Raw genomic sequence first — 112,574 nt, 5'->3', positions numbered from 1 at the left:
TCTGCGCCCGCGTTTTGGCATTTATGCCGTGACCGCGCGGTTGCTGGAAACGGGACAGGAATTGAAAGGCGCGGCCAATCTGGGCGTGCGCCCGACTTTCCAGCCGCCCAAGGAATTGCTGGAGCCCTATTTCTTCGATTTTTCGGGGTCACTTTACGATCAGACAGTCGAAGTGCGGTTTCACCACTTCATCCGGCCGGAAGCGAAATTTGATTCGCTGGACGCATTGATCGCGCAGATGAGCCAAGATTGCGACAAGGCCCGCGAATTGCTCGCCTGATATCACAGGCCTTGAACGGGCCCGCCCTCCCGCGGGTCCTGTTTTTCCGGCTCTGGCCGTTTGCGAATCACTTGCCTAGGCTGCTCCCAAAAGAAACGGGAGATTGCCTGATATGTTCACCATTCCGGTGCTTGAAACCGAACGCCTGACCCTGCGCGGGTTTCAGCCATCCGACAAACAGCCTTTTGTCGAAGCGATGGGCAAGGATGAATTTGCCCGCACGATCACCCGCGAAGGGCGCGGCCTGTCCCCCGATGAAGCTTGGCGCGCCATGGCGATGGTCAATGGCAGCTGGTCTCTCGATGGCTTCGGCAATTGGGTCGTCGAGCTGCGGGAAACGGGTCAGCCGATCGGGCGACTCGGACCTTTTTCCCCGCCCGGATGGCCCGGATTCGAAGTTGGCTGGGCAATTTTTCCCGAATTTCAGCGGCGTGGCTATGCGGCGGAAGGCGTGGCCGCTGCGCTGATCTGGTGCCAGGAAGTGCTCGGCCGCGATCCGATCATCCACTGTATTCTCAAAGGAAATGCGGGCAGTGAAGCGCTTGCAGCGCGGCTTGGCGCGGAGCCGGTGCGCGATTGGCAGCCGCCATGGGGCGGTGATGTGACCATCTGGGAGACCCGCCGAGAGGCCTTTATCCAGAGCATCCCTTATCAACGGCATATTGCCGCATCCGGAGAAACGACGTAAGCGCCACCGCGATGTCTGAAGATCGCGATTACCGACCCACCGTCTTCCTGCCGAAGACGCCCTTCCCGATGAAAGCCGGCCTTCCGCAGAAGGAACCGGGCATTCTGTCTGCATGGGAGGAACAGGATCTTTACAACGCCCTGCGCGAAGCGCGTAAGGGCCGCGAAAAGTTCATCCTGCATGACGGCCCGCCTTATGCGAATGGCGATATGCATATCGGCCATGCGCTGAACCATATCCTGAAGGACATGGTCTGCCGCACGCAGAGCCTGCTGGGCAAGGATGCCCCCTATGTTCCGGGCTGGGATTGCCACGGCCTCCCCATCGAATGGAAGGTGGAGGAACAATATCGCAAGAAGAAGAAGAACAAGGACGAGGTTCCGCCCAAGGAATTTCGCGCCGAATGCCGCGCCTATGCCCAGAACTGGGTCAATGTGCAGCGCGAACAGCTCAAACGGCTGGGCATTATCGGCCGCTGGGACAAACCCTATCTGACGATGGACTTCGCCGCCGAGGCGACCATCGTCACCGAACTGCTCAAATTCGCCGAAGCCGGACAGCTTTATCGCGGCGCCAAGCCCGTTATGTGGAGCCCGGTCGAAAAGACCGCGCTGGCCGAAGCCGAAGTGGAATATCAGGACGTCACCTCGACCCAGATCGACGTGGCGTTCGAAATCGCTGAAAGCCCGGTCAAGGAACTGGTCGGCGCCTATGCGGTGATCTGGACCACCACGCCCTGGACCATCCCGGTCAACCAGGCGCTCGCTTATGGCGAAGACGTGGACTACGTGCTGGCCGAGATTATCCTACATCAAGACAACGAAGTTAAACCGGGCCAACCTGTTCCCAGTCTTGAGCATGGACAGCGAATTCTGCTCGCCTCAGCACTGTTCAAGGAATTTCAAGAGCGTACCGGACTCCCGCTCACTGAAGTGGCTGATACCTCTGGTAACATCATTACGTTGAAGGGCTCCGAGCTTGCTGGGACCAAGGTGCGCCATCCGATGCACCATCTTGGCGGTTTCTACGCTGATTTGCGCCCGATGCTGGCCGGTGATTTCGTCACCACCGATGCCGGTACGGGGATCGTCCATCTCGCGCCTGATCATGGCGAGGACGATTTCGACCTGTGCAAGGCCAATGGCATCAAGCCGGTTTTCGCGGTTGAGGCCGATGGCCGTTACCGCGATGACTGGTTGTGGCTGCCGCGCAGCGATGAACGGTCGAATTCGGTCATCAATGCCAAGTTCACCGCACCCGATGGGCCGATCTGCAGCGATCTGAGCGACGTCGGCGCTTTGCTGTCTGCCCGCAATGATCAGAGCACGCTGCATTCCTATCCGCATAGCTGGCGCAGTAAGGCGAAGGTCATCTATCGCTGCACCCCGCAATGGTTCGTGCCGATGGATCAACCGCTGCAGACGCTGGAATTCGATGCCGCGCCGCTGGACGGTGTGGGCGGCGCGATTGCCGCGACCGTGTCCGCGCCAACGGCAACCTTGCGCGAAACGGCGCTCCATGCGCTGACCAAAACGCGTTTCATCCCTGAAAAGGGCCGCAACCGCATCCGCTCCATGGTCGAAGGCCGGCCCGACTGGGTGCTGTCGCGTCAGCGCGCATGGGGCGTGCCGATCACGCTGTTCGTCCACCGCGAAAGCGGCGACTATCTGGTCGATCCCGAAGTCAATCAGCGGATCATTGCTGCGATCCACGAAAGCGGCGTCGATGCCTGGGATGAAGACAATGCCCAGAATCTGCTCGGCGATAAATATGACCTCGCCGATTATGAGCGGATCTCCGATATTCTCGACGTATGGTTCGATTCCGGCTCCACCCATGCCTTCGTGCTGGAAAGCGGACGCTGGCCCGAACTGACCCGGCCCCACGATTATGTCGGCCCCCCGGCCGATCTCTATCTTGAAGGCAGTGATCAGCATCGCGGCTGGTTCCAGTCATCGCTGCTCGAAAGCTGCGGCACCCGTGGCCGCGCGCCTTACAAGGCCGTGCTGACCCATGGGTTCACCATGGATCAGAAGGGCATGAAAATGTCCAAGAGCCTCGGCAATACGATCAGCCCGCTGAAGGTGATGGAGCAATATGGCGCCGACATCATCCGTCTGTGGGCGCTGTCGGTCGATTTCACCGAAGATCACCGGATCGGCGATGAAATCCTGAAGGGCGTTGCCGACCAGTACCGCAAATTGCGCAACACGTTCCGCTACATGCTCGGCGCGCTGGCCGATTTCGACGAAAGCGAGCGCGTCGACGTGGCCGATATGCCCGAGCTGGAGCGCTATATGCTCGATTTGCTCGGCGCGCTCGATGCGCGGCTGCGCAAGGCGGTCGATGATTACGACTATAATGATTACACCCGCGCGCTGGCCGATTTCTGCAATGAAGACCTCTCGGCCTTCTTCTTCGATCTGCGCAAGGATCGCCTCTATTGCGACCTGCCCGGCTCGATCGAACGCCGCGCCTATCGCACCGTGCTCGACACGCTGTTCCACGCGCTGGTGCGCTATGCCGCGCCGGTGCTGGTCTTCACGGCTGAGGAAGTGTGGCAGACACGCTATCCCGACAGCTCCAGCGTCCATCTGCTCGAATGGCCCGAAGTGCCATCGGTTGGCAGCGACACGGCCCGCTGGAGTGAACTGCGCAATCTGCGTGAACGCGTGCTGGAAGCGATCGAGCCTCTGCGGCGCGAGAAAATCGTGCGCTCCAGTCTGGAAGCCGAAGTCACTGTTCCGGTAAAAGACGTACCGGCTGGATTTGACGAGGCGGAACTGGCGCAATTGTTCATCACTGGTAACGTCAATTTTGGCCCGGACGACAATGTTCTGGTGCGCAAGACCGACGCCGCCAAATGTGGCCGCTGCTGGCGCCATCTGCCCGAAGTGACAGAAGATGGTGCATTATGCGGCCGCTGCGAAGCGGTCGTGGCCGAGCTGGACAAAGCGCAATGAACACCCCGCCACGCCATCAGGTAACACGGGACAGGGGCATCGCCTTTGCCTTTGCCGCATTGCTGTTCGTGGTGGACCAATTGGTCAAATGGTGGGTCGTCGGCCCGCTTAATCTGGTTGAAGTTCGCCATATCGACCTGCTGCCCTTCTTCGATCTGACCTTCACCCAGAATTTCGGGGTGTCGCTGGGCATGTTTACGGCCGATTCGGCGGAAACCCGCTGGCTGCTGGTGGGCGTCACCAGTGTGATCGCGCTGGTCGTGGCCGTCTGGATGCTGCGCGAGAAGCGTCTGTGGGATCTGATCGGCCTGGCCATGATCCTGGGCGGAGCCTTCGGCAATATTCTCGACCGCATCCGTTTTGGCTATGTCGTGGATTATGCCGATTTCCACATCGGGACCTTCCGCCCCTTCCTGATTTTCAATATCGCCGATGCCGCGATCACTATCGGCGTTCTCATTATCCTTGCCCGCTCGCTATTCATGGGCGAGAAACCCAAGAAATAGCAAAGCGAACCAAAGCGGACATGACCGCGGAGATCAAATGATGCGCAAAGCAACCCCAATCGCCCTCCTCGCCGCCAGTTCGGCCCTGCTTGCCGCCTGCGGCAGCTCCGGCCTGCTCAATCGCGATCGGCCTGACGAATTCGCGGTGCAGCGCCAGGTGCCGCTGGTGGTCCCGCCGGATTTCAACCTGACGCCGCCGAAGCCCGGCGCGCCCCGCCCGGCTGAAGGCACCGCCAGCCAGCAGGCGCTGGAAACATTGTTTGGCGGCACCGCTGCCCGCAGCTCCGTGGAAACCAGCGCGCTGGACAGCGCCGGTCAGGCTGACCCGGGGATTCGTTCCTCGGTCGGCGATACGGACACCAATACGGTGGACAAGGGCACGACGACCCGCACCATCATTGCCGCTCCCGAAGGAGACGGACAGGCTGCACGGGCCGATATCCCGGGCTGAGCGCCCTGACCTGAAATTGCTGAAATGCTCGGAGGCCTGGCGCAGAGACTGCGTTCAGGCCTCTTGATTATCCGCCAGATCGGCACCTTCAAGACGCGTCACGAGCAGCTTGTCGATCTTGCGGCCATCCATATCGATGACTTCGAAACGCCAGCCCTGCTCGTCAAACATCTCACCCTCAGCGGGGAAGCGCTTCAATATATAGAGGACGAAGCCTGCAGCGGTCGCGAATTCGCGGTCATCAGGCAGGTCGATACCAAACCGTTCGCTGAGCATATCTGCCGGAATGGCGCCGGAGACCAGGGTTGATCCGTCCGGCCGTTCGATCAGATCAGGCCCTTCGCCTTCATCCTGATGGCTGACAAAACTGCCGGCAATCGCGCCCAGCACGTCCGCCGTGGTGACGATCCCTTCCAGATGGCCATATTCGTCATGCACCATCGCCATGCCGGTGCCCGATTGCTGCAGAATGCGCAGCGCATCCATGGCATCCAGCCGGTCCGGCACGACTTCCGCCTTGCGGATCAGCTTGTTCAGCTGAACCCCTTCGCCCAGCAAGAGAAGCGCCAGAATCTCGCGCACTTTCACCACGCCCACCACATTGTCGGCCGACCCTTCTGCCACGGGCAGCAAGGAATGGGGCGAATTGGCAATGGCCGCGCGAATCTCTTCCTCGGTCGCCTGACGATCCAGCCAGTCCAGTTCTGTACGCGGGGTCATCAATTCACGCACGGGACGATCGGCCAGCCGCATGATCCCCGAAAGCATCGCCCGTTCGCCTTCCTCGATCACGCCGCTGCGCGTGGCTTCGGCGAAAATCATCTGCAGCTCTTCTGATGTGAGGCGGTTTTCGCCGCGCGCACGAATGCCGAGCAGGCGCATCAGCGTGTTGGAGGACACATCCAGCAACCACACCACCGGGGCGGCCACTTTGGACAGCAGCTTCATGGGCGGTGCCATGATCTTGGCCACGGGCTCCGCCGCGCGCAGGGCAAGCTGCTTGGGCACCAATTCGCCCACCACCAGGCTGAGATAGGTGGTCACCACGATGACAAAGGCAAAACCGATATCCTGCGCGGTGTCCGCCGGAATGCCGGTGAGCGCCAGCCTTTCGCCCACGGGTCCGCCCAGCGTGGCGCCCGAATAGGCACCGGCCACGATCCCGATCAGGGTAATGCCGATTTGCACGGTGGAGAGGAACTTGCCGGGATCGGCCGCCAGCTCCATGGCCGTGCGCGCCGCGCGGCTGCCTTTATCCGCGGCCATTTGCAACTGGGCCGTGCGCGCCGATACGATGGCGAGTTCCGTCATCGCAAAGACCCCGTTGAGCAGGATCAGTCCGACAAGAATAGCGAGTTCAAACCAAGGAAATGGAGCCACAATAGCTTTCAGCTAGCAGATTTGGATAAGAACGCGAAGCCTGATTGGAACGCGTTTCACTTTCGCCCGTTCTGCACCATGTAAACGGCCCCGCCAAGTAAGATGTGGGTCACCGTATCTATGATGAGGGCTCATAACATGAAGAAATCCCGCTATTTCACCGCTGGTCTTGCCGCCATTTCACTGCTGGGCGTCAGCGCCTGCGTGACCGACCCGAATACGGGCGAACAAAAGATTTCTCGCACCGCCATCGGCGGCGTCGGCGGTGCCGGTCTTGGTTACCTGCTCGGCGGCCTGCTCGGCGGCGATACGGCACGAATCATCGGCGCGGGTATTGGCGGCGTTGCAGGCGGTGCGGTCGGCTATAAAATGGATCAGCAGATCAAGGAGCTCAAGGAACAGACTTCCGGCTCCGGCATCGATGTGACCGAAACGCCCGATGGCGAATCAATTCTCGTCAATCTGCCTGAAGTGACCTTTGCCGTGGACAGCACCAACATCTCGCCCGGTTTCCAGACCGCGCTCGATAATGTTGCCCAGAGCATGATCAAATATCCCAACAGCCTGGTCGATATTATGGGCCATACCGATTCCACCGGTTCGGCTTCCTACAATCTGAACTTGTCCCAGCGCCGGGCGGATTCAGTGTCCAACTATCTCGTATCGCGCGGCGTGACCCGTACCCGCATTGAAACGGTTGGCTATGGTGAGCAATATCCGGTGGCAAGCAATGAAACGGCGGAAGGGCGCGCCCAGAACCGCCGTGTCGAAATCAAGATTACCCCGATCACGCAGGATCAGGTGAACGCCGCCAAATCCGGTTACTGATCGAATAAAAGGTTCCGCGACAGCGAGCGGAGGGGGCCTGACCGAAAGGTTGGCCCCTTTTTGCTGCGCGGGTGCTTTTATCCAGTACTTTTATTGGGGGCGCTCAGGGCCCTAAGCCTTTGAATAGCGCCCGGCACGCTCCGCCAACCGCTCAACCGCCGCCTGATGAATGGCGGGTGCGGTAATCAGCAGACCAAATGCGCGCGGATCTGCTTTGTTGAAGGCCAGATCCTGACCGAAGGCATCACTGACCTGCGCCCCCGCTTCCTGCGCAATCAACGCGGCGGCGGCGATATCCCATTCATAGCCCCAGCGCAGGGTCGCCACCAGATCGGCCCGGTCGGCCCCAACCATCGCCGCGCGCAGGGCGATGGAATTGGGTTTTTCCACCAGCGACAGGTCGCGGTCTTCCTTCATCAGCGAATCCGCCGGCACCCGCGCGCCGGGAAAATCAGTCCGTGTGCTGGCTGCAAGAGGCTCCCCATTGAGCGAGGCCCCTTCCCCCGCCCGGGCACACCACCATTCATCTCTCGCCGGGGCAACCAGCACCCCGGCTGCGGGCCGTCCATGCGCGATCAGCGCCACCGAAACAGCCCATCCGCGGCGCCCGCGGATAAAGTCCCGCGTGCCATCGATGGGGTCGACCACCCATACGTGGTCACAGGCCAGACGATCCGCATTGTCGGCGGTTTCTTCCGACAGCCAGCCAGCGCCGGGCAGCAAGGCGGTCAGCTCTCTCTTCAAAAAGGCGTCCACCGCCAGATCGGCAGCACAGACAGGACTGCCTCCCGTCTTGTTCCAGACATCGGGGCTGTGTCCGTCGCCCGGCCATTGACGCATGGCGATGGAACCGGCTTCGCGGCAAATTTCTTCAAGGGTAAAACAATCAATCATCGTGAAACCACGCCTGCGCGCCCCAGCGCCACTTTTCAAGCGGCGCTGCATATGCTTAAGCGCTCCTAACCTTCAAATTTATCAGTCGGAGTCCTCCTCCCCATGAATATTCACGAATATCAGGCGAAAGAATTGCTGGCGAAATATGGTGTCGGCATTCCCGCTGGCTACCCCGCCCTGACCGTCGAAGAAGCGCTGGAAGGCGCGAAAAAGCTGCCTGGACCGCTTTATGTCGTGAAGGCACAGATTCATGCCGGTGGACGCGGCAAGGGCACTTTCAAGGAGCTCGGCCCCGACGCAAAGGGCGGTGTTCGTCTGTCCGACTCGCTCGAAGCGGTCGAAACCAACGCCAGGGAAATGCTCGGCAACACGCTGGTGACCGTGCAGACCGGCGATGCCGGCAAGGAAGTGAACCGCCTCTACATCACCGACGGTGTGGACATTGCTGAAGAATATTACCTCTCTCTGCTGGTCGATCGTGCCAGCGGCGAAGTGGCGCTGATCGTATCCACCGAAGGCGGCATGGATATTGAGGAAGTGGCGCATTCCACGCCCGAAAAGATCACCACCATCACCATTGATCCCGCACAGGGCTTCATGCCGCATCACGGCCGCGCCGTGGCTTTCGCGCTGAAGCTGAAGGGCGACCTGAACAAGCAGGCGCAGAAGCTGGCAAAACAGCTTTACACGGCCTTTGTCGATCTCGATTGCGAGATGCTGGAAATCAACCCGCTGGTTGAAACCAAGGATGAACAGCTGCTGGTGCTCGACACCAAGATGAGCTTCGATTCCAACGCGCTTTACCGCCACAAGGACGTGGCCGAACTGCGCGACGAGAGCGAAGAAGATCCGATGGAAATCGAAGCCAGCAAGCACGATCTGGCTTACATCAAGCTGGATGGTGACATTGGCTGCATGGTCAATGGTGCAGGCCTTGCCATGGCAACGATGGATATCATCAAGCTGAACGGCGCCTTCCCGGCGAACTTCCTCGACGTAGGCGGCGGCGCCAACAAGGAAAAGGTGACCGCAGCCTTCAAGATCATCCTGTCAGACCCGGCTGTGAAGGGCATTCTGGTCAACATCTTCGGAGGCATCATGCGCTGCGACATCATCGCAGAAGGCATTGTCGCCGCGGCCAAGGAAGTAGATCTGTCGGTTCCGCTGGTGGTCCGCCTTGAAGGCACCAATGTCGAGAAGGGCAAGGAAATCCTCGAGACTTCCGGCCTTCCGATCGTTTCTGCCGATGATCTGGGCGATGCCGCCAAGAAGATCGTCGGTGAAGTGAAGCAGGCGGCCTAAGCGCCGCCTTCGCTTGCCCACAGCCCTATATATGCGCCGAGGCCAAGGGCCCCGGCGCTAAGGGCCAGAGCGACGAGCATCAACGCTCCGTCGCGAACCAGTAAAGCGAGGCCGAATGCCGCAATGGCGAGCATCGGCCCGCTGCTGGCAAAGGGTAACAGCTCCAGCGGCGGGACCGTGCAGCACAGCAGCAGCACGATGGCCGCAGCGATCCGGGTGAACATGCCCGTTGTCAGCGCTTTCAATCGGCCATGAAACCAGCGATCCAGCCAGCGTGCCGGACGGCGCAGTTTTTCTGCGCCCTGCTTCAGCTTTTCCGCCGATATACCCCGATTCCCGATGAGGCCTGGCAACCAGAGATGGCGTCTGCCCATCACGATCTGCACCGCGCAGATTGCGATCGTGATCGCCAGAAAGGTCGGCACGCCGGGTATCGCCCCGATCGGGGTCAGCTCCAGTAAAGCCGGCACAATCAGGCAGGGGCCATAGCTGCGGCTGCCAAAAGCGTGGATCACGCGGTCAACGCTGACTTCGTCCTGTTCCTCCGCCAGATCGTCCAGGCAATCGAGAATGTCACAGACGTTTTGGGGCGATTGTTTCAAGAGCTGCGCTTTCCTGATTGATGGGCGCTTATCAACGGCCGGGCCGCCGGTGAGTTTCAGCATATCGCTGGTGACAATACGCCCCCTTGACCTTCCTGTGCGGGAGCGCGACAGCACGTAACAGCGCATCTTAAGAAAGAGCACACAATTCGCTTAGGAGGCAAACAGCCAATGAAGATCCTCGTCCCCGTAAAGCGGGTGATCGATTACAATGTCCGCCCCCGGGTAAAGCCAGATGGTTCCGGTGTTGACCTTGCCAATGTCAAAATGAGCATGAACCCTTTTGACGAAATCGCCGTGGAAGAGGCGATCCGTCTGAAAGAAGCCGGCAAGGCCGAAGAAGTTATCGCTATTTCGGTCGGCCCGGCCAAGGCGCAGGAAACCCTGCGGACCGCGCTTGCCATGGGTGCCGATCGTGCAATCCTGATTGAAAGCGACGAAACGGTCGAACCGCTCGCCGTGGCGAAGCTGTTGAAAGCCGTCGCCGACGCGGAAGAGCCCGGCCTGATCCTGCTGGGCAAGCAGGCCATCGATGATGATTGCAACCAGACCGGTCAGATGCTGGCAGCTCTGATGGACCGGCCGCAGGGTACCTTTGCCAGCAAGGTCGAACTCGATGGTGACAGCGCCACGGTGACACGTGAAGTGGATGGCGGCCTTGAAACGGTGCGCCTCACTCTGCCCGCGATCATCACCACCGATCTCAGGCTCAACGAACCGCGCTACGCTTCGCTGCCCAACATCATGAAGGCGAAGAAGAAGCCGCTCGAAACCAAATCCCCGGCAGATTACGGCGTCGATGTCACGCCGCGCCTCACCACGCTCAAAGTGGCGGAACCGCCGGTTCGCCAGGCCGGTGAAAAGGTCGCCTCGGTGGATGAACTGGTCGCCAAGCTCAAAGATATGGGAGTCGCATGATGAAGTGTCTCGTTCTGGTTGAACAGGAAGCGGGCGCGATCAAGGATGCGACCCTTTCCGCCATCACCGCTGCGGCCAAGATCGGCACGGTGCACGCCCTCATCGCCGCGGAAGGCGATGCCGCCAAACAGGCGGCAGATGCTGCGGCCAAGATCGCTGGTGTCGAACAGGTGCTGGTGGCAGCAGATGGCGCCTATGCGCATATGCTGGCGGAAAATGTCGCTCCGCTGATCATCGGTCTGATGGAGGGGTATGACGCCTTTGTTGCGCCCTCCACCAGCATTGGCAAGAATATCGCCCCGCGCGTCGCGGCGAAGCTTGATGTGATGCAGATTTCCGACATCATTTCGGTCGAGGGGGAGAAAAGTTTCACCCGCCCGATCTATGCCGGCAATGCCATCGCCACCGTTGAAAGCAGCGATGCCAAAATGGTCATCACCGTGCGCGGTACAGCCTTTGAAAAGGCCGCTGCCGAAGGCGGGTCGGCGAGTGTCGAAGAGGTGACACCTGCCGGTAATCCGGGCCTGTCGAATTTCGTCGGACTGGAAGAATCGGGCGGTGAACGGCCTGAACTGACCAGCGCCGGTGTCATCGTTTCGGGTGGCCGCGCGCTGAAAGACGCCGAGACTTTCGACAAGGTCATCACGCCCTTGGCTGACAAGCTTGGCGCGGCGATTGGCGCCAGCCGTGCAGCGGTAGATGCCGGCTATATCTCCAACGATTATCAGGTCGGCCAGACCGGCAAGATCGTCGCCCCGGAGCTTTACATTGCCGTCGGCATTTCAGGCGCGATCCAGCATCTCGCCGGGATGAAGGATTCCAAGGTGATCGTTGCGATCAATAAGGATGAAGACGCACCGATCTTCCAGGTTGCCGATATCGGCCTGGTGGCGGATCTTTACGATGCGGTGCCTGAACTGACAGAAAAACTCGGCTGATCAGCGACCTGGCTGCCGTGCGGCCCGTTCGAACAGGCACACGGTAGCAGCATCTTCGGGCAGCTTGGTTTCGCGCATCGGCGTGAAACCAAGCCGTTCCGCCAGCTTGATCGACGCGAAATTGGCCGGTTCGATCATGCAGATAATTCGGCGGCCGTGTTCGCTGTCGAACCATGCCAGCACCGCTTCCATCGCTTCCCGCGCGTAACCCTGTCCGGCGCAATCGTGGCGCAAGATCCAGCCGGCTTCCGCCTGCCCATCCATATCGGGGCCAAGATCGCGCCAGCTATAGAACAGGCCCAACGTCCCTATGATGTCCTGCGTATCGCGGCGCATTACCGTCAGCGTGCCGTAATCATGCACCAGCCAGCTACCGGCATTGCGCAGGAAACGCGTGACCTGCCCTTCATAGCTGCGGGCTCCGCCCAGAAAACGCGAGGTTTCATCATGCATGACAATCCGCGCAACGGGATCACAATGTTCGGCCCGCGGCTTCCATAGGTCGAGCCTTTCCGTACGGAGAAAGGGGGCGGGATTCACAGCACATGTCCCAGAATGTGGAGCGTTAAGCCCACCAGACCGCCCACCAGCGTGCCATTGATACGAATGAATTGCAGGTCGCGCCCAACGGCACCTTCAATTCTGGCGCTGACCGTTTTCGCGTCCCAGCGCTTTACCGTTTCCGAAACCAGCCGGACGATTTGCCCACCATAACGGCTGGCAATCCCCACTGCCGTGCGCCGCGCGAAACGATTGACCTGAAGCTGCAACGCCGGGTTGTCCTGCAAGGACTGCCCCAGCTCCCGTATACTGTCGCCCAGCTGCCCGCTCATCACATCGCCGGGATTGCGCGCCATGTCGATCATCCGGTGGCGCAGCCGTTCCCAAACGCCCTGCCACCAGTCGCCCAGCGCAGGATTGGCCAGCAATTCGGCCTTCATACCCTCGACCCTGGCCTGCATCTTCGGATCATATTGCAAATCATGCGCGAGCGATTCCAACCCCTCTTCCAGCTTCGCGCGCATCGGATGGTCGGGATTGATCAGCACTTCGGCCAGCAATTTATAAAGTCCGTCCAGCACGGAATTGGCGAGGCGGTCATCCAGCCCGGTCCAGCGCAGTAACGCATTGGCCCGCTGTGCAACCATTGCCCGGACAAGGTCTTCATTATCCTCCAGCGTCAGCCCGGCCCAGCGGATCAGGCTTTCCATCACGGGAATATGGCGCTTATCCGCAATCGCCGCCGACAGCATCTGGCCCAGCAGCGGCGCGACGCGAACGCGTTCAAGCTGCAATGCGAGCCCGGATTTAACCTGCGCGCCCAGTCTGTCCGGATCGAGCGTTTCCAGAACTTGCGCGAATAATTCGCTGGCCCCGCCGCGTATCCGGCTGCTGCGCGCAAACTCCGGATCGGCCAGAAACGCACCCATGCTGCGCGCCAGATTCATATCACGCAGCCGCCGCGCCACCACAGCCGGGGTCAGGAAATTGGCCTGCAGAAAGGCCGCCATACTGTCGGCTATACGGTTTTTATTCGACGGGATGATCGCCGTGTGCGGGATGGGCAGACCGAGGGGATGGCGGAACAGAGCGGTGACGGCAAACCAATCCGCCAGACCGCCGACCATCGCTGCCTCTGCAAAGGCCATCACATAGGGCCAGGCGGGATGCGCCCCTTCATAATGGCGCGCCAGCAGGAACAACGCACCCATGACCACCAGCAAGCCGGTGGCCAGCACGCGCATCCGCCGTGCCCGGTCGCGCCGCTGATCCGCGATCACGCCATGGGGCGAAAGCCGGGGCGTGCCCGGCCCGGAAGCCGAATCTGCACTCACTCGGCCGGACGTGCCTCCGGCCCTGCATGCGCGGCCTGCACATCCTCGTCACCGGGGCGATAGGTCAGGAATTTTTCACGCAGCCAGGGGCCAAGGCGTTTTTCAAAACCGTCCGCCAGACTGAAGCCAGCCGGAACGATAATCAGCGTGAGCAAGGTGGACAGCAGCAGGCCACCAATCACCACCATGCCCATCGGCGCGCGCCATGCCCCGTCACCGGACAACGACAGCGCCGTGGGCACCATGCCCGCCGTCATCGCCACCGTGGTCATCAGGATGGGCTGTGCACGCTTATGCCCGGCATCGATAATCGCTTCTTTTTTCGGGACGCCAGCGGCCATTTCCTCCAGCGCAAAGTCGATCAGAAGAATCGAATTCTTGGCCACAATGCCCAGCAGCATCAGAATACCGATATAGACCGGCATCGATATTGGCTGGCCGATAAGCGCCAGCGCCAGCAAGCCGCCCAGCGGTGCCAGCAGCAACGAGGTCATGTTCACCAGCGGCGATACGAAGCGCTTATAAAGCAGGACCAGCACCGCGAAGACCAGCAATACGCCGCTGATGACCGCAACAATGAAGTTGTTGATCAGCTCTTCCTGCCATTCATCCTCACCCACCGGGCGATTGGATACGCCAGCGGGCAAGTTTTTCATGATCGGCAGTTCATTGATCTCAGCCATGACAGGGCCTTTGACCTGGCCGGGACCAAGATCCGCGCCAACAAAGATACGGCGCGACTGGTTGAAACGTTCAATCTGGGTCGGACCGGCACCGAAACGGATTTCAGCAACCCGGCTCAATGGCACGGAGCCTCCTGTGGCAGTAGTCACAGGCAGGTTCTGGATCGTCGATATATCGCGCCGTGCATTCTTGCTCAGCACCACGCGGATCGGCACCTGACGGTCGCTCAGGGAGAATTTGGCCGCGTTCTGGTCAATTTCGCCCAATGTCGCGATGCGAATGGCCTGACTCAGTGCAGAGGTGGTGACGCCAAGCTGCGCCGCCAAATCCAGCCGCGGCACGATGATCAATTCGGGCCGCTGCAAATCGGCATCAATACGCGGCGCGACGACGCCCGGCACATCCTGCATCTGCTGAACCAGTTTCTGCGCCGTGCTGTTCAGAACAGCGGGGTCAGACCCGGTCAGCATCACGGAAATATCGCGGCCCGTGCCGAAACCACCCGACTGCGAGGCGAAGCTGACCCGCGCATCAGGAATATTCTGCAATTGCGGTGCCAGACGGCGTTCGAATTCCAGACTGGTTGCTTCACGATCAGGCGAAAGCACAACAAAAAGGCGCGCCTCCCCTTCATTGATCCGTTCCATCAGATGGGAAACTTCAGGCTGTGCCTCGACAAGCTCTGTCACCCGGTCGGCCACGGCTTCGGTCTGTTCGATCGTGGTGCCCGGCACCATTTCGATATTGACCCTGCTGGTATCCGAATTCGTGGTGGGGTCGAATTGCTGCGGCAGGGATGACAGAAGCAACACCGTCAAAAGCAAGGCCGAAACACCCGCCAGGAACATCCAGAAACGGTGGTCTCGCAGGCGCGAAAGGATACGGCCCTTGCCTCCGCGCTGCGCACGGTAAGCCTCGACCTTTTCCTCGTTCAATGTCCAGCGCAGGACCTTCATATAAAGATCCATCATGCGCCCGCTGCCATGTTCGGCATGCCCCTTGGCATGCAGGAAATAGGCCGCGATCATGGGTGTGATCATGCGCGCGACAGCGAGACTCATCAGCACGGCCGCCACCACGGTCAGGCCGAAATTCTTGAAGAACTGACCCGAAATACCCGGCATCAGTCCCACCGGCAGGAAGACCGCGACAATCGACATGGTCGTGGCCACCACGGCGAGGCCAATCTCATCCGCGGCATCGATAGAAGCCTGATACGCGCTTTTGCCCATGCGCATGTGGCGCACGATATTCTCGATCTCCACGATCGCATCATCGACCAGCACCCCGGCCACCAGACTGAGCGCCAGCAATGACAGAGTGTTGAGCGTGAAGCCCAGCATATCCATGAACCAGAAGGTCGGGATCGCCGAAAGCGGGATCGCCAAGGCAGCGATAATGGTTGCGCGCCAATCCCTCAGGAACAGGAACACCACCACAATCGCCAGCAGCGCCCCTTCGACCATGGCCGACATGGAGCTTTCATACTGGTCCTTGGTATAATCGACGCTGGTGAAGACCTGCGTGAAATGAATACCCGGATTGTCCGCTTCAATCGCGTGGAGCTCTTCGATCGCCGCATCATAAACGGTGACATCGGAGGCGCCCTTGGCCCGCTCAATACCGAAAGTGACCACCTGGCGGTCATTCATCTTGGCGATGGATGTCTGTTCCGAATAGCCATCATAGACATTGGCGATCTGATCGAGCCTGATGGTCCGTCCATTGCCGAGGCTGATCCGCGTATTGGAAAGCTGCAGCGCCGTATCCGCATTGCCCAGCACGCGCACCGACTGGCGCGATCCGGCGATCTCCGCCTCACCGCCAGCGGCATCGGTATTAACCTGACGCAAGGCGGCATTGACGGCACTGGCCGTCACGCCCAGCGCCTGCATCCGTGCCGGGTCCAGCACCACGCGAATTTCACGGTCCACGCCGCCTGCGCGGCTAACCGCGGCCATCCCTTCGATAGAAAGCAGCCGGCGCGAAATCGTATCGTCGATGAACCAGCTCAGCTGCTCCATCGTCATATCATCGGCGCTGACCGCGAAATAGCCGATAGGCCCGCTGCCGCCGGCCTCAACCTTGGATACACGCGGCTCCAGAATGCCATCCGGCAGATCGCCGCGCACCTGATCGACCGCATTCTTCACTTCATTCACAGCATTGTTGGCATCGGTGCCAATCACGAACTGGACGAACGTGTTGCTGTTGCCCTCACTCGCCGTGGACTGGATCTGATCGACCCCGTTCACCGAGCGTACCGCGGCTTCGACCTTCTGGGTAATCTGCGTTTCGATTTCCGTCGGCGCGGCGCCCGGTTGACTGATGGAGACATTTACCGCCGGGAAATCGATATCCGGGTTATTATTCACATCCATCCGGCTGAAAGAGACCAGCCCGGCCAGCGTCAGACCGATAAAGAGAACGATCGGAACAATCGGGTTGCGGGTCGACCAGGCCGAAATGTTGCGCAATGACATGGCTTAATTCGCCGCTTCTTCGCCGGTTTCAACAACCGGTTTAACCGTGTCGCCTTCATTCAGGAAGCCACCTGCGCGCAGCACCACTTTTTCCGTGCCATCAAGCCCGTCGATGATGGCAATGCCACCCTCTGTCACAACGCCGGTTTGGACCCGCTGCTTCGCCACCGTATTGTCCGGCTTGACGATGAAGACGTAGCTGCCCTGTTCGTCCGACTGAATAGCGCTTTCGGGCAGGCGCGGCGCGACCAGCGACCCGCCATTGATTTGCGCGCTGGCGAAACCACCGGGACGCAGATCTTTGGCATAGGAGAGCGCGATCCGTGCAAGACCCTGCCGGTTATCCGGGTCGATCGTTGGCGAAACCTGCCACACCTGGCCGGTAAATTGTTCGCCTGAGCCCACTGGCGTAACCGTGGCCTTGGAGCCAACCGACACCTTGGCCAGATCATCTTCGCTCAACCGCGCCAACAGCTCCATTTCCCCGCCTTTGGCGATGGAAAACAAGGTTCCGCTGCCCGAAGACACCACCTGTCCCGGCTCCACATTCCGTTCGAGCAACAAGCCTGAGGCAGGGGCCGTGACATTGAGCCGGTTACTGCGGGCAACGAGTTCCTGATATTGCGCCTCGGCAATCTTGACCTGCGCATTGGCGGCATCGCGCGTGGCGGTCAGCCGGTCGACATCGGCGGTGCTGATAAAGCCCCGGTCGACCAGTTTCAGCGCACGATCAAGATTGGCCTGAGCCAGCCGGGCATCGGCCTTGCGCGCATCGATTTGTGCGCGGGCCGAATTAACTTGCTGATTTTGTACTGAACGATCGATCACCGCCAGCACCTGCCCCGCCTTCACCCACTCACCGGCATCAACCGGGACGGAAACGACGCGGCCACCCTCACCCGCAATGCCAACGGGCATTTCGCGGCGGGCAGCAAGTGTGCCAGTGGCCATGATCTGGCCGGAAATGGTGCCGGTGCCAGGTGCGGCGACTGTTACGCTGGGGAGCTGGTCCGCAGAAGCCTGGAAGGGTTCATCTTCGGAGCCGTGCATCATCATAAACAGCAATGCCAGGACGGCCAGCACACCGATTACTGCGCCAATGATAATAACCCGCTTGCGCCGGGAGACTTCCTGCTCATCCACAAGAACATCCCCTTCGGAAGGAGGCGGTGTACCATCATAATCAGCCTGGACACTTGCTTCGTAATTCATTTGTGCTTTCAGCCCCGTAGCTTCGCCTTTCTGGCGGAGCGCATGCAGTGTGATTATCTACTGCCAATAGCAGCGCTTTACCAGCAGACCGATTATATAGCGAGCTACATGCGGCCAAAACATGTTCTACGGACAGCAATAACAATTCGACAAAGCGCACACAAAAATGGCGGACCGAAGCCCGCCATTCATTCATATCTTGTCACGTTGGGGACGGTGTTACCGTACCCGGCCGCGTTGAATAAGGTTCACGATTGCGAGCAGCACCACGGCGCCGACAAAAGCGATGATCAGACCAGTAAGCGAAAACGCCTGGACCGTACCGCCCGGACCGCCCAGTGACTGGGAGATGGCGTTACCGATGAGAGAACCCACACAGCCGACAACAATGTTCCAGAAAATGCCCATGGAAGCATCACGGTTCATGACCATACTGGCGAGCCAGCCGGCCACACCGCCGACGATCAATGCAATAATCCAACCCATTAGCCAATCCTCCTGTTTATCCCGCATCATGCATGCGATGGTTCCTAAACAGCTGGTTTAACGTAATGTTCCCCAGAGGTTAATCGAGAGAGTTGGCGTTTAGTATTTCAGCTGCCGTTCGTATAAATCACGATAATGCTGAATCCGCGTGACGCGGAGGCCCTGCATGCCGGAGCGATCGACCGCTCTTTGCCAGCTGGCAAATTCCTCAATGGTCAGACCATATCGGTCCAGAACTTCATCCAGAGTGAGCAAACCACCATTAACGGCGGCTACAACTTCAGCCTTACGGCGAACCACCCAGCGCTTGGTATTGGGCTTGGGCAGATCTTCCACCGTAAGGGGCTCTCCCAGAGGGCCGATTACCTTAGCTGGCCGAATTTTCTGATTCTCGATCATTGTCGTCCCCGCTTTGTGGCCGTTCCTCGTATCTGCCCAGATTTCGTAGCTTCACGATCATTGCCGTTAACTAAATGATCAAAGTTAACAACTCGGTAACCTTCGATGCCTGCAATGCGCTGCAAGGGAGCATCGGCTGCGATTTCCTCTGATCCGCGGGTGTCTTCCTGACATGATAAACGATTCGTCAATTCCCCCCAGGACATCGGGCGTAACCGGCCTGTGCGGCGTTTTGAGAAGGGTCGTTTGTTTGTCATGCTCCCTGTTTTAGTCAGGCAAGCATCAAGAACCGGTAAACTGCCTGGTTACGCCTTGTTAAGCATGGATATCCCGCCCTTTGCGGTTAACGGCGCAGCGGTGTAAGGGGCGCATATGAACGCGCCTTTTCAGATAGATTCCCGGATATCGCCAGCCGACATGTTCGCTTTGCCGCGACCAGCAGCCGAATGCCGGATTGTGGTTGCCATGTCCGGCGGAGTCGATTCCTCCGTTGTCGCCGCCCTCGCCGCCGCCAGCGGAGCCGAAGTGATCGGCATCACGCTGCAACTTTATGATTATGGGGCCGCCACCGGGCGTAAAGGCGCCTGCTGCGCCGGCGATGATATCCGCGATGCACGCAATGTCGCGGACCGACTCGGCATTGCACATTACGTGTTCGATCATGAAAGCTCCTTCCGTGAAGACGTGGTGGAGCGGTTTGCCGATGATTATCTCGCCGGGCGGACACCGATTCCCTGCATTCGCTGCAATATGGGTCCGAAATTCACCGATCTGCTGCGCATGGCGCGCGAATTGGGGGCCGATTGTCTGGCAACCGGCCATTACGTCCGCCGAGTCGAAGGCGCCAATGGCGTGGAATTGCACCGCGCGCATGATCCGGCGCGCGACCAGTCCTACTTTCTCTATGCCACGACCGAGGAGCAGCTGGATTATCTGCGTTTCCCGCTGGGAGATCTGCCCAAGAGCCAGGTCCGCGAAATCGCCGAGGAATTCGGCCTGACCGTGGCGGGCAAACCGGACAGTCAGGATATCTGCTTCGTTCCCGATGGCGATTACGCCAAGATCGTCAAATCCATGCGGCCCGAGGGTGGGCGTGAGGGCGCCATCGTCCATGCAGAAACCGGCGAAGAACTGGGCCGCCATCCCGGCGTTATTCACTATACCGTTGGCCAGCGCCGCGGGCTTGATATTGGCGGCCAGCCAGAGCCGCTTTATGTCATCGCAATAGATGCCGCCGCTGCGCAGGTGAAGGTCGGCCCCAAGCGTATGCTGGGGGTTTGCGCGGCGCGGATCACCGAAACGAATCGGATTGGCCTGCTGCCCGATATGCCGCTGAGCGCGAAGGTTCGGTCGCTGTCAAAGCCCGTGCCGGTCACGCTGGATGGTTCCATTGGCGATGGAGCCGAAACCACCATTCGTTTCGCAACGCCCGAATTCGGCGTCGCACCGGGGCAGGCCGCGGTACTTTATGCTGGGGACCGAGTCGTCGGGGGTGGCTGGATTGAAGAAACCGAGCAAGCCATAGGCTGAGCCCTAGCGGTGCCAGCGGTCGAGCACACAGCCCTTTGCCGGACTATAGGTGGCGCTATCGCTCGCAATCAGCGGGATATAGGCCGTTACCGACTGGTTGGTTTTATCCTGACTGACGAACACCCATTCCATGCCCGGTTCAAAATCCCTGGTGCAGTCATCCAGGGCGCGGCCGCCAATATAATGGCAGGAACAGGCAATATGCGCGCCAGCAGCGACTCCGGCGCGGGCCTGTTCATCAATCTGGGCACGATAAAACCAGCTTAGCCCCGCCGCCAGCAGAGCCAATACGCCGATAATCTGCCAGTATGACGCGATGCCGCGGTGCTGCCGATCACTTGCCTGTCGCTTTGCAGTTGCCATTATTGCCTGTCTGGAAGATGGAGCATGCCGCATGAAACGGCCTCTTACCCCTACCCTGTTAAGCCTCCTGCTGCCAGCCTTCCTGCTGGCATCCTGTGGAGATGCCGCACCGGATGGTCCGCCGCCTGTGGCGCCTGAAGTCATGGCCACGATAGCGGAAAAGCCGGGCACTGATCGCGAAACGCTGGCCCGGCGCGTGGATGCCTTGTTCACGCGGGAGGATCTTGGCGAAACCCGGGCCGTCATCCTGATGCATGCGGGCGAGGTAGCGGCAGAACGCTATGCCGAACCCTATGATGCCGATACGCGCTTTCTGGGCTGGTCGATGGCGAAGACGGTGACCGGCGTCCTGACCGGTATCCTGATTGCCGAAGGGCGGCTGCAGCTGGATGAGGATGCCCCCATTCCGCGCTGGCGCCGGGCAGGTGATCCACGCGGCGACATTACCATCCGCCAATTGCTGCAAATGCGCTCTGGTCTGCGCCATGCCGAAACGGCCCCCGACATCACGCAGGCGGATACGGTGAGAATGCTGTTTCTGGACGGGCGCGATCACATGGCGCAAGCCGCCGAAGCGCAGCCACTGGAATTCGAACCGGGGACGCAATTCACCTATTCAACCGCGAATTCCATCGTCCTGATGGATATTGCCGCGCGGGTGCTGGCCCCCGGGGGATCACCCGATCAGCGGCGTGAACAGGTTGCCGCCTTTCTTCAATCACGCTTGATCGCGCCGCTGGGAATGGATTCCATGCGGGCAGAATATGACGCCAGTGGCACGATGATCGGCGGCAGCATGATCTGGGCCAATGCCCGGGACTGGGCAAAATTCGGCGAGCTGCTGCGTCATGGCGGCTCGGAGCGCGGCATTCAGCTGGTGCCACGCGGCTGGGTGAACTTCATGACCTCGCCGTCTCCCGCAGCACCCGATTATGGCGCGAGTCTCTGGCTGAACCGCGAATCCGATACGCATCGCACCGTCTTGTTTCCCGATCGCCTGCCAGAGAGCATTTTCGCGGCCGTCGGGCATCAGGGACAATATGTGATCGTCTGGCCGGAGAAAAAGCTCACTCTGGTGCGACTCGGACAGACCGAGGAAAGCGAGCGACCGGCTCTGCAACAGGCGCTCGCCGATGTGCTGGACGTTTATTCCGGCAAATAGAACTGCCCGTCGACCACGGTTGTGCAAGGTCCGCCCAGCCAGGCGCGGTCCCCATCCAGCCGGCATGACAGATCGCCCCCGCGCCGCGATGCCTGATGCGCAGTGAAGTGATCACGGCCCAGGCGCGTTGCCCAATAGGGGGTCAGCGCGGCATGCGCTGATCCGGTGACGCTGTCCTCGGGCAAACCGGCACCGGGGACAAATACGCGGCTGACCACATCGGTGCCATCACCCGGCGCCGTGCAGATGAACTGGTCATCGCCCAGCCGTGCCAGCCTGTCAAAATCAGGGGTCAGGCGGCGAATGATCGTTTCGGAAGCATAGCGGAAGATCGTGTAGCCATCCTTATTGCGAAGGACCTCCTCAGGCTCTGACCCCAGCCCTTCCACCGCTTCCGCCCATACATGTGGCTGGGTCTCGATCACCGGTAAAGCCAGCGCATAGCCGCCTTCGGCCATACGGCGCACTTCCAGAATGCCCGCCTGCCGCGTTGCAAAGGTCACATGGTCCCGCTCCGGCTCTTGCGAAAGCAAGACATGGCCGGACGCCAGCGTCGCATGGCCGCAGAGACGGATTTCACATTCAGGCGTGAACCAGCGCAATTCATAATCCGCTGGCCCGCCGTCCTGCGCTACGAGAAAGGCGGTTTCGGCAAAGTTGTTTTCTTCCCCGATGGCCTGCAACACAGCATCGGGCAGCCACTGCGGCAGGGGCATGACGGCGGCCTGATTGCCGCCAAAAGGCCGCGCGGAAAAGGCATCCACATGCCAATAGGGCAGCGCGCCGGTCATGACCGCTTTCCGGTCTTTATGTCGGGCAACAATTCCTCCGATTGCAGGCTGCTCCTATCCGACCTTTCTGCCTGATCGGTCAGTCGCCCTTCGGGATCGGGATGAATGAGCACTTCCACCCCCGGAAATGCGCGTTCGATCCGCTCTTCCAGCTCATCCATCACACGGTGGGCTTCGGAAACGGTCATCGCACCATCCACGGCGGCATGGAACTGCACGAAATCGTGCATCCCGCTGGTACGCGTGCGCAGATCATGCACGCCGCGCAATTCCGGGTGCCGGGCCAGCACCTCCAGAAAACGCGTGCGTTTTTCCTCGGGCCATTCCCGGTCCATCAAATGATTGATCGCCTCACCGGAGGCACGCCATGCGCCCCACCCCAACCATAGCGCAATCGCCAGACCGAACAGCGGATCCGCCCCCGCAAAACCGGCAAACTGATCCAGCGCCAGCGCCACGATCACCCCTAGATTCAGCAGCAAATCGGATTGATAATGCACATGGTCAGCCCCGATCGCGACCGAACCGGTGCGGCGGATGACATGCCTTTGCCAGGCCAGCAGGGCAAAAGTGGCCGCAATCGCGATCAGCGAGACGGCGATCCCTTCCTCTGCCGCAGCGACAGAGCCGCCCTGCAGCATTTGACCGACCGCGCGAAAGGTCAGGCCAAAAGCCGACAATGCGATCAGCACCACTTGCAGCATGGCCGCCAGCGCCTCGGCCTTGCCATGGCCAAAACGATGATCCTCATCCGCCGGCTGCGCCGCGATCCAGACACCGATCAGCGTGGCAAGACTGGCGACAAGGTCCAGCGCGCTATCAGCCAGACTGCCGAGCATGGCCGTGGAATCGGTCCGCCAGGCAGCCCATAATTTGAGGGAGACCAGCAGACCGGCGACCAGAATCGAGCCACCTGCCGCACTGGCAGTCAGCCGCGCCCGCGCCTTGGGGTTGAGTTCATGGCTCACGGATAAAGCAGGCTGGAGGACCAGCCATCACCCTGCCGGACAAAGCGGCGCCGTTCGTGCAGACGGTTGGGCCGGTCGGTCCAGAATTCCATCGCGGAAGGAGTGAGCAGGAAACCGGTCCAATGCGGGGGACGCGGAATTTCCTGGCCCTCATACAATTCGGTCAGCTCTTCCACCCGGTTCAGATAGGTCGAGCGGTCATCCAGCGGGCGCGATTGATCGGACGCGGCCGAACCGATTTGCGAAACCCATGGGCGTGAATGGAAATAATCATCCGCCATCTGCGCCGACACTTCGGTCAGCGGTCCCTCGATGCGGATTTGCCGGCGCAGGCTCTTCCAGTGAAACAGCAGCGCCGCCTGCGGATTGGCGAGAATTTCCCCGCCCTTGCGGCTTTGCGCGTTGGTGTAGAAAATGAAACCGCCGGCATCGCCCAATTCCGCGCCCAATTCCGCGCCATGCCCCTTCAACAGCACCATGCGCACCGAAGGCGCCGCATCAGCCGTCGCGGTGGCCAGCGCCATAGCATTGGCATCATTTGGCTCGCTGATCTTCGCTTCGGTCAGCCATTCTTCAAACAATACAAAGGGATCGCTGTCGGGAATCGCATTTTCTTCGAGCTTCATGGGGGGTGTTATTCCTTCATCCTGCGCTATCTCGTCCAAGCGTGCCTATAAAGCTTTCGCAGAGCAAATGCCTATACCCTCGCAAAAGAGAGTGTCTGCGGCTTGCACGGCGCAATTGCATTACCTAGCTAACACACCATGGCAGACCCTTATTCGACACTCGGTATCTCCCGCAATGCAAGCGAGAAGGACATCAAATCCGCTTATCGGACACTGGCGAAGGAACTTCACCCCGATCGCAACAAGGATAATCCGCAAGCGACGGAGAGATTCTCCAAGGTAACGCAGGCCTATGACCTGCTGACCGACAAGGAAAAACGCGGTCAGTTCGATCGCGGAGAGATCGATGGCGACGGCAACCCGACCTCCCCCTTCGGCATGGGCGGCAGAGGCGGCGGCGGTTTCCATGGCGGTGGCCAGCGCAGCTATTCGTCGCAGGACTTTGGCGGCATGGGCGGCGAATCCCCGGATCTGAGCGATTTGTTCGAAGGTATATTTGGCCGCGGCGGCCCGGGCATGGGCGGTGCCGGAATGGGCGGCAGGGCCGGTACCCGCGGCGGTCACCGCGCTCCGCCGCGCAAGGGCGCGGATGTACGGTATCGCCTGAAAGTCCCCTTCACCGATGCCGCCAGCCGCAAGGATCAGCGAATCACGCTGAGCGATGGCAAGACGATCGATTTGAAACTGCCCGCCGGGGTGGAAGATGGCACGCAGATGCGCCTCAAAGGCAAGGGCGAAGCCGGACCGGGCGGCGCCGGCGATGGTCTGGTTACTATCGAAATCGACAGCCACGCCTTTTTTGAACGGGATGGCGACGATGTGCGGCTGGACCTGCCGCTGACGCTGAATGAAGCGGTGAACGGGGCCAAGGTCAGGGTGCCGACCGTGGACGGTGCGGTGATGCTGACCGTCGCCGCCGGCTCCAGTTCGGGCCGGGTCCTGCGCCTCAAGGGCAAGGGATTTACGCGCAAGAATGGCGATCGCGGCGATCAGCTTGTCCGGCTGGAAATAATATTGCCTGACGATGTTTCGGAACTGGCCAGCCGTCTGGAGGGTTGGGAAGACGCCCAGAACGCACGTTCTGCTTTGGGCGAATGATGCGCAGTGCTATTCAGCAGGGTGTCGGTACAATTTAGTGGAAGAGGTGCAACGGCTTGCCCGGACTTTCGGAAGAAGATCGCCCGGGCCCTCCGGTGCCGGATTTTTCGCCTGAAGCACGGCGTAAGCAGCACCGTAGCCTGCAAGCCCGTGTGAAAAAGCAGGTGGGCCCCGGCAGCCGCGCATTTGAAGTGATCAAACGCGTCGCGGTGGGAGCCTATAATGACGGGTTCATCCATGCCGGCAATCTCGCTTACATGGCGATGCTGGCCATCTTTCCCTTTTTCATCACCGGCGCGGCGATCTTCTCTCTGGTGGGGGAAGACAGCGAACGGGCGGCTTCGATCAATGCGATTTTATACGCCCTGCCCCCGGTTGTGGGTGATGTCATCGGGCCGGTCGCCCGCGATGTGATCGAACAGCGCAGCGGCTGGCTGCTGTGGGCTGGCGGATTGTTCGGCCTGTGGACCGTCGGCAGTTTGATCGAGACTATTCGCGATATATTGCGCCGCGCCTATGGCACGCATCCAACCGCGGCATTCTGGAAAACGCGGCTGTTGTCGACCGGCATCATTATCGGCGCAGTGTTGCTGTTGATGCTGTCACTGATCGCGCAGGTCATGATCGGCACGGCACAGCAGGTGATCGAGGCGTATTTTCCCGAATTGAACACGGTGCTGGGCCAGCTATCGCTGTCGCGGATCGTCCCGGCGGCGGGTTTGTTCGGGTCGCTCTATATGTTGTTTTACACGCTCACCCCGGCGCATTATCGTCAACGCTGCTATCCCAAATGGCCCGGCGCTTTGCTGGTTACGGGATGGTGGGTGGGCGTCACCATCATTCTGCCACCGCTGCTGCGCAGCGTATTCAGCTATAATCTGACCTATGGCTCGCTGGCAGGAATGATGATCGCGCTTTTCTTTTTCTGGCTCGTGGGCCTAGGAATGGTAATGGGCGCTGAACTCAACGCAGCGCTTGTCGAACCTCCCGATGAAGAGGACTGGATCGGCGAAGCGGATAATCGAGAAAATCGCCAGGAGGCGCAGTCTATGGAGGACAAGGGTTAAATGAGCGGTCTGATGAAAGGCAAACGCGGCCTGATCATGGGCTTGGCCAATGACAAATCACTGGCCTGGGGTATCGCGAAGCAGCTGAGAGAGCATGGGGCCGAACTGGCCTTCTCCTATCAGGGTGATGCACTGCTGAAGCGGGTGAAGCCGCTGGCGGAAACGCTGGGCTCCGATATCATGATCGAATGCGACGTATCCGATATGGATAAGCTGGATGCCGCGTTTGATGAACTCAAGAGCCATTGGGATAGTCTGGACTTCATCGTCCACGCCATCGGCTTTTCGGACAAAACCGAATTACGCGGGAAATATGTCGACACCAGCCTCGATAATTTCCTGATGACGATGAATATTTCCGCCTACAGCCTGGTGGCAGTGACCAAGCGCGCCCGGGAAATGATGCCCGAAAGCGGCGGTTCTGTGCTGACGCTTACCTATTATGGCGCGGAAAAGGTCGTACCGCATTACAATGTGATGGGTGTAGCCAAGGCGGCGCTGGAAACCAGCGTGCAATATCTGGCCAATGATCTGGGGCCGGAGAATATTCGCGTGAATGCGATTTCCGCCGGACCGATCAAGACATTGGCGGCGAGCGGAATTGGCGATTTCCGCTATATCCTGAAATGGAATGAGCTGAATTCACCCTTGCGCCGCAATGTCACCATCGACGATGTCGGCGGCGCGGGCCTCTATCTGCTGTCCGATCTTTCATCCGGCGTCACCGGCGAAGTGCATCATGTCGATGCCGGCTATCACGTGGTCGGAATGAAGCAGGAAGATGCGCCGGATATTTCGCTGGCGTGACGAATGCGGCGGCGCAGGCGGTTAGCGCCTCGCCCCCAATCAAAGCATGATGGCACCGTCCGGCTGGTTTCAGGAGAAACCGGCCGGGTGGCCATTATGAACGCTCGGCAAAGCCTTGCGGCAATCCGCCGCGCATTCCCGGCACATTTTGGCGCAGAGAGCGCAATGCCCGCTGTCATGCTTCTCACATTGCGTGGCGCAGCGCTCGCAGGCCAGAATGCACATTTCCAGCTGAGCCCGCATCACATCGACATTCTCGATCGAATTGCGCACCGCCAACCGCGCTGTGGCCATGCAGATATCGGCGCAATCAAGGCACGTACGAATACAATCGCGATGCGTGCCATCATCCTCCGCCCCGCAGGCATCGGCGCAAGAGGTGCAGAACAGGCTGCAGAGCATGGCATGGCGCCCTGCTTCCACCAGCTCCTCATTAACATCGTCAATCAGGGGGTGACGGGACACCATTTCAACAAGCGACATAGTTCTCTCCTCGGGTTGCCAAAGACCAACCGATTGAAAAGACATCGCGTTCCAGATTGAATCACACGCTGCGGCGAAGTTCCATCAGCGCCTTGCTGTCAGGCTGATCGGGCCAGATGCCGCGCGTATCATAAACCTGTTTCGTAACCCGTTCGGCCAGCGGTACGGACCGGAAGACGTCATGATCGACTAGCACGATCAGAATGTCGCATTCCTCCAGCGCGGTATCGATATCGATCTGCTGCGCCCCCGTGCCTTCAAACTCGATCGGCAATTGATCCGCATACGGCTCCACCACATGGATGCGGGCGCCGAATTTGCGGGCCAGTGATGCGGCCACCAGACGCGCCGGGCTTTCGCGGAAATCGTCGATATTCGCTTTGAAGGCCAGGCCGAGACAGGCCACTTTCGCCCCCGGTTGCGCATCAACCAGCGCACAGGCCTGCTCGATCACATGATGGATCTTGCGGTCATTCACCTGCCTGGCATTCTGGATCAGCGGCGTCTTATCCGGCGCGCCGTGGACGATGAACCACGGATCAACCGCGATACAATGTCCGCCCACACCCGGTCCAGGCTGCAGGATATTCACGCGCGGATGCCGATTGGCCAGACGAATGACTTCCCACACGTCCATATCCATCGAATCAGCCACCATGGACAGTTCATTGGCGAAAGCGATATTCACGTCGCGATAGGCATTTTCGACCAGCTTGGTCATTTCGGCCGAACGCGCATCGGTGGTGACGCAGGTTCCACGCACGAAGCGTTTGTAGAAAGCCAGCGCCTTGCGGGCGCAGCGCGGGGTAATTCCGCCGATCGAGCGATCATTATTGATCAGCTCTTCCAGAATCCGCCCCGGCAGCACCCGTTCCGGACAATAGGCAATGGAAATATCGGGCGTCCCCGAACATTGGCCGGGGACGGCCAGATCGGGCCGTTCCTGCGCGATCAGATCGCGCATCGCCTCTGTCGTACCGACGGGAGAGGTCGATTCCAGAATGATGACATCACCAGTCTTCAGCACCGGCGCGATGCCGCGCGCCGCATCCAGCACATAGGATATATCCGGCGTATGCTTGCCATCCTTGTGGAAGGGCGTCGGCACGGCAATGACGAAAACATCGGCGGGTGAAATACTGGTTGAAGCCTTCAGCAATCCCCGCTGCACCACGCCCTGCACCAGACCGTCGAGATCCACTTCCTCGATATGAATCTCGCCGCGATTGATCGTTTCAACGACCCTTTCGGAAACATCCGTACCGCAGACTTGCATGCCGCTTCGGGCAATGACAGCTGCCGTGGGCAAGCCGATATAGCCCAGCCCGATAACACTCACTGTGGGTTGCTGAACGCCGCGCATGAAATTCCCCGCCTGTTGATTGGCCGACATCTACAATGAAAAGCATAAAGTAAGGTGAAACTTGCGAAGAGCGCCGGTTGCCACCGCAATAATCAAACTTAGACCGTAAACCGATAAATACCACCGTCGAGGTTTGAGGCAAAATGGCTCAGCGCAAGGAAAGAAGGCGTGGGAATATGTCGATATTTCAAGGCTTCTTAACGCAGCGATGGGCCATTTTGGCCAAATCGCTTTGCGACGCTCAAATGGCTTCCCTCTCGAACCAAATCGCCCTTGGAAAGGCAAACAGCCTTCCCGGCGGGCGCTTTGCTCCGATATGTTCGCCATTTGGGCGCCTCGATGGTGCTGTTTATGAGTTTACGGCCTGATTTCCAAGGCCCGCCAGATGGTCCGCAATACGCTGCGCACTGTGCCCGTCGCCGAAGGGATTATGCGCCCGGGCCATCTTGCCATAAACCTCTGCATCATCGAGCAGCCGGGTCACTTCGCTGACTATATTCGCCGTGTCGGTGCCGACCAGCCGCGCGGTCCCCGCGGCAACCCCTTCGGGGCGCTCGGTCGTCTCGCGCATGACCAGCACCGGCTTGCCCAATGCGGGCGCTTCTTCCTGCACGCCGCCACTATCGGTCAGCATCAGATCACAAATATCGATCAGCCGGGCGAAATTGGGATAATCGAGCGGTTCGATCAGCGCCACATTATCAAACCCCGCCAAGGCCCCATCCATGACCTTGCGCACATTGGGATTGGGGTGAACCGGGAAGATCAGCGCCACATCATCGCGCGCAGCAATTTCGCGCAGGGCGCTGGCAATCGCTTCCAGACCGCCACCGAAATTTTCCCGCCGATGGGTCGTGACACCAATGATTCGCTTGCCGGAAAAGCGCTTCTCCCATGGGGCAAGATCACCCGCCAGGGCCGGTTCCTGCGCAATCCGCGCGGTAATCCAGTGTAGCGCATCGATCACCGTATTGCCGGTGACGTGAATAGTGGAAGGATCGACATTTTCGCGGGCCAGCGCCGCCGCCGCCGTTTCGGTCGGGGCAAAGTGAAGCGCGGCCATACTGCCGATGATCTTGCGATTCACTTCTTCTGGCCAAGGATGATAAATGTCGCCGCTGCGCAGACCAGCCTCGACATGAGCGACTGGAATCTTGCGGTAATAGGCCGCGAGCGCCCCGCTCATGGCCGTGGCGGTATCGCCCTGCACCACAACGCAATCGGGTGTCTCCGCATCCATCACCTTCCCCAGCCCGGTCAACAAAGCGGCGGTCAGCGAATCGAGCGTCTGGTCGGGGCGCATCAGATCCAGATCGTGATCGGGCACCAGCCCGGCGATGGAGAGCACCTGATCCAGCAACCCGCGATGCTGCGCGCTGACGCAAATGCGCGAATCGAAACGATCATCCGCCCCCAGACGGTGTGCCAGTGGGAATAATTTAATCGCTTCGGGCCGAGTGCCGAATATCGTCAGAATGCGGAGCCGTTTGGTCATGACACGGCTCTACATCCCGATAGTTAATGATGCCTATAGTTAACGCGTATTTATTGATCGCCGGGAGCAGCCGCATCCGATTGTTGCTCAGCCGCTTCGGCTTCACGGCGCTGACGTGCGTCATATTCGCGCTCGATTTCCTCGACCCGGGCCTGGGTCTCGGCGGCTTCTTCATCAATTGTCGAAAGCCGCTCTTCCCGTGCCTGCTGGATCAGTTCGCTGAAGCGGATATTGGAGCTTTCCTTCCGCTCTGCATAGGCTGTGTCGATCAGTTTCTGCGTACAGCCAAGGTCACCGCCCGCGCCCGAGGGGGTGCAGGACAGCGCGCCAAAATCGCCGATCGTTTCATAGGCCTGCACCCGGCTGGTCCAGCTTTCATTGGCCGGATCGTCGCTCTCGCGCAGGGTTTCGGGAATGCGGTAGCGTTCGCTTTCATCCATGCGCGCGCAGACCGTGATTTCACCGGGGGGCGACTGCGGGCATTTGTCCTCACCATAGATAATCAGCTGATTGACCTTTTCACCCGGCTCATCCTGCGCAGCCGCAGGCATTGGAGCCATGGCTGAGCTCGCAAGCGCGCCAGCAATGATAATCAGGCGTTTCATGGTCAATCCTTCCTTCGATGGCAGAGGCTCTGCACCTCTCCATAATATAATCACTGGTTCATCAGCTTTAACCAATGAACTGCATATGAAGCCCTTGATAGGCTAGATTCGTTCCGAAAGACGAATCGCCAGACGGCACCCCAAACGGATTGCGCCATGCAGCAGCGGATAGGCCACAGCCTCTTCCGCCCCGGCTGCCAGCGCGGCATCGCGGTGCTCCCGCTCTTCATCGCGGAATTTGTGCACGATACCCGCCAGTTCCGGATCGTCGCCCTGCTGTTCCAGATCGTCGAGCTGCGCCGTATAATGCTGATCGATTTCTTCCTCGATCGCGGCGGTACAGGCCATCGCGGCCTTGGGTCCGATCAGCGCCGTTCCGGCACCCAGCGCGAAGCCCGCCACCGACCAGAACGGCTGCAACAAGGTCGGGCGCACGCCGCGTTCGGTCATCATCGCATCAAACCGTGCGCGATGCTCCTCTTCCTGCAAGGCCATGGCGCGTATTTCGGTCGCATGGGGACCGCGCTCGCCCATCACGGCCAGTTGCCCTGCATAGATGCGGGTGGCGCCATATTCGCCCGCCTGATCAACGCGGACCATGGAAGATCTGTCGGGCTTCATGCGTTTTCCTTTCGCATCAACAAACTAAAGATCGCCAGACCGGACAGGAGCGAGACGATGAAGTTCCATCCTGCCAGCGAAATGCCAAACAGGCTCCAAGCCACCTGATCACAGCGTACCAGTGGCGCAGTCATGATCGCCTGCAGCGGGTCAGCCGCACCTGCCGTCAGATTGGAACAGGCTGTCGGCCCTTGCCACCAGCCATATTCAACCCCGGCGTGGAACCCGCCAATCACGCCAGAGGCCATGATTGCCAGAGCCGCAAAGGCAATCCACAGCCGCCGCGGCGCGACGAATGTGCCCATGATGCCCAATATCACGGCGGCGAAATGCGGGTAGCGCTGCCACCAGCACATTTCGCACGGGTAAAGCCCGAAACCATATTGCCCGATATAGGCGCCCGCCAGCAGCAGCGCCGGCACACCGATTGCCAGCATCCGGGCGAGTTTGCCCGAGGGGCCAAGCGCAACAGCCACGCGCTTATTTCCGCGCCGACATGACAGCGGAGCCCGCACGGCGCAGCGTGTTCAGGGCGTAATGCAGCTGATAATCCTCGATCCCCTGCTCCTCCAGCTCTTCCGCTGTGGCCGAGAAGCGCGGATCATCCCGATTGTCGCTTTCGAGCTCTTTGTCTTCCAGCTCGATCTCATTCACCAGATGGCCGCGCAGATCGCTTTCGCGATAGGAATATTTCGCGCGCTTTGCGGCATCGGGATCGGACAATTGCGGCACGCGGATATCGGGTTCGATCCCGCCTTCCTGCACAGAGCGCCCCGAGGGTGTGTAATAGCGGGCCGTCGTCAGTTTCAGCGCGCTGTTCTGTGTCAGCGGCAAGAGCGACTGGACACTGCCTTTACCAAAGCTGCGCTGCCCCATGATCAGCGCCCGGTGCTGATCCTGCAGCGCGCCGGCCACGATCTCACTGGCGGAGGCGGAGCCCGCATCGATCAGCACGATCATCGGCACATCTTCGGCGACATCGCCCGGAAAGACCGTTTCGGCATCATAATAGATCGTATCGCGGGCCGAACGGCCGCGCTGTGACACGATCTGCCCATCATCCAGAAACAGATCGGAGAGGGCAATGGCTTCATCCAGCGAACCACCCGGATTGCGGCGCAGATCCAATACGATCCCGTTAAGCTCACCGCCGGCTTCGGCACGCAGGGCGGACAATGCATTATTGACGTCATTGCCCACGTCGCGGCTGAATTCATTGACGCTGATGACGCCAATCTTGCCGTCCTTCAATTCATGCGTCACCGGCTCCAGCTCAATCACACCGCGCGTTACGGTGAGTTCGAGAGGTTCATCACGGCCTGGGCGGACGATCGTCAGATTGATGGAGGTCCCGGCCTTGCCGCGCATCTGGGCAACGGCCTCGTCCAGTTCCAGCCCGTAAATAAGCTTGCCATCAATATGGGTGATATAATCGCCCGCCTTGATTCCGGCCTTATCCGCCGGGCTCCCCTTGAACGGAGAGACGACCTTCACCGCGCCATCATGCATCTGTACCGAGATGCCAAGCCCCTGATAATTGCCATCAATCATCGTTTCGAGGCGCTGCAAGGCGGCGCCGTCAAGATAGGATGAATGCGGATCGAGCGCGGCCAGCATACCGTCAATCGCGCCTTTGATCAGCACGTCATCATCGACCTTGTCGACATAACTCGCTTTCACCCGCTGATACACGGCGTAGAGTTTCGCAAATTCGGGGGCCGTGCGTCCTTCCACCTGGGCAAAACCCGCAGTCGTCGCGGGAAGCAGCGCCACAGCTGTCAATAATGCCGAAGCACGCAAAGCGGGAAGAAATTTCATTCAGCAAGCCTTTCCTTTGGTCGCTTCCTATAGGCTTTCCGGGCTGAACGCCAGATTATGCTGGCTGGCAATTCATAGCTTTAATCGATCAAGCTGAGGGGATTTACCGGCTCACCCTTGTGACGCAATTCGATCATGACCGACGGGTTCCTGTTTTCGGCATGTCCGATAGGCGCACCGGCAATCACCGTATCGCCCACTTTTACCGACAGATCTCCCAGCCCGGTAATCAACGTGGTCCAGCCAGCATCATGTTCGAGAATGATGATTCGGTCATAACCGCGATAGGGCCCGGCAAAGGCAATACGCGCCTTGGCCGGAGCAATAATCTGCGCCCCGCCTTGCGTAGTGAGCACGAGCCCCTGACTCACATTATTGCCCATCTTTGCGCCAAATCCGGTCACGATTCGCCCATTGGCGGGCAGAATATAGGCTGGTTTGCCGGCAGATTGCGTGGATTGGGGTTGCGGCCGCGGGCTCTGCCTTGCTGCTGGCTGCGCGGCCGTTGTACCGGGCTCTGGCCGCAAGACAGGGCCGGGTAATGCTGCCAGCGAATCGCGCAATTGCGCCCGCCGCTCAAATTCATCGGACAGGGACTGCAAATCCTGCGCCCGTTCGGCCAGACTGAGGGCGCGCTCCTGCTCGAGTCTGGCCGCACGCAGATTTTTGCTGGCAAGGTCACGCCGGGTTTGCTCGAGAGCCTGCAACCGCGCACGGTTTTTCAGCCGGCGGGCTTCCTCCTTGCGCTGCTGCGCCAATGCCTCTGCCGCCTCTGCGCGCAAATGGGCACTGCGCCGCAGATCATTGCGCAGATCACGCGTGCGGTGCTGAATATCGGGCATGATGGCCGCCAGTGTCGCCTGCAGATAGACGGTTTCGCGCAAGTCGCCGGGGCGGGCCAGCCCGAACAGAACAGGCCGCCGCGCGATTCGCTGCAATCCGCCGGTCAGCCCGATCAGCGGGCGCTGCTTCTCCCCCAGGTCACGTTCCAATGCCTGTTGCTCGCGCCGCGCCAGTGCCAGCCGCGCCTCCGCTTCGGCCACGGCGGCCTCGGCCGCCTGAATATTGGCAGCCAGCCCGGCGGATTTCATGGCCAGCTCATCCGCCTGATCGGCCGCCTGTGCGGCGCGCTTTGCCAAATCGGCGCCGCGCTGCGCCGCTTTCTTCTGATCCGCCTGCGCCCGGCGCCAATCGGCCTGAATGGCGTCGTTCGACGAATAGAGGGGCAAATCCTCGCCCTGGCCGCTGGCCGCCAGTGACAGGCATAGCGGCAGAGCCACAATCAGGCACGAAGCCGGCCAGAAGCGCGTGCGCCGCATCATTCAGCCAGATCGATGATAGGGGTGCCCCGCCAGAATGGCGGTGGCGCGAAAGAGCTGCTCCATCAGCATCGCCCGGGCGAGCAAATGGGGCCAGGTCGCTGCGCCAAAGGCAAACAGCAGATCCGCTTCCTCGCGCTCCGCGCGGTCATGCCCATCCGCTGCGCCCAGCACGAAGCGGGTTTCACGAATGCCGTCATCACGCCAGCGGCCCAGCAAGGCAGCGAAATCTTCCGAATTGAGCTGTTTGCCGCGCTCATCCAGCAGGACGGTGCGAAAAGGGGTTTGCGGGGACGGGATTTTCCCGCCTGTTTCAGGAAGCTCGGTCAGCCGCATGGGCCAGGTGATCCGTTTTTCATAACGGGCCACAAGTTCCGCTTCGGGAGAACGTCCGATCTTGCCACGGGCTATTACATGCAACAGCATGTCTGCCGCCATAGCCGCCTCCCCCCGTCAGGGGAAGGCGCAGAGCATATGGACAGCGAGCCTTACGCCCGACCTGCGGCGAGCGGAGACTCTTCCCCGAAATTCCACATCCGTTCCAGATTGTAGAAACCGCGTACTTCCGGACGGAAGAGATGCACGACCACGTCACCGGCATCGATCAGCACCCAATCGGCACCGGGCAGCCCTTCGACACGCGGCGAAGAATAGCCAGCATGCTTGATGCGCTCGGCCAGTTTGCCCGCCATTGCGGCCACCTGACGAGTCGATCGACCCGAGGCGATGATCATGTGATCGGCAATACTGGATTTGCCTTCAAGCGGAATGGAAACCAGATCTTGTGCCTGGTCATCGTCAAGGCTCTTGAGAACCAGTTCGTGTAGCGAACCGGGTTCGGCCTGGATGGGGGGTGTGCTGTCAGCCATAATGGGTGGGTTCTGGGTGCCGGACAAGTCCGACGAAGTCTGCGCATTGTTCATCGCAGGCAAGATAGCTCCTATTTCTGCGGGGAGTAGGGAAAGGCCCGGATAAGCGCATTATCATACGCCCGAAACCTCTTCCAAAGGATGAATAAGGGAACGCGTAAGTCCATCTCTGAGCGGCGCGCCATCAAGACGTTGAGCCCAGTGCGGATCCATGCGGCGAATCTGCGTCGCCGATCTGGGATCGGGATCAAAACGCAATTCTATCAGCGCCGGTGCGCTCCATTCAAACCGGTTCCGAAAGCTGGAAGCGGGCAGCCGGTAGCGCCGCAGCCAGGCCATCGCGGGGCTCGCGATAGCGGCATCATCATAACCCGGGCGCGCAATAACCGCAATCGGCATTTCACGGGCGATGCCGCGCCAGTTCCGCCAGCGGTGGAATTGCGCCAGATTATCCGCCCCCATCAGCCAGACAAAACGGCGTTTGGGATACCGTCGGCGGAGCGCTTTGAGCGTTTGTACCGTATAGGGCGAGCCCAGTTCGCGCTCTATCGCGCTCACTTTAATGGGCGCGCGGCGGGCCATTTTGCGGGCGGAGCGCAGCCGGGCATAAAGCGGCGCCATCCCTGCGCGCGGTTTCAATGGGTTGCCGGGTGATACCAGCCACCATGCCTCATCCAGACCGAGCGCATCCAGCGCGAATAATGTGATGCGGCGGTGGCCGCCATGGGCAGGGTTGAAGCTCCCCCCCAGCAGCGCGGTTGCCGGCCCGGCCTGCCCCGTCACGCCCCGCGTCCGTTCACTTGTCGGCAGGATCGCTGCCAGCGACCGCACCGGAGCGATATTCACTCTGACGTTCGATCATCCAGCCGGGATATTCCGGCGCGGGCGGGCAGCATGCATCCAGCCGCTCCATGTGCGAATCGCTCAATTCAACATCGACCGAGGCCAGATTGTCAGCCAGCTGATCCGCCCGTTTGGCGCCAATGATCACACTGGTAACAACCGGCTTCTTCAGCAGCCAGGCCAAGGCGATTTGCGGAATGGTGGCGCCGGTCTCCCCGGCGATATCCCGCATTGCATCAATGGCATCGAAGCCCTTTTCCTTGTCGATCGGCGGAAAATCGAAATTGGCGCGGCGGCCTTCATCATCCCCATCCCGGCTATATTTGCCCGACAGGAAACCACCGGCCAGCGGGCTCCAGACCATCAGGCCGAGCCCTTCACTTTGCAGCATCGGCACGATTTCACGCTCCAGGTCGCGCCCGGCGATGGAATAATAGGCCTGCAGCGACGCGAAGCGCTCCCATTCCCGCTTATCGGAAATGCCCAGCGCTTTCATGATCTGCCATGCAGCCCAATTGGAAACACCGATATAGCGGGCCCGGCCTGACCGGACGATATCCTCCAGGCCGCGCAGCATTTCCTCAACCGGCGTTGCCGGGTCCCAGCCATGCAACTGATACAGATCGACATGATCGAGCTGCATCCGCTCCAGGCTGGCATCTATCTGGGCCAGCAAGTGATAACGCGACGTTCCGCGATCATTCACCCCCTGCCCCATCGGCCCCATGGCCTTGGTCGCAATCACGACATCCTGCCGCGCGATGCCCAGATCCTGCAGCGCCTGACCGGTCATGCGTTCGGAAATGCCGTTGGAATAGACATTGGCGGTGTCGATGAAGTTGATCCCCGCATCCACCGCTTGTTTCACAAGGCTGGTGGATGCGTCCTGATCAAGACCGCCAATCTTGCTCCACATTCCGTCTCCGCCAAAGGTCATGGTGCCGAGACAGAGTTCGGACACATAAAGACCCGTGCGGCCAAAAGGTTTGTAGAGCATAGCTATATCCCTGATTACTGAGGCACGTTATTCCGGCAGACGATCAGCGCGTCTGGCCGGTTCCGCGTACCTGCCATTTATAGGTCGTCAGACCTTCCAGCGCGACCGGGCCGCGGGCATGCAGACGACCGGTCGCAATACCGATTTCCGCACCCAGGCCGAATTCGCCGCCATCGGCAAACTGGGATGACGCATTCACCATGACGATGGCGCTATCCACTTCGTTGAGGAAGCGATCACGCGCAGCTTCATCCTCGGTCACGATCACATCGGTATGGCCGGAGGAATGGCGCGCAATGTGGTCGAGCGCGGCATCCAGATCATCCACCATGGCGACCGACAAGACTGCATCGAGATATTCGGTATCCCAATCATTCGCCGTGGCCGTGCCGACGCGGCCATCCAGTTCGCGAATCCGCTCATCACCGCGGATTTCACAGCCCTTATCCAGCAGATTGGTCACAACATCCTTTGCCGCCGGGAAATCCGCATCGATCAGCAGGGTTTCCATCGCACCGCAAATACCGGTGCGCCGCATCTTGGCATTCAGCGCGATATCGCGGGCCATTTCCGGATTGGCTGCCGAATGAATATAGGTGTGGCAAATACCGTCCAGATGAGCCAGCACCGGCACACGTGCTTCGGTCTGCACACGCGAAACGAGGCTCTTGCCGCCGCGCGGCACGATCATGTCGATCAGGCCGGATGCCTTCAGCATGGCACCCACCGCTTCACGGTCCTGAGTCGGCATGAATTGCACGACATCACCCGGGACACCGGCCTTTTCCAGACCGCGCACCATGGCGGCGTGAATGGCGCGATTGGAATGCACTGCTTCACTGCCCCCGCGCAGCAGCGCGGCATTGCCTGAGCGAACACAAAGCGCCGCTGCATCGGCCGTAACATTGGGCCGGCTTTCATAAATGATGCCGATCATGCCGATCGGAATGCGGACGCGCGACAGGCCCAAACCACTCGGTGCCGTGCTCTGATCGATCACATCGCCCACCGGATCGGGCAGGCCAGCAACCGCCTCCACGGCCGAAGCGATGGCATCCAGCCGCTCTTTATCCAGTTTCAGGCGATCAAGCATCGCCCCGGTCAGACCGTTGCGCTCACCAGCAGAAACGTCTTTTTCATTCTCAGCGAGGATCGTTTCCGCATCATCCCGCAGGGCCTGTGCGGCCGAACGCAGACCGGCCGCCTTGTCGTCTGAGCTCATGCGCGCAAGCTGGCGCTGCGCCGTGCGGCCTGCACGGGCAAGATCTTCAACAAGGGTTACAGTATCGTTCTGGTCTTTGGGTTGGGTAGACATAGCGCTCCAGCTTTTGCGTGATTTTTTCAAGTTCTTACCCTTTTCAATGGGGTGAAATCGGCAAATTGCAAACCGATTCCCGCGAATCCGGCCGGGTTCCCGCTCCTGGAAACGGTTCACCGCGATTAATAAACCGTTCAGCTTGAACTACGTGCTCTTACTTTCAGCCCGCTCCCCTGCTTGTTAGGTAAACATCATTGTTAACCAGACGGGGGATCGTCTTGGATAAAAATGCCGTTGGCGGAATACGGGACCGCCTGCGGAGCTGGTTTCCAGATCGTGAATTCTTCATGCGGTCGCAGGGTCAGGTCCGTTTCGTTAAGTTGAGCTCGAAACTGCAAATGTCGCTCGCCGGCGGTGCTGCAGCGGCCCTGTTGTTATGGGGCGGGTCCATGGGGGTCATGGCCGCGCTGCAATATCAGGCGAGTTCAGAGCTCGAATCACTCGATCAGCGGGCCGTTCAGGTGGCCAATGCAGAAGACCGGGTCCGCGCCTATCGCGACGATATTGGCAAAGTCGCCAGCGATCTGGAAGAACGGCAGGATTTCATCGAAAAGATAGTCGATATGCTGCCCCCCGACATGGTGGAAGACGCAGCGACCGAAACCTCCGAGGACGAGGAAGCGGCAGAAACGGTTGCCAAGGTTTCCGCCATTTTGCCCGAAGCGGCAGGCCTCGCCCGGATTGAAGCCAAGCAATTGGCCTTTGTCGATCGCCTGACTCATTACGCCGAACGGCGTGCCAACCGCGCCGAAGAGGGGATGCGGCGATTGGGGCTGGACCCGCGGCGCATGCTTGCAGCCGCCCAAACGGCACAAGGTGGCCCGCTGGAACAGCTCTCTACCAGCCGTGACGGCACGGTCGATCCGCGTTTTGAAAAGCTTGGTCTTACGCTCTCACGCATGGATGCGCTTGAAAGAGGACTACAGAGCGTTCCCCAATTCATGCCGGCCGATGTCAGCCATATCTCTTCCGGCTTTGGTTATCGGCGCGACCCCTTCACCGGCGGTGGCGCCATGCATAAGGGCCTCGATTTTCGCGGAAAAACCGGGACGCCGATTCATGCCGCTGCGGAAGGCAAGGTCAGCTTTGCGGGCCGCCGGTCGGGCTATGGCAGAGTCATTGAAATCACCCACGGCAATGGATTGATGACCCGCTACGCCCATATGTCCGCCTTCAAGGCGAAGCGCGGGCAAATGGTGAAGGCAGGCGACATCATCGGTGCCATCGGCTCCAGCGGGCGTTCAACCGGGCCGCATCTGCATTTTGAAGTGCGTATCAACAATCGCGCGGTCAATCCGCGTCCTTTCCTGGAGAATGCTCCGCATGTTCTGGAAGATGTCCGCGAAGACCAGCCAGTCCGAATTCGCGAACGCGATGACTAAGAGCGCCACTTTCTCCATCATTGGCCCCGATGTGACTCTCAAAGGGAATATCGAGGCCGGGGCCGATCTTCATATTGATGGAAGTGTCGAAGGCGATGTTACGTGCGCGGCGCTGATCCAGGGGGCAAGCGGCAACATAGAAGGCTCGATTACCGCTGACAGTGCCCGTCTGGCCGGCGAAGTATCCGGCAGCGTCAAAGCCGCTCAACTGGTGATCCTGAAGTCCGCTCGGCTACATGGTGACGTGGAATATGAAACGCTGACCATCGAACAGGGCGCCTCTGTGGAAGGGCGCTTCGTCCCCATGCAAACCGAGCAGCACAGCGATCAGAGCCACAACGCAGACAAACAGGCCCATTTGATCCTGGCGAAGTAAGAGGCAATTGGCCCTGATGCGACCCACATAAGGATTACCGGCACCACTCACTGCCGCGCTTCACTGCAGTTCATCGGACAAAAAAAAGGCTGGCGAATATCTCCGCCAGCCTTTCCAAATTCATTTATGAAGTGCCAGAGCTCAGTTGTCTGAGCCGCCTGCTTCAGATGCCCGCTTGGCCAGAAGCCACGCTTCGGCTTCGGCTTCCTGCGCCGCTTCGACTGCAGCGCGTGCGGCATCATCACGTTCAGCGCGCAGCTGTTCGATCAGCTTTTCCTTCTCATTGCCCGATTCGACAACCGGCATATCCTCGGCATCATCGCTCTGCGGCAGGTTCTTGGCCGCCTTGGCCACCGCTGCATCCAGTTCGCGCTGAGAGCACAGACCCAGCGTCACCGGGTCCTTCGCCTGAATATTCTGGATATTCCAATGCGAGCGTTCGCGAATGGCGTTGATCGTGTTGCGCGTGGTGCCGATCAGCTTCGAGATTTGCGCATCCGACATTTCCGGATGGCTGCGCAGGATCCATGCGATGCCATCTGGTTTGTCCTGACGCTTGGAAACCGGCGTATAACGCGCGCCTTTGGTGCGGCTGACTTCCACCGGAGCGCGGTGCATTTTCAGGCGATACTCGGTATCTTCCTGACCGCGTTCGATTTCTTCATGCGTCAATTCGCCCGAATGCACCGGATCGCGTCCGGTATATTTGGCGCTGGTCAGATCATCTGCCATTGCCTGCACTTCAAGTATGTGCAGGCCACAGAAATCAGCGATCTGCTCAAAGCTCAGCGATGTGTTGTCGACCAGCCAGGAGGCGGTCGCATGGGGCATCAGAGGGGTCGGCTGCGCCACAATACTCTCCGGTGAATGCAAGCGTGCAAAATATAAGGGCCGCTCCTGGGGGAGCGGCCGTTGAACCATCTATTTAGGCTCTTTCCCCCTTTGGGGCAAGCATTTGCGGTATTCACCCGCATTAGAGGCGCATAAAAACGCAATCTCAGGCCGCGTGAGCATACAATTGCGTCATGGCGGGCGCCGTATCCTCAGGCTCCAGAGCATCGAGAAATTGCTTCGCGCTCGCATCCCAGCTGAATTTTTGTGCCCGCGCCAGACAATCCTCCCTCTTCAATTGCAAAGCGCGCGCTATCGCCTCTTCGAGCCTCTCGTCCATTGCCCCGGACACATCGTCCAGCACATCCAGCGGCCCGGCCACAGGATAGGCCGCCACCGGTGTCCCGCAAGCCAGCGCCTCGATCATCACCAGCCCGAACGTGTCCGTTCGGCTGGGGAACACAAACACATCAGCCCCGGCGTAGCAGGCGGCGAGTTCCGCCCCGCTTTGCTTGCCCAGGAAGCAAGCCTCTGGAAATCGTACCTTGAGCCCCGCCAGGGCCGGGCCGTCCCCCACCACCACCTTGGTTCCGGGATGATCGTTGGAGAGAAACGCCTCGATATTCTTCTCCACCGCTACGCGGCCAACATAAAGCTGGATCGGGCGCGGCATGTCGAAAAAGATGTCCGGCGGCGTCACGACAGGGCTGAAACAGGTGAAATCGACGCCCCTGCTCCAGCGGCGCAATCGGGTGATACCATTGGCGCGTAATTGATCGGCCACCCGGTCTGTAGCCACCATCACCCCTGAGGAGGGACCATGGAACCAGCGGATAAAAGGCCAGAACATCGCACTGGGCAGGCCTGTGCGGCGCGCGAGATAATCCGGGAATTGCGTGTGATAGGCCGTGGTAAAGGGCCGCTTGCGGCGCAAACAATATCGCCTCGCCGCCATCCCCAGGGGACCTTCGGTGGCGATATGAACCGCTTCTGCGTCGAACTGATCAATCATCCGCGCAACTGAGCGCGTTCCGGCCAGAGCAAGGCGAATTTCCGGATAAGTCGGACAGGGTATGGATGAAAAGCAATCAGGCGAGACGACCAGTACCTCATGCCCGCGCCGTTCGATTTCAGCGCGTACCGATTGCAGCGTACGGACGACACCATTGACCTGCGGTGCCCAGGCGTCGGTGACCAGGGCGATCTTCATGCGGCCACTGCCCGAATGGATTTTACCGCGGAAATCTCTGCTTCTGATGCTTCCCGTTTGGCCACTTCTTCGGGCCAGTGGAGGATCTCCATCCGGCCATCGAAATGTTCGACCAGCGCGGTGCAGCCTTCCACCCAATCGCCATCGTTGAAATATTCGATACCGTCGAATTCCCGGATTTCCGCGGTGTGAATATGCCCGCACACCACCCCGTCAACGCCGCGCTCCCCGGCGGCGCGCGCCACGATTTCTTCATAGCGCGAGATGAATTCAACGGCGTTCTTGACCTTGTGCTTGGCGACTTTCGACAGTGACCAATAGGGCAGACCGAAGCGGGACCGGATAGCATTGACCCACTGATTGAGGCCCATCAGCAGGTGATAAAGCGCATCACCCACCACCGCGAGCCAGCGGTGCGCCAGCATGATGGCATCGAATTCATCCCCATGCAGCACCATCAGACGCCGGCCATCGGCAGTGGTGTGAAACGCCGCCCGGGCAATTTCCACGTCGCCGAACTTCATGCCGCAAAAGGGGCGAACCATTTCATCATGATTGCCGGGAATATAGACGATGCGCGTTCCGCGCTTGGCGCGTTTCAGAATGCGCCAGACCACGTCATTGTGAATCGCGGGCCAATATAGCTTCTTCTTCAGCCGCCAGCCGTCAATGATATCACCGACCAGATACATCGTTTCGGAATCGGTGTTGTCGAGAAAATCGATCAGCAATTCGGCGTTGCAGCCCTTCGTGCCGAGATGAACGTCGCTGATCCAGATCGTGCGGAATTTGCGTCGCTGCCGCTCAGCGGGCTCCGGCACAGATGGTTCATGGGCATGCAAATCCGGGAAAGCTGCCACACCTGTCTGTTCAAGTAGATTGGGATCTAAATTATCAAACATCCGCCAATACCCCTCAAGACTGCAACAATAGATGCCTTGAGTTCGAATTTATGGCAGACAATTATGACACAAGATCCACAATCGGGAGACAGTTCAGCGACTTTGTTACATTCCCATGTCAAAGTAATCGCTTGAACTTACAAGTAAATTCAATCCATGGGTACGTAGTTGGGCAGATCCTCAATCCGGCGAAGCCAGGCACAGACCTGGTCATAATCCTGCAGCCGGAACCCCCCGGCCTCTGCCACATGCGTATAAGCGTAGAGCGCAATATCGGCGAGGCTGATCGCATCCCCGACGAACCATTCACGCCCGGTCAAATGGCGATCCATCGCCTTGAGCGCTTCATCCCCGGCAATGCGTTTCGTCATGATCTGCGATTTTTGCTGGGTGGAAAGATTGTTTTCCCCCACGAAATGCAACCAGAAACGCAAGGTCGCGATATTGGGTTCATGCGCGGATTGTTCAAAAAACATCCAGCGCAGCATATTCGCGCGGTCAAAACTGTCGTCGGGAATCAGCGCCGTGTTTTCACCCAGAAACCAGCAGGCCGCATTGCTTTCCGGAAGGAAATGATCGCCGACCTGCAGCACCGGGATGCAGCCACTGGGGTTTACCTTGGACAGGAATTCGGTGGTGCGCGTTTCACCCTGCAGAATATCATATTGCAGGCGCTGTAGCGGCAGCCCAAGCAAATGAGCCGTGAGGCGGATTTTGTAGCAATTGCCGCTACGTGGATCTTCATGAAGCAGCAATTCGTCCATTAACCGTGAACCTCCAGAACTATTTTTCCGATATGGTCGCCCGCTTCCATATGACGGTGGGCATCCGGCGCATCACTCAAGGCAAAACTGCGGTCCATCACTGGACGCAGACTGCCATCTTCGACCAGAGGCCACACATTGGCGGCAATTTCCTGCGCCAGCAGGGTTTTGAATTCATCCGATCTGGCACGCAGAGTTGATCCGGTAATCGTTTGTCGCCGCATCATCAGCTGCGCCATATTGATGGTCGCCTTCGCGCCGCCCAATACCGCGATTGTCACCAGGCGCCCCTCCACACTCAAAGCCTTCAGATTGCGCGGCGTATAATCGCCTGCGACCATATCGAGCACACAATCCACGCCTTTACCACCCGTAAGTGTCCGGACTCGCTCAACAAAATCTTCCTGCTTGTAATTGATGGCATGGTCAGCGCCGATCTCGCGCGCTCTGGCGCATTTGTCCTCGCTGCCGCAGGTCACAAACACCGTCAGGCCGAATAGTTTGCCCAGCATCGTCGCCATCGTACCAATGCCACTGGTCCCGCCATGAACCAGCAAGGTATCACCTTCCTTTACCCAGCCACGCTCAAACACATTGTGCCACACGGTAAAGAGCGTTTCCGGCAAGGCCGCTGCTTCTTTCAGCGACAAGGATTCGGGAACGGGCAGGCAATGGCCGGCCGGGACAAGGCAATATTCCGCATAGCCGCCACCGGGCACCAGCGCGCATATGCGATCCCCGATCGCCAGGGCATCCACATCATCCCCAATCGCGGCGATCTCTCCGGCGACTTCCAGCCCGGGCAGCGGCGATGCCCCCTCTGGCGGAGCGTAATTGCCTTCGCGCTGAAATATGTCGGGCCGGTTCACGCCCGCAAATGCAACCTTTATGAGCACTTCTCCGGCACCTGGCCGGGGAACATCGCAAGTCACAAGCTGCAGGCTGTCGGGCCCGCCGGGCCGGGCAATCTCCATAGCAGTCATCGTGTGCGGCAAGCTGGATCCCATGGCGACGATCAGGCTCCTCTGTCCCGGTTAACGCTTTCTCTACGCGTAAACCCATGGACCATTGACAGCAAGGCATCACCGTCCGATGTTGCCCTGTAATGATTGACGAAGATCTCCCCCCCAAGCGCGGAGATGCCGCGGGCCAGCTCAGCCAGGAAAGCCTAGACAGCTATTCTCAGCACGAGCTGACCGCCCGGATTCGCCTCCTCGAAAGCGAGATTGACCGGGTAAAGGCCCATTTCTCACGCGTGGCCGAACATCGCAAGGCGGCCGATGCGCTTTTCAGTCCCAGAGAAACCGATTGAGGCAGGGCTGCCTCATCCCCATTTCCGGCAATGCCAACCCCTCGCAATTTTGCGACAACATCCCATATCCTGAAGGCCGGAGTGTTACGCACCGGCTTCTCTATTCTGCGTTCCGCCGTGGTTCATGTTCGGTCTTCACTCTGAAGATACCAGCAGTGGCTGATACGGATCGTATTTCCACCCCAATGGATATTTATTATGCCTAGCTTTGCACAAAGCCTCGAAAAAACTCTCCACAATGCCCTTCAGAATGCCAGCGACCGTGCGCATGAATATGCCACGCTCGAACATCTTCTGCTGGCGCTGGTGAAGGATAACGATGCCGCAGAAGTGATGAATGCCTGCGGCGTGGATATTGAAGAGCTGGGCACCGTGATCAAACAATATCTTGATCAGGAATATCAGTCTCTCAAGACCGATGAGGATGGCGATCCGCAGCCGACCGCCGGGTTCCAGCGCGTTATCCAGCGCGCCATCCTGCATGTGCAATCATCCGGCAAAGACACGGTGACGGGCGCAAATGTGCTGGTCGCGCTGTTCTCCGAACGGGATTCCTACGCCGTTTATTTCCTGCAGCAGCAGGATATGAGCCGGCTCGATGCCGTCAGCTTCATCAGCCATGGCATTGGCAAGAGCGGCCGGCAAATCGGTTCAGCCGTGCCGGAAGGGACGGAAGAAGCAGCCGATCCCGCCGCCGAAAAGGCTGAAAAGAACAAGAAGGAAACCGCGCTCGACCAGTTCTGCGTCAATCTGAATGAAAAGGCGAAAGACGGTAAGGTCGACCCGCTGATCGGACGGGGCCCAGAGGTGGACCGCACGGTGCAAATCCTGTGCCGCCGGTCCAAGAACAACCCGCTCTACGTTGGCGATCCGGGCGTCGGCAAGACCGCCATCGCCGAAGGTCTGGCGCGCAAGATCATTGAAGGTGACGTGCCCGAAGTGCTGCTCGACGCGGTAATCTATTCGCTCGATATGGGCTCCCTGCTGGCTGGCACGCGGTATCGCGGTGATTTTGAAGAGCGGCTGAAACAGGTTGTGTCAGAGCTTGAGAAGATGCCTGAGGCCGTGTTGTTCATTGATGAAATTCACACGGTCATCGGTGCTGGCGCAACCAGTGGCGGCGCAATGGATGCCTCCAATCTGCTGAAGCCCGCCTTGTCGGGCGGTACGATTCGCTGCATCGGCTCCACCACCTACAAGGAATTCCGCAATCACTTCGAGAAGGATCGCGCTTTGCTGCGCCGGTTCCAGAAAATCGATGTGAACGAACCCTCGGTCGAAGATACGATCAAGATCCTGAAGGGGCTGCGTTCGGCCTTTGAAGAGCATCACAAAGTCAAATATACGCCCGATGCGATCAAGACCGCGGTGGAGCTTTCCAGCCGTTACATCAATGACCGCAAGCTGCCCGACAAGGCAATCGATGTGATCGACGAAGTCGGCGCCATGCAGATGCTCGTTCCGCCCAGCCGCCGGCGCAAGACCATCACCGGCAAGGAAATCGAGAAGGTCATTGCGACCATGGCCCGGATTCCGCCGAAATCGGTCAGCAAGGACGACAAGAAGGCGCTCGAAACTCTGGGCCGCGATCTGAAACGCGTCGTCTTTGGGCAGGATAAGGCCATCGAAGTCCTCTCCACTGCGATGAAACTGTCCCGCGCGGGCCTTCGCGATGCGGACAAGCCGATCGGCTCCTTCCTGTTTTCCGGCCCCACCGGCGTCGGCAAGACAGAAGTCGCCAAGCAGCTGGCCAATATCATGGGCATTCCCATGCAGCGTTTCGATATGTCCGAATATATGGAACGCCATTCGGTCTCGCGGCTGATCGGCGCGCCTCCGGGCTATGTCGGATATGATCAGGGCGGCCTGCTGACCGATGCAATCGACCAGCAGCCGCATTGCGTGCTGTTGCTGGATGAAATCGAGAAAGCCCATCCCGACCTGTTCAACATTCTGTTGCAGGTGATGGATAATGGCCGGCTGACCGACCATCACGGCAAGACCGTGGATTTCCGCAATGTCGTGCTGATCATGACCACCAATGCCGGCGCATCCGACATGGCATCGCAAGGCATCGGTTTTGGCGATGTGTCGAAGGAAGACGCGAGTGACGAGGCGGTGAAGCGGATGTTCACCCCTGAATTCCGTAACCGGATCGATGCCATCGTGCCCTTTGGCTATCTTGGGACCGGCACGATCAGCCGCGTGGTCGACAAGTTCATTCTCCAGCTCGAATTGCAGCTGGCCGACCAGAATGTGCATATCCAGTTTGATGGCGATGCGCGCAAATGGCTCGGCAAGCGGGGCTATGACCGGCTCTATGGCGCACGCCCGATGGGCCGCCTGATGCAGGAAAAGGTCAAGCAGCCGCTGGCGGAAGAACTCCTGTTCGGCAAATTGGCGCAGGGCGGCGAAGTGCATGTGAGCGTAAAGGACGAAAAACTCGCCTTTGAGCTCACCCCTGCCCCGCCCAAGGTGAGCAAGGCGAAGAAACGCAAGAAACCGGCGGCGAAATCGACACCAGCCGCCGATAAATCGGAAACGACCCCGCCCAGCACCGACTTGAATGATGCCAAGGGTGAGGAAAGCCAGGACTGATCCTGCCTCAACCGGTACTCACAAAACCACCCGAAGCACGGCTGCTTCGGGTGGTTTTTTAGTGCTTTACGACTGGACAACAGGTTTCATCTGCGACCAAGGAGGGTGATGCTTATCTCCTCTGCCCTGCTGCACCGCCCGCTTGCCTTTGCCGTTCTGAGCCTGTCCGCCGCATGCTGGAGCATGAGCGCCCAGGCCGCTGCAGATGACTCGCCCGCCATTGCCGAACAGGCGCCGCTGAGCGAGTACACTGCCGACAGCGGTGCGGCGCTCGACCCGGTGCGCGCAGCCATGGAAACGCCCTATCTGGCTTTGTCGCTGACTGTCGATCCGGCGACGGAGACGATTGAAGGCGCGGCGCATTATACGGTGCGCGCCACTGCGCCGCTTACCAAGCTGGGCTTCGATCTCGATCCCCGGCTCCAAACCCATGCGATCAGCGTCAATGGCCAGACTTTGCCTCGCTCCAGCTGGGCCAATGACGACGGACGGCTGAGCCTGATGCTGCCTGAGCCATTGGCCGCGGGCGAGGAAACCCGGCTGACCATCACCTATGGCGGGAAGCCGCGGATCGCGCCCAAGGCGCCGTGGGATGGAGGATTTGTCTGGGACGAGACCGAGGATGGCCAGCCATGGATCGCCACGGCGGTCCAGACCAATGGCTGTGACCTGTTCTGGCCCTGTATTGACCATCCATCCAAGCGCGTGACCACGCTCGACCTCTCAGTCACGGTGCCCGCGCCGCTGGTGGTCGCTGCCAATGGCCGTTTGCAGTCGGTCCAGGAAGCTGACGGCTGGAACACCTATCGCTGGCGCGCGCATGCGCCCAATGGCTATGGCGTATCGCTGCAAATCGGCCCCTATGAGCTGGCCGAGCGGACCTATCACAGCCGTTATGGCAACGATATTCCGCTGAAATTCTGGTATCTTCCAGGGGACCGGGAAGGCGCTGAAAAGATGCTGGGAGAAATGACGCTCTTTCTCGACTTCTTTGAATCGACTATCGGCCCCTACCCCTGGAGCGCAGAGAAAGTTGGCCTGGCCCAGACCCCGCATCTGGGCATGGAGCATCAGACCATCAATGCCTATGGCAACGACTTTATCCTGTCGCCCGAAGGGTATGACTGGCTGATGCAGCATGAATTCAGCCATGAATGGTTTGCCAATCAGCTGACCAATGCCAGCACCGCCGATATGTGGCTTCATGAAGGCTTTGGCACCTATATGCAGCCGCTTTTTCTGCGCTGGGCCAAAGGGGAGACGGCCTATCGCGTCGAACTGTGGAAATTGCGCAAGAAAATCATCAGCAAGGTTCCGCTGGCCCCCGAAAAACAGATTTCCAGCGAGCTTTATAATGATGATGAAGCCGGTTGGGGCGCCGATATCTATTACAAAGGTGCCTGGATTCTGCATACTTTGCGCGAATATGTGGGTGATGAGGCTTTCCTCGCCGCGACCACGCAGTTGACCTATGGCCGTGCCGATCCGCGCCCCGGCAATTTCGATTGGGTCCTCGCCGATACGAATGATTTCCAGCGGGTCTTCGAAAACGTAACCGGCAAGCAACTGGGCTGGTTCGTGGAAGCGTATTTCCGCCATGCAGAATTGCCCAGGCTGGTGACGCAGCAAAATGGCACCCGGCTTGATCTGCGCTGGGAAAGCGGTGCCGATATGCCTTTCATCCTGCCAGTGGAAGTGCAGATCGGAGACCGGATTGAAGTGGTGGATATGAGCGGCGGCACAGGACATATCGACCTGCCGCAGCCAGACACCCATTTTGTGATTGATCCCGACACCCGCATCCTGCGCTACGATGCGGATATTGCCGCATGGCAGGCACAAGAAGAAGCGAAGGACGAAGCACAGCAGTCAGACGATTAACGCAGACCGCTGACACCGAGCGAGGGATAAAGCCGCTCAATGACTGCGGAACCGGTTGGGCCATCCAGCCATTTCCTGTCTATGAGCGCAGCATTTTCATGGATCCGGCCCGAACCGCATGGGATCCATATCGTGCCTGCCAATTGCTGGATCGATCCCTCTCGCGCGGTGGATACGGCTTTGGTCACTCATGGCCATGCCGATCATGCGCGCGGCGGGCATGGGACCACCATAGCCACGCCCGAAACGCTGGCCATCATGAAACTGCGCTACAACACTGCCGAGGGCGCGCAGCCTGTGCACTATGGCGAAGTGACAAAGCTGCCCGGCGGCGTTCAGGCCAGCTATATCCCCGCTGGCCATGTGCTGGGATCGGCGCAGATATTGCTCGAACATGCAGGCGAGCGGGTGATCATTACCGGCGATTACAAGCGCCGTCCCGACCCCACCTGCCCGCCATTTGAGGTTACTCCCTGCGACATCTTCATCACGGAGGCGACTTTCGGTCTGCCGCTGTTTACCCATCCCCCGATCGAAGAGGAAATGGCCAAATTGCTGGCGCGGCTGAATGCCAATCCGGAAGCCTGCGTACTGGTGGGCGCCTATGCACTGGGCAAGGCGCAGCGGGTCATCGCCGAATTGCGCCGCGCAGGCCATACAGATCCGATCTATCTGCATGGCGCGATGGAGAAGATGTGCCGGCTGTATGAAGAATTCGGTGTCGATCTGGGCGAATTGCGACTGGTTGCCGATCATACGAAGGAGGAAATGCGCGGCAGCATCATTATCTCGCCGCCCTCCACGCTGAATGATCGCTGGAGCCGCCGCCTGCCCGATCCGATCACCGCCATGGCTTCCGGCTGGATGCGCGTCCGTCAGCGCGCGCGGCAGCGCAATGTCGAATTGCCGCTGATCATTTCCGACCATGCCGACTGGAACGAGCTGACCCGCACCATTGAAGAGGTCAACCCGCAGGAAAGCTGGATCACCCATGGCCGTGAAGAGGCGCTTTTGCGCTGGTGCCAGCTTCATCAGCGGCGCGCCCGCGCGCTTTCCATGGTGGGGTACGAGGATGATGAGGATGACTGACACGATGCGCCGCCTCTTCCCTGTCGTCACTCCGGCGCGAGAGTCCCGCCTGCGCTGGCCTGCCAAGAGCGGGTTTGCCGGAGCATTCCGCTGATGCAGCAATTCGCCGCCCTCCTCGATGCGCTGGTCTATACATCCTCGCGCAATGCCAAGCTCGCGCTCATCGCAGATTATCTGCGCCAGACCCCTGACCCGGACCGTGGCTGGGCGCTTGCCGCGCTGACCGACGGGCTGGATTTCAAAGCGGTCAAAGCCAGCACCATCCGCAATCTGATGAAAGAGCGGGTCGACCCGGTGCTCTGGTCCCTCAACCGCGACTTCGTGGGTGATACGGCAGAAACCGCCAGCCTGCTGTGGCCGAATCCAGTGGGCGAAACGCTTCCCCCGCCCTCTGTTTCCGAAACGGTGGACATGCTGCAGGCCATGAACCGCACCAGCGTAGTCACCGAACTGCCCCGCTTGCTTGACCGGCTCGATGTGTCCGGCCGCTATGCGCTCATCAAGCTCGCGACCGGGGCCATGCGGATCGGCATTTCCGCAAGGCTTGGCAAAGTGGCATTTGCGCAGAGTTTTGGCGTGTCGGTCGATGATGTTGAGGAATATTGGCACGGAATCGCGCCGCCCTACAGCGAATTGTTCGACTGGGCTGCCCATGGAAAGGCCCCGCCCGATACCGAAAACATGCCGCTGTTCCGCCCCTTCATGCTGGCCCATCCGCTGGAGGATGGCACGGTCGATCTTGCGGATTATGTGGCCGAATGGAAATGGGACGGGATTCGCGTGCAACTGGTCCATGCAGGCGGCGAGACCCGGCTCTATTCGCGGTCGGGCGATGATATCACCGCCACTTTCCCCGAAATGGCCGAAGCGCTGACGATTCCCGCCGTGCTCGATGGTGAATTGCTGGTGCAGGGCCAGCATCAGGGCGGAGAGGCCGGCGGCGCGGCCAGTTTCAACGCATTGCAACAGCGCCTCGGGCGCAAAACGGTCAGCAAAAAGATGCTGAGCGAATTGCCCGCCTTTGTCCGGCTCTATGATGCGCTGAGTCTGGAGGGAGAGGATTTGCGAAGCCTCCCGTGGGAGCAGCGGCGGCAAAGACTGGAATCTTTTCTGCCCCGCCTGCCCGCGCCCCGCTTTGATCTCTCCCAGATCGTTGAGGCACGCGATTTTGCCCATCTGGCGCAGATCCGCGAAGGCACCCGCGCCGATGCGATTGAAGGGCTGATGCTCAAACGCCGCGATTCCCCCTATGTCGCGGGGCGCAAAACCGGCCTGTGGTATAAGTGGAAACGCGATCCGCTGCTGATCGACTGCGTGCTGATGTATGCCCAGCGCGGCAGCGGCAAACGCTCCAGCTTCTATTCGGACTATACATTCGGCTGCTGGGATGGCGACCCCGACCAGGGCGCAGAGCTGCTTCCGGTGGGCAAGGCCTATTCGGGCTTCACCGATGAGGAATTGAAATTCCTCGACAAACATGTCCGCCAGCACACCATCAACCGCTTCGGCCCGGTGCGCGAGACCGACAAGAGCCTCACCTTCGAAGTCGCCTTTGATTCCGTGCACCTGAGCAAACGCCACAAGTCCGGCCTCGCCATGCGCTTCCCCCGCATCCACCGCATCCGCAAAAACAAGCCCGTCCATGAAGCGGACCGGATTGACACTTTAAGAGCGATGGTGCGGGATTGAGGTTGGCTGAGGTTTGCAATGCCATGGCGCATTTGCTCCCGCATTTCGGTCATTCCGTCTTCTAAATCGAGCGACCAAAAACGGACATAAAAAGAGGGGGTGTGTCGTGGTCGAATTGTTGGACGAGCCAGAACGTCGGCTTTGGGATTGAGAATTGTCTCAAGCCGACATTAATTCATGAGATTAAGCGCGACAGTTGCTCGCCCTTTTTGTGGCCGTTCTGCGTACCGAAACACGCTCCAACGAACTGACGTCTGTCTAGAGAGCGTTAATGCCAAGTTCGTCTGAAATCTCGACTGCTGCTTCGTCCCGTGGTTGAACTAAAGACAAGACGGTGAATCCGTCACAAAATGCGTTCAACCTAAGCGGTCACACGCTTGAGTTTACGCAACTCGCCTTCCCCCGTCTCGAATGCTTAGTGCAACTATTTGAGTTGGTAATTTAACCTCTGTTGCCCGGCCGCCCAGAAAATGGAATCATTAAAGCGCGTAGGGGGAGAAAAATTTAGATGGCCAGCAGAAATCGTGAGGGTGCGCTGACCGGGACTGAGAAGTCTATTGTGAAGGCGCTACTCGCCAAAGGGTGGCGCAACCAAGATATCCAAGCACTCGTCAACGTCGGCCGTAAGGCGACGATTAACAGCGCGCGCATAACTGAGACAAAGAATGACGCCGCGATCGCAGCAGCCAGCGACGACGAGGTTGAGTTCTTTCAGATCAGGAAAAGTTCCTACGACCACAACACAGGCTTGAACCTGTTTGACGACGAGCGGCTCGTCCGGGCACGCGAGGCGATGATCTTGGCCGTCCAAGTATTTAACAGCCCGTCAATGCGGTTCAAGACTGAAGTCTTCACGATGCTCGCAAACGTCGCGTGGACCTATTTGATGCACGAGCATTACGAGCGGAAAGGAGTGAAGATCGTCGGCAAGGATGGTCGTTCTATCCTTCTGAGCCAAATCGTCGAGCGCCACGATTGCCCTCTGTCGAAGGGTATTAAGGGCAATTTGCGTGCGGTAAAGCTGTTGCGCGACGACGTCGAGCATAAGTTATTAGGCCGTGCCGACTCTAAGTGGCTCGGCCTGTTTCAGGCGTGCTGCCTCAACTTCGACAAGTGTATGTGCGAGTTGTTCGGCGCGCAACTCACCTTGTCGAACGAACTCGCCTTCGCTCTTCAGTTCACGAAGTTGAATTTCGACCAAGCTTCCACCCTTAACAAATATGAGATCCCGGGCGAGATAGATGCCATCGATGCCCGGCTGCGCGAAGGTATGTCCGAAACAGATATCGCCGATTTGGAATTTCAGTTCCGCGTTGTCTACACTCTAGATGCCGTCACGAAGTCACGCGCACATTTCCAGTTCGTCCAGCCGGACTCAGCTGAGGGCAAGGATATTCGCAATGTACTGGTCCAGCACAAGCTGGCAGACCATCTCTATCCACATAAGCCCCGAGACGTCGTGAAGAAAGTAGTCAAGGCAACGGAAGTGGCGTTCACGCAGCACAACCACACGCAAGCGTGGCGCATGTTCGAGGTGCGGCCACGCAATGGTGCCGCGCAGCCGGAGAACACAAATCGCGATTACTGCATCTTCCATGCTGCCCACGGCGACTACACATTCTCGGACCAGTGGGTGCAGAAGCTGGTGAACGTTTGCGGCAACGCGCAGCAGCTCCAAGAACTAAAATCTTTCAAGTTATAGGCTTTGCTCACAAAGAGTGCGCACGCCAGCATAGCTCTTTGCGGTGGTGTTTGCGCACGAAGCGAAGGAAAGCAAAGAGATCATCGAACGTCTTGTGCCGCTTTAGGAGAATTCGCGACACCATCTGACACGACCCGTTTTCAACCAAAACGCGATCTCCCGTTTTTCGTCCGCCATACCAAAGGGTGAAGGCTTGCGGACCCGTCAATTGTTTTGCTCGAATGTCCGCTAACGGCCCAATATATGTCGTTCGAAATTGACCACCGAATCCGCTTCCCAAAACCCTAGCCCCAATCCCCGATTGAGCCTCCTGCCTTAGCGGAGTAGAGCTGCCCGCCATGCAACGTCTTTCTTCTTCGCAGCGCCGCCTGGCTATTGGGCTGGCGGGGTTGGCTGGTTTTGTGGATGGGGTGGGGTTTCTCTCTGCCAATGGCTATTTCGTCTCCTTCATGTCGGGCAATACCACGCGGTTGGCGGTGGATCTGGTGACGGACACGCATATGGCCCGCATTCCGGCCTTGCTGATTGGCGGCTTTGTGCTCGGCGTGCTGGCGGGCGGTGTGGTGGCGCTGAAAAGCGGGATGCAGCAAACGCGCAATGTGCTGATCCTTGTCACTGCGTTGCTGCTTGGCGGGGCGCTGGCCTATGCGCTCGGTTCGGTGGCGCTTTCGGTCGGCTGCATGGTGCTCGCGATGGGGGCGCTCAACAACAGTTTTCAGCGCGATGGCGGCAGCCCCTTCGGTCTCACCTATATGACCGGAGCGCTGGTCCGTTTCGGGCAGGGTCTCGCCTATTGGCTCTGCGGCAAGACGGTGCCCGGTTTCGGTGGGTTGCTGGCGCTCTGGTTCGGCCTGTCGAGCGGCGCAGTGGCCGGGGCGCTGGCTTACAGCCAGTTTGGCGGGTGGGCCGTGGCGCTGGCCTGCGCCCTTTCGTGCATCGCCGTGCTTGCCACGATCCGCATTGGCCCCGATCCGACCATCCATCACGACGGTGAATAGGGCGGATTTTCATTCTGCCCCATCACTCCGCCGGATCTGCGCCTTAGTGAATCTGCACCATTTTCTCGCGCGAAGTGTCCCCCCGCACCAGCGTGATCCGCGAAGGGGCAAGGCGCAGCGCTTTGGCCAGCATGGCAATGACCGCGTCATTGGCCTCCCCATCCTTCGGCTTGGCGCGGGTTTTGAGGGTAATTCCTTGCCCCGCAATGCTGATACTCTCGCTGCGGGCCCCCGGAGTCACCCGCACAGCCAGCCGCCCCTCCCCGTCACATTGAGCGAGGATATCCGCAGCGGGTGGGAAATCAGGCTTCGGTTTCGCCACGAAGCGCCGCCTTGTGCCGCCGGGCCAGTTCCACATAGCGCACACTTTGAAACGCTACCTTGGTGGCCTGTTCTTCTGACAAGGTGCGCATGAATTTCGCCGGACGTCCGGCCCAGATCTCGCGCTCCGGAATCACCTTGCCGGGGGACAGCAAGGCCCCTGCGGCCAGCATTGCATGGCGGCCAATCCGCGCGCCATCCATTGCAATGGCCCCCATGCCGAGGAAGGCGTGATCCTCCAGCACGCAGCCATGGGCGGTGGCCATATGGCCGATCACGCAATCATCGCCGATAATGGTGGGATTGCCCTCTGTGTCCGGGCGCGGCCCCTCCACATGGATCACGGTTCCATCCTGCACATTGCTGCGCGCGCCCACTTCGATCCGGTGAATATCGCCGCGCAGTACGCAATTATACCAGACCGATGCGTCGGGGCCGATGGTCACATCGCCGATAATCCGCGCACCCGGCGCGATGAAGGCGCTATCATGAATTTGCGGCACCTTGTCTTCAAAAGGCAGGATCAAGGCCCCGGGATGGCGGGTCATAATGCCTGCGTCTCCCACTCTGCGCGGGTGATGGAATAGACAATGATGGGGCCTTCATCGCCGAAATCATCACTCGCGAAGTCGAGATCCTCGCGCCGGCGCATGCCGAGACGTTTCATCAAGCCCCAGCTACCCTTGTTGCCCATCACAGTCAGTGCAATCATATGTGGCGCGCCGAATTGTTCGAACCCGGCCTCCATGCACGCTTCTGCCGCCTCACGCGCATAGCCGCGGCCCCAGCTGTCTTCGCGAAAGCGCCAGCCGATTTCCATATCGCCCTGCGGTCCGCCGGGCTGATTGGCCCGTTTAAGCCCGCAAAAGCCGAGGATTTCACCCGCAAGATGCCCGCCATCCGGCTTGCGTTCGACCACCCAGAAGGTGAAGCCGAAATCGCGCGCATAGCCTTCCAGCCGCTCTTTCACCGCAGGCCGGGTCATCCGGTTGCTGCCACCTTCCAGCACACCGCCCAGCCACCGCATGACTGCAGGCGTGTCGGTATGCTGGAAAAACGGCTCCCAATCTTCCTCTCGCCAATCGCGCAGGATGAGCCGCTCTGTTTCGAGGCGAAACTCAGCCATGGAGAATCCGTGATGCCAGCGGCGCGTGATAGGTGAGAATGCCCGAGCAGCCCGCGCGTTTGAATGCCATCAGCGTTTCCATCACCAGCGCTTCACGATTACCGGCACCAGCGGCCGCAGCGGCTTCGATCATCGCATATTCGCCGCTCACCTGATAGGCGAAGACAGGCACTTCGAAGCGTTCCTTCACCCGGCGGACGATATCGAGATAAGGCAGGCCTGGCTTCACCATCACGCTATCCGCGCCTTCGGCCAGGTCCAGCGCCACTTCACGCAGCGCTTCCTCCGAATTGGCGGGATCCATCTGGTAATTCGATTTATCCGCCTTCAGCAGCCCGCTTGATCCCACGGCATCACGGAAGGGGCCATAGAAGGCCGAGGCATATTTGGCGGCATAGGCCATGATCTGAACATTGTGGTGCAGGCCCTGCTCCAAGGCCTCACGGATCGCACCGATGCGGCCATCCATCATATCCGACGGCGCGATGATGTCGGCCCCCGCCTCCGCCTGATTGAGGCTCTGGCGGACAAGAATATCGACCGTGGCATCATTCAGCACATAGCCGCTGTCATCCAGCAAGCCGTCCTGCCCATGCGCCGTATAGGGATCGAGCGCGACATCGGTAAGAATACCGATGGAATCGCCGCAGGCATCGCGGATCGCCTTCGTTGCGCGGCACATCAGATTGTCGGGGTTGAGCGCTTCGGCCCCGTCATCACTCCGGCGATCGGCCTGGGTGTTGGGGAACAGGGCCAGACAGGGAATGCCGAGTTCTACCGCCGCCTTGGCCTGTTTCGCGATCCCGTCCAGCGACCAGCGTGACACGCCGGGCAGCGAACCGACCGGTTCCTCCACCCCATGCCCTTCAGTCACGAAGAGAGGCCAGATCAGGTCAGCAGGGGAGAGCTGGTTTTCGCGGTGAAGCGCGCGGCTCCAGGACGTGGCGCGCGGACGACGAAGGCGGGTAGCGGGATATGATGCAGTCATGCGCCCTTCCCTGCCGCAAATGGCGCCGCTACGCAACGCGGCGAAACGTCCACCCGGCACCCGTCACCCCACTTTGCGCGGCCCGTTGACCTTGTCGATCTCGCGCTCTGGCTGCGCCTCTTCAGCTGGCTTCAGCACTTCCAGCGCAGCCCCGGCCTCAACCTTGGTCAGGCGGGACATGCGATCACGGAAATTCGCCAGTTCACGCCCCGAAATCCGGTCGCGCGTCACGAAATTAACCGAGGCCGGATTGATCGTAGTGCCATTGCGATACATTTCGTAATGCAGATGCGGCCCGGTCGATAGGCCGGTAGAGCCGACATATCCGATGATCTGGCCGCGTTTTACATGGGCCCCGCGGCGTGCCGCAATCCGGCTCATATGCGCATACCCCGTGGCCAATCCGCCGCCATGCGCGATCTTCACATAATTGCCGTGGCCGCCATGCCGCCCGGCATATTGGACCGTTCCATCGCTCGCCGCATAAATCGGCGTGCCATAGCTGGCTTTGAAATCCAGCCCGCGATGCATGCGCTTATACCCCAGAATGGGGTGCCGCCGCATGCCATAGCGTGACGTGATCCGCCCCGGCACCGGCGCCATCAATCCATCACGCTGTTCACCAAGGCCAGAGGGTTGATAAAACTTCCCCTCATCGCCCCAGCGCATCAATTGCTTCACTGGCTGACCATCGCGCAGCAGCGCGGCATAAAGCAGGTCGCCCATTTCCACATCGCCTGTTTCAGCGCGTTTGTAATCAACGATCAGATCGAATTCGTCACGGGCATCTACATCCCGGTCAAGATTCACGTCCCCGCCCAGAGTACGCAAATATTGCTGCACCGCGCGCGGAGGCGCTCCTGCTTCTCTTGCAGAACGGTAAAGGCTGGGGCCAACCGTGCCGCGAATTCGCAGCGGGGTGGAATCGACCTTGATCGTCCGGGGCGTGATCACCAGCCTGCCATTTTGCCGCTGAGCCGCCATTTCCAGGTCGAACCGTGCCCGAAAGTGCATTTCGGTCAGCGGGCGTGGTGCGTCCTGCGTGGTGCGCCGCCCCAGCGTCAGATCCACCTGAGTACCGGGTTTCAGATCCTGCAAATCTATCTGATCGGCAATCAGCTGAGTCAGATGGTCGGCCTCACTGCCGCTAACGCCCGCTCTGCGAAGCATCCGGCTGAAACTGTCCCCCTTGGCCAGCGTCGCCATTACTTCGATCTGCGGGCGTTCAGGCGCCCGCGCGAGCGGGGTGACAATGGCGGTTGCGCCCATATGGCGGCCACTATCCGCGCCCAGCGCCAGCGGCATGATCATATGGCTGCGAAACTCGTCACGCGCGGCCCCGTCAATCCGCATGGCCGGGGCGGCCTCGACCGAGGAAAAACCGGGGAACATCGCAATGGCCACCGCAGAAAGACCGATCAGCGTGGCCATCCCGCGCAGCCAGCGGGCCGAGCCGATATCCCGCGCCAGGTCGGGCGCCAGATCCAGTGCCGACAGGCGCGCCGAGACTTTCGTTCTCCAACGCTCATATTGCGCGCGCCACTGCGCCAGCCCGGTCAATCCGGTGCTGCCACCCGGCACAATCTGATCATGGCTCAGCTGCGCGGTGCGTTTTTTCGTGATGGAGCCGTTCGGGGTTTCTGCCCCTTTCTCCCCGCTGCCATCGCCGATCATCGTAAACCCTCCGCCGCGCAATCATACGCATTTTGAAAATGCCCAATTTCTCTGCACTTATAAAGTAAAAGCGGGGTAAATGGGGGCAAACCGCCCCTTCCTGGCGGCGAATGATGCAGCATGGCGGAACCTGCTTGCGGCAACGGCTTTTGGGCGTCACTATGGCCCCACTGTGATTGCTGCGGCCTCCGACAGCCGGATACGGGCGGTGCTAGGCCCGACCAATACCGGCAAGACCCATCTCGCCATCGAGAGGATGTGCGCCCATTCGAGCGGAGCCATGGGCTTCCCGCTGCGATTGTTGGCGCGCGAAGTGTATGACCGGGTTCGCGCGATCAAGGGGGACAAACAGGTTGCCCTGATCACCGGCGAAGAACGGATAGAGCCGCCCGGCGCAAGCTATCTGCTGTGCACGGCCGAGGCCATGCCGCGCGATGGCGGGGGACGTGCCTTCGTCGCTCTGGATGAAGCCCAGCTTTCCGCTGATCGGGAGCGCGGCCATATCTTCACCGACCGGCTGCTCAATGCCCGCGGCCGGGAAGAGACGATGCTGCTGGGCTCCGCCACGCTGGAACCATTGGTGCGGTCATTGCTGCCCAAGGCCGAAATCATCGAACGGCCGCGCTTTTCGACGCTGAGCCATGCCGGGTCGGCGAAATTGTCCCGCCTTCCGCCGCGCTCCGCGATCGTCGCCTTTTCGATGGAGCAGGTTTATTCCGTTGCCGAAATGCTGCGCCGTTTCCGCGGCGGCGCTGCCGTTGTCATGGGCGCGCTGAGTCCGGAGACACGCAATCGGCAGGTCGAACTCTTCCAATCGGGAGAGGTGGATTACATCGTCGCCACCGATGCCATCGGCATGGGACTTAACCTCGACGTTACCCATGTCGCCTTTGCGAGTCTGACCAAATATGACGGGGTTCGCCGCCGCCGCTTGAATCCTGCCGAAATGGCGCAGATTGCCGGGCGCGCCGGACGGCATCAGCGGGATGGCACATTCGGGACACTCGCCGGTGGCAGGCGCGGCGGCCCGGTGGAATTCGATGAAGAAGAAATCTATGCCATCGAAGAGCACCGCTTCGCCCCGCTGACCAAACTGTACTGGCGAGAGGCTGAGCCGCGTTTTGACAGACTGTCCGTGCTCATCGGTGATCTTGAATCCCGGCCTGAGGTGGAACAATTGACCGCTGCGCCCGAGGCGATCGATCTCGCCGTGCTCAAACGCCTGGCGGAAGATCCCGACATTGCCGATAGCGTCAGAGGTTTGGGTCTGGTCCGCCGGTTTTGGGAAACCTGTCAGCTGCCCGATTTTCGTCAGCAAGGCGCTGACATGCATAGCCGTTTTGTCAGCCGCCTGTGGCAGGATTTGCGAGAGGGCTATATCGGCGCCGACTTTGTCGCCGCGCGGATCGCCGAACTGGACCGGACCGAAGGGGATATCGACACATTGCAGGGGCGAATCGCCGCGATTCGCAGTTGGGCCTATATCTGTCAGCGTCCCGACTGGGTGCTTGCCCGCGATGAAATGGCCGCCCGTGCAAGGGGCGTGGAGGCCCGGCTTTCCGACGCTTTGCACGGCAAACTGACAGAGCGTTTCGTAAATCGCCGAACTGCCGTATTGATGAAGACTATGGGTAAAGATGCAAATCTATTGCGTGTCGCGCTTGGCGACGATGGCACAGTCACGGTGGAAGATCAGAAGATCGGCCATCTCGAGGGATTCCGTTTCGTGGTGGATGCCGCGGCCGATCAGGAGGACAAGCGCCTGATGCTTGCAGCAGCGGAGAAACATATGCCGCAGTTGCTGGCCGAACGGGCACATGCCCTGATCGATAGTGAATTCGGCGATCTGGCTATTGCCAGGGGCAAAGTATGGCGCGGTGAAGAAGTGATTGCCGAACTGGAAGCCGGCAAGAATGCCAGCCAGCCAAGACTGACCCTGACCAAGGATCTGAGCGCACTTGATCCGGCCTATCGCACGCGCCTGCAGGAAGCGCTCGACTTATGGCTGGAGCGCAAACTCGCTCCACTCGCTCCGTTGAGCAAGATTGAGCAGGCCGCGCTCGACCCGGAAGCCGGATCGGAAGTGCGTGCCCTGCTCCTCACGCTGGCAGGACGTGCCGGCGTGGTGCAACGCGAAGCCGCCGGACTGGCGCATATCCCCAAGGAAAAGCGCCCCTTCCTGCGCAAGTTGGGTGTCACCATCGGTGCGCTCGACGTGTTCGTGCCAATGCTGCTCAAACCCGCCCCGCGGCAATTGCTGCGTGCCATTGGTTCAGACCGGCGCCCGGTCCGTGATGCGATGGAAGCCGTAATCGAAGGCGGCAAACATGTCCCGGCTGGCTATCGCCGCGCGGGCAAACAATTGATTCGGGTCGATATGGCGGAAAAGCTCTTCCGCGCCGCGCATGAACAGCGCGCATCCGCCAAAAACCCGCGCAGTTTTCAGATCGACATTGCCCTGCCCACCAGCATGGGACTGCATCAGGAAAATTACCTGCGGTTGATGCGCGATGCCGGATTCAAGGCCAGTTTCCCGCGGCAATTGCCGGACAATGCCTTTGGCCCACCGGCCCCCATCAATTGGAGCTGGCGCCCGCCCCGCAAGGATGTGCAGCCCCGGAAAGACAATAAACGGCCCGCCAAACCGAGCGAAGGCAATGCTTTTGCCGCATTGGCGGATCTCGTTCGTTAAGGCCCGATGCGGATCGATCGGTTGCTGTGGTTTTTGCGCTTCGCCCGGACGCGCGGAACCGCTCAGCGCTGGATCGAGGAAGGTCATATTCGCCGTAACGGCCAGCGTGTGACCAAGCGCAAGGAGGCCATCCGAATCGGTGATGTGCTGACCTTGCCACTGGCGCATCGCGTCTGCGTGATACGCATTTCTGCGCTGCCAACCCGGCGCGGACCGAAAGAAGAAGTACGTCAATGCTATGAGGAGCTTGACGCTGGCGGAGCAATCGCCATAGCAGGCGGCGATTCGCCTATTTAGTGAAAGGAAAGAGCAGCCATGACCTATGTCGTCACCGATGCGTGCATCCGTTGTAAATATACGGACTGCGTCGAGGTCTGCCCGGTCGACTGCTTCTATGAGGGCGAGAACATGCTCGTCATCAATCCCTCAGAATGCATCGACTGCGGCGTTTGCGAACCCGAATGCCCGGCCGAGGCGATTCTGCCGGATACGGAAAGCGACGTCGAAAAGTGGCTCGAAGTGAACACCAAATATTCGGCTGAATGGCCCAATATTACCGAACGTAAAGATCCGCCCGAAGACGCCGAAGAGCATAAGGGCGAAGAAGGCAAGTTTGACAAGTTCTTCTCGCCCGAACCCGGCGAAGGCGATTAATCAGATTGTCTGATACGAATTACTGCCGGGCACTTTCACGGCGCTCGGCAGTATTATTCTTGTGACGAATAGATCGATCAACGCCTCGTCTCCCTGGGCCGCCCTCAGGGCCAATCCCAAGGATGTGCTCATTCGCAGCTATAAGGCTGCCGGAGCAGACAATATCGGCATCGTTGCTGCGGGGGTTGGTTTTTACGCCTTCCTTGCCATGGTGCCGATGATCGGTGCCGCAGCGCTCCTTTATGGACTGGTCGTCCCGCAGGAGACCGTTGCCCTGCATCTGCAGGCGATTGCCGATCATTTGCCCGCATCATCTGCCGACCTGCTTTCGCGGCAGATCGAAGCCATTGCTGGCAGCTCGAAAGATAAGCAGGGGGTTGGCCTCCTGATATCGCTCGGCATAGCGCTGTTTGGCGCCAGAAAAGGCGCCGGGGCGATGATCACCGCCTTGAACATCGCCTATAACACCAAGGATGAACGCGGCTTTCTGAAGCAGAATGCCATGGCCTTGCTGATGACCATGGGCGCCCTGATGCTGGCAGGATTGGCGCTGCTCAGCACCGCCCTTCTGGCATCTCTGTCCGATCTCCTGCCGAATGTGACGGGATCGATCGTCGGATTTGGTAAAGCGGTGAGCTACAGCATGATGATGCTGGTCGGAATCAGCGCAGCGACGATTCTCTATCGCTATGGTCCGGATCGCTGCGAATCGGAGCGTCGGTGGTTGACCCCCGGGGCCTTCATCACTGCGGTCGGATGGCTGCTCGCAACGGTCGGATTCGGAGCCTATGTCGCCAATTTTGCCAATTACAACGCCACCTATGGATCGCTGGGCGCGGTAATAGTGTTGCTGACATGGCTGTATTTATCGGCCTATATCCTGCTTCTCGGGGCAGAAGTGAATGCAGTTATTGCGCAAAGCGACAACTTGCAAACAGAGTGATTGCGTAAGATTTGCGCACCCCCTGCGTATGAATCGCGCAGGACTGGAAATTTTCGTACGAATCTACTATATTAGGCGAACCTGCCGCCTAATCCCCCGCGCGGCAGTCCGGTAACAGGAAGGCAGGCCCTCTTCTATAGAGTTTTAAAAACCGTACAACCAGCCGCCGATTCATCGCGCGGCTCGTAACCGGTTTTGGAATTCTGAGGGCTCCTTCACGGAGAAAGGATTTTACATGGCTGCGAATGAGCCCGCTTTCGATGTCGGTGATTATGTCGTTTACCCCAAACATGGCGTCGGTCGGGTAACCGAACTGCAAAGCGAGGAAATCGCCGGAATGCAGCTCGATCTCTATGTGCTCCGCTTTGAGAAGGAACGCATGACTTTGCGCGTTCCGGTAAACAAAGTTGAATCCATCGGTATGCGCAAACTTTCCAGCGACAAGACGCTGAAAGAAGCGATGGATACGCTCAAGGGCAAACCCAAAGTCAAACGGACCATGTGGTCCCGCCGCGCACAGGAATATGAAGCCAAGATCAACTCCGGTGATCTGGTGTCCATCGCCGAAGTCACACGTGACCTTTATCGTCCCGACGATCAGCCTGAACAAAGCTATTCGGAACGGCAAATTTTTGAAGCGGCCTCCAGCCGTCTCGCGCGTGAATTGGCGGCAATGGAAAAGACGGATGAATTGTCCGCCTTGCAGAAAATCCTCAGCGTGCTGAAAGAGCATGCACCGCAATATTACGAGAATGCGGAAGACGCCGCCTGATCGGGCGCGTAAAACGTTTCACGTGAAACAGGCCGTTGATCTTCGGATCGGCGGCCTTTTTCATGGGCGACATGAGATTCTCTAACCTAGCCCCGCCAACAAGCCGCATAAAGGAATTGAAATTCAAGGCGTTTGCGTCACACTCAGCGAAGAAGGGGCTCCCCGATGCGCCGATTTACAACTGTCATTTCGCTGATCGCCTGTGCCGTCACCCTACAGGGCTGCCTCGCCAAAACGGTGGTGGATGTGGCAACAACTCCGGTCCGCATAGGCTCCAAAGCAGTCGATCTTGCCACTACCAGCCAATCGGAAGCGGATGAAAAGCGCGGAAAGGCCCTGCGCAAGATCGATAACAAGCTCGACGACCTCCATGATGGCTGGCGCAAGGCGGATAAGCAATGCCGTGACGGGAAAGACAAAGCCTGTGAGAAACGCTCCCGCCTGGAAATGTCCATCGAACAAGCCCAGGCAGAACGCGATAGCCTGACCCGTTACAGCCCTCCGTCATCCTGACCGAATTCCGAATCGCGGCATCCACGCCGCAGCCGATGATTTCAGGCTGCAGCCCGGCGTAACCGATCATTGATAGCTTGCCCGATTCCAATTTCGGGAAGCGGTGCGATGGCGATGGCAGATTCCTCCGCCGCTGCAGCGAGATGCAAGCAGTCATAGAGGCGAAAGGCGGCCTCCATCAAATCGCCTTCTTCGGATAAGGACCAGCGCCCAGGGATCGGGCCAAAGCCGATCATCACTTCATTATCCTTCGCATGAGTCGCGTTGAGACGTACGGGCTTGCCCGGTGCATAATGGCTGGCGAGTTGGCCGGGGGCTTCGATCCCCCTTTTATCCGTCATTTCCGCCCGGCCGAGCAAATTTGCCAATTGAGCGCGATCAAGCGGCCCCGGACGGAGCAGGCTCCATTCTCCCTCCGGCCGAAGCGCCACGATCGTCGATTCAAGTCCGGCCTCACAGCTGCCGCCATCAAGAATGATGTCCACCGCATTCCCGAGCGAATTCGCCACATGGTCCACGCTGGTCGGGCTGACCCCGCCACTGCGATTGGCAGATGGTGCAGCCAGAGGGAAAGGAACGCTTTTCAGCAGGGCACGCATCACCCGGTGTCGTGGCATGCGCAGAGCAATTGTCGGCAGGCCTGCCATGACCGCCGGAGCGAGGCCGGCTCCTTCCCGGCGGGGAAGCACCATCGTCAGCGGCCCGGGCCAGAAATGCTCCGCCAGCAAATGCGCTCTTTCATCCAGAACCGCATAGTGCTCCGCCTGAGCCAGCGAATGAATATGGGTGATCAGCGGGTTAAAATCAGGGCGGCCTTTCGCGCGATATATTCCTGCGACCGCCGCCGCATTATCCGCGCGCGCCGCCAGACCATAGACCGTTTCCGTGGGCACGGCGACCAACCCGCCCTGCTCCAGCCTGGCAACCGCGCGCTCCAGCCCATGCGCATCGGGCTTTATAATGGTTGCTATTTGCTTGCCGCTCATAAGCCGCACCTATAGGTCAGCGAAGCATGAATGACCATGCGCTACACCTCACCCGCATCGCCGACGCTCTTGACCGCCTGGCCCCTCCTCCTGCCGAAAATACCGACTGGTTGTCCTATCCCGCCTATATCTGGACGGAACAAGCTACCCGTCCGGTCCGCACTCTGGAAGCACCCGATCTGGAGCTGCTGAAGGGAATTGATCGGCAGAAGGAAACGGTTTCCGGCAATGTCGCGCGTCTGGCTGCGGGGCATGCGGCGCATGATATGCTGCTCTGGGGATCACGCGGCATGGGCAAATCCGCTTTGATCCGGGCCTCTGTACTTGCCTGTCAGAATCCGGATGGCAGCGGTCCGGTCGCGCTGGTGCAGGTCGGCACCGATGCCCTGACCAATCTGGCCGGCTTGTTCAGCGAGCTTGGTGCAGTGGAGCGAAACTTTCTGGTCTTTATCGACGATCTCGGATTTGCCGAGGGCGACTCTGTCGGCCCACGTCATTTGCGAAGCTGGCTGGAAGGCGGTGTGGAAGCACGGCCTGCCAATGTCCGTCTGGCTGTCACGTCCAACCGCCGAGCCATCGTCTCACGCCAAATGACAGAGCAGGACGATCCGATCAATCCGCGCGATGCGGTGGATGATTCCCTTGCTTTGGCTGACCGGTTTGGCCTCTCTCTGGGCTTCCATGCCTGCAATCAGGATGATTTCATCGCCATGATCGAAGCCTATGCCGATCACTTCGGCCTCCCCTTCGACCGGCACGATGCGCTGGAATGGACCAAGCGGCGCGGCGCGCGTTCAGGCCGCATCGCCTGGCACTATATTGTCGAATTGGCCGGACGGGCCGGCAAAAGCCTCTGACCCGAGCAACCAGCACGCTTCAAAAGCTACGAAGGAATTGCCCAGCTCACAGAGAGCCGGGCTGAATATCCGCTGGCGGAATTGTAAACGCGCGAGATGGATCACCATTCAGCTCGCGCTGAGCAGGCAGGCGTTCCCCGCTAATCTTCTGCTGCTTACCACTTGGCTTTGCACCTGGCGCAGACACCCGCCAGATAATGCCGGCGGTATCGTCGCTGACGAGCAATGACCCGGTTTGATCCCAGGCAACCCATGTCGGTCGGCCATATGTCTCCCCATCATTTGTGAGGAAGCTGCCCAGCACTTCAACCGGCTTGCCCGTCGGGTTGCCGCGCTGATCAAAAGCGACATAGACCACGTCGTACCCCGAAGCCGGCTTACGATTCCATGAGCCATGCCGCGCAATGAAGGCGCCGTGGCCGAACTTCTCCGGCATTTTCGCGCCTTCCTGCGTGAAGGTGAGGCCCAGCGCGGCAACATGCGGACCCAGCGCATATTCGGGGCGGCGCGTATATTCGGTGAGGAAATTGGGCATTGGTGCATCGACCCGATCGTCAATCACATCCCCCCAATAGACCCACGGCCAGCCATATTGTGCGCCAACCGGAACATTGGTCAGATAATCAGGCACCAGGTCGGAACCGAGCATGTCGCGTTCATTCACCGTAACCCACAATTCGCCATTCCAGGGGTTCCAGTCGAGCCCGTTGGGGTTGCGCAAACCCGCGGCAAATTGCCGGTGAGACCCGCTTTCGAGATCGATCTCAAATATCGAGGCACGGCCGGCCTCAGCCTCCATCCCGTTCTCGCCAATATTACTGGCTGAGCCGACAGCAACATAGAGCTTTTTGCCGTCCGGGCTGATCACCAGATTGCGCATCCAGTGATTGCCCCCAGCAGGCAAATCCATCAGCTTTTCCGGTTCACCAGAAATTGCCGTATCGCCCTCATTATAGTCAAAGCGCAAAACGGCATCATGATTGGCGACATAAAGAGTGCCGTCATTATAGGCTATGCCAGAGGGTGAATGAAGATCATCTGTGCGCAGGACGAAGCGCTTGTCCGCGATGCCATCCGCATCACTATCACGAAGAAGCATCAGCGTGTCGGCAGAAGGCCCCCCTGCCCCGGCTTTGCGGAAGAGAAATCCCATGATCCACCCTTCCGGTCCGCCTGGCAAATCGCGCGGCGGGGAATTGGTTAGCGCGACAATCACGTCCCCATTATCCATCGGATAGATGATCCGAGGATGGTCCAGATCGCTGGCGAAAAGATTGACGCTCAGCCCCTCTGCTGCCTCTGGAACTTTATCCGAGGGCCAGCCAATCGGCGCAGCAACCTTCACCGTCGGGATAGTCTGCGCTTTTTGCTCGGCCAGAATCGGATCCTCTCCGGCCACCTCATCGACACTATATTGGGCAGGATCGCCGCGTAGCAGCCACCAGCCACCAATGCCGACAATGAGGACGATGGCCACGAGGCCGATAGCGATTTTCTTCCAGATGCTCATGGTTATGCAGAATAGCAGGCGCACGCCTTGCGGCAATGAATTAGCGCGCTAGAGCAGCAATATGTATGATTTTGCTATAGATCCCACGCGCCCCAAGACCGAACTCTATGGTGAGCTCCACAGCGCCGCGCAGGCACTGACCGATGGAGAACCCGATTCTGTTGCGAATATGGCCAATGTTGCAGCTCTGATCTGGCAGTTTCTGCCTGATCTCAACTGGGCCGGTTTTTACAGAATGGTCGAAGGGGAACTGGTGCTCGGCCCCTTCTGCGGCAAGCCAGCCTGCATTCGTATTCCCATTGGCAGAGGTGTCTGCGGCAAGGCCGTAGAAACCGGCGTGTCCCAACGCGTCGACGATGTGCACGCATTCCCGGGCCATATCGCATGCGATGCGGACAGCCGATCAGAGCTGGTCGTCCCTTTGCTGAATGACGGTGCCTGTATCGGTGTGATCGATCTCGACAGCCCCGTCCCGTCGCGCTTTACAGCAGAGGACGAGACCGGGATCGAAAAATTGGCGGCCCTTCTCGCGCCGAAGCTTGCCGCTTAAATCTCTCCGCCTGACAAGCGCTGACACACCAGATCCAGCTGATCCAGCGTGCGGTAACGAATGGTTACCGCACCCGAATTCGGTTCACTGTCGGGCGTGATCTTTACCGACAGACCGAGATATTCTTCCAAATGCTGCTGCACAGCCAGAATATCGGCGTTGCCGGCAGTATCACGTGGTTCACGGGCGACACGCCGGGCGCCTTGCTCGCGCCCTTTCTGTTCTCGCCGAACCAGCTTCTCGACGTCCCGAACCGAGAGATTCTTGTCGATCGCCTGTTTTGCAATGGATGAGGCGTTGTCATTGCCGATCAACGCACGGGCGTGGCCCATGCTTAACTTCCCGCGATCCACATGGTCCAGAATATCGTCGGGCAAGCTAAGCAGGCGCTGCATATTGGCGACGTGGGAGCGGGATTTTTCGACCAGCTGGGCAATTTCTGCCTGAGTCATATGCTCCTGGTCAGCCAGCCTTTGATAGGCCTGCCCTTCCTCGACCGGGCTCAGATCTTCGCGCTGAATATTTTCGATCAGGGCGAGCGCCATGACTTCACGCTCTTCCAATTCGCGAATCAGCGCCGGAATTTCATGCAAACGCGCTTTCTGCGCTGCGCGCCAACGCCGTTCACCCGCCACGATCTGATAGCGTCCACCGGCCAGGGGGCGAACGATGACCGGCTGAATCACGCCGCGCGATGCAATCGATGCAGCAAGTTCCTCAAGCGCTTCTTCATCAAAACGCCGCCGCGGCTGATCCGGATGCGGTTCGATGATTGCGACCGAAAGATTGGCGACGCCGCTGGTCGGCATGGGTGCGGGCTTGCCAGAGGCGGTGGCCGAATTATCTCCGCCCGATGCAGCACCGGTATTCAGGGGTTCTTCCTGACGAGCTTCACCCAGCAACGCGCCCAGCCCTCGCCCAAGCTTACGCTTATTTGCCGGCTTGGGATTGGCCGCGGTCGAGGGAGTATCTGTATTTTTGCTCAAGCGACTTTCCTCGTTTCAGGCAGGCGGTTCACCAAATCACGTGCAAGCGCCATATAGGCTTTGCTGCCACTGCATGCATGATCATAGACCAAAGCGGGCATTCCGTGACTCGGCGCTTCAGACAGGCGCACATTGCGCGGAATGACCGAATCGAAAACCAGACTGCCCAATACTTCTCTCACATCATCGGCAACTTGATCGGTCAGACGATTGCGTCGGTCAAACATCGTCAGAACAATACCGATAATGCCCAGGTCGGGGTTGAAGCGTTTCTGTACCTGTTCGACTGTTTGCAGCAACTGGCTGAGACCCTCCAGCGCAAAAAATTCGCATTGGAGCGGCACCAGAAGAGTATCCGCAGCCGTAAGCGCGTTCAGCGTCAGCAGGCCCAGAGAAGGCGGGCAATCGATGAAGCAGATGTCATGCCCATTATAACCGTCCATCGCATCACGCAGACGACCGGTTCGATCATCAACCCCGACCAATTCGATCTCTGCCCCGCTGAGATCAACAGTCGCGGGGATTACATCGAGATTGGGAACGCTGCTCGGGACGATGCAATTTTCTATGTCGGCCTGTTCAACCAGCAGGTCATAGCTGGAATAGTCACGATGCGCGGAATCGATGCCCACCCCCGTGGATGCGTTCCCCTGCGGATCGAGGTCCACCATTAAGGTTTTCCAACCGAGAGCAGCCATTGCGGTCGCAATATTGATGGCGCTGGTCGTTTTACCGACCCCGCCCTTCTGATTGGCAATTGCAATCGTAATCATACCGCGTCGTCCCGATCTATAGGTTCAGTCGTCCGACAATCACTCCGGCTTCCGAACTGGTAACAGACTGTTCCACGTGGAACAATTTTGACTGCCTGTTGGGCAGTTCCGTAAGCTCTTTCTGCGCCGATTTGCCTTTTGGCAGCAACCAGAGTGTTTCCTCGGTCGCAAAACGCTGGGCCAGTTTCACCAATTTCGGCAATGGTGCAAAGGCTCGGGCTGAAATTACATCGGCTTTAAAACTCTCTACATCTTCCAGTCTTGCGCCCAAAACATGACATTTCGAAAGCGATAGCGAATCAACAGCGCTTTCGAGCCATTCGATTCGTCTTTTTCGCGACTCTACCAGAAATACGTCCATTTCGGGGCGCAATGCTGCGATTACCAAGCCAGGAAACCCGGCTCCGGTACCGAGGTCAAGCCAGTTCGACGTTTCACGTGGAACATCGTAGCTGAGCAGCTGCGCACTGTCAGCAAGATGTCTCAGCCATATTTGGTCAAGACTGGCACGGGAAACAAGATTCTGTCGCTCATTTTCAGAACTGAGCATGGCGGCGAGTTGGTCGAGTTTCCCCAAAGCGGCATCCGCATCAGTTCCCCCCGCTTGCGCCAATGTCGCGCATAATTCACGAGCCTGATCTTCACTTTCGATCATGACGCTGCGGGCCCTTCCCGGCGAGCACACACCAACAATGCTGCAAGCGCAGCAGGGGTTATACCGCGCACCCGGCCGGCTGCGGCCAAACTGTCCGGGCGGGCATTGCTCAACCGTTCAATCATTTCATTCGATAGTCCCGCCACACGATCATATCGGAAGTCCGGTGGCAGAGGCAGGTTTTCACTCGCACGCAAATCCTTCAGTTCCGCGTCCTGACGGGCAAGATAAGGTGCATAAACCGCATCCTCAGCCAGTTCGTCCGCCAGTTCATCGGGCAGACGGCAATTGTCTGGAAGGAATTGCTCAAGGTCAGCCAGCGCAATTCCCCCAAAACGCAACCATTCGCGCGCGGGCAACTTCCCTGTATCGCGGCGGACATTCAAGTCCCTATCCTGCAAATCCAGCGAGGATATCACGGTATCAAGAGCAGTGTTCCACGTGGAACGTTTTGCTTCGCGCTGCTCATACCACTGCCGTCGCTCATCACCGACAAGCCCGGCCGCGATAGCTAAAGGGGTGAGACGAGTGGATGCATTATTGGCGCGCAAACGCAGCCTGTATTCCGCCCTGGCTGTGAGCATACGGTATGGTTCATTCACGCCCTGCAAGGTCAAATCATCGATCATCACAGCCATGTAAGAATTCGCCCGGTCCAGCTTCATCGCTTCACACTGAAGCACTTTGGCTGCACTATGCATGCCAGCGACCAGACCTTGCGCCGCTGCTTCCTCATAACCGGTCGTGCCATTAATCTGACCGGCGCAATAAAGCCCGGGAATATCACGAACCTCAAGCGAGCGTGATAGCGCACGCGGATCAATGTGGTCATATTCGACGGCGTAGCCCGGAACGACCATTTCGACACTGTCCAGCCCCGGCATTGCATTGAGCATAGCCTGCTGGACATCAACCGGCAGCGACGTGCTGATACCATTGGGATAGACCAGATGGGTCGTCAGACCCTCTGGCTCCAGAAAAATCTGATGTCCGTCACGGTCACCAAAGCGATGAATCTTGTCTTCGATCGATGGACAATACCGCGGGCCTGCCGCGCCGATCGCGCCACTGAACAAGGGCGAGCGATCCAGGCCTCCCCTGATGATGTCATGGGCCTGTTCGTTGGTCCGCGTTATGCCGCAAAAAACCTGGGGGTTGATTCGCTTTGCTGTAAGCGGCGACATGGTCCAGTGATCGCTGTCTGACGGCTGTTCCGCGAGCCGCGCCCAGTCGATTGTTCGTCCGTCCAATCGTGGTGGTGTGCCCGTTTTGAGCCGGGCCATCGGCAAAGCAGCCTCACGGAGCTGCGCAGCGAGACGATGGGCTGAATCTTCTCCTATTCGGCCACCTTCAAGCCTCTCCTCACCGCGAAAGAGCTTGCCCCCCAGAAAGGTGCCCGTGCACAGAATGACGGCCTCTGCTGCAATATGCGCGCCATCGCCCAGCATCAGTCCCGTAACGCGCCCTCTATCAAGCGAAAGCTCGGCGGCCTCTCCTTCAATGATGTCCAGATTTGGCAGTGCAGCCATCATGCGTTGAATAGCCGCCTTGAACAGCACCCGATCGGCCTGAAGTCGGGGGCCCCATACAGCGCTACCCTTGGAACGATTGAGCATACGATAGTGAATGGATGCCGCATCGGCAGCCCGGCCGATCAGCCCGTCACACGCGTCGACTTCACGAACGAGGTGCCCCTTGCCCAGCCCGCCAATGGCTGGATTGCAGCTCATTGCACCGACCGTCTTGCGGTCGAATGTAACCAGAGCCGTCCTTGCTCCCATACGCGCACTGGCCGCGGCTGCTTCACAGCCAGCATGGCCACCGCCAACCACTATGACATCGAATGTCTGCATGTCGCCCCGATAAACCGCTTGGCATCGCGGGTCAAAGCACTTCGATGTTCCACGTGAAACAATGGCCTGCGTTCACTACTTCCCAATGCAGAAACGGCCAAAGAGCGTATCCAAAACATCTTCGGTCGTAGCCCGCCCGATTAAACGATCAAAGGCTGCGCGTGTCATACGTAGGTTCTCTGCCACCAACAGCGGATCGCTCAGCTGCACAATCTGGCGAAGATTACGTTCAGCTTCTTCCAGCAGAAGAGTCTGTCTGCTGTTCAAGGCCACATCGCCCGGCTTGGGCATCGCGTTGCGGGCACGATCCACCAGTGCTTCACGAATCTGATCCATCCCCTCACCATTAATCGCCGACACCCGCAAAAAGGGCGCAGTCTTCGGCACCCGGTCGTCATCATCCGATTTCGCATCGATATCCCATGACCCCTGAGGTGCCTGATCTTCTGGCCCGAGCCATAAGACAATATCCGCGCGGTCAATTTCCTTCTGAGCGCGGTCAATCCCGATCGTTTCGATTACATCCGTGGTTTCATCGCGTAATCCGGCCATATCCACGAAAGAAAAGGGAATCCCGGAAATGCTGACAGGTTGCACCAGAACATCCCGCGTCGTTCCCGGAATGGGCGCGGTGATAGCTGCTTCGCTTTCCACCAAAGCATTGAATAAAGTGGATTTTCCGGCATTTGGTGGGCCGGCCAATGCTACGCGGAAGCCTTCCCGGAGAGTCTCCGCACGAGGTGACTTTAGCCGGGAATGAACCGCATTCGCCAGCGTTTCAATGTCTTCGATGAATTGCGGGGGCAAGCCGCCCACGTCATCCTCATCATCGAAATCCAGCACAGCCTCGACATGTGCGGATAGTCGCAAAATCTGCTCGCGCCACTGTTCCACCTGCTGCGAAAAGCGCCCGCCTGCCATGGCGATTGCCGCACGGCGCTGAATCTCGGTTTCTGCAGAGAGCAAATCGGCCAGACCCTCTGCCTCTGCCAGATCAACCCGCCCATTGACGAAAGCTCGGCGAGTGAATTCACCGGCTTCTGCTCTGCGCAAACCGGGAATGCGTCTGAGCGCATCCTGTACGGCATCAATCACCGCTCTGCCCCCGTGCAGATGCAATTCGGCCAGATCTTCACCGGAGGCCGTGCCTGGACCGGGAAACCACAGATAGAGGGTTTCATCCAGCAACGCGCCATCGGCATCACGCAAAGGGCCGAAGCTGGCCTTGCGCGCCGGCGGCAAACCACCAGCTAATTGAGTCAGGGCATAGGCAGCGTCAGGCCCTGTAATGCGTATTACACCAATACCAGCAGGCGGTGCGCCGCTCGAAAGGGCAAAAATCGTGTCACTCACGGACGAATATCACCCTGCTTTGGAGCCACCGCTTTTGGGAGATGTACCGCCATCCGGCTTACCTTTTGCGCTTTTCATGTCGCCAAAAGCGGCACCGCTTTCGAGAAAATTCTGGAACATTTTCAGGCCGAATTCGCCCATGGGGGCCAATTTGGCGGCATAATCCTGAAGCTGATCCACACTGGACACGCCCTTCATGGCCTGAGCCATGGAATCCATATAGGCTTTGTTCGCTTGCTCGACATCAGGCAGCCCCATGAAACGCCGCGCTTCTTCGGGAGTGCAGTCGATTTCGAAATGTATCTTCAAAGCATTCTCCTTTGCGGATCAAAACGCCGCAATAGCCAGCCATTTGCCGGAACAGGGGCCTTGTGAGACCGTATCGTCTCCGTAAGCATGAACCACAAGACATACAGGGAATAGTTTATATGAGCGCGATTGTGAAAATTTCCACCCTGAGCAAGAACGCGCAGTTTTCTGCCTATGTCGCACGACCGCAAAACACGCCCAAGGCTGCAATTGTCGTAATTCAGGAAATTTTCGGCGTAAATGCGGGCATTCGCCGCAAGTGCGACAAGCTGGCGGAAGAAGGGTATCTGGCCGTCGCACCCGACCTTTTCTGGCAGCTGGAAGCCGGAATTGAGCTCGATCCGGATATTGAGCAGGAAATGCAACGTGCACTCGATCTCATGGGCAAATTCGACCAGGATCAAGGCGTTCGTGATATTGAAGCGACGATCAAATATATTCGCCAGGAAGAAGGCTGTGAGAAGGTCGGCGCGGTTGGATATTGCCTCGGCGGTCGGCTCGCTTATATGACGGCTGCCAGGACGGATTCAGACGCCACAGTGGGGTATTACGCCGTGGGCGTGGACGAATTGCTCCGCGAAAAGGACGCCATTGCCCGTCCTCTGATGCTTCATATCGCGCAGGAAGACGGCTTCGTCGATGCGGACACACAAAAGGCGATGCATGAGGGTCTGGATGATCATCCAAAAGTGACACTGCATGATTATGCCGGTCAGAATCACGGTTTTGCGACTGAGTTTGGCGATCGACGCGATAATGATGCAGCGGAACTGGCCGATCAGCGGACGAAAGAATTCCTCGCAAAGAATCTCGGCTGAGCCGCGCCGAAATAGTCATTTCAAACTGAAAGCGGGCGGAAAGCCGATAAGGTTTCCGCCCGCTTTTTAATTGCTTCGGATGAATTTACTGATTCATCGTGGCGAAGAAATCTTCGTTGGTCTTGGAATCCTTCATCTTGTCGAGCAGGAATTCCATCGAATCTATCGTCCCCATCTGCATCAGAATCCGGCGCAGCACCCACATTTTGGATAGCTGTTCCTTATCGACCAGCAGCTCTTCCTTACGCGTGCCGGACTTGCCGACATCCAGAGCCGGGAAGATCCGCTTATCGGCGACCTTGCGATCCAGCACGATTTCGGAGTTGCCGGTGCCCTTGAATTCTTCAAAGATCACCTCGTCCATACGGCTGCCCGTATCGATCAGCGCAGTGGCGATGATGGAGAGCGAACCGCCTTCCTCGATGTTACGGGCCGCACCGAAGAACCGCTTCGGACGCTGCAGCGCATTGGCATCGACACCACCGGTCAGCACCTTGCCGGAGCTGGGCACCACAGTGTTGTACGCACGGCCAAGACGGGTGATGGAATCCAGCAGGATCACCACATCCTTCTTATGCTCAACCAGACGTTTCGCCTTTTCGATCACCATTTCAGCAACCTGGACGTGACGCTGAGCGGGTTCATCAAAGGTCGAGGAGATGACCTCACCCTTCACCGAACGCTGCATATCGGTGACTTCTTCCGGGCGTTCATCGACCAGCAGAACCAGCAGGAACACCTCGGGGTGGTTGTCCGTGATCGCCTTGGCAATGTTCTGCAGCAGAACGGTCTTACCCGTACGCGGCGGGGCGACGATCAGGGCGCGCTGACCCTTGCCCTGCGGTGAGATCAGATCGATCACCCGGGCGGACTTGTCCTTCACCGTGGGGTCGATCGTGTCCAGATTCAGCCGGCTATCCGGATAAAGCGGGGTGAGATTGTCGAAATTGGTGCGGTGGCGCACCGCATCAGGATCATCATAATTGACCTTCAGCAGCTTCGTCAGAGCGAAATAACGCTCCCCATCGCGCGGTGCACGAATTTCAGCTTCCACCGTATCACCGGTGCGCAAACCGAATTTGCGGACCTGATTGGGCGAAACATAAATATCGTCCGGGCCAGCCAGATAATTGGCTTCCGGGCTACGCAGGAATCCGAAGCCGTCCTGAAGAACTTCGATCGTGCCGATGCCGAGGATTTCCTCACCATCATCCGCGACTTCTTTCAGGATTGCGAACATCAGATCCTGACGGCGCATCGTGGAGGCGTTTTCGACCCCCAGATCTTCGGCCATGGACACCAGTTCTGCCGGCGCCCGCTGTTTCAATTGTTTTAAGTGCATCTGTGGAGTTCCACCAATAAAGGGATGCCGGCGGCCAATATGGGCTTGGAGAAAGCAGGCCCGATCACCATGAGGCGATCTCTGCCGGTTCGCGGATAAATAGGCCTGCCATCACAGCGCGTCAATTCGCAAAACAACAAGGCAGCACTTTGGTCAAAGCGACGCCAGATTCTGCAAGACAGCCCGGCTCGCAAGCCTTTCAGGAAAAATCAGCTCAGGATCGGCAGCATAGTGCCATTTTGCCTGCAATCAGAACGGTTTGACGACCACCAGAATCACAATCAGGGCCGCCGCAACACCGGGAACTTCATTAAGCAGGCGCAATTTCTTGCCGGTAAACGGCCGTTCGCCGCGGGCGAGTTTCTTCGCATAGGCCGACAGCCAGCCATGATAGCCGCTCAATATCAGAACCAGCAGCAATTTTGCATGAAACCAGCCTTGCGACCATGCACCAATGCTGGATGCAAGTGCGATCCCGAAGACCCAGACGACGATGATCGAAGGCAGCAGGATGATCTTGAGCAATTTGCGCTCCCGATCCACCCAAAGCGCATTTTCCGGCGAATCCGGAGCCGTTTCCTGATGATAGACGAAATAGCGCGGCAGCATGAATAGCCCCGCCATCCAGAAGATCACGAAAATGATATGGCCGGCCTTGAGCCAGAGATAGATCATGGAAAGTGCGTCCTGCATAAGGGTAATATCTAGGCGCAATCCAGCCTTACGTCACCCCTGTGGTTGACGGATTGCGGCCAGCAGCGCCTCAACATGGGCGATCGGTGTTTCCTTGTCGATGCCATGACCCAGATTGAAGATATGCGGGCGGCCTTCAAAGGCGGACAGAATGCGCCGTGCGCCCTGCTCCATTTCGGCACCCCCGGCGAGCAGCAACAGCGGATCGAAATTGCCTTGCACCGGAAGATTGTCGGGCAATTCGCGCGCCGCCCATTCAGGGTTGATGGTTTCATCAAGGCCGAGCGCGTCAACGCCCGTTTCGCGCGCATAGGCTGGCAATTTCGCGCCGGCACCCTTCGGAAAGCCAATGATCGGCGTGTCGGGATGGCTTTCCTTCAGACGCTCAACAATTTGCGCATTGGGCGCGATGACCCAGCGTTCGAACTGCGCGGGCGACAGGCTCCCTGCCCAGCTATCGAACAATTGAACCGCCTCTGCACCGGCATCGATTTGTCCGCGCAGATAGGTAACGGTGATGTCGATGATCTGCTGAATCAGCTCGCCGAAGGCCTGCGGGTCGGCATAGGCCTGTTTGCGGGCAATATGTTGATCCCGGCTCCCCTGCCCAGCCACCATATAGGTTGCGACGGTCCAAGGACTGCCTGCGAAGCCCAGCAGGGTGGTCTCAGAGCTCAATTGCTCCTTCACCATGGTCACGGTGCGATAGATAGGCTCAAGACGCTCAGGCACCGCTGAGAGCTCGTCCAGGGCATGATCCACCAGCGTGGGGGAAAGACGCGGCCCCTCGCCTGCGACGAAACGCAGATCCTGCCCCATTGCATAGGGAACGATCAGAATATCGGAAAACAGGATCGCACCTTCAAAGCCAAAGCGGCGAATGGGTTGCAGAGTCACTTCCGCAGCAGCGGCTGAATCATAGACGAGATCGAGAAATCCGCCCTTTTCCGCGCGCAACGCACGATATTCGGGGAGATAGCGGCCGGCCTGACGCATGAGCCAAACAGGACGCTGGCTGGTGACTTTGCCTTTCAGCGTTTCGAGAAGACTACCGGGCATTCGAACGTCCAATCAAAATAAATAGTTTTATTAAATAGGTTGTAAGACTCAGTTGGTCCTGTGGAAATCGGGGATTGCTCGCCTCTGCCCGATTTCTCCCGGCTTGAACAGGTCTGGCGCCGTGACCGACTCTGCACCGGCTTTGAGTCAAACGACTCTTATCCCCATTATCCCCAGCCACGGGATAAGTCCGCGAGCCTGTCCAAAGAGTCCGGTACGAATCACCTGTCAGTGGGGGTGAATATTGTCCCCGAACTTGTCCCCAGCCTTATCCCGTGGTTTATGCCATGCCTGTCCACAAGCCTGCCGAATTGGAAATCCAGCCTCTTCATGTCCCGTATTCACCTTCATCTCGTATCGGATTCAACCGGCGAAACACTGGAAATGGTGGCCAAGGCGGCCTTGGCGCAATTCGACGATGCCCAGGTTATCCGCCATTTCTGGCCCATGGTCCGATCATTGCAGCATCTTGACCGGATTGTCGGCGAATTGAAGGCCAATCCCGGGCTGGTGCTGTTCACTCTGGTCAATCCGGACACCCGCAAACATCTTGAGGAGCGGTGCCGCACTTTGGGCCTGCCGCATGTCGCGGCGCTGGATACGGTGACCACCGCGCTGGAAGATCTTCTGGGGCAGGAGGCCAAGGGCCGCCCAGGGCGTCAGCACGTGCTGGATGATGCCTATTTCGCGCGCGTGGATGCGATTCAATTCACCATTGCCCATGATGACGGAATTGCGTGGGAGGAATGGGAACAGGCGGATATCCTGTTGGCGGGGGTATCGCGCAGTTCCAAGACCCCGACGAGCATCTATCTGGCCAATCGCGGTTACAAGGTGGCGAATATTCCGCTGGTGGTGGAAAGCCCGCCGCCGCCGGCTCTGTTCAGCTTGCGCAGGCCGCTGATCGTGGGTCTGACCACTGCGCCGCGCCGGTTGATCCAGATCCGCCGCAACCGCTTGCTGCTGCTGAATGAAGCGACCGAAACATCCTATGTGGATGAAGAAAAGGTCGAGAAGGAAGTCGTATTTGCCCGTCGGATGTTCGCCGATAATGGGTGGCCGGTGATTGATGTGACCCGCCGGTCGATCGAGGAAACCGCCGCCGCAGTGATCCGCCTGTATAATGAACGCGAAGCGCGGGAGATTCCGCCGCGCGTGGGGCCTAAGCCGATATGATCCGTCTGGCATCGAAGAGCGCATCGCGGCAGGCGATGCTGCGCGCCGCCGGTGTGCAATTTGAAAGCTGTCCGGCCAATGTGGATGAACGGGCGTTGGAAGCCGAACTGGGCGCCGCGCCGCCGCCGCTCATTGCGGCGGCGCTGGCACAGGCCAAGGCTCTGGCTATTTCCGAACCGGGTGACGCCACGCTGACATTGGGCAGCGATTCACTGGTCAGTGTCGACGGGCAGCGGTTCGACAAGCCAGCCAGCCGGGAGCAGGCGGCTGAACATCTGCGGGCCTTTTCCGGAAAACGGATGGAGCTTCATTCGGCCGCGGTTCTTGCGCGAGAGGGGCGCGCCATCTGGACGCATGCCGATTGTGCCACTCTGCATGTCCGCCCTTTGTCGGATCAGTTCATTGAAAGCTATCTTGAGGCGGAATGGCCCGAAGTATCCTATTGCGTCGGCGTATTCCGGATTGAAGCAATGGGCGTGCAATTGTTCGAACGGATCGAAGGAGACCAGTTTACCGTGCTCGGCATGCCTTTGATTCCGGTCTTGGGCGCGCTGCGTGAACAGGGAGAGTTGCAGCAATGAGCCGGCCTTATGCCGAAGTGATTGGTGATCCGATCGTCCAGTCCAAATCTCCGATCATTCACAAATTCTGGATCGACAGGCTTGGGATTGATGCCGATTACCGTGCATGCCATGTGCCGGCCGAGGCGCTGCAATCCTATCTGGCCGAGCGGCGGGCTGATCCGGACTGGCGCGGCTGCAATGTCACCATGCCGCATAAGCAGGCGGTGATCGCTGCGCTCGATCGGCTTGATCCACTTGCGGCACGGATCAATGCCGTGAACACCATCATCCGCGAAGATGACGGATCGCTTACCGGATATAACACCGATGTTGCGGGCTTTCTGGAGCCATTGCGTGATCATCTGGCGCAGACCCATTATTTCCGGATGGCGCGGATTATGGGCACGGGCGGCGCGGCGCGGGCGGTCATCGCGGCGCTGGCGGATCAGAATGTCATGCTGGTCGTGGCCGGGCGCGATCCTGAAAAAGCGCGCGCCTTGCTTGATGAGCTTGATCCAGAGGGTGAACACCACGTGGCTCCGCTGACCCATTTTGCCGAACCGACCGATTTTGCCTTTGATGACCGTGAAGGATGCTTCGATCTGCTGGTCAATGCCAGCCCACTGGGCATGGATGGCCAGCCGCCCCTGGACCTGCATCACAGCCATATTCCGCCCGGCAGTGTGGTCTATGATATTGTGACGCATCCCCTGCAAACGCCGCTTCTGACCGAAGCGCGCAGCCGGGGTTTCGAAACGCTTGATGGGCTCAACATGTTGATCGGTCAGGCGGCGGAAGCTTTCAGCCTGTTCTTCAATCAGACACCGCCGCGTGACGACCGGGACGCGGCTCTGCGCCAATTGCTTGAGAGCTGATTCACCGCGATGAGCCGCCCCTTCATTCTCGGCCTCACCGGGTCCATCGGGATGGGCAAATCCACGGTGGCGGCGATGTTTCGCGATTGCGGCGTTCCCGTATTCGATGCCGATGCCGAAGTGCGCCGGATGCAGGGGCCGGATGGCGCGTTACTGGATGTAATCGAACGCGCCTTTCCCGGCACAACTGGCCCCGAAGGGGTCGATCGGGCAGCACTGGGCGCACAGGTGTTTGGTGATGCGGCGGCCCTCGCCCGGTTGGAGGGCCTGGTTCATCCGGCGGTGCGGGCTGAACGGGAATCGTTTCTGGCCAAACATGGCCATGCGGCATTGGTGGTGTTCGATATTCCGCTCTTGTTCGAAAAGGGGGGGTATAGCGACATTGACGCTGTTGCCGTCGTGTCAGCCCCTGCCGCGGTTCAGCGCACGCGCGTGCTGGCCCGGCCGAATATGACCGAGCAGCGCTTTGCAGAAATCCTTGGTCTGCAAATGCCAGATGCGGAGAAGCGGGAACGGGCAGATTTCATCATCGATACCGGCACCACGCTGGAGGAAACGCGTGCCGCCGTAGAAAAGCTGGTGACGAGCCTGTCAAACTGATCCGAATTCGGTCCATTCGCTCTTGCGTAAGTGTGGCACGGGCAGGATAATCAACCCATGCGTGAAATTGTCTTTGATACAGAAACCACCGGCCTTGATCCCCGTAATGGCGATCGGATGGTCGAACTCGGCTGTGTGGAGCTGATCAATCGTATTCCCACGGGGGAAAGCTTTCACGCCTATTATAATCCGGATCGCTCCATGCCGGCTGAAGCAGAGGCGGTGCACGGCCTGTCGGAAGCATTTCTGGCAGATAAGCCGCGTTTTGCCGATGGCGTGGCGGATATGCTCGCCTTTATGGGGGATTCCCCGCTGGTTGCGCATAATGCGCAATTCGACTTTGGCTTTCTGAATGCCGAACTGGCTTTTTGCGGACAGCCTGAAATATCGCTTGAACGGATGGTCGATACGCTCGCGATTGCGCGGCGGCGTCATCCGGGTGCGAAGCACACGCTGGATGCCTTATGCAACCGTTACGGGATTGATCGCAGCCACCGTGTAAAACATGGGGCACTGCTCGACGCTGAATTGCTCGCCCAGGTATATGTAGAGCTGACGGGCGGGCGGCAGATTGGGCTGGAACTGGCAGCTGAAACGAAAGAGTCGGACACTTCGACGACCACCGTAAAGCCGCGCCGCCGTGAATTTCGCGCAGCCCGGCCACATTCCGCCAGTGCGGAGGAAATCTCCCGGCACAAAGCATTCTTAGAAACGTTAGATTCACCACTATGGGCGCAATGAGTAAGAGCTCGTCGTCTCATAGCGAACGAGAAACATAATAAGGAGAAACCTTCTGATGGATATTCGCGTATCCGGTCATCAAATGGAAACCGGCTCGGCCCTCCAGGATCACGCAACCGACAGATTGTCGGCCATAGTCGAGAAATATTTCAGTCGCGCGATCTCCTCCTCTGTGACTTTCGGTAAAGCACCCGCGAGTGCCTTTTCATGCGATATCGTCATGCATGTCATGAATGGCCTGATTCTCAAGAGTCACGGCCAGGCGCAGGAAGCGCATCCCGCCTTTGATCAGGCGGCTGACAAGATCGAAAAGCAGCTGCGCCGTTACAAGCGTCGTCTGAAAGATCGCCACAATCAGATGCAGCGTGCAGCTGATGCGGAAAACGCAGCCTATACGGTCTTCGCGGAAGAGCGCGAACAGGACGAAATCACCAGCGAAGCACCCGCAGTGGTTGCTGAAACGCAGATTAATGTCCCGGAAGTCAGCGTATCCGACGCGGTGATGCTGCTCGATCTTCAACATACGAATGCGTTGTTCTTTAAAAACGCTGGCACCGGCCGCCATAATATGGTGTACCGCCGGGAAGATAGCACTATTGGATGGGTAGAACCTGCAAAATAGCGCTGGTTATTATGCCAACGGCATCCCTTTACATGGTTTGCTCGCTGGGGCGGCAGATAATACTGCCGCCCTTTCAGCACGTATATAAGCTGTGCCGTTTGATACGAATGAACAAATATGAATGGTCTTTTTTCCCTGAAGCCTGAAGCCGTGATGATCGCGTCAGCTACCGACAAGCAAGACGTGCTGCGCCAACTTTCGGCACTGCTGGCATCAGTCTATCGCAGCGATAGCGATCTTGTAGCCGAGCGGCTGCAGGAGCGGGAAAATCTGGGTTCAACCGGCTTCGGTAACGGCGTGGCCATTCCTCATTCGCGTATTCCCGGTCTGCAGCGTCCGGTTGCCGGCGTTATCAGACTGGAAGAGCCAGTGGACTTCAACGCTGCTGATGGCCTTCCGGTCGATTTGATCTTCGGCCTTCTCTCTCCTGAACAATCGGGCATGTCCCACCTTAAATCGCTGGCGGCCATTGCCCGCCTCGTGCGGGATGACAAAATGCGCGACCGGCTTAGCAGTTCTGAAAATGCGGAAACGCTTTACGCGCTGCTCGATAATGTGACCGACCGTGACGCGGCCTGATCTTCCAGAGAGCGGCGCTCAACTCCATTATCGAGCGCTGGAAGCGCTTTATACGTCAGCGCCGATCAACCGCTTGTTTGAATCGCGCATCGAAATCCCGGAAAATGGCGTGGCACGGATACGTTTCACCGTGTATGAAAGCGTGTTTCATGCCGCCGGCGCTGCGCATGGCACGATCTATTTCAAGATGCTGGATGATGCGGCCTTTTACGCGGCGAATACGCTGGTTACCGACCGTTTCCTGCTCACTACTGGATTCAACCTGCACTTCACCAGTCCGGTGAAAGAAGGTGAAGTCGTGGCCGAGGGGCGCTGGGTCAGTGGCCGCCGCCGGGTGTTTGTCGCCGAATCACGCCTGCTGGATCAGCACGGTGAGGAAATCGGCCGCGGTACGGGCACCTTCATGCGTTCCAAAATCCCGCTTTCCAGCCTGCACGGCTATCATCTTGATAAGGGCTGACATGGAAACAGGCCGAGTCCCCGCCCATCTCGAAATTTCCGGAATGATAAGGTCTTGCGGCCAGCAAGGGGGCTTCGGAACCGTGCTGGCAAAGGGAGAACGCGATGCTGGCACTATCCTGGTGATCTGTTGCGAAAAGGGCACAAATTGCCGTCTCTATGAGCGGATGCCGCAGCTTGATGGCACCCGAAAATGGACGCTCACACGCAAGCAAGATACTGAAAATAAAATAGAATTTTCGGATTATTGGCAGCGGCGCAAGCGGCAGGATCCGGATATATGGATCGTCGAACTGGATGCCGAAAATCCGGAGCAGTTCATCGCTATGGATCAATACGTGGGTTGACCACGTGAAATGGGGCACTAAATGGCGCTCATCTTCCGAACAGCGCAGGCGATTATTCCATGGTGTAGTGCCATGGCGAATTAGCGCGCAGACGGGGGGCGGCCGGCAGGCCCAAGGTGAATACGAAATACACTGAATTTGTTTCCCGCCTCATTTTACCGAGGTCAGCGTATTCTCCAGCCTGTGTCAGGTTCGCTCACCGCCTAGAGCAATGGGATGAATGAACCGCAAATCTGTTACTGCTGCCGTTACCTTCGCAGCGTTCATAATGATTGCAATTGTTTTTGGCGCACAAGGTTCCGGCGCCATGGCACAAAATTCGCAGGATGATGCTGCGCAGCTGACTGAAGCTGTGGCGACTGACATCACCGATGCGGATGATGCCGCAGGGCCGCGTTTCGTCGCAAACCCTGTCGTGCAGGCATTGCCAGAAAAGGCAGATAGCGAAATTGCCCCGGTCGAGGCTTCGAGCCTGGTGGATCTGGTGGCAACGCTCCCGACCGATGGCGCGCTCTCACGCGAAATGCGCTGCCTTGCCGGTGCGGTTTATTTTGAAGCGCGCGGAGAGCCTCTCTCCGGCCAGTTGGCAGTGGCAAGGGTCATTGTTAACCGGACTGAATCGAACCGCTTCCCCGATGACTACTGCAGCGTGGTGACGCAGCGCTCGCAATTCTCTTTCGTGCGCAATGGCCGCATCCCGCAGCCGCGGCTTCAATCTGCCGCCTGGCGCCGTGCGAAAGCCATCGCCACTATCGCGCATCAGGAAATGTGGGACAGTCAGGCTCAGGACGCGCTGTATTTCCACGCGACCTATGTTCGTCCGCGCTGGGCCCGTAACAAAATCGCCCGCGCGACGATTGATCGTCACATCTTCTACCGTTGATCTAAAATGGCTGGCCCGGATCGGGGCCGGCTGTTTTACCTGTGGTGCTGTGCTGGTTTGAACAGGCGGACGGGCTTGCCCTTCCCCCTTATTCGGTGATTTCAACCCATACCGGAGCGTGATCACTCGCCTTTTCGCGCCCGCGATAGGCTTTATCGACACCGGCGGCCGTCAGGCGGTCTGCACATTCGGGCGACAGCAGCAAGTGATCGATGCGGAAGCCGTGATCCCGCTGCCACGCGCCAGCCTGATAATCCCAGAAGGTCCAGACACCGCCGCGCGGATTGAGCGTATCAATTGCATCGGTCCAGCCCTGGTTGAGCAGCGTGCGGTAGGCATCGCGCGATTTCGGCTGCATCAGGGCGTCGTCCTGCATGGCGGGCACGGACCAGGTATCTTTATCTTCAGGTATGACGTTGAAATCGCCCAGAACGATGGTCGGCTTCTCATCCGCCAGCAGCTCTGTCATGCGTTGGCGGAGGCGCTCCATCCAGGCCAGCTTGTAATCGAACTTCGGACCGGGCTGAGGGTTGCCATTGGGCAGATAGAGGTTGCAGACGCGAATATTCTTCGCCTCAGCTTCCAGATAACGCGATTGCTCGTCCTCGGGGTCTCCGGGAAGTCCGCGCATAACTTCTACCGGCGTTTCCCCATCAACCAGGATGGCGACGCCGTTGAAGCCCTTCTGCCCATGCCAGATTGCCTGGTAGCCGATTTTTTCGAAGGCTTCTCCGGGGAAGCCTTCATCCTGACTTTTGATTTCCTGCAAACAGGCAATGGCCGGGCGGGTTTCCTCCAGCCATTCGATCAGGCGCGGCAGGCGTGCCTTCACGCCATTGATGTTGAAGCTGGCAATGCGCATGAAAAATCAGATGCCGAAACTGGAGCCGCAACCGCATCCGGCCGCCGCATTCGGGTTTTCCACCCGGAAAGCCGCACCGCCCAGCGATTCGACGAAATCGACGACGCTTCCGGCCACCAGATCGAGACTCACCGGGTCGACGACCAGCTTCACGCCGTTGGTCTCGCTCACTGAATCGTCGCTCTCGGAGCCATCGGTGAGGTCGAATTTATACTGGAAACCGGAACAGCCGCCCCCTTCAACAGACAGGCGAAGAATCGCCGGCCGCTGTTGTTTTTCGGCAATCCACGCCACGCGTTTTGCGGCGGATTCGGTCAGGGTCAATGTTTCGGCCATAGACCGAATGTAGGCATGACATGCCCGCGCCTCAAGCGCACATGGTCAGGCCATGCGAATATATTCGCGCATTTCACGCGCTTCGGCCTCAGCTTCTTCGATTTTCGACTTCACCAGATCGCCGATCGAGATGAAGGCCAGCAGCTGCCCGGATTTGAGCACCGGTAGATGCCGGATGCGCCGCTTGGTCATCAGCGACAGCGCTTCATCCACTGTGCTGGCGGGATCGACGCTGATGGCAGGGGCGGTCATGACGTCACGAACCGGCTTGTTCAGCGTCGCCGCACCTTCTTTTGCGATACAGTAAAGCACATCCCGTTCGGAGAAGATGCCCGCTACGCTCTCTCCCTCCATCACCGGCATGGCGCCGATTCTGTTCTGGGCAAGCTGGCTTGCTGCTTCGCCTACCAAGGCCTCAGCCGCGCAGGTGACGATTGGCACATCCCGGCCTTGAATCAGATTTGCAATGATCATGGCATTCTCCCACTGTTTTGTTATTCCGGGATATAATGCCATGCATTGGGTGATTTCTGCAAATTGGGATGATCAAGTCGATTGCACTGACCCGGAGCGAGGGCGTATAGTGCGCAGCATGGTCCCCCCTTCCCCCCTTGAGAATACGCATATTTCCGCCCATGCTTGGGCGCGTTACAAGCGTTTGATGAAGTTCATGGTGGGGGTAACCGTGTTGACGGTTATAATCGCCTTATCGGCAATCTATGCCAAGACAGGCATGGTATCGATTCACTTTTTCATCGCCACAGGCCTTGGTATTTTCGCCGCGATGGTGCTGATGTCCGCGCTAATGGGTCTGGTCTTCCTGTCGAGTGGTACCGGCCATGATGAAGCGATCCATGATCCGGCCGAGGACAAATATCCCGCCTCGGATGATCAATCCGCTGGATAAAGCCTGAATTCCTCGACCGGATTTCCGCCGATCAGATGTTCCTGAATGATGCGCTCCAGCACATCTGGCGTGCAGTGATGGTACCAGACACGGTCAGGCCACACGACCGCCACCGGCCCCGCTTCACAGATTTGCAGGCAATCGGCCTTGGTCCGCTGAACCCCGCCCTTCCCGGCGAGGCCCAGCTGTTTCAAACGCTTTTTCAGATAGTTCCAGGCGTCCTTGCCATCCTCCCGAGAGCAGCATTTCTGCTTTTCTGAAATCGAGCACAGGAAGATCTGCCGATGGATGGCATCGCCGCCAATCTTGGCCAGCGCCTTCTGTGCCCTGGCCAGATCTCTGTCCGCATTCATGGTTTGAGCCACTGATCGAGCCAGTCAAAGACGGTTTCATGCCATTGCAGCGAATTTTCGGGGTTCAGTACCCAATGGTTCTCATCCGGGAAGACCAGCAATTTGGCGGGAATGTCGCGTTCCTGCAGCGCGGTAAAGGCGCCTAAGGCCTGGCTATAGGGAACCCGAAAATCCTTCTCGCCCGTAATGACGAGCATTGGCGTTTTCCATTTATCGACATGGTTGACGGGGTTCCAGCGTTCATAGGTCACTTTGGCGTCTTCATACGAACCGCCAAAATCCCAGCGCGGAAACCAGGATTCTTCGGTCGTATAGTAGAAGCTGCGCATGTCGAAGAGGCCGTCATGCTGCACGAGGCAATTGAACCTGTCGGGCCATTGCCCTTCGATCCAGTTCATCATGAAGCCGCCGTAGGAGGCACCCATGGCGCAGGCACGGGACCCGTCGATCTGCGGGTCGCGTTTCAGCGCAGTGGCCAGACCTTTTTGCAGATCCTCCAGCGGCTTGCCGCCCCAGTCACGGTTGATGCTGTCGGTGAAATCCTGCCCATATCCGGTGGAACCGTGAAAATCGATCGCGACCACTGCATAGCCCTGACTGGCCACGGTGCGCGCGTTCCAGCGGGTGGACCAGCTATCGTAAAATGACCCCTGCGGCCCGCCATGAACATAGAGGATCGCCGGCATTTTTGCGTCGCTATCGGCCAGCTTGGTGATCCAGCCGCTGACCGTGTCGCCCCCTGCCCCGGCAAAGGTAAACCGCTCGGTCGTGATGGGGGCGAAATCCTCTATCTGGCTATAGGCAATATCGGTCAGGCGCTTTCCGATGCCATCATCATGCGACAGATAGATCTCCGCCGAATGCTGCATCGAATCCTGTGTGAAGAGAAGGTCGCCGTCAGGAAGACTGGTAATATTGCTGATATGCGCTTCATCGCCGTCGATCAGGTCAAGCTGTTCCACCTTGCCGGTCGCGATTTCCACACGGAAGGCTGGTTGGTCGAGCTCGTCGACAGCCGTGACAATCAGACTTTTCGCATCACTGCTCCAGGTGATTGAGCCGACTGACCGATCCCAGTCCTGTGCCAGACTGAATATTTCGCCGCTGGCCATATCGTAAAGTCGCAGACCGAGACGATCAGCCTCATAATTGGGTCGCTCCATCGCTGCATAGGCAAGCCATTTGCCGTCGGGTGATGGCGTGGGCAGTGTGTCTGTGGCCGCGTTGTCCGCGGTTATATTCGTCGGCGCTGTGCCGTTCAGAGACGCGCGATAAATATCAAGATTGGTAGAGCGCGGTTCCATCCGGTCGCTTTGGCGAGCGGTGAAGAACAGGCTTTGTGAATCCTGTGCCCAGGCGATGTCTTCCGCACCGCCAAAGGGCTGAATTGGCGTATCACCGATCAGGGCCTCTGCGTCCGCCGGGCCATCGGCCGCCTGCGGATCACTCAGCCCGCTGTCCGACACGTCATAGGTGAAAACGCGGCTGAAAATGCCGGGCTTTTTCCAACGGTCCCAATGGCGCACGAAACCTTCGGAGGCATCGTAAAGTCGCCCGGAGCCAATTTTGTCGTCCGTCGCGCTGTCATCCGCCGTGCAGTTCACATCATCGCAATCGCGCGCCACTTCGGCCCAGACGGCCACTTTTTTGCCATCCGGCGACAGCTTGAAACCGCCAATGTCACGGGTGAACGTGCTGAGTTGCCGGGCCTTGCCGACAAGGCCCGACGCCGACAGGGGTGCCTTCCATAGTTGAGGCGGTTCGTCTTCTGCCTTGGGGGCAAGATAATAGAGATCGCCGTCAGGGCCGAAGGCGAAGCTGCTGGCCTTCTCCAAACCGGTAACAGTGACAGGCTTGGCCCTACCCGAATTAACCGGCAGCAGCCACAGGCTGGTGGTGGTCTCGAAGCTTTCCGGATCGACTGTGCGGGTGGTATAAAGCACGCGCTGGCCATCCGGACTGACGATGGGCGCACCGGCGCGCGGCAGGCTGATCAGATCCTGCGCCGTCATGGGGGCAGTGGTCACAGGCTGAGCCTGAGCCGGTGTGGCAGCAGCGATAATCGGTGTGATCATGGGCAGGGCACTGAGCCCGAGAAGCAATTTTTTCATACGGCGAGATTAGCTGCGCCGGTACCGGAAACAAGTCCTGCTTTTGACCGGGGCCTCAGCCTTGCTTGCCGGCGATCCGCGAGATCTCTGCCTTGACCAGCTTTTCGACCATTTCCGGCAGATTGTCATCCAGCCAGCGTGCCAGCATCGGGCGCAGCATATCGCGCACCATACCTTCCAAAGATGTTTCACCCGAACGCACGATTTGCGGCGGTGCGCTGGGTTGGGAAAGCATTGCCAGAGCGGCCAGACTTTCGCGCATGGCACTGGCGGCCTGATCATTGGTCAGCGGAGACTCGGCGGATGTTGCGGACGATTCGTCATGGTCCATTGAATCGTCATGATCCGGCACGGCATCCGCTTCATGCAGATCCAGTATTTCGTCGCCCTGATCATCGGAATGCGTCTCGGCCGCGACGCGTGCCTGTCTGGCCGATCCGCTATCGCGCATGGACGCACGATTATCGCGGGCGATCACTTTCTTGATCGATTCAAGAATTTCCTCGACCGAGGGTTCGCCTTCCTGCCGCATAATCCTGCCGTTCATTTAACGCTGTTTTTGATCTCGGGAGCTTCCCCGTCTTGCGGCGGGATGTCAACGGTACGTGTTGCTTGCGCCTGCGGATCAGGGTCGCTGTCCCAATCCCAGATCCGATCATGGACCCGTTCGTAATTCACCACCGGATCATACAGCAGGCCATCTTCGCCCAAGCCCAGATCGCGCGCTTCCGCACGGCCCATCGCGGCCAGCAGAGTGAAGCCGGCGACATAGGCATTGCGCCGGGCGGTGACCAGATCGACCCGTGCGGAGAGCAATTCCTGCTCAGCATTGAGAATATCGAGAATGGAACGGTTGCCGACGGTATTTTCCGCACGGACCCCTTCAAGACTGAGGCTGGCGGCATCAACCGCTTGCTGGCTTGACGCGATAATCGCATTAGCGGCGCGCCAGCTGGCATAGGCGGCCCGCACCTGCGAAATGACATTGCGTTCGGTCGCGATGATCCGTTCCAGAGCCTGCGATGCGCGGGCCTGTGCCTGACGTTCCTGCGCTGCAGGGCGTCCACCCTGATAGAGCGGCAAGGTCAGCCGGACACCCGCCTGCGCCGATGTCTGTCCCTGATCTATCGCGGTTCCGGGGATGCTGCTGCCCAGAGTGTCGAGGTAATTGGTGTAATCGCTGCTGGCAAAGAGCGAGAGCTTGGGCAGTTTTGCCGCTTCGGCGACTTCAATATCATAGCCCGAGGCCTTGGCCTCCTCACGGGAGGAAAGCAGATCGGGATTATATTGCAGGGCAGTGTCCACTGCATCATTCGGCGCATCGGGCATGCCCGGAAGCGGCGGCGGCGGTTGCAGATTATCAGGTGCTACCCCTACCAGCTCGACATAGCGCTCACGCGCCTCGATCAGATTGGACTGCGCGGTTCGCAAATTGCTGCGCGCGAGAGCCAGACGGGCTTCTGACTGGGCCACATCCGTGCGCGTCAGATCACCAATTTCGAACCGGTCGCTGGTCGCTTGGAGATTGACCGACAGCACATCAACATTGTTCTTTGTGAGGCCGACAATCGCTTCACTTCGGATCACGTCCATATAGGCGGCGACCACTTGCGAAAAGACTGAGCTTTCCGTCGCTCTGAGGTTCGCGCGACCGGCCAGAACGCGTGTTTTCGCCGCCTTGATAGAATTCTTGACCGCACCGCCGGAATAGACAGGTACGCCCAGATTGCCGCTGATCCCCACCGATCTTTCCGGTGCGGTAAAGCTGGCCGAGGATTGCTTCAGAAATTCGACATATTGGCCGGTTGCATCGAGGCTGGGCAGGGCATCTGCCCGCGCTATCGGTACGTTTTCATCCGTAACGCGCTGCCCCGCACGGGCAGCCTGAAGGGTCGGGTTGGTGCGATATGCGCTGATCAGCGCCTCTTCCAGCGTGTCAGCCTGAGCCGGCGCGCTGAACAGCGCGCTCGACATCAGGCAGGCACCAGCCAGCAGAGTTAATTTTACGCCCCTCCCCGGCATCGTTCAGAAACTCCAGTTCTTGGGAGCAGAAAATTCCGGCAAAACAGGCATGCCGATTTCGGCCAGAGGGATAAGCGAGACGGCGTCCTTGGTCTTCCGACCGACTGCGATGCGTGTCAGCCCGTCCTTCACCAATCCGGTCACGATCCGCGCGTCCTGTGCCAGAGCAGCTGCGAGCTGAGGCGGAATCTGTTCCACTGCGCCATCGATAATCAGCAGTGAATAATTCTTGCCCGGAATTGCGTCGCCGGCATTTTCGGGGGACACAGAATCGCACTGTCCCACCAGGGGGCGGACCAGTTCGGTCAGATATTGGCTGCCGCAATCCACCACCAGACATGTGTCGGACTGCGTGGGTTTGGCTTCCTGAAGCATGAAGCCCTGCACCGCAGGCGCGGCCAGATGACGGCCATCGGCCAGCTTCACCGCGCGGTCCATATAAGCGACACCGCGAGCGTTTTCAGGGACATAATCCTCGCGCGGAACAGAACCCATCCGCTGGATAACGAATGTATCGCTGATTCCACTGGTCCTGAGCTGGCTATCAATCATAGCCTTGCGGGCGGCGTTGAAGCTGTCATTTTCGGGCCGGTCTTGCACAATGGTCACGTCAATAAACTCTCTGTTTTGCTAGCGATGCTGCTTTAGGCGGATAGACGCAGCAGGCCAAGCGCTTTGACCATAGGCAGGAGTCCGGCTTATGGGGCATGGAAATCGACTAGAAGGAGTGGCGCTTCGATGAGCGACATGGTGACGATCCGTGAAAATGACCTGATCGAGAGCGTGGCGGACGCGCTCCAATATATCTCTTATTACCATCCGATGGATTATATCCGCGCGCTGGGTGACGCCTATGAGGCGGAGCAAGGGCCGGCGGCCAAGGATGCCATCGCGCAGATCCTGACCAACAGCCGCATGTGCGCAGAGGGGCACCGCCCGATCTGTCAGGATACCGGCATCGTGAATGTCTTCGTCAAATGGGGGCAGAATTGCCGTCTGGATTCGGCGCGCTCGTTGCAGGATGTGGTCGATGACGGCGTTCGCAAGGCGTATACCAATCAGGAAAACAAGCTGCGTGCGTCGGTTCTGGCCGATCCTGCCTTCACCCGCCGCAACACGCGCGACAATACGCCCTCCGTCCTCTCCGTGGAAATGGTGCCGGGCGATACGATTTCGGTCGATGTCGCGGCCAAGGGCGGCGGCAGCGAAGCCAAATCCAAGTTCAAGATGATGAATCCCAGCGATAATATCGTTGATTGGGTGCTGGAAATGATCCCGCAAATGGGCGCTGGCTGGTGCCCACCGGGCATGCTGGGCATTGGTATTGGCGGTACGGCGGAACATTGTGTGAAGCTGGCCAAGCAAAGCCTGATGGACCCGATCGATATGGGGCAGCTGAAACAGCGTGGTCCGCAAAACGACCTTGAAGCGCTTCGAATCGAGATTTTCGACAAGGTCAACGCATTGGGCATCGGGGCACAGGGGCTGGGCGGCCTCGCTACCATTCTCGATGTGAAGATCCTCGATTGGCCGTGCCATGCGGCCAACAAGCCCGTGGCGATGATCCCCAATTGTGCCGCCACGCGCCACGCGCATTTCACCTTGGACGGGTCTGGCCCGACCTATCTGGAAACGCCCGACCTTTCCGCCTGGCCGAAAGTGGAATGGACTCCGCCGGTGGAAGCCAAGCGGGTCGATCTGGACAAGCTGACCAGCGAGGAAGTGGAAAGCTGGAAAAATGGCGACCGTCTGCTGCTGAATGGCAAGATGCTGACCGGGCGTGATGCGGCCCATAATCGCATCCGTCAGATGCTGGAAAAGGGTGAAGAGCTGCCCGTCGATTTCAAAGGGCGCGTCATCTATTATGTCGGCCCGGTCGATCCGGTGGGTGAGGAAATCGTTGGTCCTGCCGGCCCCACCACGGCCACGCGGATGGACAAGTTCACCCGCATGATGCTCGAACAGGGCTTGCTGGCCATGGTGGGCAAGGCCGAACGCGGTGAAATGGCGATCAAGGCGATTGCGGATCACAAAAGTGCCTATCTGATGGCGGTGGGCGGGGCGGCCTATCTGGTGTCCCGCGCGATCAAGGGCTCCAAGGTCGTTGGCTTTGAAGATCTCGGCATGGAAGCGATCTACGAATTCGAAGTGCAGGATATGCCGGTGACGGTGGCCGTGGATGCAGACGGGCAATCGGTCCACCATCTGGCCCCGCTGGTCTGGCGCGAGAAAATCGCCAAGGAAGGTCTGCTGGAAACAACCTGATGGATCGATTCTCCGGCTAATTTCCCCGGAGGGTTTTTCGACCAAAGGCCAATCCCGCTCGATTGCCGTGCTGGCGCGGGCGGGATTGGCCGCTATTACAGGCAGGATGGATAGAAAATCTGACAGGGATAGCGATAGCGGGCACGTATCCTTCCGCATGGTGCTCGCTTCGATTGTGGGCCTCTGGTTCTGCTATTTCATTCTGTCGACTTTGCGCGCGCAAATGTTCGATTTCGGTTTCGAACAGGAATTGCTCGGCCGCCGCGCGTTGGCATCACTGGCCGGCATTCTGATAACCATTGGTTTCTGGCTGATTCTGCGATTGTTCGATCGCCAGCCATTATGGGCCAAAATCGCCGCAGCATTGTTGCTTTCGCTGCCGGTGGCGGTGTTGATGGCGCAGGCCAATCAGCTCGCCTTTGCTGATATGCAGGAACAGATGCTGGAGCGGCTGAACGAAAAGCAGGCGCTGAAATTTCGCCGCGATGATCATGGAGATCTGCTGGTCGAGGTTCCCCGGCCCGATGTCGGCACGCTTGATCCTAGTGCCGAAACCGGCGGCGCGCAGATGATCACCATCGACCGGCAACCCGAACAGGAAGTGGCCTGGCAACAATTGGCCGAATTGTCCTTTGCGCGCTATTTCATGCTGCTGGCATGGTGCGCCCTCTATCTGGCCTTGCTGACCGGGGAAAAGGCGCGTGCGGCCGAGCGGCGAGAAGGCGACTACCGCCGGGCGGCGAAGGCGGCGGAGCTGCGCAGCCTTCGCTATCAGGTCAATCCGCATTTCCTGTTCAACACGCTCAATTCCCTGTCAGCCCTGGTGCTGACGGGCAAAAATGACGCCGCCGAACGGATGATCCAGACCATTTCCGTGTTTTACCGCCGCAGTCTGGCGGGCGATCCCACATCGGATGTGCCCTTGCGGCAGGAATTTGCGCTGCAGCAGCTCTATCTTGAAATCGAGGCGGTCCGCTTTCCTCAGCGCCTGAAAACCGATTATCAATTGCCCGACAATGTGGCCGAAGCCTGTGTACCGGGGATGATTCTGCAACCCCTGGTCGAAAATTCGGTGAAACATGCGGTTGCGACATCCACCAGCCAGGTGACCATCACGCTTTCGGCGCGGGAAGAATATGGCCGCTTGCTGATTACGATTGCGGATGATGGCAACGGGCAGAACAAGAGCACGCAGCAGGGCCACGGCATCGGACTCGCCAATGTGCGTGAAAGGCTTGAGGCACGCTTTGGCGAGGAAGCCAGTATCGTGTCCGGAAAAGTGGAGGGCGGCTATGCCACCCATATCCGGATACCGTTGATCGGTCAGGAAAGGACGGGGAATGAGTGACGCGGAGCAGGGGGCTCCCTTGCGGACATTGATTGTCGATGATGAGCCGCTGGCGATTGAGCGGATGCAGGTCATCTGTGCGGAATTGGACGACATCACCGTGATCGGCACGGCCAGCGATGGCGCGGCCTGTCTGCGTCTGGCTGAAAAGCTGGAACCGGATCTGATCCTGCTGGATATGACCATGCCGGAAATGGATGGCCTGTCCGTCGCCAGAGAACTGGCTGGCAGAGCCAGGAAGCCCGCGATCATCTTCGTTACAGCGCATGAGGATTTCGCGGTCGATGCGTTCGATCTGGAAGCGGTCGATTATGTGTTGAAGCCGGTGGCACGTGACCGCCTGACGCGCGCCATTGGCCGTGCCTTTGCGCGCCTGTCAGGCAGCGATGGGCATGCTCCGGCCAGCGACTGGACCACCGAGTTCTGGGTTCCGCACCGGTCCGAATTGCTGCGTCTCGATGCCGACCAGATTGATCGTATCGACGCCGAGCGGGACTATGTCCGGTTGCATGTCGGGGAAGAAAGCTACTTGTTGTTGCAGACCATTGCCGGTCTGGAAAAAGGGCTGGACCCTGCGCAATTCATCCGCATTCATCGCTCCACCATCTTGCGGCGCGACCGTATTCGCGGCCTGAAGCATGAAGGGCTGGGGGTCTGGTGCGTCGAGCTGGACAGCGGTGAAAACCTGCGGATCGGGCGGACCTATCTGCGCAAGGTCAAGGCCATGGCTGGTCGCTGAACGCGCGGCTGCGCTCTATAATTCTACCCATCGAAAAATAACGCAGACAACAAAAAGGGCGCCCTCTTCGATGGGGGCGCCCGGCTGGTTCTGGCATGGTTGTCAATTATCCCCCGAGGCGGTTTTCACTGACGGCCTTGGCCATGCGCAATGCGGCTTCCTGGCGGGCTTCGCGATAGCAGGCATGTTCCTGCTGCGCGGTCTTCAGATTACCATCTTCATCGAAACGGCAAACCCGATATGTCGCCTTGTCGAGCCGCTTCTGCAATTCGGCCTGGCCATCAGGCGTTGCCAGATTGAGATCGTGATAAGGTACGCGTTCGGTTGGCTGAGCGGCCAGAGCGGGGCTGGCGGCACAGACCGAGGCCAGAGCACCTGCGATAAGGGCGATATGCGATTTCATGTCCAATTCTCCTCCGTCTAAGTCAGGTTGCGCCGCGATCACCGGGTTTCGGGACTGGATGGCGTCGCGGCGCAAGAGAATGAATACGAAACGATGGGGGTGTTTTCGCGCAAGTTTCGTTCGTCAGCACACCAGAGCCGACTAACGATTACATCTGTCGACGAACAACATGGCACCATCGGCAAACGGTGATTGGCAATCGACGAATGTCGGGGCACAATCACCCGGCAATGGCAGTCCTGATCATATTTATCCTCGGAACGCTCAATTTCGCGCTGCACAAGGCAGTGCTGGAGAGCCGCCACCCACTGCTTGGGGAGGTCCCGTGGTTTGTGCATATGCTGGGCGGCCGGATCAGTCTGGTCGCAGAGTTTCTCGTTCTGCTCGGCGCTTTGCTGCTGGCAGCCAATGGATATCCAGCCTGGGGCTGGGCCTATTTCGCCTATAGCGTAGTGAACGCCTTTTCTGCCTGGCTTATTCTAACCCGGCGGATCTAAATGGGAACTTGCAGACGGGCTGAAGCGATTAATTGACATGAAGAACGCAGGGGCAATCTGGCTGGTGGTGAATTCGGCCAGCGGCAGCAACACCGATCCGGAACTTGAGAGTCTGGAAGAATGCTGCGCGAAGGCCGGCTTCTCGATCGAACGTGTGATTTGTTTTCCGGATGAAGATCTGCCCACGGGCGCCGATCTGGATGCCGCCAGCATTCCGATGGTGGCCGTTTTTACCGGCGATGGCACCATTAATGCTCTGGTTACGGGCCTGTATGGGTGGGAGGGTTCCGTCCTGGTTCTGCCCGGGGGTACGATGAACCTGCTTTATCATCGGCTGCATGGTGACCGGACAATCGCAGAGGTGCTCGATGCTGTGATTAACGGGCAGGCAAAAAAACTGCGCCCCGGCGTCGTGCGCTCTCAGGGCGGTGACGCGCTGGCTGGCTTGCTGATGGGGCCCGCGACGGCATGGAATGAAGTGCGTGAGGCGATGCGTGATGCCAATATCAAGGCGATGGCCGATGGTGTGGCTGAAGCTGTCGAAACCAGCCTTTCGGCGCCGATGGTGCGCTGCTCCGATCCGCCGCTTGGCCGTCCTCAGGGATATCCGCTGCTGATGTTCACGCCATATGATAGCGGGATCGAAGTGGCTGCCTATCATGCCGAGACACCGCGCGATTATCTGGGACAAGGGCTCGCCCTGCTGAAACAGAATTTTCGCGAAGGACCGCATGATAATCTGGGGCAATATGCCGCAGTTACCGCAGGATCCATGGATGGCGGGCCGATCGATATGTTGGTGGATGGTGAGCCCCGATCAGGCGCAGCGGATGAGGAATTGCGATTGGTGGAATGCGGCGTGGACTTGATGGCGACAGAATTTAATGACTGAAACGCGGCTTCTTTTTCATCTCAGCGATATCCATTTCGGGCTGGAGGACAATCGCGCACTGGATTGGGTCCGCAAGGAAGTGGCGCAGCGCAAACCGCATGCGGTGGCGATTACGGGTGACCTGACCATGCGGGCCCGGCACCGCGAATTTTCGGCGGCCTGCCGCTGGATTCGCAGTCTCGATGCGCCAGTCACGGTCGAAGTCGGCAATCACGACATGCCCTATTTCAACCTGTTTGAACGCTTCGTCACACCTTATAAGCGCTTCCATGCGATTGAAGAGCTGGTGGAACGTGAAATCGATTTGCCGGGCCTTGCCATCGTTCCTTTGAAAACGGCGGTCCCCGCACAGCCGCGCCTCAATTGGTCAAAGGGCTGGGTGACCGACCGTGCCTTGCGCAAATGCCTGACGACACTCGACAATCTGCCGACTGGAACGCGCGCGCTGGTCGCAGTTCACCATCCGCTGGTGGAAGTGGGCACGAAGGGTACGGCGTTGACCCATGGCGGACAGAAGGCGCTGACAGAACTCGCCCGGCGCGGCGTACTCGCCGTATTATCGGGCCATGTTCATGATGCCTTTGATCTGGTGCAGCGCACCGATGCCGGGCCGGTGCGCATGATCGGCGCAGGCACGCTGTCCCAGCGTCTGCGCTCCACCCCGCCAAGCTTTAATGAATTGGCCTGGGATGGTGAAAATCTGACGGTGCGCGTGCGCAACCTCGAACATTTAAAGAGCGATGCCATGATGATTGCCGATGTGCCGGAAGATGCCCGGCCGCCGCGCGATCCGGGTGATCCGGTGGCGCCCGCGGGTCATGTTCCGCGGACCGATCCACCGGTTCATTAGGTGCCGCTCTGGCCGGGTATAGTTTCGGTCTGCCTGAAGGCGCCGAGTTGACGCATATCCTGACCGCTCGGTTCCTGGAAAAGGCGCAGTCCGAATTCGGGCAATATGGCTAGCAGATGGTCGAAAATATCCGCCTGAATCGCTTCGTAGCTTTCCCATGCCGTGGTGCGGGCGAAGCAATAGACTTCCAACGGCAGGCCCTGCGGCGTGGGTTGCAATTGACGGACCATCAGCGTCATATCTTCCCAGACCTGATTATTCGCCTGTAAATAGGCGACCACATAGGCGCGAAACGTGCCGATATTGGTCATCCGGCGCATATTGACCGGATCGGCTGTTCCATGGGCGCTGTTCCACTGGTCAAGTTCCTGTTGCTTGCGGTCGAAATAGCGGTCCAGCAATTCGAAGCGCTTCAGCGCGGCAATTTCATCCTCCGTGTGGAAGCGGATGGTGTTCTTGTCGATATTGAGCGAGCGCTTGATCCGCCGGCCACCAGAATCCTGCATTCCGCGCCAGTTGCGGAAACTTTCCGAAATCAGCCGATGCGTCGGGATTGTGGTGATCGTCTTGTCCCAATTCTGCACTTTGACGGTGTGCAGGGCGATATCGATCACATCGCCATCCGCATTCAGTTGCGGCATTTCGATCCAGTCACCTACGCGCAGCATATCGTTGGAAGTAAGCTGAACCGAAGCCACCAGTGACAGGATCGTGTCTTTGAACACCAACATGACAACGGCGGCCATTGCGCCCAGACCGGAAAGCAGCAGCAGCGGCGATTGCTGCATCAATGCGGCAATCATCAGGATGCCTGCTGCGACAAAGACCAGAATCTTCAGCAGCTGCAGATAGCCCTTGATTGGCCGTGTATGCGCATCGGGCCGGCGGGCGTAGATCTGGTTTATCAGATCAAGAGCCTTGCTTATGGCGAGGGCCAGAGTGAGGATCACAAAGGCCGCGGCCAGATTTTCGACCAGTGCGACCGGTTCATCGGGAAGATGCGGCACAGCCTGTATCCCGCCCGTGATGATCAGGGCGGGGATGATATTGGCGAGCCGCCCGGCGATCGTCCCCAGCGGTTTACCCTCTTCAGGCAAAAGACGCAGGGCGAAGCGCAGGATCACCTTTTTAACGACATAATTGGCCAGCAGCGCTGCGCCGATGAGCAGTCCGAGCCCAATCGCCGCCTGAATCCAGTTTTCGTCTCTGGCCCAGGCCGAAATTTCGATGAGTGTGTCCATGGCGATGCATTTAGCGATGGCCCGAAGGGAATTGAACCCCGCGGCTGATCGCAACCGTGCGCAAATGCTTGCTTTCTCTGGTCTCTGGTGGGCGTGGAAGGGAAATAAGGGCATCTGGCTTTGCGGTTGCTACGTAGCGGCAGCCTGTCTAATCATGGCGCGGCGCAGCACTGGCCAAGGAATAAGGCCTTAGCAGGAATGGCAATTTCGATGATTTCATCAAGCGGGCAGTGGTTTGAGGCGGCTATATTGGGTCTGGTACAAGGGCTGACCGAGTTTCTGCCGGTTTCCTCGAGCGCCCATTTGCGGATTGCTGGGGCGTTTTTGCCCTCCGGACAGGATCCGGGCGCGGCCTTTACCGCGATCACGCAAATCGGGACAGAAGCGGCCGTTCTGCTGTATTTCCGCAAGGATATCTGGCGCATTGCGATGGCATGGCTTCGCAGTTTCACCAAGGCGCGCCGTCCGGAAGATGCCGAGGATGTGCGGATGGGCTGGCTGGTGATTATCGGGACATTGCCGATCGCGATTCTGGGCCTCGCCTTCAAGGATGCCATCGAAACCAGCCTGCGCAATCTCTATCTCACCGCGACAATGCTGATCCTGTTCGCTCTGGTACTCGGCGCGGCGGACAAGTGGGGCGCGCGGGTGAAACCGCTGAAAAGCCTGAGTTGGCGCGACGGGATCATCTTCGGATTTGCGCAGGCCATGGCCCTCATCCCCGGCGTATCCCGCTCGGGCGGGACAATCAGTGCCGGACTGATCATGGGCTACACGCGTGAGGCAGCGGCGCGTTATTCCTTTCTGCTGGCGATTCCGGCAGTGCTTGCATCGGGCTTTTACCAATTGGCGAAGAGCTGGAATGATTGGGGGCCCATTGGACCGGGCCCGACTGCCTTGGCGACTGCCATCGCCTTTGTGGTTGGCTATTGGGTGATCGTCGCCTTTCTGAAAATCGTTTCGACCAGGAATTACCTCCCTTTTGTTATCTATCGGATCGTGGCGGGGCTGGGATTGCTGGCCTTGTTGATGACCGGGACCATTCCAGCGACCTGAGCGGGATGACTTTGGCTGATAAATATGCGGCGCACTTAACGCGCTGGCGATACATGAAAAGAATTTACCTTTATTTGCTGCAGTGCGGCACAATAGGGTTTGCGCAGAATTACCGGGGTTAAGGCATCTATGAAAATTGCGGTTGCAGGTCTGGGCTATGTTGGTCTCTCCAACGCGGTACTTCTGGCACAGAAAAATAACGTTGTTGCCGTCGATATCAGCGAAGAACGCGTGGCCATGGTCAATCGGGGCGAAAGTCCGATCGTGGATGCGGAGATCGAGGATTATCTCGCCAATAAACAGCTAGACCTGACTGCAACGACTGATCCCGTGGCGGCCTATGCCGATGCCGATTTCGTGATCGTGGCCACCCCGACCAATTATGACAGCGACACCAATTCCTTCGATACGTCGTCTGTGGAACACGTGATCCGCGCGGTGATGGCGGTCAATCTGGAAGCGACCATTGTCGTGAAGTCCACCATCCCGGTTGGCTATATCGAGGGAATCCGCAGCGAAATGCGCACACAGCAAATGCTGTTTTCGCCCGAGTTCCTGCGCGAAGGACGTGCGCTTTACGACAATCTCCATCCCTCCCGCATCATTGTGGGGGAGCGTTCGGAGCGGGCTGAACGTTTTGCGCAATTGCTGCTGGATGGATCGCTGGAAACCGACGTTCCGGTGCTGTTCACCAATCCATCAGAGGCAGAGGCGATCAAACTGTTCGCCAACACATATCTCGCCATGCGGGTTGCATTTTTCAACGAGCTCGACAGCTATGCCATGGCGCATGGGATGGATACGCGGCAGATCGTGGATGGTGTGGGGCTCGATCCGCGGATTGGCGACCATTATAATAATCCCTCCTTTGGCTATGGCGGCTATTGCCTGCCGAAGGATACGAAGCAGTTGCTGGCCAATTATTCCGAGGTGCCGCAAAATCTGATCCGCGCCATTGTGGATGCCAATTCCACGCGGAAGGATTTTATTGCCGAACGCATCATCGCCCGGAACCCGCAAACAGTGGGTGTTTATCGTTTGGTGATGAAAGCGGGCTCGGACAATTTTCGTGAGTCTTCGATTCAGGGGATCATGAAGCGGGTAAAGGGCAAAGGAATCCGGGTGATTGTCTATGAACCCGTGCTGGAAACCGAAGATTTCTTCAATTCACCGGTGGTGAATGATCTGGCAGCGTTCAAAGAACAGTCCGACGTGATCGTCGCCAATCGCGTGACCGATGATATTCGGGATGTGGTCGACAAGGTCTTCACCCGCGATCTTTTCGGGTCGGATTGATCCTTAGCGGATTTGCCGCTTTTCCAGTTTACGAGCCAAAGTGCGGCGGTGCATGCCCAGGCGCCGCGCGGTCTGCGATATATTGAAGTCGTTTTCGATCAGAGTCTGGTGAATATGTTCCCATTCCAGAGTCTTGAGCGATGATTGCCGGCCATCGAGTTCGATATTGGCATCGCCTTCCTTACGCGAGAATGCGGCCTCTATGTCATCCGTATTGGAAGGTTTGGCGAGATAATAATTTGCCCCCAGCTTGATGGCCTCAACCGCTGTGGCGATGCTGGCATAGCCCGTCAGCACCACGATTTTCATGGTTTCGTCAGAATCGCGGAGCGCCTCGACACAAGAGAGGCCGGAGGAGGATTCCAGCTTGAGATCCACCACCGCAAAATCCGGCTGATACTGCCGCAGCAGATCGGTCAGTTCGTCATGGCTACGGGCGTGAATCGTGCTGTAACCACGGCGTTCGAAGGAACGGATTAATGTGCGGGCAAACGCTGCATCATCCTCAATGATGGCCAGCAGTCCGCTTTCTGCATTTTCCTGCGTCACTCGGTTTTTCTCCGTTCATAGGCGAGCGCTTTCAGCGGCAATTCCATAAACACCCGGGCACCGCCTTGCTCGCGGTTTTCCGCCTGCGCCTGACCACCCATCTTGCGTAACACATTTACCAGCAGAAACAGACCCAGGCCGCCGCCGGGTTTGCCTTTGGTCGATCGGTATGGATGACCAAAGCTGGCCAATATTTCCTCTGAAAAGCCGGGACCGCGATCCTCCACCGTCAGATAGAGCATGGTCTCGTCCTTGCGGGCGCTGATGCTGATCCAACCGGGCGAAGCTTCTGCGGCATTATCGATGATATTGCCGATGACCTGGCGCAGCGCCGGATCGGCCACGATCGTCAATTCGCTGCCCAGATCATCATGGTATTCGAAGGTGTCGGCGCGCCGGATAAGCCGCCATTCCGCCACGATATCCTCGATGAAGTTGCGTAAAGTTGTAACGCGGGGGGCCTCGCCTCGGGCCTCTCCGGCGGACATCAGAATATTGCTGACGATGGTTTTGCAGCGTTTCACTGCATTGTCCATCTCTTCAATATCCTCGTGAATTTCACGATCTCCGGCCAGCTGGGGCAAGCGTTTCCAGTCGCCGATCAGCACCGACATCAACGATAAGGGCGTGCCGAGTTCATGCGCTGCGCCAGAGGCGAGCAGACCCATGCGAACAATGTGATCTTCTTCAGCCGCGCGCTGCCGGATGGCGGCCAGTGCGGCATCGCGCTCCCGCAAATTGCGGCTCATACGGGTGAGGAAAACGGTCAGCAGAATGGCAATAAGGGTGAAGCTGACAAAGCTGCCGAGCAGATAGAGCCGCATTGGGGCGTCGTTATGCGGTGCAGGGAGGATCAGCGGTTCTTCATTCACATTGATTGCGGCCAGCGCCACCAGCGCAGTCGCCACCACAATCCATGATGATTTTGGTTTGAGAATGATCGCGCCGATCACAACCTGCAACAGGAACAGGGACGCAAAAGGGTTCGCTGCGCCGCCACTATGGTGCAATTGCCAGCCCAACGCCACGACATCCACCAGCAGCGCAACGGTCAGTTCGAAATTGCTGACGACCCGGAAGTGGCGCAGCAGCACAGAGCTGATGAGATTGATTGCGGCCAGCATGACCGGCACCACCAACAAGGGCCACAGGGGCAGCGATATGCCCAAGACACCAATAACCACCCCGATGGTGACGAGCTGTCCAAAAACTGCCGTCCAGCGTAGCTGGATGAGCAATTGCATATTGCGCCAGCCGGCATCGCTTTCCGGTTTTGCCGCCGATGTAATCACCGTGTCATTCATGTTTTTTCGCCGACCAGAATGTCCACGCGGCCCATATGGAAAACAGCATAAGCGCTGCCCAGGTGACAGCATAGACCAGATGGTTGTCGGGGAAGTTAACGCGGGTCAGCCCAGCAACAGGCGCTGACGCCTCCTCTGATGATCCTGTGCCGACATCCATCTGGAGCGGTTCCGGCGATGAGGCGTCAAGATCGAGGAAATAGGGTGCTGTACGCTCCAGATCACGGCGCTGCGCGATGGCCTGGACATCACGGGAAAACCAGCGGTCGGATGGCGGATCATTATCGCGCAGGAAACCGCCATTGGGTTGGCTTATGCGCAACAATCCGGTGATTTCCCTTCGCGCCGGTGGCGGGGGCGCATAATTGCCAGCCTGTTCCTGCGACACGAAGCCGCGATTGATCAGTACGGTGTAGGTGCCTGTTTCAAATGGCGTCATCACCCAATAGCCAGCGCCCAGATCGCTGACGGCGCGGACCAGCGTGTCCTGCCCGGCCTGATAATGCCCGGTCAGCCGAATATGGCGATAGGCGGCGCTATCTTCAGTAAGCGTACCCCATCGGGAGGGATCAGGGGCCGGGGCGGGCGCTGCGTGGATGCGGCTCTCCACCCGGTCAATCAGATCATGTTTCCATTCCCGCCGATCAATCTGCCACAGCGCCAATGCTGCGAAACCGGCAGCAAACAACAGGGCAAGGCCTGCCAACAGGACGCGCGAGCCAAGGCTGCGCGACGTGCTGGCGGCATTCATGGCAATTGGGACATATCCGGCATCGGCATCATATTGGTGTTGAGGTGATACATGACCCACAGGGACCCGGCCAGCATGATCGTGACGATTATCAGCGTGAAGATCAACGAGGTCAGGGTCCAGCCATCTTCTGATTTCGGGCTCATATGCAGGAAGTAGATCATGTGAACCACCATCTGCACGGCGGCGAAAATGACGATCAGCGCAGCAGTAATCCCGCCTTCCAGAGGGCGCGCCATTACCAGCCAGAACGGGATTGCCGTCAGGATGACCGACAGGACGAAGCCGATGACATAATCGCGCATCGACCCGTGCGCTTCGCCGGATTCATGCGTGGTTTCGTGGCTGTGATCGCTCATCGCAGCATTCCCATCAGATAGACAAAGGTGAAGACGCCGATCCAGATGACGTCAAGAAAGTGCCAGAACAGGCTGAGGCACATCAACCGGCGCTTATTCGCCTGAATCAGCCCCTTGCGGCTAACCTGAATCATCAAGGTGACCAGCCAGATGATACCGAAGGTCACATGCAGGCCATGCGTGCCGACCAGGGTGAAAAAAGCCGACAGAAAGCCTGAACGCTGCGGCGTTGCGCCAATATGGATCAGGTGGCTGAATTCATACAGTTCGATTGCCAGGAAGCAGGCCCCGAACAAGCCGGTCACGGCCAGCCAGAACTGGGTTTTGCCAACCCAGTTTTTCTGCATGCTCAACATGGCAAAGCCATAGGTGATTGATGAAAACAGCAACATGGCAGTATTCAGCGCCACCAGCGGCAATTCGAAGAGATCGCGCGGGCCGGGACCGGTGGCAAAGTTGCCGCCGAGTACGGCATAGGTGGCAAACAGGATCGCAAAGATGAGGCAATCGCTCATCAGATAGATCCAGAACCCCAGCATCGTGCTGTGGCCATCCGGGTGATCATGCTCGTCGAAATCGTAAAATTCGACGGCAGCATCGGGGGCGGAGAGGGGGCGAGTGCTCATGCTTCAGGCTCCGGTCGCGGCTGCAAGCTGGCGGGTACGCGCGGCTTCGGTCTCCGCCACGGTTTCGGCGGGAATGTAGTAGTCGCGTTTATAGTTGAAGGTGTGGGTGATGGCCGTGGCGATCAGGCCCAGCATACCGGCACCGGCAAGCCACCAGATATGCCATACCAGGGCGAAACCAACCGCCAGCGCGATGGCTGACAGGATGACGCCGGTCCCGGTGTTGCGGGGCATGTGGATCGCCTTGAAGCCCGATGTGGGCCGTTCACAACCGCGCTCCTTCATTTCATGCCAGCTATCCAATGTGTGAATTTTCGGCGTGAAGGCGAAGTTATATTCAGGCGGCGGAGAGGATGTGGCCCATTCCAGCGTGCGGCCGTTCCACGGATCACCGGTGTCATCGCGCAGTTCTTCACGCCGCCAGATGGAAACGGCGAACTGGATCAGCATTGCGGCAATGCCCAGTGCGATGACCGCGGCGCCGATCCCGGCAATGATGAACCAGATCTGCAGACTGCCATCGTCAAATACGCGCATCCGGCGGGTCACGCCCATCAGTCCGAGCACATAAAGCGGCATGAAGGCCAGATAGAAGCCAGGGACCCAGCACCAGAAGGAGACTTTGCCCCAGAAGGTATCGAGCTTGAAGCCGAAGGCCTTGGGCCACCAGAAGTTGATGGCCGCGAAGGCACCGAACAGCACGCCGCCGATGATCACATTGTGGAAATGCGCAATCAGGAACAGCGAATTGTGCAGGACGAAGTCAGCCGGTGGCACGGCCAGCAGCACGCCGGTCATCCCGCCGATGACGAAAGTGATCATGAAGGCAACGGTCCACATCATCGGCAATTCGAAGCGAATCCGGCCGCGATACATGGTGAAGAGCCAGTTGAAGAGCTTCGCCCCGGTGGGGATGGAGATCACCATGGTGGTGATTCCGAAGAAGCTGTTCACGCTCGCCCCCGACCCCATGGTGAAGAAGTGGTGCAGCCAGACGAGATAGGACAGGATGGTGATGCAGATCGTGGCATAGACCATGGATGTATAGCCAAACAGCCGCTTGCCCGAGAAGGTGGACGTGACTTCGGAAAAGACGCCGAAGAGCGGCAGGATCAGGATATACACTTCCGGGTGACCCCAGATCCAGATCAGGTTCACATACATCATGGCGTTGCCGCCAAAATCATTGGTGAAGAAATTCGTGAAGGCGTAGCGATCGAGCCCCAGCAGGACCAGAACCGCCGTCAGGACGGGGAAGGACGCCACGATCAGAATATTGGCGCAAAGCGAGGTCCAGGTGAAAACCGGCATTTTCATCAGCGTCATGCCTGGCGCCCGCATCTTCAGAATCGTGCAGACCAGGTTGATGCCGGATAAGGTCGTCCCCACGCCCGCAATCTGCAGCGACCATATGTAATAATCGACGCCAACATTGGGACTGTAGGCGATGCCGGACAAAGGTGGGTAAGCCAGCCAGCCTGTCTGCGCGAATTCACCCACGAACAGCGATGTCATGCACAATATCGCGCCGGATGTGGTCATCCAGAAGCTGAAATTGTTCAGGAAAGGGAAGGACACGTCACGAGCGCCGATCTGCAGCGGCACAATGAAGTTCATGAAGCCGGTGATGAAAGGCATCGCGACGAAGAAGATCATGATTACACCATGCGCGGTGAAGATCTGATCATAATGATGGGCGGGCAGATAGCCTTCCGATCCGCCAAAGGCCATGGCCTGTTGCAACCGCATCATGACCGCATCGGCAAAGCCGCGCAAAAACATGACCAGACCGAGGATCATATACATGATCCCGATCTTCTTGTGATCCACGCTGGTGAACCATTCTTTCCACAAATAGCCCCAGAGGCGGAATTTCGTCAGCAGCGCGAGCACCGCAATGCCGCCCAGAGCGACCACCGCAAATGTCGCAACCAGAATAGGTTCGTGCAGCGGAAGCGCATCGAGCGACAGCTTGCCGAAAATCGGGCTGTAGGTTTCAGGAATGGGTGCGTGCATGGCGTTGCCTGTCAATGCTTGGGCCGATCAAAGCGTGGGCCTGTCAATGCGTGGAATGGGATTGGGGGCGCTCATTATGAGCGGGACTGTGCGGGGCACTGTCCTCGGTCGTTTCGGGCGTGTGGGCGGGTCCTGCCTGTGTGCCGCGAGCCGCGTATTTATCGTAAAGCAGATGGTCGGTCTGGCCGATGCTTTCTTCGCCAGCGCCGCCTTTCGCATCCACCATCATGATATCATGCATGCACATCTTGCCGGGTTCGACGCACATATTCATGATCGCATTGTACAATTCGGGATCGACCGTGGCGTAGGTTTTGGCCGGGTCCCCTTCGCTGGGCTTTTCCAGTTCCAGATAGGTCGCGCGGTCTAGATTGCCTCCACCGGCCTTCGCCTTGGCGACCCAGGCTTCAAATTCATCTTCGGGCAAGCTGTTCGCAGCAAAACGCATCTTGGAAAAACCGGCGCCGCTATAATTGGAAGAGAAACCGGTATATTCGCCGGTTTCATCAAAAACCGCGTGCAGCTTGGTCTCCATGCCGGGCATGGCATAGATCTGACCGGCAAGCGCCGGGATATAGAAGCTGTTCATCACCGAACTGGCCGAGATCTTGAAATTGATCGGCCGTCCCACCGGGGCGGCGAATTCATTGACCGTGGCGATGCCTTCTTCGGGATAGATGAACAGCCACTTCCAATCGAGCGCAACCACTTCGACTTCCAGCGGCTTGGCCTGCGCAATCGCGGATTCGGCGGGCGCATTCTTGCCCAGCGGCCGGTACGGATCGAGCATATGCGTGCCGACCCAAGTCAGCGCGCCGAGGCAGATAATGATCAACAAAGGAGCCGCCCAGATCACCAGTTCCAGCTGGGTGGAGTGATCCCAATCGGGATCGTAACGCGCTTCCTTGTTCGCGGCCCGGTATTTCCAAGCGAACAAGACGGTCAGCGCCAGGACAGGCACGATAATGACCAGCATCAGCAAGGTGGACATCAGCACCAGATTGCCTTGCTGCTGCGCGACATCGCCGGCCGGGCTGAGTACGACCAGACTGCTGCACCCGCCCAGGAGGGGGGGAAGGGCTAGGGGGAGGCCCAGGCGGGGCAGCAGAGGGTTGGAAGCGGGTGCGAAAGTCATGTTCCGCCGGTTAGGCTCACCGGTTCAACTCGCCGATAGGGCATTTTGTCCAATCCCTTTGATCGAGATCAATGCGCATGGGGGATTTTGAAATCGTTAGCAGTCGGTTTGCCGTCACGTGCGGCCGAGTCGATGCGCAGACACCCGAATTATCAATGCCGGAGCCTATGACCAGTACGACCCTCGAACAGGACGCACGCCAGCTTCACGAAGACGGGCACGCTATTGCGCCCGGTGAAATCGCGGTGGGTGTGATCATTGGCCGGACATCGGAATTTTTCGATTTCTTCGTCTTTGCCATTGCTGCGGTGCTTGTTTTTCCAAGCCACGTCTTCCCCTTTGCTGATCCGCTGACTGGCACTTTGTATAGTTTCGGCATTTTTGCTTTGGCGTTTATCGCGCGCCCCGTCGGCACGCTGATCTTTACCGGAATTGATCATCGCTATGGCCGCGGTGTGAAACTGACGACGGCCCTGTTCCTGCTCGGGGGATCGACCGCGGCAATCGCCTTCCTGCCGGGGTATGAGACAATCGGCATGTGGTCGGTCGCATTGCTGGCGCTATTCCGTATGGGGCAAGGCGTGGCACTCGGCGGTTCATGGGACGGGCTTGCTTCACTGCTCGCGCTCAATGTGCCGGAGAATCGCCGTGGGTGGTACGCGATGGTGCCGCAATTGGGCGCACCGCTGGGCCTGATTGTGGCCAGCCTGCTGTTCTGGTTCCTGATCGCTGCTTTGCCCACGCCCGATTTTCTTGATTGGGGCTGGCGCTATCCATTCTTCGTGGCTTTTGCGATCAACGTCGTGGCCCTGTTCGCCCGGCTGCGGATTGTGGTGACGCCTGAATATCAAACGCTTTTCGAACAGCGCGAACTGAAACCGGCGTCAGCCAGTGAAGTTGTGCGGGAAAGCGGCTCGCGGATTGTCGCGGGGGCATTCGCGCCTCTGGCAAGTTTCGCCTTGTTTCACATGGTTACCGTGTTCCCGCTCAGCTGGGTGGTGCTCTACACACAGGAAAAGACGACACTGTTTCTGGCAATTGAAGCTGCCGCTGCGGCTGTGGGGGTCGTGGCGATCGTGATTTCGGGCGCGCTGGCGGACCGAATCGGACGGCGCAAGGTGCTCGGCTATTGCGCGGCGGCTATCGCGGCTTTCAGCGGCTTTGCCCCGATTCTGCTCAATGGCGGAATATTGGGCGAAATGGTCTTCATGTTTCTCGGCTTCGCGCTGCTGGGTCTGTCCTTCGGGCAATGTTCCGGCGCGCTTTCGTCAACCTTCCCGCAGCGGCTTCGCTATACGGCATCGGCCCTGACGTCGGATCTGGCATGGCTCTTCGGGGCTGGTTTTGCGCCGCTCGTGGCCCTGTCACTGGCCAGTTCATTCGGTCTGCCGGCAGCGGGTGTCTATCTGCTTTCCGGCGCCTTGGGCACATTGGCGGCGCTGTGGTTCAATAGCGAAGCCGGGCGAAATATCGAATAATCGCCTGACAGAACATCGGTTGCACTCGCAATCGGCGTAACCCCCGTGGCAGCCCCCCTGCCGCGGGGGTTTTCTATGGCAACCGGCCTTAAAAATGCTTCTTTTTGCATTGCAGCACATTTGCTCTGGAATAGGGGATCGCCCTAGGGCAACGTATACCCCTGTTGAATGTAAGATCCTGAGGGGGAATGTACGTGTCGGACAAAATCGTCCCGGTCATTATGGCGGGCGGCAAGGGCACCAGGCTGTGGCCCTTATCCCGTTCCAGTGCGCCCAAGCAGTTCATCCGCTTTCTGGAGGATGAAACTCTGTTCCAGAAGGCGCTGCAGCGCGTGCAGGACAGCTCGCGCTATACGGCGCCGATCATTCTCACCAATGAGGATTTCCGCTTCCTGGTGGCTGAACAGGCACGGGAACTGGATATCGCGCTATCCTCCATCCTGCTCGAGCCAGTGGCGCGTAACACGGCACCGGCGATCGCGGCGGCCGCTGTCTTGATCAAGGAACGTTTTGGGCCCGACGCGGTGATGCAGGTGCTCGCATCTGACCACGAGATTGAGGCAGATGAGACATTCTACGCCTGTATCGACCGTGCCGCTGCGACAGCGCGGGAGGGCAAGCTGGTGGCCTTTGGTATTGAACCGAGCGAACCCGCCACGGGCTATGGCTATGTCGAAGCTGGGGACGAGCTTCCCGGCGGTGCTGCGGCTGTCGTTCGCTTTGTCGAAAAGCCCGACCGTGAAAATGCGCAGAAAATGATCGAGACTGGTCGTTTCACGTGGAATTCAGGCATGTTCATGTTCCCCGTGACACCTCTGATTGCCGAATTGGAGCAACACGCGCCGGATGTGATCAAACATGCGCGTCATGCGTTTGAGCAGGTGCAGAATGACCCTGCACTCGATTTCACGCGGCTGGATGCGGATATCTTTGCCCAATGTCCTGATATCTCGATCGATTATGCCGTGATGGAAAAAACATCGGCGGCGGCGGTCGTTGCCTCCTCCTTTGCCTGGTCCGATCTGGGCAGCTGGGACGCCATCTGGAAGGATGGTGAAAAGGATGCGGATGGCAATGTCATATCCGGCAACGCTACCGTGCTGAACAGCAGCAATTCGCTGGTTATTTCGCGCGATATGCATGTGGCCTTGCAGGATGTGCAGGATAAGGCCGTGATCGT

At 58.8% G+C, this 112,574-nt stretch carries 117 protein-coding genes (2 of these 117 cut by a window edge); 53 read left to right on the top strand and 64 right to left on the bottom strand.

The features are described 5' to 3' along the window. The 5 genes from GRI91_RS08160 to GRI91_RS08140 form a co-directional block, all read left to right on the top strand. On the top strand, positions 1–280 hold the 3' end of the coding sequence (locus GRI91_RS08160; protein WP_160736163.1) for a bifunctional riboflavin kinase/FAD synthetase. 644 nt of this gene lie to the left of the window's left edge; 280 of the gene's 924 nt are visible here — the last part of the coding sequence; the start codon falls outside the window, past its left edge; the stop codon is at positions 278–280. 112 nt (positions 281–392) lie between these two features. Then, on the top strand, positions 393–968 hold the full coding sequence (locus GRI91_RS08155) for a GNAT family N-acetyltransferase (protein ID WP_237437771.1): 576 nt from the start codon (positions 393–395) through the stop codon (positions 966–968). A gap of 11 nt (positions 969–979) precedes the next feature. Continuing rightward, complete coding sequence (gene ileS / locus GRI91_RS08150; protein ID WP_160736161.1) at positions 980–3,931, top strand: isoleucine--tRNA ligase; 2,952 nt, start codon at positions 980–982, stop codon at positions 3,929–3,931. Next, the gene (gene lspA / locus GRI91_RS08145) at positions 3,928–4,437 is read left to right on the top strand and encodes a signal peptidase II (protein ID WP_160736160.1); all 510 of its coding nucleotides are present in this window, start codon (positions 3,928–3,930) and stop codon (positions 4,435–4,437) included. The genes ileS and lspA overlap by 4 nt, the downstream gene beginning before the upstream one ends. Positions 4,438–4,477: 40 nt before the next feature. Further along, positions 4,478–4,888: a DUF3035 domain-containing protein gene (locus GRI91_RS08140; RefSeq protein ID WP_160736379.1), complete on the top strand. Its 411-nt coding sequence runs from the start codon at positions 4,478–4,480 to the stop codon at positions 4,886–4,888. A 54-nt stretch (positions 4,889–4,942) separates the two neighbouring features. Here the strand turns inward: GRI91_RS08140 and GRI91_RS08135 are convergent, their stop codons facing one another. Next, positions 4,943–6,268: a CNNM domain-containing protein gene (locus GRI91_RS08135; RefSeq protein WP_160736159.1), complete on the bottom strand. Its 1,326-nt coding sequence runs from the start codon at positions 6,266–6,268 to the stop codon at positions 4,943–4,945. Between the two features lie 138 nt (positions 6,269–6,406). On the opposite strand from GRI91_RS08135, the gene GRI91_RS08130 reads away from it, so the two are divergent. Next, positions 6,407–7,096: a YiaD family glycine zipper/OmpA-like lipoprotein gene (locus tag GRI91_RS08130; protein ID WP_160736158.1), complete on the top strand. Its 690-nt coding sequence runs from the start codon at positions 6,407–6,409 to the stop codon at positions 7,094–7,096. 111 nt (positions 7,097–7,207) lie between these two features. Here GRI91_RS08130 and GRI91_RS08125 read toward each other — a convergent pair whose 3' ends face one another. Next, positions 7,208–7,990: a 3'(2'),5'-bisphosphate nucleotidase CysQ gene (locus tag GRI91_RS08125; RefSeq protein WP_160736157.1), complete on the bottom strand. Its 783-nt coding sequence runs from the start codon at positions 7,988–7,990 to the stop codon at positions 7,208–7,210. A 102-nt stretch (positions 7,991–8,092) separates the two neighbouring features. Here GRI91_RS08125 and sucC point away from each other — a divergent pair, with 102 nt between their 5' ends. Next, a complete protein-coding gene (sucC, locus tag GRI91_RS08120; RefSeq protein ID WP_160736156.1) occupies positions 8,093–9,292 on the top strand; it encodes an ADP-forming succinate--CoA ligase subunit beta in 1,200 nt (399 codons plus the stop codon). Here the strand turns inward: sucC and GRI91_RS08115 are convergent. Further along, positions 9,289–9,894 carry an exopolysaccharide biosynthesis protein gene (locus tag GRI91_RS08115; RefSeq protein WP_237437742.1) on the bottom strand — a complete coding sequence of 202 codons (606 nt, stop codon included), beginning with the start codon at positions 9,892–9,894 and terminating at the stop codon, positions 9,289–9,291. The two genes, sucC and GRI91_RS08115, sit on opposite strands and share 4 nt — an antisense overlap. Positions 9,895–10,065: 171 nt before the next feature. Here GRI91_RS08115 and GRI91_RS08110 point away from each other — a divergent pair, with 171 nt between their 5' ends. Further along, entirely contained in the window at positions 10,066–10,812 is a 747-nt protein-coding gene (locus tag GRI91_RS08110; RefSeq protein ID WP_160736155.1) for an electron transfer flavoprotein subunit beta/FixA family protein, read from the top strand. Continuing rightward, the gene (locus GRI91_RS08105) at positions 10,812–11,750 is read left to right on the top strand and encodes an electron transfer flavoprotein subunit alpha/FixB family protein (RefSeq protein WP_160736377.1); all 939 of its coding nucleotides are present in this window, start codon (positions 10,812–10,814) and stop codon (positions 11,748–11,750) included. The genes GRI91_RS08110 and GRI91_RS08105 overlap by 1 nt, the downstream gene beginning before the upstream one ends. Here GRI91_RS08105 and GRI91_RS08100 read toward each other — a convergent pair whose 3' ends face one another. The 6 genes from GRI91_RS08100 to sciP form a co-directional block, all read right to left on the bottom strand. After that, entirely contained in the window at positions 11,751–12,290 is a 540-nt protein-coding gene (locus GRI91_RS08100; RefSeq protein WP_160736154.1) for a GNAT family N-acetyltransferase, read from the bottom strand. It abuts the gene before it with no gap. After that, a complete protein-coding gene (locus GRI91_RS08095; RefSeq protein ID WP_160736376.1) occupies positions 12,287–13,495 on the bottom strand; it encodes a DUF445 domain-containing protein in 1,209 nt (402 codons plus the stop codon). Before GRI91_RS08095 ends, GRI91_RS08100 begins: the two co-directional genes overlap by 4 nt. 86 nt (positions 13,496–13,581) lie before the next feature. Then, positions 13,582–16,752 (bottom strand): efflux RND transporter permease subunit, encoded by a 3,171-nt coding sequence (locus GRI91_RS08090; protein WP_160736153.1) that lies wholly within the window; start codon positions 16,750–16,752, stop codon positions 13,582–13,584. Positions 16,753–16,755: 3 nt separating this feature from the next. Further along, positions 16,756–17,964, bottom strand: a complete 1,209-nt coding sequence (locus tag GRI91_RS08085) for an efflux RND transporter periplasmic adaptor subunit (protein ID WP_160736152.1) — start codon at positions 17,962–17,964, stop codon at positions 16,756–16,758. A gap of 219 nt (positions 17,965–18,183) precedes the next feature. Beyond that, a complete protein-coding gene (locus GRI91_RS08080) occupies positions 18,184–18,450 on the bottom strand; it encodes a GlsB/YeaQ/YmgE family stress response membrane protein (RefSeq protein WP_160736151.1) in 267 nt (88 codons plus the stop codon). A gap of 99 nt (positions 18,451–18,549) precedes the next feature. Continuing rightward, positions 18,550–18,849, bottom strand: a complete 300-nt coding sequence (sciP, locus tag GRI91_RS08075) for a CtrA inhibitor SciP (protein WP_160736150.1) — start codon at positions 18,847–18,849, stop codon at positions 18,550–18,552. 372 nt (positions 18,850–19,221) lie between these two features. On the opposite strand from sciP, the gene mnmA reads away from it, so the two are divergent. Beyond that, on the top strand, positions 19,222–20,379 hold the full coding sequence (gene mnmA, locus GRI91_RS08070; protein ID WP_160736149.1) for a tRNA 2-thiouridine(34) synthase MnmA: 1,158 nt from the start codon (positions 19,222–19,224) through the stop codon (positions 20,377–20,379). Between the two features lie 3 nt (positions 20,380–20,382). Here mnmA and GRI91_RS08065 read toward each other — a convergent pair whose 3' ends face one another. Beyond that, positions 20,383–20,742 (bottom strand): hypothetical protein, encoded by a 360-nt coding sequence (locus tag GRI91_RS08065; RefSeq protein ID WP_160736148.1) that lies wholly within the window; start codon positions 20,740–20,742, stop codon positions 20,383–20,385. 31 nt (positions 20,743–20,773) lie between these two features. Here GRI91_RS08065 and GRI91_RS08060 point away from each other — a divergent pair, with 31 nt between their 5' ends. After that, positions 20,774–21,904, top strand: a complete 1,131-nt coding sequence (locus tag GRI91_RS08060) for a serine hydrolase domain-containing protein (protein WP_160736147.1) — start codon at positions 20,774–20,776, stop codon at positions 21,902–21,904. Here the strand turns inward: GRI91_RS08060 and GRI91_RS08055 are convergent. From GRI91_RS08055 to pdxH, 3 genes are read right to left on the bottom strand one after another with little or no spacing between them, the layout of a single operon-like run. Beyond that, positions 21,889–22,695, bottom strand: coding sequence for a PhzF family phenazine biosynthesis protein (locus GRI91_RS08055; protein WP_160736146.1), 807 nt, complete (start codon positions 22,693–22,695; stop codon positions 21,889–21,891). The two genes, GRI91_RS08060 and GRI91_RS08055, sit on opposite strands and share 16 nt — an antisense overlap. Beyond that, positions 22,692–23,663 (bottom strand): cation diffusion facilitator family transporter, encoded by a 972-nt coding sequence (locus GRI91_RS08050; protein WP_160736145.1) that lies wholly within the window; start codon positions 23,661–23,663, stop codon positions 22,692–22,694. Before GRI91_RS08050 ends, GRI91_RS08055 begins: the two co-directional genes overlap by 4 nt. Further along, entirely contained in the window at positions 23,660–24,289 is a 630-nt protein-coding gene (gene pdxH / locus GRI91_RS08045) for a pyridoxamine 5'-phosphate oxidase (protein WP_160736144.1), read from the bottom strand. The genes GRI91_RS08050 and pdxH overlap by 4 nt, the downstream gene beginning before the upstream one ends. 138 nt (positions 24,290–24,427) lie before the next feature. Between pdxH and GRI91_RS08040 the strand changes: the two genes are divergently transcribed. The 3 genes from GRI91_RS08040 to fabI all read left to right on the top strand — a co-directional run bounded on the left by GRI91_RS08040 (position 24,428) and on the right by fabI (position 27,261). Then, positions 24,428–25,387: a DnaJ C-terminal domain-containing protein gene (locus tag GRI91_RS08040; RefSeq protein WP_160736143.1), complete on the top strand. Its 960-nt coding sequence runs from the start codon at positions 24,428–24,430 to the stop codon at positions 25,385–25,387. 152 nt (positions 25,388–25,539) lie between these two features. Continuing rightward, positions 25,540–26,454, top strand: coding sequence for a YihY/virulence factor BrkB family protein (locus tag GRI91_RS08035; RefSeq protein WP_337190339.1), 915 nt, complete (start codon positions 25,540–25,542; stop codon positions 26,452–26,454). Continuing rightward, complete coding sequence (gene fabI, locus GRI91_RS08030; protein WP_160736142.1) at positions 26,455–27,261, top strand: enoyl-ACP reductase FabI; 807 nt, start codon at positions 26,455–26,457, stop codon at positions 27,259–27,261. A 69-nt stretch (positions 27,262–27,330) separates the two neighbouring features. On the opposite strand, the gene GRI91_RS08025 is transcribed toward fabI, so the two are convergent. The 13 genes from GRI91_RS08025 to GRI91_RS07965 all read right to left on the bottom strand — a co-directional run bounded on the left by GRI91_RS08025 (position 27,331) and on the right by GRI91_RS07965 (position 38,989). Beyond that, positions 27,331–27,744, bottom strand: a complete 414-nt coding sequence (locus tag GRI91_RS08025; protein WP_160736141.1) for a four-helix bundle copper-binding protein — start codon at positions 27,742–27,744, stop codon at positions 27,331–27,333. A gap of 61 nt (positions 27,745–27,805) precedes the next feature. Continuing rightward, positions 27,806–29,107 carry a UDP-N-acetyl-D-mannosamine dehydrogenase gene (wecC, locus tag GRI91_RS08020; RefSeq protein ID WP_160736140.1) on the bottom strand — a complete coding sequence of 434 codons (1,302 nt, stop codon included), beginning with the start codon at positions 29,105–29,107 and terminating at the stop codon, positions 27,806–27,808. A gap of 349 nt (positions 29,108–29,456) precedes the next feature. Further along, positions 29,457–30,602: a non-hydrolyzing UDP-N-acetylglucosamine 2-epimerase gene (gene wecB / locus GRI91_RS08015; RefSeq protein WP_160736139.1), complete on the bottom strand. Its 1,146-nt coding sequence runs from the start codon at positions 30,600–30,602 to the stop codon at positions 29,457–29,459. 50 nt (positions 30,603–30,652) lie between these two features. Continuing rightward, a complete protein-coding gene (locus tag GRI91_RS08010) occupies positions 30,653–31,207 on the bottom strand; it encodes a hypothetical protein (RefSeq protein WP_160736138.1) in 555 nt (184 codons plus the stop codon). Between the two features lie 102 nt (positions 31,208–31,309). Further along, positions 31,310–31,828, bottom strand: coding sequence for a demethoxyubiquinone hydroxylase family protein (locus tag GRI91_RS08005; protein ID WP_160736137.1), 519 nt, complete (start codon positions 31,826–31,828; stop codon positions 31,310–31,312). Beyond that, the gene (locus GRI91_RS08000; RefSeq protein ID WP_337190338.1) at positions 31,825–32,304 is read right to left on the bottom strand and encodes a disulfide bond formation protein B; all 480 of its coding nucleotides are present in this window, start codon (positions 32,302–32,304) and stop codon (positions 31,825–31,827) included. Before GRI91_RS08000 ends, GRI91_RS08005 begins: the two co-directional genes overlap by 4 nt. A 4-nt stretch (positions 32,305–32,308) precedes the next feature. Further along, positions 32,309–33,646 (bottom strand): S41 family peptidase, encoded by a 1,338-nt coding sequence (locus tag GRI91_RS07995; RefSeq protein ID WP_160736136.1) that lies wholly within the window; start codon positions 33,644–33,646, stop codon positions 32,309–32,311. An 80-nt stretch (positions 33,647–33,726) separates the two neighbouring features. Beyond that, complete coding sequence (locus tag GRI91_RS07990) at positions 33,727–34,968, bottom strand: murein hydrolase activator EnvC family protein (RefSeq protein WP_160736135.1); 1,242 nt, start codon at positions 34,966–34,968, stop codon at positions 33,727–33,729. Continuing rightward, positions 34,969–35,391 carry a 23S rRNA (pseudouridine(1915)-N(3))-methyltransferase RlmH gene (locus GRI91_RS07985; RefSeq protein WP_160736373.1) on the bottom strand — a complete coding sequence of 141 codons (423 nt, stop codon included), beginning with the start codon at positions 35,389–35,391 and terminating at the stop codon, positions 34,969–34,971. It lies immediately after the preceding gene. A 62-nt stretch (positions 35,392–35,453) separates the two neighbouring features. Further along, positions 35,454–35,834, bottom strand: a complete 381-nt coding sequence (gene rsfS, locus GRI91_RS07980) for a ribosome silencing factor (RefSeq protein WP_160736372.1) — start codon at positions 35,832–35,834, stop codon at positions 35,454–35,456. Between the two features lie 114 nt (positions 35,835–35,948). Then, positions 35,949–36,644 (bottom strand): nicotinate-nucleotide adenylyltransferase, encoded by a 696-nt coding sequence (locus GRI91_RS07975; RefSeq protein ID WP_160736371.1) that lies wholly within the window; start codon positions 36,642–36,644, stop codon positions 35,949–35,951. Beyond that, positions 36,631–37,674: an aldo/keto reductase gene (locus GRI91_RS07970; protein WP_160736134.1), complete on the bottom strand. Its 1,044-nt coding sequence runs from the start codon at positions 37,672–37,674 to the stop codon at positions 36,631–36,633. Before GRI91_RS07970 ends, GRI91_RS07975 begins: the two co-directional genes overlap by 14 nt. A 43-nt stretch (positions 37,675–37,717) precedes the next feature. Next, a complete protein-coding gene (locus GRI91_RS07965) occupies positions 37,718–38,989 on the bottom strand; it encodes a glutamate-5-semialdehyde dehydrogenase (protein ID WP_160736133.1) in 1,272 nt (423 codons plus the stop codon). A gap of 221 nt (positions 38,990–39,210) precedes the next feature. On the opposite strand from GRI91_RS07965, the gene GRI91_RS07960 reads away from it, so the two are divergent. Both GRI91_RS07960 and GRI91_RS07955 read left to right on the top strand, forming a co-directional pair. Beyond that, complete coding sequence (locus GRI91_RS07960; RefSeq protein ID WP_337190337.1) at positions 39,211–40,374, top strand: M23 family metallopeptidase; 1,164 nt, start codon at positions 39,211–39,213, stop codon at positions 40,372–40,374. Further along, positions 40,367–40,750 carry a bactofilin family protein gene (locus tag GRI91_RS07955; protein ID WP_160736132.1) on the top strand — a complete coding sequence of 128 codons (384 nt, stop codon included), beginning with the start codon at positions 40,367–40,369 and terminating at the stop codon, positions 40,748–40,750. The genes GRI91_RS07960 and GRI91_RS07955 overlap by 8 nt, the downstream gene beginning before the upstream one ends. A 141-nt stretch (positions 40,751–40,891) precedes the next feature. Here the strand turns inward: GRI91_RS07955 and GRI91_RS07950 are convergent, their stop codons facing one another. From GRI91_RS07950 to GRI91_RS07930, 5 genes are all read right to left on the bottom strand, one after another. Beyond that, positions 40,892–41,602 carry a DUF1013 domain-containing protein gene (locus GRI91_RS07950; protein ID WP_419866831.1) on the bottom strand — a complete coding sequence of 237 codons (711 nt, stop codon included), beginning with the start codon at positions 41,600–41,602 and terminating at the stop codon, positions 40,892–40,894. Between the two features lie 145 nt (positions 41,603–41,747). Further along, positions 41,748–42,791 (bottom strand): glycosyltransferase family 4 protein, encoded by a 1,044-nt coding sequence (locus GRI91_RS07945; RefSeq protein WP_160736131.1) that lies wholly within the window; start codon positions 42,789–42,791, stop codon positions 41,748–41,750. Next, the gene (locus GRI91_RS07940; protein ID WP_160736130.1) at positions 42,788–43,693 is read right to left on the bottom strand and encodes a UDP-2,3-diacylglucosamine diphosphatase; all 906 of its coding nucleotides are present in this window, start codon (positions 43,691–43,693) and stop codon (positions 42,788–42,790) included. The genes GRI91_RS07945 and GRI91_RS07940 overlap by 4 nt, the downstream gene beginning before the upstream one ends. Before the next feature lie 149 nt (positions 43,694–43,842). Further along, a complete protein-coding gene (locus GRI91_RS07935; protein WP_160736129.1) occupies positions 43,843–44,457 on the bottom strand; it encodes a glutathione S-transferase family protein in 615 nt (204 codons plus the stop codon). Further along, the gene (locus tag GRI91_RS07930) at positions 44,457–45,440 is read right to left on the bottom strand and encodes an NAD(P)H-quinone oxidoreductase (protein WP_419866830.1); all 984 of its coding nucleotides are present in this window, start codon (positions 45,438–45,440) and stop codon (positions 44,457–44,459) included. The genes GRI91_RS07935 and GRI91_RS07930 overlap by 1 nt, the downstream gene beginning before the upstream one ends. A gap of 122 nt (positions 45,441–45,562) precedes the next feature. Between GRI91_RS07930 and GRI91_RS07925 the strand changes: the two genes are divergently transcribed. The 7 genes from GRI91_RS07925 (at position 45,563) to GRI91_RS07895 (ending at position 55,726) form a co-directional block, all read left to right on the top strand. Further along, complete coding sequence (locus GRI91_RS07925) at positions 45,563–45,769, top strand: DUF1192 domain-containing protein (RefSeq protein WP_160736127.1); 207 nt, start codon at positions 45,563–45,565, stop codon at positions 45,767–45,769. Between the two features lie 198 nt (positions 45,770–45,967). Next, a complete protein-coding gene (gene clpA / locus GRI91_RS07920; RefSeq protein ID WP_160736126.1) occupies positions 45,968–48,367 on the top strand; it encodes an ATP-dependent Clp protease ATP-binding subunit ClpA in 2,400 nt (799 codons plus the stop codon). A gap of 108 nt (positions 48,368–48,475) precedes the next feature. After that, positions 48,476–50,248, top strand: a complete 1,773-nt coding sequence (locus tag GRI91_RS07915; RefSeq protein WP_160736125.1) for a M1 family metallopeptidase — start codon at positions 48,476–48,478, stop codon at positions 50,246–50,248. 81 nt (positions 50,249–50,329) lie between these two features. Beyond that, positions 50,330–51,337 carry a ligase-associated DNA damage response exonuclease gene (locus tag GRI91_RS07910; protein WP_160736368.1) on the top strand — a complete coding sequence of 336 codons (1,008 nt, stop codon included), beginning with the start codon at positions 50,330–50,332 and terminating at the stop codon, positions 51,335–51,337. Between the two features lie 93 nt (positions 51,338–51,430). Continuing rightward, positions 51,431–53,026: a cisplatin damage response ATP-dependent DNA ligase gene (locus tag GRI91_RS07905; protein ID WP_160736124.1), complete on the top strand. Its 1,596-nt coding sequence runs from the start codon at positions 51,431–51,433 to the stop codon at positions 53,024–53,026. 508 nt (positions 53,027–53,534) lie between these two features. After that, on the top strand, positions 53,535–54,728 hold the full coding sequence (locus GRI91_RS07900) for a DUF3644 domain-containing protein (protein ID WP_237437741.1): 1,194 nt from the start codon (positions 53,535–53,537) through the stop codon (positions 54,726–54,728). A gap of 338 nt (positions 54,729–55,066) precedes the next feature. Further along, complete coding sequence (locus GRI91_RS07895; protein ID WP_160736123.1) at positions 55,067–55,726, top strand: YoaK family protein; 660 nt, start codon at positions 55,067–55,069, stop codon at positions 55,724–55,726. A gap of 43 nt (positions 55,727–55,769) precedes the next feature. Here the strand turns inward: GRI91_RS07895 and GRI91_RS07890 are convergent, their stop codons facing one another. The 5 genes from GRI91_RS07890 to GRI91_RS07870 all read right to left on the bottom strand — a co-directional run bounded on the left by GRI91_RS07890 (position 55,770) and on the right by GRI91_RS07870 (position 59,835). Further along, positions 55,770–56,048, bottom strand: a complete 279-nt coding sequence (locus GRI91_RS07890) for a DUF167 family protein (RefSeq protein ID WP_160736122.1) — start codon at positions 56,046–56,048, stop codon at positions 55,770–55,772. After that, a complete protein-coding gene (locus GRI91_RS07885) occupies positions 56,029–56,595 on the bottom strand; it encodes a gamma carbonic anhydrase family protein (RefSeq protein WP_160736121.1) in 567 nt (188 codons plus the stop codon). Before GRI91_RS07885 ends, GRI91_RS07890 begins: the two co-directional genes overlap by 20 nt. Further along, entirely contained in the window at positions 56,592–57,173 is a 582-nt protein-coding gene (locus tag GRI91_RS07880) for a GNAT family N-acetyltransferase (protein ID WP_160736120.1), read from the bottom strand. The genes GRI91_RS07885 and GRI91_RS07880 overlap by 4 nt, the downstream gene beginning before the upstream one ends. Continuing rightward, positions 57,166–58,161 carry a porphobilinogen synthase gene (gene hemB / locus GRI91_RS07875; RefSeq protein WP_160736119.1) on the bottom strand — a complete coding sequence of 332 codons (996 nt, stop codon included), beginning with the start codon at positions 58,159–58,161 and terminating at the stop codon, positions 57,166–57,168. Before hemB ends, GRI91_RS07880 begins: the two co-directional genes overlap by 8 nt. 63 nt (positions 58,162–58,224) lie before the next feature. Next, entirely contained in the window at positions 58,225–59,835 is a 1,611-nt protein-coding gene (locus GRI91_RS07870) for a M23 family metallopeptidase (RefSeq protein ID WP_160736118.1), read from the bottom strand. 79 nt (positions 59,836–59,914) lie between these two features. Here GRI91_RS07870 and GRI91_RS07865 point away from each other — a divergent pair, with 79 nt between their 5' ends. The 6 genes from GRI91_RS07865 to GRI91_RS07840 all read left to right on the top strand — a co-directional run bounded on the left by GRI91_RS07865 (position 59,915) and on the right by GRI91_RS07840 (position 65,409). Beyond that, on the top strand, positions 59,915–62,527 hold the full coding sequence (locus tag GRI91_RS07865; protein ID WP_160736117.1) for a helicase-related protein: 2,613 nt from the start codon (positions 59,915–59,917) through the stop codon (positions 62,525–62,527). Between the two features lie 6 nt (positions 62,528–62,533). Continuing rightward, positions 62,534–62,824: an RNA-binding S4 domain-containing protein gene (locus GRI91_RS07860; RefSeq protein WP_160736116.1), complete on the top strand. Its 291-nt coding sequence runs from the start codon at positions 62,534–62,536 to the stop codon at positions 62,822–62,824. Between the two features lie 18 nt (positions 62,825–62,842). Beyond that, positions 62,843–63,181 (top strand): ferredoxin FdxA, encoded by a 339-nt coding sequence (fdxA, locus tag GRI91_RS07855; RefSeq protein WP_160736115.1) that lies wholly within the window; start codon positions 62,843–62,845, stop codon positions 63,179–63,181. 61 nt (positions 63,182–63,242) lie between these two features. Beyond that, positions 63,243–64,124: a YihY/virulence factor BrkB family protein gene (locus GRI91_RS07850; RefSeq protein WP_337190336.1), complete on the top strand. Its 882-nt coding sequence runs from the start codon at positions 63,243–63,245 to the stop codon at positions 64,122–64,124. Between the two features lie 235 nt (positions 64,125–64,359). Further along, on the top strand, positions 64,360–64,896 hold the full coding sequence (locus tag GRI91_RS07845) for a CarD family transcriptional regulator (RefSeq protein ID WP_160736114.1): 537 nt from the start codon (positions 64,360–64,362) through the stop codon (positions 64,894–64,896). 165 nt (positions 64,897–65,061) lie between these two features. Further along, positions 65,062–65,409, top strand: a complete 348-nt coding sequence (locus tag GRI91_RS07840; protein WP_202385520.1) for a hypothetical protein — start codon at positions 65,062–65,064, stop codon at positions 65,407–65,409. A gap of 41 nt (positions 65,410–65,450) precedes the next feature. Here the strand turns inward: GRI91_RS07840 and GRI91_RS07835 are convergent, their stop codons facing one another. Next, positions 65,451–66,395 (bottom strand): L-threonylcarbamoyladenylate synthase, encoded by a 945-nt coding sequence (locus tag GRI91_RS07835; RefSeq protein ID WP_160736113.1) that lies wholly within the window; start codon positions 66,393–66,395, stop codon positions 65,451–65,453. 26 nt (positions 66,396–66,421) lie between these two features. Between GRI91_RS07835 and GRI91_RS07830 the strand changes: the two genes are divergently transcribed. After that, entirely contained in the window at positions 66,422–67,252 is an 831-nt protein-coding gene (locus GRI91_RS07830; protein WP_160736112.1) for an ATP-binding protein, read from the top strand. A gap of 46 nt (positions 67,253–67,298) precedes the next feature. Here the strand turns inward: GRI91_RS07830 and GRI91_RS07825 are convergent, their stop codons facing one another. After that, the gene (locus GRI91_RS07825) at positions 67,299–68,762 is read right to left on the bottom strand and encodes a PQQ-dependent sugar dehydrogenase (protein WP_160736111.1); all 1,464 of its coding nucleotides are present in this window, start codon (positions 68,760–68,762) and stop codon (positions 67,299–67,301) included. A gap of 61 nt (positions 68,763–68,823) precedes the next feature. Between GRI91_RS07825 and GRI91_RS07820 the strand changes: the two genes are divergently transcribed. Next, positions 68,824–69,312, top strand: a complete 489-nt coding sequence (locus GRI91_RS07820; protein ID WP_160736110.1) for a GAF domain-containing protein — start codon at positions 68,824–68,826, stop codon at positions 69,310–69,312. On the opposite strand, the gene GRI91_RS07815 is transcribed toward GRI91_RS07820, so the two are convergent. From GRI91_RS07815 to GRI91_RS07790, 6 genes are all read right to left on the bottom strand, one after another. Next, complete coding sequence (locus GRI91_RS07815; RefSeq protein ID WP_160736109.1) at positions 69,309–70,298, bottom strand: ParB/RepB/Spo0J family partition protein; 990 nt, start codon at positions 70,296–70,298, stop codon at positions 69,309–69,311. The genes GRI91_RS07820 and GRI91_RS07815 overlap by 4 nt on opposite strands. Further along, positions 70,295–71,071, bottom strand: a complete 777-nt coding sequence (locus GRI91_RS07810) for a ParA family protein (protein WP_160736108.1) — start codon at positions 71,069–71,071, stop codon at positions 70,295–70,297. Before GRI91_RS07810 ends, GRI91_RS07815 begins: the two co-directional genes overlap by 4 nt. 16 nt (positions 71,072–71,087) lie before the next feature. Continuing rightward, positions 71,088–71,726 (bottom strand): 16S rRNA (guanine(527)-N(7))-methyltransferase RsmG, encoded by a 639-nt coding sequence (gene rsmG / locus GRI91_RS07805; RefSeq protein WP_160736107.1) that lies wholly within the window; start codon positions 71,724–71,726, stop codon positions 71,088–71,090. Further along, entirely contained in the window at positions 71,723–73,579 is a 1,857-nt protein-coding gene (gene mnmG / locus GRI91_RS07800) for a tRNA uridine-5-carboxymethylaminomethyl(34) synthesis enzyme MnmG (RefSeq protein WP_160736106.1), read from the bottom strand. Before mnmG ends, rsmG begins: the two co-directional genes overlap by 4 nt. Positions 73,580–73,654: 75 nt before the next feature. Continuing rightward, positions 73,655–74,932 carry a tRNA uridine-5-carboxymethylaminomethyl(34) synthesis GTPase MnmE gene (gene mnmE / locus GRI91_RS07795; protein WP_160736105.1) on the bottom strand — a complete coding sequence of 426 codons (1,278 nt, stop codon included), beginning with the start codon at positions 74,930–74,932 and terminating at the stop codon, positions 73,655–73,657. 9 nt (positions 74,933–74,941) lie between these two features. After that, positions 74,942–75,241: a DUF6489 family protein gene (locus GRI91_RS07790; RefSeq protein ID WP_160736104.1), complete on the bottom strand. Its 300-nt coding sequence runs from the start codon at positions 75,239–75,241 to the stop codon at positions 74,942–74,944. Between the two features lie 119 nt (positions 75,242–75,360). On the opposite strand from GRI91_RS07790, the gene GRI91_RS07785 reads away from it, so the two are divergent. Continuing rightward, a complete protein-coding gene (locus tag GRI91_RS07785) occupies positions 75,361–76,059 on the top strand; it encodes a dienelactone hydrolase family protein (protein ID WP_160736103.1) in 699 nt (232 codons plus the stop codon). 85 nt (positions 76,060–76,144) lie between these two features. Here the strand turns inward: GRI91_RS07785 and rho are convergent, their stop codons facing one another. The 3 genes from rho to hemE form a co-directional block, all read right to left on the bottom strand. Continuing rightward, positions 76,145–77,401 (bottom strand): transcription termination factor Rho, encoded by a 1,257-nt coding sequence (rho, locus tag GRI91_RS07780; protein WP_160736102.1) that lies wholly within the window; start codon positions 77,399–77,401, stop codon positions 76,145–76,147. Positions 77,402–77,650: 249 nt separating this feature from the next. After that, on the bottom strand, positions 77,651–78,094 hold the full coding sequence (locus GRI91_RS07775) for a CopD family protein (protein ID WP_160736101.1): 444 nt from the start codon (positions 78,092–78,094) through the stop codon (positions 77,651–77,653). A gap of 33 nt (positions 78,095–78,127) precedes the next feature. Then, positions 78,128–79,153, bottom strand: coding sequence for a uroporphyrinogen decarboxylase (gene hemE, locus GRI91_RS07770; protein ID WP_160736100.1), 1,026 nt, complete (start codon positions 79,151–79,153; stop codon positions 78,128–78,130). Between the two features lie 330 nt (positions 79,154–79,483). On the opposite strand from hemE, the gene GRI91_RS07765 reads away from it, so the two are divergent. The 10 genes from GRI91_RS07765 to GRI91_RS07720 all read left to right on the top strand — a co-directional run bounded on the left by GRI91_RS07765 (position 79,484) and on the right by GRI91_RS07720 (position 85,998). Then, positions 79,484–80,329, top strand: a complete 846-nt coding sequence (locus GRI91_RS07765) for a pyruvate, water dikinase regulatory protein (RefSeq protein ID WP_160736099.1) — start codon at positions 79,484–79,486, stop codon at positions 80,327–80,329. Next, a complete protein-coding gene (locus tag GRI91_RS07760; protein ID WP_160736098.1) occupies positions 80,326–80,910 on the top strand; it encodes a Maf family protein in 585 nt (194 codons plus the stop codon). The genes GRI91_RS07765 and GRI91_RS07760 overlap by 4 nt, the downstream gene beginning before the upstream one ends. Next, complete coding sequence (aroE, locus tag GRI91_RS07755) at positions 80,907–81,767, top strand: shikimate dehydrogenase (RefSeq protein WP_160736097.1); 861 nt, start codon at positions 80,907–80,909, stop codon at positions 81,765–81,767. The genes GRI91_RS07760 and aroE overlap by 4 nt, the downstream gene beginning before the upstream one ends. A 9-nt stretch (positions 81,768–81,776) precedes the next feature. After that, positions 81,777–82,367, top strand: coding sequence for a dephospho-CoA kinase (gene coaE / locus GRI91_RS07750; protein WP_160736096.1), 591 nt, complete (start codon positions 81,777–81,779; stop codon positions 82,365–82,367). Positions 82,368–82,424: 57 nt separating this feature from the next. Further along, the gene (dnaQ, locus tag GRI91_RS07745) at positions 82,425–83,108 is read left to right on the top strand and encodes a DNA polymerase III subunit epsilon (protein ID WP_160736095.1); all 684 of its coding nucleotides are present in this window, start codon (positions 82,425–82,427) and stop codon (positions 83,106–83,108) included. A 55-nt stretch (positions 83,109–83,163) separates the two neighbouring features. Then, positions 83,164–83,730: a ribosome hibernation-promoting factor, HPF/YfiA family gene (hpf, locus tag GRI91_RS07740; RefSeq protein WP_160736094.1), complete on the top strand. Its 567-nt coding sequence runs from the start codon at positions 83,164–83,166 to the stop codon at positions 83,728–83,730. Between the two features lie 117 nt (positions 83,731–83,847). Beyond that, positions 83,848–84,309 carry a PTS sugar transporter subunit IIA gene (locus GRI91_RS07735; protein WP_160736093.1) on the top strand — a complete coding sequence of 154 codons (462 nt, stop codon included), beginning with the start codon at positions 83,848–83,850 and terminating at the stop codon, positions 84,307–84,309. Continuing rightward, positions 84,296–84,769: a hotdog domain-containing protein gene (locus tag GRI91_RS07730; protein WP_160736092.1), complete on the top strand. Its 474-nt coding sequence runs from the start codon at positions 84,296–84,298 to the stop codon at positions 84,767–84,769. Before GRI91_RS07735 ends, GRI91_RS07730 begins: the two co-directional genes overlap by 14 nt. 1 nt (position 84,770) lies before the next feature. Further along, positions 84,771–85,115, top strand: coding sequence for a DUF1491 family protein (locus GRI91_RS07725; RefSeq protein ID WP_160736091.1), 345 nt, complete (start codon positions 84,771–84,773; stop codon positions 85,113–85,115). Between the two features lie 307 nt (positions 85,116–85,422). Then, positions 85,423–85,998: a cell wall hydrolase gene (locus GRI91_RS07720; RefSeq protein ID WP_237437739.1), complete on the top strand. Its 576-nt coding sequence runs from the start codon at positions 85,423–85,425 to the stop codon at positions 85,996–85,998. A gap of 88 nt (positions 85,999–86,086) precedes the next feature. Here GRI91_RS07720 and xth read toward each other — a convergent pair whose 3' ends face one another. From xth to GRI91_RS07705, 3 genes are read right to left on the bottom strand one after another with little or no spacing between them, the layout of a single operon-like run. Further along, positions 86,087–86,860 carry an exodeoxyribonuclease III gene (gene xth, locus GRI91_RS07715; protein ID WP_160736089.1) on the bottom strand — a complete coding sequence of 258 codons (774 nt, stop codon included), beginning with the start codon at positions 86,858–86,860 and terminating at the stop codon, positions 86,087–86,089. A 6-nt stretch (positions 86,861–86,866) separates the two neighbouring features. Then, on the bottom strand, positions 86,867–87,196 hold the full coding sequence (gene erpA / locus GRI91_RS07710) for an iron-sulfur cluster insertion protein ErpA (RefSeq protein ID WP_160736088.1): 330 nt from the start codon (positions 87,194–87,196) through the stop codon (positions 86,867–86,869). A 45-nt stretch (positions 87,197–87,241) separates the two neighbouring features. Continuing rightward, positions 87,242–87,670 carry a CBS domain-containing protein gene (locus GRI91_RS07705; protein WP_160736087.1) on the bottom strand — a complete coding sequence of 143 codons (429 nt, stop codon included), beginning with the start codon at positions 87,668–87,670 and terminating at the stop codon, positions 87,242–87,244. On the opposite strand from GRI91_RS07705, the gene GRI91_RS07700 reads away from it, so the two are divergent. Further along, positions 87,669–88,103, top strand: a complete 435-nt coding sequence (locus GRI91_RS07700; protein ID WP_337190335.1) for a hypothetical protein — start codon at positions 87,669–87,671, stop codon at positions 88,101–88,103. The genes GRI91_RS07705 and GRI91_RS07700 overlap by 2 nt on opposite strands. Here the strand turns inward: GRI91_RS07700 and GRI91_RS07695 are convergent. From GRI91_RS07695 to GRI91_RS07675, 5 genes are all read right to left on the bottom strand, one after another. Beyond that, entirely contained in the window at positions 88,088–88,456 is a 369-nt protein-coding gene (locus GRI91_RS07695; RefSeq protein ID WP_160736086.1) for a (2Fe-2S) ferredoxin domain-containing protein, read from the bottom strand. The two genes, GRI91_RS07700 and GRI91_RS07695, sit on opposite strands and share 16 nt — an antisense overlap. Then, positions 88,453–90,531: a S9 family peptidase gene (locus tag GRI91_RS07690; RefSeq protein WP_237437738.1), complete on the bottom strand. Its 2,079-nt coding sequence runs from the start codon at positions 90,529–90,531 to the stop codon at positions 88,453–88,455. The genes GRI91_RS07695 and GRI91_RS07690 overlap by 4 nt, the downstream gene beginning before the upstream one ends. 91 nt (positions 90,532–90,622) lie before the next feature. Next, positions 90,623–91,099 (bottom strand): DUF2497 domain-containing protein, encoded by a 477-nt coding sequence (locus GRI91_RS07685; protein WP_160736364.1) that lies wholly within the window; start codon positions 91,097–91,099, stop codon positions 90,623–90,625. An 11-nt stretch (positions 91,100–91,110) separates the two neighbouring features. Then, a complete protein-coding gene (locus GRI91_RS07680; RefSeq protein ID WP_237437737.1) occupies positions 91,111–92,541 on the bottom strand; it encodes a TolC family outer membrane protein in 1,431 nt (476 codons plus the stop codon). 51 nt (positions 92,542–92,592) lie between these two features. Beyond that, a complete protein-coding gene (locus GRI91_RS07675) occupies positions 92,593–93,198 on the bottom strand; it encodes a protein-L-isoaspartate O-methyltransferase family protein (RefSeq protein ID WP_337190334.1) in 606 nt (201 codons plus the stop codon). Between the two features lie 129 nt (positions 93,199–93,327). Here GRI91_RS07675 and GRI91_RS07670 point away from each other — a divergent pair, with 129 nt between their 5' ends. The 3 genes from GRI91_RS07670 (at position 93,328) to GRI91_RS07660 (ending at position 96,941) form a co-directional block, all read left to right on the top strand. Next, a complete protein-coding gene (locus tag GRI91_RS07670; RefSeq protein ID WP_160736083.1) occupies positions 93,328–94,854 on the top strand; it encodes a fumarate hydratase in 1,527 nt (508 codons plus the stop codon). A 106-nt stretch (positions 94,855–94,960) separates the two neighbouring features. Next, positions 94,961–96,202, top strand: a complete 1,242-nt coding sequence (locus GRI91_RS07665) for a sensor histidine kinase (protein WP_237437736.1) — start codon at positions 94,961–94,963, stop codon at positions 96,200–96,202. Then, positions 96,195–96,941 (top strand): LytR/AlgR family response regulator transcription factor, encoded by a 747-nt coding sequence (locus GRI91_RS07660; protein ID WP_160736082.1) that lies wholly within the window; start codon positions 96,195–96,197, stop codon positions 96,939–96,941. Before GRI91_RS07665 ends, GRI91_RS07660 begins: the two co-directional genes overlap by 8 nt. A gap of 106 nt (positions 96,942–97,047) precedes the next feature. On the opposite strand, the gene GRI91_RS07655 is transcribed toward GRI91_RS07660, so the two are convergent. Next, entirely contained in the window at positions 97,048–97,344 is a 297-nt protein-coding gene (locus tag GRI91_RS07655) for a UrcA family protein (RefSeq protein WP_160736081.1), read from the bottom strand. A 206-nt stretch (positions 97,345–97,550) separates the two neighbouring features. Here GRI91_RS07655 and GRI91_RS07650 point away from each other — a divergent pair, with 206 nt between their 5' ends. The 3 genes from GRI91_RS07650 to GRI91_RS07640 are packed head-to-tail and all read left to right on the top strand — an operon-like array spanning position 97,551 to position 99,583. Further along, complete coding sequence (locus GRI91_RS07650; RefSeq protein ID WP_237437735.1) at positions 97,551–97,841, top strand: hypothetical protein; 291 nt, start codon at positions 97,551–97,553, stop codon at positions 97,839–97,841. A 37-nt stretch (positions 97,842–97,878) separates the two neighbouring features. Continuing rightward, on the top strand, positions 97,879–98,733 hold the full coding sequence (locus GRI91_RS07645; protein WP_160736080.1) for a diacylglycerol kinase family protein: 855 nt from the start codon (positions 97,879–97,881) through the stop codon (positions 98,731–98,733). Beyond that, positions 98,726–99,583: a metallophosphoesterase family protein gene (locus tag GRI91_RS07640; protein ID WP_160736079.1), complete on the top strand. Its 858-nt coding sequence runs from the start codon at positions 98,726–98,728 to the stop codon at positions 99,581–99,583. The genes GRI91_RS07645 and GRI91_RS07640 overlap by 8 nt, the downstream gene beginning before the upstream one ends. On the opposite strand, the gene GRI91_RS07635 is transcribed toward GRI91_RS07640, so the two are convergent. Beyond that, complete coding sequence (locus GRI91_RS07635; RefSeq protein ID WP_160736078.1) at positions 99,580–100,824, bottom strand: mechanosensitive ion channel family protein; 1,245 nt, start codon at positions 100,822–100,824, stop codon at positions 99,580–99,582. The two genes, GRI91_RS07640 and GRI91_RS07635, sit on opposite strands and share 4 nt — an antisense overlap. A 210-nt stretch (positions 100,825–101,034) precedes the next feature. Here GRI91_RS07635 and GRI91_RS07630 point away from each other — a divergent pair, with 210 nt between their 5' ends. Both GRI91_RS07630 and GRI91_RS07625 read left to right on the top strand, forming a co-directional pair. Beyond that, the gene (locus GRI91_RS07630) at positions 101,035–101,880 is read left to right on the top strand and encodes an undecaprenyl-diphosphate phosphatase (protein WP_160736077.1); all 846 of its coding nucleotides are present in this window, start codon (positions 101,035–101,037) and stop codon (positions 101,878–101,880) included. 129 nt (positions 101,881–102,009) lie between these two features. Further along, positions 102,010–103,176 (top strand): nucleotide sugar dehydrogenase, encoded by a 1,167-nt coding sequence (locus GRI91_RS07625; RefSeq protein ID WP_160736076.1) that lies wholly within the window; start codon positions 102,010–102,012, stop codon positions 103,174–103,176. A gap of 3 nt (positions 103,177–103,179) precedes the next feature. On the opposite strand, the gene GRI91_RS07620 is transcribed toward GRI91_RS07625, so the two are convergent. Genes GRI91_RS07620 through cyoA form a run of 7 tightly spaced genes read right to left on the bottom strand, consistent with a single transcriptional unit; the run spans position 103,180 to position 109,916 of the window. Next, a complete protein-coding gene (locus tag GRI91_RS07620) occupies positions 103,180–103,725 on the bottom strand; it encodes a response regulator (protein WP_160736075.1) in 546 nt (181 codons plus the stop codon). After that, positions 103,722–105,029, bottom strand: coding sequence for an ATP-binding protein (locus GRI91_RS07615; RefSeq protein ID WP_202385519.1), 1,308 nt, complete (start codon positions 105,027–105,029; stop codon positions 103,722–103,724). The genes GRI91_RS07620 and GRI91_RS07615 overlap by 4 nt, the downstream gene beginning before the upstream one ends. Then, positions 105,022–105,780, bottom strand: coding sequence for an SURF1 family protein (locus GRI91_RS07610; protein WP_160736074.1), 759 nt, complete (start codon positions 105,778–105,780; stop codon positions 105,022–105,024). The genes GRI91_RS07615 and GRI91_RS07610 overlap by 8 nt, the downstream gene beginning before the upstream one ends. Beyond that, complete coding sequence (gene cyoD, locus GRI91_RS07605) at positions 105,777–106,139, bottom strand: cytochrome o ubiquinol oxidase subunit IV (protein ID WP_160736073.1); 363 nt, start codon at positions 106,137–106,139, stop codon at positions 105,777–105,779. The genes GRI91_RS07610 and cyoD overlap by 4 nt, the downstream gene beginning before the upstream one ends. Beyond that, positions 106,136–106,765: a cytochrome o ubiquinol oxidase subunit III gene (gene cyoC, locus GRI91_RS07600; RefSeq protein ID WP_160736072.1), complete on the bottom strand. Its 630-nt coding sequence runs from the start codon at positions 106,763–106,765 to the stop codon at positions 106,136–106,138. Before cyoC ends, cyoD begins: the two co-directional genes overlap by 4 nt. A 3-nt stretch (positions 106,766–106,768) precedes the next feature. Beyond that, entirely contained in the window at positions 106,769–108,781 is a 2,013-nt protein-coding gene (gene cyoB, locus GRI91_RS07595; protein ID WP_160736071.1) for a cytochrome o ubiquinol oxidase subunit I, read from the bottom strand. A 43-nt stretch (positions 108,782–108,824) separates the two neighbouring features. Further along, a complete protein-coding gene (gene cyoA, locus GRI91_RS07590; protein WP_160736070.1) occupies positions 108,825–109,916 on the bottom strand; it encodes a ubiquinol oxidase subunit II in 1,092 nt (363 codons plus the stop codon). 167 nt (positions 109,917–110,083) lie between these two features. On the opposite strand from cyoA, the gene GRI91_RS07585 reads away from it, so the two are divergent. Beyond that, positions 110,084–111,394 (top strand): MFS transporter, encoded by a 1,311-nt coding sequence (locus GRI91_RS07585; RefSeq protein ID WP_160736069.1) that lies wholly within the window; start codon positions 110,084–110,086, stop codon positions 111,392–111,394. Positions 111,395–111,588: 194 nt separating this feature from the next. After that, positions 111,589–112,574, top strand: partial view of a mannose-1-phosphate guanylyltransferase/mannose-6-phosphate isomerase gene (locus GRI91_RS07580; protein WP_160736068.1) — the 5' portion only. 448 nt of this gene lie beyond the right edge of the window; only the first 986 of its 1,434 coding nucleotides appear in the window; its start codon is at positions 111,589–111,591; the stop codon falls past the right edge of the window.

This window comes from Altericroceibacterium endophyticum (genome assembly GCF_009827595.1).
Lineage (GTDB): Bacteria > Pseudomonadota > Alphaproteobacteria > Sphingomonadales > Sphingomonadaceae > Altericroceibacterium > Altericroceibacterium endophyticum.
This window is presented reverse-complemented; position numbering and strand designations above follow the sequence as displayed.

Bases quoted from the DNA above. Each gene is read 5' to 3' on its own strand.
- GRI91_RS08155 (WP_237437771.1), top strand. From the start codon at position 393: ATGTTCACCATTCCGGTGCTTGAAACCGAACGCCTGACCCTGCGCGGG.
- ileS (WP_160736161.1), top strand. From the start codon at position 980: ATGTCTGAAGATCGCGATTACCGACCCACCGTCTTCCTGCCGAAGACG.
- lspA (WP_160736160.1), top strand. From the start codon at position 3,928: ATGAACACCCCGCCACGCCATCAGGTAACACGGGACAGGGGCATCGCC.
- GRI91_RS08140 (WP_160736379.1), top strand. From the start codon at position 4,478: ATGCGCAAAGCAACCCCAATCGCCCTCCTCGCCGCCAGTTCGGCCCTG.
- GRI91_RS08130 (WP_160736158.1), top strand. From the start codon at position 6,407: ATGAAGAAATCCCGCTATTTCACCGCTGGTCTTGCCGCCATTTCACTG.
- GRI91_RS08125 (WP_160736157.1), bottom strand. From the start codon at position 7,990: ATGATTGATTGTTTTACCCTTGAAGAAATTTGCCGCGAAGCCGGTTCC.
- sucC (WP_160736156.1), top strand. From the start codon at position 8,093: ATGAATATTCACGAATATCAGGCGAAAGAATTGCTGGCGAAATATGGT.
- GRI91_RS08110 (WP_160736155.1), top strand. From the start codon at position 10,066: ATGAAGATCCTCGTCCCCGTAAAGCGGGTGATCGATTACAATGTCCGC.
- GRI91_RS08105 (WP_160736377.1), top strand. From the start codon at position 10,812: ATGAAGTGTCTCGTTCTGGTTGAACAGGAAGCGGGCGCGATCAAGGAT.
- GRI91_RS08095 (WP_160736376.1), bottom strand. From the start codon at position 13,495: ATGCGCGTGCTGGCCACCGGCTTGCTGGTGGTCATGGGTGCGTTGTTC.
- GRI91_RS08090 (WP_160736153.1), bottom strand. From the start codon at position 16,752: ATGTCATTGCGCAACATTTCGGCCTGGTCGACCCGCAACCCGATTGTT.
- GRI91_RS08085 (WP_160736152.1), bottom strand. From the start codon at position 17,964: ATGAATTACGAAGCAAGTGTCCAGGCTGATTATGATGGTACACCGCCT.
- GRI91_RS08080 (WP_160736151.1), bottom strand. From the start codon at position 18,450: ATGGGTTGGATTATTGCATTGATCGTCGGCGGTGTGGCCGGCTGGCTC.
- sciP (WP_160736150.1), bottom strand. From the start codon at position 18,849: ATGATCGAGAATCAGAAAATTCGGCCAGCTAAGGTAATCGGCCCTCTG.
- mnmA (WP_160736149.1), top strand. From the start codon at position 19,222: ATGAACGCGCCTTTTCAGATAGATTCCCGGATATCGCCAGCCGACATG.
- GRI91_RS08065 (WP_160736148.1), bottom strand. From the start codon at position 20,742: ATGGCAACTGCAAAGCGACAGGCAAGTGATCGGCAGCACCGCGGCATC.
- GRI91_RS08060 (WP_160736147.1), top strand. From the start codon at position 20,774: ATGAAACGGCCTCTTACCCCTACCCTGTTAAGCCTCCTGCTGCCAGCC.
- GRI91_RS08055 (WP_160736146.1), bottom strand. From the start codon at position 22,695: ATGACCGGCGCGCTGCCCTATTGGCATGTGGATGCCTTTTCCGCGCGG.
- pdxH (WP_160736144.1), bottom strand. From the start codon at position 24,289: ATGAAGCTCGAAGAAAATGCGATTCCCGACAGCGATCCCTTTGTATTG.
- GRI91_RS08040 (WP_160736143.1), top strand. From the start codon at position 24,428: ATGGCAGACCCTTATTCGACACTCGGTATCTCCCGCAATGCAAGCGAG.
- fabI (WP_160736142.1), top strand. From the start codon at position 26,455: ATGAGCGGTCTGATGAAAGGCAAACGCGGCCTGATCATGGGCTTGGCC.
- GRI91_RS08025 (WP_160736141.1), bottom strand. From the start codon at position 27,744: ATGTCGCTTGTTGAAATGGTGTCCCGTCACCCCCTGATTGACGATGTT.
- wecC (WP_160736140.1), bottom strand. From the start codon at position 29,107: ATGCGCGGCGTTCAGCAACCCACAGTGAGTGTTATCGGGCTGGGCTAT.
- wecB (WP_160736139.1), bottom strand. From the start codon at position 30,602: ATGACCAAACGGCTCCGCATTCTGACGATATTCGGCACTCGGCCCGAA.
- GRI91_RS08010 (WP_160736138.1), bottom strand. From the start codon at position 31,207: ATGAAACGCCTGATTATCATTGCTGGCGCGCTTGCGAGCTCAGCCATG.
- GRI91_RS08005 (WP_160736137.1), bottom strand. From the start codon at position 31,828: ATGAAGCCCGACAGATCTTCCATGGTCCGCGTTGATCAGGCGGGCGAA.
- GRI91_RS07995 (WP_160736136.1), bottom strand. From the start codon at position 33,646: ATGAAATTTCTTCCCGCTTTGCGTGCTTCGGCATTATTGACAGCTGTG.
- GRI91_RS07990 (WP_160736135.1), bottom strand. From the start codon at position 34,968: ATGATGCGGCGCACGCGCTTCTGGCCGGCTTCGTGCCTGATTGTGGCT.
- GRI91_RS07985 (WP_160736373.1), bottom strand. From the start codon at position 35,391: ATGCTGTTGCATGTAATAGCCCGTGGCAAGATCGGACGTTCTCCCGAA.
- rsfS (WP_160736372.1), bottom strand. From the start codon at position 35,834: ATGGCTGACAGCACACCCCCCATCCAGGCCGAACCCGGTTCGCTACAC.
- GRI91_RS07970 (WP_160736134.1), bottom strand. From the start codon at position 37,674: ATGCTCTACAAACCTTTTGGCCGCACGGGTCTTTATGTGTCCGAACTC.
- GRI91_RS07965 (WP_160736133.1), bottom strand. From the start codon at position 38,989: ATGTCTACCCAACCCAAAGACCAGAACGATACTGTAACCCTTGTTGAA.
- GRI91_RS07955 (WP_160736132.1), top strand. From the start codon at position 40,367: ATGACTAAGAGCGCCACTTTCTCCATCATTGGCCCCGATGTGACTCTC.
- GRI91_RS07945 (WP_160736131.1), bottom strand. From the start codon at position 42,791: ATGAAGATCGCCCTGGTCACCGACGCCTGGGCACCGCAGGTCAATGGT.
- GRI91_RS07940 (WP_160736130.1), bottom strand. From the start codon at position 43,693: ATGTTTGATAATTTAGATCCCAATCTACTTGAACAGACAGGTGTGGCA.
- GRI91_RS07935 (WP_160736129.1), bottom strand. From the start codon at position 44,457: ATGGACGAATTGCTGCTTCATGAAGATCCACGTAGCGGCAATTGCTAC.
- GRI91_RS07930 (WP_419866830.1), bottom strand. From the start codon at position 45,440: ATGACTGCTATGGAGATTGCCCGGCCCGGCGGGCCCGACAGCCTGCAG.
- GRI91_RS07925 (WP_160736127.1), top strand. From the start codon at position 45,563: ATGATTGACGAAGATCTCCCCCCCAAGCGCGGAGATGCCGCGGGCCAG.
- clpA (WP_160736126.1), top strand. From the start codon at position 45,968: ATGCCTAGCTTTGCACAAAGCCTCGAAAAAACTCTCCACAATGCCCTT.
- GRI91_RS07915 (WP_160736125.1), top strand. From the start codon at position 48,476: ATGCTTATCTCCTCTGCCCTGCTGCACCGCCCGCTTGCCTTTGCCGTT.
- GRI91_RS07910 (WP_160736368.1), top strand. From the start codon at position 50,330: ATGAGCGCAGCATTTTCATGGATCCGGCCCGAACCGCATGGGATCCAT.
- GRI91_RS07905 (WP_160736124.1), top strand. From the start codon at position 51,431: ATGCAGCAATTCGCCGCCCTCCTCGATGCGCTGGTCTATACATCCTCG.
- GRI91_RS07900 (WP_237437741.1), top strand. From the start codon at position 53,535: ATGGCCAGCAGAAATCGTGAGGGTGCGCTGACCGGGACTGAGAAGTCT.
- GRI91_RS07895 (WP_160736123.1), top strand. From the start codon at position 55,067: ATGCAACGTCTTTCTTCTTCGCAGCGCCGCCTGGCTATTGGGCTGGCG.
- GRI91_RS07885 (WP_160736121.1), bottom strand. From the start codon at position 56,595: ATGACCCGCCATCCCGGGGCCTTGATCCTGCCTTTTGAAGACAAGGTG.
- GRI91_RS07880 (WP_160736120.1), bottom strand. From the start codon at position 57,173: ATGGCTGAGTTTCGCCTCGAAACAGAGCGGCTCATCCTGCGCGATTGG.
- hemB (WP_160736119.1), bottom strand. From the start codon at position 58,161: ATGACTGCATCATATCCCGCTACCCGCCTTCGTCGTCCGCGCGCCACG.
- GRI91_RS07870 (WP_160736118.1), bottom strand. From the start codon at position 59,835: ATGATCGGCGATGGCAGCGGGGAGAAAGGGGCAGAAACCCCGAACGGC.
- GRI91_RS07865 (WP_160736117.1), top strand. From the start codon at position 59,915: ATGGGGGCAAACCGCCCCTTCCTGGCGGCGAATGATGCAGCATGGCGG.
- GRI91_RS07860 (WP_160736116.1), top strand. From the start codon at position 62,534: ATGCGGATCGATCGGTTGCTGTGGTTTTTGCGCTTCGCCCGGACGCGC.
- fdxA (WP_160736115.1), top strand. From the start codon at position 62,843: ATGACCTATGTCGTCACCGATGCGTGCATCCGTTGTAAATATACGGAC.
- GRI91_RS07845 (WP_160736114.1), top strand. From the start codon at position 64,360: ATGGCTGCGAATGAGCCCGCTTTCGATGTCGGTGATTATGTCGTTTAC.
- GRI91_RS07840 (WP_202385520.1), top strand. From the start codon at position 65,062: ATGCGCCGATTTACAACTGTCATTTCGCTGATCGCCTGTGCCGTCACC.
- GRI91_RS07835 (WP_160736113.1), bottom strand. From the start codon at position 66,395: ATGAGCGGCAAGCAAATAGCAACCATTATAAAGCCCGATGCGCATGGG.
- GRI91_RS07830 (WP_160736112.1), top strand. From the start codon at position 66,422: ATGAATGACCATGCGCTACACCTCACCCGCATCGCCGACGCTCTTGAC.
- GRI91_RS07825 (WP_160736111.1), bottom strand. From the start codon at position 68,762: ATGAGCATCTGGAAGAAAATCGCTATCGGCCTCGTGGCCATCGTCCTC.
- GRI91_RS07820 (WP_160736110.1), top strand. From the start codon at position 68,824: ATGTATGATTTTGCTATAGATCCCACGCGCCCCAAGACCGAACTCTAT.
- GRI91_RS07810 (WP_160736108.1), bottom strand. From the start codon at position 71,071: ATGATTACGATTGCAATTGCCAATCAGAAGGGCGGGGTCGGTAAAACG.
- rsmG (WP_160736107.1), bottom strand. From the start codon at position 71,726: ATGATCGAAAGTGAAGATCAGGCTCGTGAATTATGCGCGACATTGGCG.
- mnmG (WP_160736106.1), bottom strand. From the start codon at position 73,579: ATGCAGACATTCGATGTCATAGTGGTTGGCGGTGGCCATGCTGGCTGT.
- GRI91_RS07785 (WP_160736103.1), top strand. From the start codon at position 75,361: ATGAGCGCGATTGTGAAAATTTCCACCCTGAGCAAGAACGCGCAGTTT.
- rho (WP_160736102.1), bottom strand. From the start codon at position 77,401: ATGCACTTAAAACAATTGAAACAGCGGGCGCCGGCAGAACTGGTGTCC.
- GRI91_RS07775 (WP_160736101.1), bottom strand. From the start codon at position 78,094: ATGCAGGACGCACTTTCCATGATCTATCTCTGGCTCAAGGCCGGCCAT.
- hemE (WP_160736100.1), bottom strand. From the start codon at position 79,153: ATGCCCGGTAGTCTTCTCGAAACGCTGAAAGGCAAAGTCACCAGCCAG.
- GRI91_RS07765 (WP_160736099.1), top strand. From the start codon at position 79,484: ATGTCCCGTATTCACCTTCATCTCGTATCGGATTCAACCGGCGAAACA.
- GRI91_RS07760 (WP_160736098.1), top strand. From the start codon at position 80,326: ATGATCCGTCTGGCATCGAAGAGCGCATCGCGGCAGGCGATGCTGCGC.
- aroE (WP_160736097.1), top strand. From the start codon at position 80,907: ATGAGCCGGCCTTATGCCGAAGTGATTGGTGATCCGATCGTCCAGTCC.
- coaE (WP_160736096.1), top strand. From the start codon at position 81,777: ATGAGCCGCCCCTTCATTCTCGGCCTCACCGGGTCCATCGGGATGGGC.
- dnaQ (WP_160736095.1), top strand. From the start codon at position 82,425: ATGCGTGAAATTGTCTTTGATACAGAAACCACCGGCCTTGATCCCCGT.
- hpf (WP_160736094.1), top strand. From the start codon at position 83,164: ATGGATATTCGCGTATCCGGTCATCAAATGGAAACCGGCTCGGCCCTC.
- GRI91_RS07735 (WP_160736093.1), top strand. From the start codon at position 83,848: ATGAATGGTCTTTTTTCCCTGAAGCCTGAAGCCGTGATGATCGCGTCA.
- GRI91_RS07725 (WP_160736091.1), top strand. From the start codon at position 84,771: ATGGAAACAGGCCGAGTCCCCGCCCATCTCGAAATTTCCGGAATGATA.
- GRI91_RS07720 (WP_237437739.1), top strand. From the start codon at position 85,423: ATGGCACAAAATTCGCAGGATGATGCTGCGCAGCTGACTGAAGCTGTG.
- xth (WP_160736089.1), bottom strand. From the start codon at position 86,860: ATGCGCATTGCCAGCTTCAACATCAATGGCGTGAAGGCACGCCTGCCG.
- erpA (WP_160736088.1), bottom strand. From the start codon at position 87,196: ATGGCCGAAACATTGACCCTGACCGAATCCGCCGCAAAACGCGTGGCG.
- GRI91_RS07700 (WP_337190335.1), top strand. From the start codon at position 87,669: ATGGCATTCTCCCACTGTTTTGTTATTCCGGGATATAATGCCATGCAT.
- GRI91_RS07705 (WP_160736087.1), bottom strand. From the start codon at position 87,670: ATGATCATTGCAAATCTGATTCAAGGCCGGGATGTGCCAATCGTCACC.
- GRI91_RS07695 (WP_160736086.1), bottom strand. From the start codon at position 88,456: ATGAATGCGGACAGAGATCTGGCCAGGGCACAGAAGGCGCTGGCCAAG.
- GRI91_RS07690 (WP_237437738.1), bottom strand. From the start codon at position 90,531: ATGATCACACCGATTATCGCTGCTGCCACACCGGCTCAGGCTCAGCCT.
- GRI91_RS07685 (WP_160736364.1), bottom strand. From the start codon at position 91,099: ATGCGGCAGGAAGGCGAACCCTCGGTCGAGGAAATTCTTGAATCGATC.
- GRI91_RS07680 (WP_237437737.1), bottom strand. From the start codon at position 92,541: ATGTCGAGCGCGCTGTTCAGCGCGCCGGCTCAGGCTGACACGCTGGAA.
- GRI91_RS07670 (WP_160736083.1), top strand. From the start codon at position 93,328: ATGAGCGACATGGTGACGATCCGTGAAAATGACCTGATCGAGAGCGTG.
- GRI91_RS07665 (WP_237437736.1), top strand. From the start codon at position 94,961: ATGGATAGAAAATCTGACAGGGATAGCGATAGCGGGCACGTATCCTTC.
- GRI91_RS07660 (WP_160736082.1), top strand. From the start codon at position 96,195: ATGAGTGACGCGGAGCAGGGGGCTCCCTTGCGGACATTGATTGTCGAT.
- GRI91_RS07655 (WP_160736081.1), bottom strand. From the start codon at position 97,344: ATGAAATCGCATATCGCCCTTATCGCAGGTGCTCTGGCCTCGGTCTGT.
- GRI91_RS07650 (WP_237437735.1), top strand. From the start codon at position 97,551: ATGTCGGGGCACAATCACCCGGCAATGGCAGTCCTGATCATATTTATC.
- GRI91_RS07645 (WP_160736080.1), top strand. From the start codon at position 97,879: ATGAAGAACGCAGGGGCAATCTGGCTGGTGGTGAATTCGGCCAGCGGC.
- GRI91_RS07640 (WP_160736079.1), top strand. From the start codon at position 98,726: ATGACTGAAACGCGGCTTCTTTTTCATCTCAGCGATATCCATTTCGGG.
- GRI91_RS07635 (WP_160736078.1), bottom strand. From the start codon at position 100,824: ATGGACACACTCATCGAAATTTCGGCCTGGGCCAGAGACGAAAACTGG.
- GRI91_RS07630 (WP_160736077.1), top strand. From the start codon at position 101,035: ATGATTTCATCAAGCGGGCAGTGGTTTGAGGCGGCTATATTGGGTCTG.
- GRI91_RS07625 (WP_160736076.1), top strand. From the start codon at position 102,010: ATGAAAATTGCGGTTGCAGGTCTGGGCTATGTTGGTCTCTCCAACGCG.
- GRI91_RS07615 (WP_202385519.1), bottom strand. From the start codon at position 105,029: ATGAATGACACGGTGATTACATCGGCGGCAAAACCGGAAAGCGATGCC.
- GRI91_RS07610 (WP_160736074.1), bottom strand. From the start codon at position 105,780: ATGAATGCCGCCAGCACGTCGCGCAGCCTTGGCTCGCGCGTCCTGTTG.
- cyoD (WP_160736073.1), bottom strand. From the start codon at position 106,139: ATGAGCGATCACAGCCACGAAACCACGCATGAATCCGGCGAAGCGCAC.
- cyoC (WP_160736072.1), bottom strand. From the start codon at position 106,765: ATGAGCACTCGCCCCCTCTCCGCCCCCGATGCTGCCGTCGAATTTTAC.
- cyoB (WP_160736071.1), bottom strand. From the start codon at position 108,781: ATGCACGCACCCATTCCTGAAACCTACAGCCCGATTTTCGGCAAGCTG.
- cyoA (WP_160736070.1), bottom strand. From the start codon at position 109,916: ATGACTTTCGCACCCGCTTCCAACCCTCTGCTGCCCCGCCTGGGCCTC.
- GRI91_RS07585 (WP_160736069.1), top strand. From the start codon at position 110,084: ATGACCAGTACGACCCTCGAACAGGACGCACGCCAGCTTCACGAAGAC.